This is a genomic window from Sphingobium sp. TKS (assembly GCF_001563265.1).
Taxonomy (GTDB): Bacteria; Pseudomonadota; Alphaproteobacteria; order Sphingomonadales; family Sphingomonadaceae; genus Sphingobium.
On record NZ_CP005083.1, the window covers coordinates 1746676 to 1860862 of the forward strand.

Sequence of the window (114187 nt, forward strand, 5' to 3'; positions counted from 1 at the left end):
CGGTTTCGCGCAGGCTCGGGCGCTGTCGACGGCTTTCAACGACGCGCCGGAAAAGGCTTCGAGGCCCTATGACGTCAACCGTGACGGCTTCGTCATGGGCGAAGGCGCGGGTGTGGTTGTGCTGGAAGAATATGAGCGGGCCAAGGCGCGTGGTGCCAAGATCTATGCCGAAGTCATCGGCTACGGTCTGTCGGGCGACGCCTATCACGTCACTGCTCCCCATCCGGAGGGCAATGGCGGCTATCGCTCGATGCAGATGGCGCTCAAGAAGTCGGGGCTTTCGCTGGCGGATATCGACTATGTGAACGCGCATGGCACCTCGACCCCGCTGGGCGACGAGCTGGAACTGGGCGCGGTGAAGCGGCTGTTCGGTGAACATCTGTCGACCATGTCGATGAGTTCGACCAAGTCGGCCATCGGCCACTTGCTGGGCGGCGCGGGCGCGGTGGAGAGCATCTTCTGCATCCTGGCGATGCGCGACCAGATCGTGCCGCCGACGCTGAACCTCGATGAGCCGAGCGAAAGCTGCAAGGGCGTGGACCTGGTTCCGCACGTCGCCAAGGAGCGCAAGGTGCGCGCGGTGCTGAACAACTCGTTCGGCTTCGGTGGCACCAACGCTTCGCTGATCATGAAGGCGGTCTGAGACACGACGCATGCGGCGGCTTGGCTCTGGCATATTGCTGATCGGCCTGGCCGTCGCGGCTTTCGTTGCATTCCGCTTCGTCTATGGATGGACAGAGGCGGGACCGGCGACGAGGGATATAGAGATCGTGGTGCCCGAAGGCGCGACGATTGCGGATGCGGCGGTACTGCTCAAGCAGAAGGGCGCGGTGCGCTCCGCCGACGCTTTCCTGACCCGCGCCAAGGTTTTCGGGCGCGGCAAGTCGATCAAGGCGGGCGAGTTCCTGATCCCCAAGGGCGCCAGCAACAGCGATATCTTCGGCATTCTCCAGGGCGGCAAGACGCTGACCCGGCTCGTGGCCATACCGGAGGGGATGCCCTCGATCCTGGTCTATGAGCGGTTGAAGGCGAATGAGGAGTTGACCGGCGATATCCCGGTGCCGGCGGAGGGAAGCGTGCTGCCCGACAGCTATGCCTTCGACAAGGGCGAGAGCCGGGCGGCGGTGCTGGGGCGCATGCAGGGCGCCATGGACAAGGCGCTCACGAAGCTGTGGGCGGAGCGGGCGCCCAATAGCGTCGCCAAGACGCCCAAGCAGGCCATCATATTGGCCAGCATCGTCGAGAAAGAAACCGGCGTGCCGTCCGAGCGGCCGATGGTGGCGGGGGTCTATGGCAACAGGCTGAAGGTCGGCATGATGCTGCAGGCGGACCCGACGATCATCTACCCGATCACCAAGGGCAAGCCGCTGGGACGCAGGATCAAGAAGTCGGAGATCGCGGCTGTCAACGATTATAATACCTATGCGATGACCGGGCTGCCCAAGGGGCCGATCGCCAATCCCGGGCGGTTGTCGATATTGGCGGTCTTGCATCCCGCGGAGACGAAGGCGCTCTACTTCGTCGCGGATGGCAAGGGCGGGCATATCTTTGCCGATACGCTGCAAGAACATAATGAGAATGTGCGGAAATGGTTTGAAATCCGGCGGGCTCGGGGAGAGCTTTAGCCTGCACAGGTCTATAGGTTGTTTGGGTGGAAGGTGGACGTCATTTCCGTCAAACGTCCGCTTCTGGTCATTAGCAGGCGAAGTTTTCCTTTTCTTCCGTAAAGCAGCGATTGCCAAACGCCACTTACCCGCCTATCCAGCCATCAGCATCAAGAGTTGGGGCGACGCCCAACGCCAACCTGCCGATCCGGGCAAGGTGGCACTCCGTAAAGGAGGATGTGGCCGATCCGGCAACCAAGCGGACCCAAGCCACATCGTTAAGCGTCGCTCCGAAGCAAGGAATGACGTGACGTGCCGATCAAGATAGCCGACGATCTTCCCGCCCGCCGCACGCTGGAGGCCGAAGGCGTCGTTGTCATGCGCGAGGCCGATGCGGTGCGGCAGGACATCCGGCCTCTTCGGATCGCCTTGCTCAACCTCATGCCCAACAAGATCAGCACGGAAACCCAGCTCGCCCGGCTGCTGGGGGCGACGCCGCTGCAGGTGGAACTGACGCTGGTGCGGATCAGCGACCATGTTTCGCGCAACACCTCCGCCGATCATATGGCGTCCTTCTATCGCCCATGGAGCGATGTACGGGATGAACGGTTCGACGGCTTCATCATCACCGGCGCGCCGGTGGAAACGCTGCCGTTCGAAGAGGTCAGCTATTGGGATGAATTGCGTGCCATTTTCGACTGGACGCAGACCCATGTGCATCGTTCCTTGAGCATCTGCTGGGCGGCGCAGGCAGCGCTGCATCATTTCCACGGCGTGGAAAAGCATGCGCTGGAGCGCAAGGCCTTCGGCGTGTTCCGGCATCACAATCATCTGCCGTCGTCGCCCTGGATGCGTGGCTTTTCCGACGATTTCTGCGTGCCGGTGTCCCGCTGGTCGGAAGTGCGGCAGGAGGATATCCCCGACGGGCGCGGCTTGCAGATTCTGGCCGATAGCGCGGAATCGGGCCTTTGTTTGATCGGTGATCCGGGGCGCGGCTTCCTGCATATGTTCAACCATCTGGAATATGACAGGCTGACGCTGGCCGACGAATATGCGCGTGACGGGGCAAGGCAGTTGCCGGCCCATTATTTTCCTGGCGATGACCCGGCGCAGGCTCCGCTAAATCACTGGCGCAGCCATGCGCATCTGCTGTTCGGCAACTGGATCAACGAAATCTACCAGACCGCGCCCTTCGATCTGGGGGTGGTCGGACAGCAGCCGGCGCTGACCGCGGCTTAGCGGAGGATGCTCTTTGCAATCAGGCTGCGGGCATAGCGCCATTGGAAGATAGCGATGATCAGGATCACAACAGGGAAGATCGCCGCCGTAATGTCCTTCACCGCCAGTAGGTCGGTATGGATGAAGCTGTAGCCGAACTGCACGATCACCGCGACGATCGAGAGCAGGAACAAGGGCGCAGCGGCGGCCTTGCGGAGCAGCAGCAGGGTCGCGCCCAGCGTGCCTGCGCCGACAGCGACCGCATAGGTAGCCCAGGCCCAGACCGGCATGGCGGCGAAGATATTTGCCGTATAAGGATCGGTCTTCGCCAATTGGCCGAGGTCGGCGGTATATTGTATGATGAAGGCGGCGACCCCCATCAGGTTCCAGAGCAGCAATATGATCCCGATGGCCCGAAAGGATCGCGGTGCGGTCATGACTTTCCCCCTCTGTCGGCGGCCTGCCTACCGAGGCCGTGGGGGGATCATAGGGCTGGCGGGATTTTGCGAAAGGATATGCCGGGTTTTGGCAAATGAGGCTTTGGCGGCGCCGATCGTCGTGACGGCTTTGATGGGCGCGGCGGATTTCGGCTGGGCGGAAGGCTTGCGCCGCGCGCATTTTCCGGCCGAACGCAATCTGGTGCCGGCGCATATCACGCTGTTCCATCATCTACCCCCCTCCGCTCTGGGGGAAGTGGCGCGGCGTTTGAAGCGGCTCTGCGCAGGTCCGCCGCCCGGTGCGAGGCTGACCGAGGTGATGCTGCTGGGGCGGGGTGTCGCCTATCGGGTGGAAAGCCCGGACCTGATGGCGATGCGCCATGAACTGGGGGAAGCTTTTGCCGGATTGCTGGTGCCGCAGGATCAGGGGCGGCCGCGTCTCCACATCACGGTGCAGAACAAGGTCGAACCGGCGGAGGCAAAGAAACTGGCGACGGCGTTACGACGCGATTTCCGCCCGAGGCCGCTCGCGATCGCTGGCCTTGCGGCTTGGCATTATCGCGGCGGGCCTTGGGAATTGGCGGTGAAGGCCAGCTTTCGGGGCTGACCTTCATCTCGATCAGGCGAGGCCGACTTCCTTGAGCGGAACCGAGGCGTCCGCCAACTGCGCCTGATCCAGCACCGCGCCGGAAATGACATGGGCGCGGCCCTGCACATAATCCTTGACCGCATTGACGCAGTCGAGCGCGATCAGCTTGCCCCCCTTGAGATAGAGGACGGAGAAGCTGCGGGTCGCCGGATCGCCGCGCAGGATCGCCTGATCATGCCCGGTCGAAAGCCCCACGGTCTGGAGCTTCAGATCATATTGGTTCGACCAGAACCAGGGAACCGCATGATAGGCTTCTTCCTTGCCCATGATGTGGTTGACCGCCGTTTTCGCCTGGTCATTGGCGTTCTGCACCGACTCAAGCCGGATCTGCGCGCCCCGGGCGAAGCTGTTGGCATGGGCGGCGCAATCGCCCACCGCATAGATGTCGGGCAGGCTGGTGCGGCAATATTCGTCCACGTCCACGCCATTGCCGCCCGCCGCGCCCGCCGCGATCAACGGGCCGGTTTCGGGGATGATGCCGATGCCGACGATCACCATGTCGGTCTCGATCCGCTCGCCATCTTCCATCAGCACGGCAGTCGCCTGGCCATCGGTGACTTCGATGCAGTCCATCCGCGCGCCGGTGCGGAGATCAACGCCATGGGCGCGATGCTCGGCCTCGTAGAAGCGTGACAGTTCCTCGCCCGCCACGCGTGCCAGCACGCGGTCGAGCGCTTCGAGCAGCACGACCTTCTTGCCGAATTTCGACAGGACCGCCGCCGCCTCCAGGCCGATATAGCCGCCGCCGATCACGGTCACATGGCTGATCTGGTCGAGCTTCGCCATCATGGCGTCGACATCGTCGCGGCGGCGCACGGCATGGACGTTAGGCGCGTCGGCACCGGCGCAGCTCAGCATGCGTGGGGAACCGCCAGTGCACCAGATCAGCTTGCCATAGCTGATTTCCCGGTCGCCCGCGGTCACGAACTTGCCCACGGGATCGACGGCCTTCACCCGCAGGCCGAGCAGCATGTCGATCTTGCGCTCTTCCCAGAAGCTCGCGGGGCGGATCAGGATGCGATCGAAGCTCTTGTCGCCCGCGAAATATTCCTTGGACAGCGGCGGACGCTCATAAGGTGGATCCTTTTCATCGCCCACCATCGCGATCGAGCCCTCGAAACCAAGCTGGCGCAGCGAAATGCCCGCCTGTGCCCCGGCATGTCCCGCACCCACGATCAGAACGTCATAATAGCTCATCGACGCGCTATCCCCTCATTTTCCTGTTGCCGCGTGCTTGGCGCGCTTTCGCGAGGCTGGCAAGCGGATTGTCGTCCGATACTGTTATCATTGGGGCGGCGGCCGGGCGCGACCCGGCCGCCGGAGGCTTATCCGATTGCCCCGCCGATCATGCGAGCGAGGCGTGCGGAAAAGGCGCGCGGGTCGGTCGGAAGCTCGCCGTCCGCGATCCGGGCCTCATCCAGCAGCAGTTTCGCCGCGTCCTCGCGCAGGTCGCTGTCTTCGGCCAGCGTACCGAGCTTTGCGATCAACGCATGGCGCGGATTGATCTCCAGCACGGGCTTGGCCGCATTGTCGAGTCGTCCGGCGCCCGCCAGCAGCTTTTCGAGCTGGCGGTCCATCGTATTGTCGGGCGCGACCAGGCAGACAGCGCTTTCCGTCAGACGTTCCGATGCCCGGACGTCGGAGACTTCCTCGCCCAGTACCGTCTTCACATAGGCGATGAAGCCGTCGACCTCTGCCGATGCCTGCGTCGCGGGCGCTTCGCCGTCGGCCAGCGGGATCAGGCTGAGGTCGGCCAGACCCTGTGTCACCGACTTGAACGGCTTGCCCTGATAATCGACCCCGGCGGTGACCCAGAAGCTGTCGACCTGATCGGTGAGCAGCAGCACCTCGATCCCGCGCGCGCGGAAACCCTCAAGCTGGGGCGAGGAGGCGAGGCGGTCGAGATCGGTGCCGGTGGCGTAGTAGATCGCGGTCTGATTGTCCTTGATCGCCCCGACATAATCCTTGAGCGAGCGCCAATCCTCTCCGCCAGCGGTGGATTTGAAGCGGGCGAGGCCAAGCAGCGTCTCGCGCCGTGCGAAGTCCTCGAACAGGCCTTCCTTCAGGACCGCGCCGAAATTCTCCCAGAAGCTGCGATAGGCTTCCGCGTCCTTGTCCGCCAGCTTGTCCAGTTCGGACAGGATGCGGTTGGCCACGCCCTTCTGGATGGCGGCGAGCACCGGGCTTTCCTGGATCATCTCGCGGGAGACGTTGAGCGGCAGGTCGTTGCTGTCGACCAGCCCGCGCACGAAGCGCAGATAGCGCGGCAATATCTGCGCCTCATCGGTGATGAAGACGCGGCGGACATAGAGCTTCATCCGGCCTGCGCGATCCGGGTCGAACAGGTCGAAGGGGCGCATGGAGGGCAGGAAGGCGAGGACCGAATATTCGTGCAGCCCCTCGGCGCGGTAGTGGAGCGTCAGGGCGGGTTCATCGAACTGACCGGCGGCGCTGCGGTAGAAGTCGGTATATTCCTCCGCCGTGATGTCCGATTTCGGACGGGTCCAGAGCGCCGCGCCGTCCGCGATCTGCTTTTCCTCGGCGTTCGGCTTTTCCTTGAGGAAGATGGGGACGGGGACATGGCCGGATTGCGCGGTGATGATGCGCTGGGTGGTGAAATGCTCGGTATAATTGGCGGCGTCTTCCTTCAGATGGAGGACAATGCGGGTGCCACGAGCAGGAGCCTGCGCCAGCTCGACAAGCTGGATGGTGTAGCTGCCCATGCCGTCCGACGCCCAATGCGCGGCGGTGTCGGCACCGGCGCGGCGAGAGAAGACGTCGACACTGTCCGCGACCATGAAGGCGGAATAAAAGCCGACGCCGAATTGGCCAATGAGTTGCGCGCCTTCACCTTCCTTGGCTGCCGTGACGCGCTCCATGAAGGCGCGGGTGCCGGACCGTGCAATGGTGCCCAGCGCTTCGGCCAGTTCGACCTCGCTCATGCCGATGCCATTATCCTCGACGATGAGCTGGCGCGCTTCGGGGTCGAGCGTGACGGTGATGCGGGGTTGGCCGTCGTCGCCTGCGATCGCGGGATCACTCAGCAGTTCGTAGCGCAGCTTTTCGCAGGCGTCGGCCGCGTTCGAGATCAACTCGCGCAGGAAGACGTCCTTGTCCGAATAGACCGAGTGCACCATCATGTGCAGCAGCCGGGCGACATCGGCCTCGAAGGAACGGGTTTCGGGTGCGGTGCCGGTCGTGATGGTCATGGCGGTATCGAAATCTCTCCCTAATGGAATCCGGCCAGTGGAATCCGAACCGTCAGATGGCGGGAGCCGGGGCGGCTTTCAAGCCCTGATCCCCGTCTTCGTCTGCGGTATGCGGGCGGAGGAACGGTCGCCACCCCTTCATAAACATTGTAAGCTTTGCGCCGAAATGTGCCGCGAATGCGCGAATGGCTGCCGAAACGCGGCGCTGGCTGTGCATGAGGGGCCAACCGGTCGGAAAGGCAGTGCCATGACCGATTATCAGCAGTTGCGTGACAGGATGGTCGATCGCCAGATCGCCCGGCGCGGCATTCGCGATCCCCGCCTTCTCGCGGCCATGCGGGCCGTTCCGCGCGAACGCTTCGTGCGTGAAGGGCTGGAAGACTATGCCTATGAGGATTCCGCCCTGCCGATCGAAGAGGAGCAGAGCATTTCCCAACCCTATATCGTCGCCGCCATGCTGGAGGCGGCGGAGATCGGGCCGCAATCCCGCGTGCTGGAGGTCGGTGCGGGATCGGGCTATGCGGCTGCGCTGCTGGGCCAGCTTGCGGGCCGGGTCTTCGCGATCGAGCGGCATGAGGCGCTGGGCAGGCTGGCGGAAAGGCGGATGGCGGCGCTTGGCTATGCCAATGTCGAGATTCGCATAGGCGACGGCACGCGAGGATTGCCCGAGGAGGCGCCCTTCGACGCCATCCTGGTCGCCGCCGCCGCGCCCGTCGTGCCGCAGGCGCTGCGCCAGCAGTTGAAGATCGGGGGACATCTGATCATCCCGGTCGGCGCTTCCGGCGGGCAGAGGCTGTGCAAGGTGACGCGGGAAGGCGAGGACCGTTATGTCGAGCATGATCTGGGCGCGGTCATGTTCGTGCCGCTGATCGGTGAACAGGGCTGGCGGGAGGAGGAATAGCGCCTAGAGCCTGATCTTGCCCGCATCGGCGTCGATGGGGTCAGGCGATGAAGACATAGGCCGCGCCAAGGGCTGCGCATGCCCCCAGCACTGGCAGCACGCCGACCTTGAACCGGAACACCGCGATCATCGCGCCGATCGACAGCAGCAGGGCAGGAATATTGACGCTGGACAGCACTGGCAGGTCTACCCCCGCGATCCGCTGGACCTGCCCGAACAGGGTGTGGATGGCGAACCAGATGGCGAGATTGAGGATCACGCCGACGACGGCTGCGGTGATCGCTGTCAGCGCCGCCGAAAGCGCCGGATTGCCGCGCAGCCGCTCGATGAAGGGCGCGCCCGCGAAAATCCAGAGGAAGCAGGGGACGAACGTGACCCAGGTGGTAAGGATCGCGCCCAGGGTCGCGGCGATCAGCGGATGCAGCACCCCGGAATCACGGAAGGCGGCCAGGAATCCCACGAACTGCGTCACCATGATCAGCGGCCCCGGCGTCGTTTCCGCCATACCCAGGCCGTCGAGCATTTCGCCTGGCTTGAGCCAACCGAATGTGCCGACCGCCTCCTGCGCGACATAGGCCAGCACCGCATAGGCGCCGCCGAAGGTGACGACCGCCATCTGGCTGAAGAAGCTGGCGATATGGGTGAACACATTATCCGGTCCCAGGGTCAGGAACAGCGCCAGCACCGGCCCCAGCCAGAGGATCAGAAACACTGCCGAGATGCGCAACGACCAGCCCGGATGAGGGCGGGCATGGTCGGGCAATTGCTCGCCCAATGCGGTGTCGCGGTCATGGACGACATCGCCGCTCGCCGGGCCATGACCGCCGCCGCCCTGGAACGCCGCGATGCCGCTACGCCCGCCGATGAAGCCGCCCAGGCCCGCCGCCAGGATAATCAACGGGAAGGGCGCGCCAAGGAAGAAGATCGCCACGAAGGCTGCGGCGGCGATCCCGCGCATGACGTTGTTCTTCAGCGCCCGCGATCCGACCCGGACCACCGCCTGCATCACGATCGCCAGCACCGCCGCCTTCAGGCCGAAGAACAGTCCTTCGATGATCTGCACATGGCCCAGCAGGACATAGATATAGCTAAGGCCCAATATGGCGAGGAAGCCGGGCAGCACGAACAATATGCCCGCGATCAGCCCGCCCTTGGTCTTGTGCAGCAGCCAGCCGATATAGATGGCGAGTTGCTGCGCCTCCGGTCCCGGCAGCAGCATGCAATAGTTGAGCGCGTGGAGGAAACGTTCCTCACCGATCCAGCGCTTTTCCTCGACCAGCAGCCGGTGCATCACGGCGATCTGCCCCGCCGGGCCCCCGAAACTGAGCGCCGCGATCCGCGCCCAGACGCGCGTCGCTTCGCCCAGTGAAATGCCGTGATCGCCGTTGGACGGGGAGGCCGCAGGAGTGGTGGAAGATAGGCTGGCCGTCATCGGTCCGTCTTTCTGTTGCTGAAAAAGGCGTGAAACTGGTTCAGGGCGTCGCTCGCCATGGCGATGCGCTGGTTGTCGTCGTCGGTGGAGGCGCAGACGCCCGACAATATGGCGCTCAGGCCCGGCGTTTCGGGCCGCGCGAACTTGCCGTCGCCAATGTCGAGATCATGGATGATCTCCCCGATCGCGACCAGTGCGGGGTCGTCTTGCAGCCTCGCCCGCAGCAGCAATGTTTCGAAACTGCACCGATCGCCTTCATGGGTGAATTCGGCATCGGCCATGTCGAAGCGCAGTTCGCCCTCCGCCGGATCATGATAGCGGCTGTCGACGAATGTGAAGCGGGCGTCGGGATCGATGAAGCGGCGGATCAGCCAGGCGCAGGCGATGCGATCGACATGGACGCCGCTGCGCGTCACCCAGATCCGGTTCGTCAGATCATTCGCGCCGATCCCGTCCACAGGATCGGTGCGGCTGACGTCTGGATGCTGGTAACGCTGGCGGTCCAGTTCCGCGAGCGCGGCCTCCGCCTCCTGCCGTCCATGCGCGCCGAAGAAATCGAGCCGGCCGATGTCCTCAAGCCGCTTTTGCAACCGGGCGATGTCCGGTCCGCTGGCGGGGCCGGTTTCCAGCAGGCGGCGGGCGGCCAGCGCGATCTCGTCATAATCGGCATTGCGGGCGGTATCGAACAGGGCGCGGACGTCGCCGTCCGACTGGCCCGCCAGCAGATGCGCCTCGATCAATATCGCCTCGCCGCCATTGGTGGTGATCTCCGCCATGAGGTCACGGAAGGCCGCTGCTCCCTCTGCCGAATGGGGCAGGACGTGGACGGCGTTCTTCAGCGGCACCGCGCCGATGGCCTGCAGGCGCCGCCAGATCTTGACCCGCAAATAAGGTGGCTTCGCAGGAAGCTGGTGAAGCAAGGCAAGCCAGGGGGTGGCGTTCGACATGATGCATATGTATCAAGAATAAGGATTCGAAGAAATAGGAATATCAATGAAGCGGGCTTTCCCCTTTGCAATGATCGGCGCGACGGCGCTCTCTGGAGCCGCGCCTGCATCGGCACAGAATGACGGTCTTGCCCTCAGCGGCAGCGTGCGGTTGCGCTTTGAAGAGATTGAGGGGCAGCCACGCGCCGGGTTCGATCGCGACGACAGCCTGTTCAACGTCCGCACCCAGATTCTGGCTGAATATCGGTCGGGCGCGTTCAGGGTGGGAGCGGAACTGTTCGACAGCCGGGCCTATGGCGCTGATCCCGGCACGCCGATCTCGACCAATGAGGTCAATGCGATGGAACTGGTCCAGGCCTATGTCGCTGGCGACATAGCCGAGCCGCTGGGCAAAGGCAGCAAGCTCAGCCTGATGGCGGGGCGGTTTATGCTCAACCTTGGTTCACGCCGCCTCGTCGCGGCCGACGATTATCGCAACACGACCAACGGCTATACAGGCTTGCGCGCCGATCTGACCGCGCCGCAGGGGGTGAAGGCGGTTTTCATCTACACCCTGCCGCAGCAGCGGCGTCCGGACGACTCCGATGGCGTCCGTAACAAGCGGGTGAGGATCGATCATGAAGGCTTCGATCTGGTGCTGTGGGGCGGCATCGTCAGCAAGGCCAGGGCGATCGGTCCGGCCATGGCGGAACTGTCCTATTTCCATCTGGGGGAACGCGACGAACCGGGACGGCCGACGCGGGACCGTTCGCTCGATACCTTTGGCGGGCGGATCATCCGCGAACCGGAAACCGGCCGGTTCGACTATGAGGTCGAGGCTTTTTATCAAACCGGCCAGATCAGCGCATCGCTCGCGCCGTCGGCGGCACGGCAATCCGTCGGCGCGAGCTTTCTGCACGCCGATGCGGGATATAGTTTCGCAGGCTCCTGGAAACCGCGTCTCTCGGTCGAATTCGACCGGGCGAGCGGAGACAAAAGGGGAGGGCGCTATGGCCGGTTCGACACGCTGTTCGGCATGCGCCGGGCGGATTTGGCTCCCGCCGGCCTGTATAATGCCGTGGCGCGGACGAATATCATGACGCCGGGCATCAGACTGGAGGCGACACCGGATAAAAGGTGGGATTGGTTTGCGGCCTATCGCGCCCTGTGGCTGGCATCACGGACGGACGCCTTCTCGACGACCGGCGTGAGGGACGCCGCCGGGCGGTCGGGCCGTTTTGCCGGCCATCAGATGGAGGCGCGGCTGCGCTATTGGGTGGTTCCTTCGCGTCTGCGCTTCGAGTTCGACGGGCTGCTGCTCGCCAAGAGCCGGTTTCTGCGGGACGCGCCCAATGCGCCTGCAGGAAAATGGACGCGCTATACTTCGTTCAATTTGACCGCGAGCTTTTAGATTGCAGTCCAGCCCGCAAGGCTGATGGCAGCCGCCACCAGAGCGGCGAACAGCGGCATGGCGGCCCTGATGCCGCCGTGGCCCCAGCCGATGACCACAGTCATGACCGCCTTGGCGAGCGTGTTGGCGAGGACCGCGCTTCCTAAAATCAACCCGGCGGTGCGATTGTCGAGCAGGCCGGGCGGCAGGCCCGCCATGGTCATGACCGCCGCGTCGACGTCCGATATGCCGGTCAGCGTCAGGACGACCGCCATGCCCTGCTGCCCGAAATGCTCCAGCGCCCATCGCGCGGCGAGCGACAGTCCCGCCACGATGGCGGCCAGCATAAGCGCCGGTCCGAAGCCGAGCGGATTGGCGATCCCCATGCCGTCGCTTCCTTCGCCATGCCGCCGCCAGGCGATCAGGGCGAAGATAACGCCAACGAGTGTCGCGGGCGCCATCGTTAGCGCCAGTGTAGGGACGGCGCGGGGAATGAGGACGAGCGCCACCAACTGGACCCGCACGAACATGACGATAGAGGCCACCGCGATGCCAGCCGACAATAAGGTTCGCGCCGCCGGTTCATCGCGCAGCCGCCGCGCATAATCGGCTGTCACCGCGGTGGAGGAAACGATGGCGCCGGTCAGCGCCACCAGCAAAATCCCTCGCTCACGCCCGAAGCGTCGCGAAATGGCATAGCCCGCAAAGGACAGGCCCATCACGAACACGACCACCATCCAGATCTTTCGCGGATTCCAGGCGTCATAGGGACCGTAGGCTGCATCCGGCAGCAATGGCAGGATGATGAGGGCGACCAGCAGGAAGCGGGAGACGCTCTCTATCTCGCTCTCGTCCATGCCCCTCAGCATGGCGTGCATCGATTGCCGGGAGCTCAATATCGCAAAGGTCGCCGCGCCCATGGCCAGGCCAAGCGCGGGCGAGAGTCGCGTGGCGCAGAAACTCGCCCCGAAGGTTAAAAGGCCCGCGAGCGTGGTCGTCGCGGACAGATGGTCCGGATCGGCGCTGCGGGAATAGCCGACGGCCAGAATGACCGCGACTCCCGCGCCGAGGGTGGCCGCGACCATATCTGGCGCCAATCCTCCCATCCCTCCCAGCAGGCCGATCAGGCCGAAGGTTCGAAAACCGGCGACCCTGTGGCCTTTGCCCAGATCCCGCTGGGTCCAGCCGCGCTCAATCCCCACGAGCAGTCCGATCGCGATGGAGGCGATCATGGACAGATAGGGCTGGCCGATGTCGGGCATGCGTTATGCGACCTGTGGCGGCACGATCACCGCCGCGCCCTTCACCTTGCCTGTTCGCAGGCGGTGGAGCGCTTCACCCGCATCCTCCAGCCGGAATGTTTCCGTCACGGTGTGGAGTGCGATGTTGCTTGCCAGTTCGAAGAAAGAGGTGCCGTCCTCGCGGGTCAGATTGGCGACGGAGAGCAATATTCTCTCTTCCCACAAATCGGCGTAGGGGAAGGAGGGGATATCGCTCATATGGATGCCCGCGCACACGACCCTGCCGCCCTTGCGCGCGGCGCGTAATGCCAGCGGGACGAGATCGCCAACGGGGGCGAAGATCAACGCCGCGTCCAGCGGCTCCGGCGGGGTCTGCGATGAACCGCCCGCCCAGGCGCAGCCCAGCGACCGCGCAAAAGCCTGCCCCTCATCGTCGCCATCCTTGGTGAAGGCGTACACGGTGCGGCCTTGAGCCCGTGCGACCTGCGCCAGAATATGGGCCGCCGCCCCGAAGCCGTAGAGTCCGATCACAGGCGCTTCGCCCGCCAGCCGCAGAGCGCGCCAACCGATGAGACCGGCACAGAGCAGCGGCGCGGCTTCGACATCGGAAAACCGCTCAGGCAGGATGAAACAATAGCGCGCATCGGCAATCGCGTGGGTCGCATAGCCGCCATCGCGCGTCGCGCCGGTAAACAGTGGCGCGTCGCAGAGATTTTCGCGATCCGCCCGGCAATAGGCGCATTGGCCGCATGTATGTCCCAGCCAGGGAACGCCGACCCGTTGCCCGATGGCAAAGCCTTCCACGCCTTGCCCGATCGCAGCGACCCGGCCGACGATCTCATGCCCCGGTATGATCGGATAATGCGCGGGGATTTCGCCGTCCAGCACATGCAGATCGGTCCGGCAAACCCCGCAAGCGGCGACTTGGACAAGCAATTCCCCCGCGCCCGGCGCGGGCACGGCGCGCTCGATCTTCTCCAGCGGCTGGCCGGGGGCGCTGATCTGCATGGCGACCATCTGTTGCATCGAAAGCCTCCTGTTGCGCCGTCTTCATCATCCATAGATCATATCAGGGCCGGAGGACTCCGTATTTATCCTGATGGACGGGTGGGCGGAGCATGTCGACATTTTCGCCGGTCCATCCGTACCATCCTGCAAGGGCAAGGGAGCAGCATCTGATGTCCGGTATCGAATGGGATCGCAAGGAAGCCTTATCCCAAGCGGCTGCGGCGCCTGCGATCTGGACCTGTCCCATGCACCCGGAAATCCGGCAGGACCATCCCGGCGCCTGCCCGCTTTGCGGCATGGCGCTGGAGCCCGAAGTCGCCACCGCCCATGCCGGTCACAGCGCGGAGCTGGTCGACATGACGCGCCGCTTCCGGATCAGCCTCCTGCTTGCCATTCCGGTGTTTGTGCTCGAAATGGGCGGGCATCTTTTTCCGGCGCTCCATCACCTCGTTTCCGATCATGTCTCGATCTGGATTCAACTCCTGCTCGCGACCCCGGTCGTGCTGTGGGGCGGCTGGCCCTTTTTCGAAAGGGGCTGGCGGTCGCTCCAGACCCGCAACCTCAACATGTTCACGCTGATCGCCATGGGAACCGGGGTGGCATGGACCTACAGCATGGCGGCGGCGCTGGCGCCGGGCATTTTTCCGGCGGCTTTCCGGGAACATGGAAGCGTCGCGGTCTATTTCGAGGCGGCCGCCGTCATCACCGTGTTGGTGCTGCTGGGCCAGGTGCTTGAACTTGGGGCGCGGGAACGGACTTCGGGCGCGATCAAGGCGTTGCTCAACCTGGCGCCCAAGACCGCACGGCGCCTGCGCGACGACGGCAATGACGAGGAAATTCCGCTTGATCTGGTAGCGGTTGGCGACAAGCTGCGCGTTCGCCCGGGCGAGAAGGTGCCGGTCGACGCGGTGGTCGAGGACGGTCGCTCCGCCATTGATGAGTCGATGGTGACCGGCGAATCCATGCCCGTCACTAAGGCGGCCGGGGACCATGTGATCGGCGGCACGCTCAACCGGAGCGGTCAGCTCCTCGTCAGGGCGGAGAAAGTCGGCCATGACACTATGCTCGCCCGCATCGTCCGGATGGTGGCCGATGCTCAGCGCTCCCGTGCGCCGATCCAGCGCCTGGCCGATCAGGTCGCGGGCTGGTTCGTCCCCGCCGTGCTGCTGGTTGCGATCGCTGCCTTCGCTATCTGGGCGCTCTGGGGGCCAGAGCCGCGCTTCGCCCACGGCTTGATCGTGGCGGTGGCCGTGCTCATCATCGCATGCCCCTGCGCGCTTGGTCTTGCCACGCCCATGTCGATTATGGTCGGCGTCGGCCGTGGCGCAGGCCTCGGCGTGCTGATCAAGAATGCCGAGGCGCTGGAGCGGATGGAAAAGGTCGACATGCTGGTCGTCGACAAGACCGGCACGCTCACGGAGGGCAAGCCGTCGCTCACCGGCATCGTTACGGCTCCGGGCTTTGAGGAAAATGCTCTGCTTCGGCTCGCTGCCGGGGTCGAGCGCGTTTCCGAGCATCCCCTGGCGCTCGCCATCGTGGCGGCGGCAGAGGCGAGGGGTCTGGCGCTGCCGCAGGTCAGCGAATTCGATTCCCCCACCGGCAAGGGCGCGATCGGAACGGTGGAAGGCAAGCGCATCCTGCTTGGCAATGCCCGTTTCCTCGAAGAATATGGCATTTCGGCCGATCCGCTGGGCGAGCAAGCCGATGCCCTGCGCCGCGATGGCGCCACCGCCATTTTCATCGGCATCGACGGCATGGTCGCAGGCGTCTTCGCCATTGCCGATGCGATCAAGCAGACCACGCCCGAGGCGCTCGCCGCGCTGCGCAGGAAGGGCATCACGGTCGTCATGCTCACCGGCGACAATCGCACGACGGCGCAGGCGGTTGCGCGGCGCCTGGGGATCGATCAGGTGGAGGCGGAGGTTCTGCCCGATCAGAAGAGCGCCGTTGTCGCCCGCCTCAAGAGCGAAGGCCATGTGGTGGCGATGGCGGGCGACGGGGTCAACGACGCCCCGGCGCTGGCCGCCGCCGATGTCGGCATAGCCATGGGTTCGGGCACCGATGTCGCGATCGAAAGCGCCGGAGTGACGCTGCTCCAGGGCGACCTCACCGGCATAGCGCGGGCGCGGGCGCTGAGCGAAGCGACCATGTCCAACATCCGGCAGAATCTGTTCTTCGCCTTCGTCTACAATGCAGCCGGTGTGCCGATTGCGGCCGGTTTGCTCTATCCCTTTTTCGGAATCCTGCTCTCGCCGGTCATCGCGGCCGCCGCGATGGCCTTGTCCTCGGTCAGCGTGGTCGGCAATGCGCTGCGTTTGAATAGGGCAAGGATTTAGAAGGGCTTGGGCGAAGTTTCTCTTGGCATGCCGGGCGTAAGGCGGACGGTCTCGATCAGAAAATTCGTTGCGGATTGAGAATTACTCGTTTGTCCTTGGCGGATTTCCACCATCATTTCGTTTCACAAGAAAACTGAGAAAACCGGCTGGGCGTATGATGCGCCCGGCTTCCCTGTTCTTTGGAGAGATGCCGCGCTGCGTGCCACGGCCCGCCGTGCGCCTGAACGGCCTATAACTGCCCGAAAAGGGCCGAAAGGGAGCCATTTATGCAGAAATTCTCGTCCGTTCGTCGTGCCGCACTGCTGCTGTCATGCTGCATCGGCGCCGTATCGCCTCATGCCTGGGCGCAACAGCCGGATACGGAAGAAGATGCCGGCACGATCACCGTCACCGGCCGGCGTATCTCCCAATCGGCGGAGGCCATTGGCGAGGACAAGGTCAGCAATGTCGTGGCGATCACGCGGGAAGCTCTGCTGTCGGCGCCATCGGGCATTTCGGGCCTGAAGATGCTGGAGCAACTGCCCGGCTTCAACGTTCAGACCGACGGCGCGCTGGGCCTCTATGAATTCGGCAACAGCGTCCAGACCCGCGCCTTCAACCTCGATCAGATCGGTTTCGTGGTCGACGGCATTCCGACGGGCCGCAGCGACGCCTTCGGCGGCAGCCCGGTGTTCCGCTATGTCGACAATGAAAATCTGGGCGTGGTCGAGGCCGCGGTCGGGGCAGGGGACGTCGGCCTGCCGAGCTATTCCACGCTTGGGCCGGTGGTGCAGTATAACAGCATCGCGCCGCAGGATGAGATGGGCCTGTTCGTATCGCAGAGCTTTGGCGATTTCGGCATGAAGCGCACCTTCATCCGCGCCAGCACCGGGCGGGTCGGCCCGTTCAAGGCCTATGTCAGCCGCACCAAGCTGGACAGCGACCTGTGGCGCGGCCCCGGATCGGTCGACCGCGAACATTGGGAAGGGCAGATCCACGCCGATCTGGGCGGCGATAGCTGGGCGCGGTTCAAATTCGTGTCGAACGACTTCTTCGACTATGACTCGCCCACCATCTCTCGCGCCCAATATAATTGCACGGTGAAAAGCGTGGTCGGCGCCTGCGGCCGTGATTTCGCCTATATCGAGAATGTGCCGAACACGACGGTCATCAACGGCACGATGCCATTCGCGCCGACGGTCCCAGGCGTCTATTATTCCAACCCCAATTATGCGCAGGTCTACAACCTCGCCATCAACGTGCGGAAGGACAAGCTTTACGGCGCGACCTTCCACGCGGGCATCGTGGACGGCGTGTGGGCCGAATCGACGCTCTATTGGGAAGATAAGGGCGGCTATGGCGTGTCGCCCGACACCTACTCCAACTCCTTGACCCGCTATAATGGTCAGGTCGCTGTCGGCCTGCCGGTCACGCGGCCCAAGGGGATCGAGTTCGGCCGGTCCGGCGTGGGGGGCGACCGTTATGGCATCACCACCAAGCTGCACTGGGAAATGGGCGCTAATACCGTCGAAGCAGGCGTTTGGGCAGAGGTAGACAAATATCACCGCACCCAGGCCCGCTACAACACGACCGACGGCGCACCTGACAGTGAGCCCAATCTCAATGAACTGGTCTATCTGCGCCGCGACTATCATTCCCAGCGCGACACGCTTCAGGTGTTCCTGAAGGATACGCTGAAGCTGGCGGACGATAAACTGGTACTGGACTTCGGCTTCAAGGGGCTGATGCTCGACTATCGCTATAATGGCTATCGCGACTTCGACGATTATTACCGGATCGTCGGTGGCGTGGCGCGCGCGGGCTATGGCCCGAGCATCAACACCGCCCATTACAAGGATATGTTCCTGCCGATGGCGGGCCTGCTCTACAAGATCGACGAGCGCACCCAGCTCTTCGCCTCCTATGCCGAGAATATGGCCCTGCCCAAGGGGATGGACGACATCTACTCCGTCATCCGTCCCGGCGGCCTGCGGGTGCCGCAGCCGGATGCCGAACGCTCGCAGAACATGGAAATCGGCGTCCGCACCAATCAGGGGCAGCTCTATGCCTCGCTCGCGGGCTTCTACACCAAGTTCAAGAACCGCATCCAGTCGATCACGACCATCCTGCCGGGCAGCGGCGGCGCCGCGACCGAGACATTCTATCAGAATGTCGGGCGGGTGCGGGCCTATGGCGCGGAGTTCAGCGGCACTTACAAGCCGTCCTTCCTGAACGGCCTTGCCTATACCAACCTCAACGTCACCTATAACAACGCCAAGTTCCAGGATGACATTCCGGCCGCCACGCCGATCCTGATCGCGGACAAATATATTCCCGACAGCGCGAAATGGATCGTCAGTGGTGGCGTGACGGTCGAACCGGCAAGCTGGTTGGTCGCCAACGTCTCGGGCAAATATACCGGCAAGCGCTGGTCGACCTTCACCAATCAGGCCGGATCGAGCGTGCCGGGCTTCACCGTGTTCAACGCCTATGTCGACATTGGTGACGGCTGGAGCTTCGGGCCGGTCAAGAGCGTCAAGGCGCGGTTCAACATCGATAATATCTTCGACAAGGACAGATTGTCCTATATCTCCTCCTCCGTGACCGGCGACGGCTTCTTCCGGCCGCTGTCGCCGCGCACGTTCCAGTTCACCATTTCGGGCGAGATTTGATGCGGAAAAGGATGATGGCGGGGGCGGCGCTGATCGCGCTGCTCCCGATTGCGGCGCCAGCGCAGGAGGTGCCGAAGAAAGTCTACCAGCTTCATCAGAGATTGCTGACGCTCGACAGCCATCTCGATACGCCCGCCTCGCTGGACCTGCCCGGCTGGTCGATCGAGGAGGAGCATGGGGTTCATAGCGACTATACCCAGGTCGACCTGCCGCGCATGAAGAAGGGCGGCCTCGACGGTGGTTTCTTTGCGATCTACACGCCGCAGGGACCGCTGACCGAGGAAGGCTTCCGCAAATCGCGCGACTTCGCGCTGCTGCGCGGCGTGTCGATCCGGGAGATGGTGGCGGCGGACCCGGCGAATTTCACGCTGGCGCTGGAGGCGAAGGACGCCGCGAAGATCGCGGCCTCGGGCAAGCGGGTCGTCTTCATGTCGATCGAGAACGCCTATCCGCTGGGCGAGGATGTGTCGCTGCTCAAGACCTTCTACGACATGGGCGTGCGGGTGTCGGGCTTCGCCCATTTCGCGCACAACCAGTTTGCCGACAGCTCCACCGATCCGTCGAAGAAGCCGCGCTATGGCGGCCTCAGCCCGCTGGGCAAGGAGCTGTTGAAGGAGATGAACCGCCTCGGCATCGTGCCGGACGCGTCGCACAGCAGCGATCAGGTGCTGGACGATCTGCTGGCGCTGTCCACCTCGCCGGTCCTGCTGACCCATTCGGGCTGCAAGGCGGTCTATGACCATCCGCGCAACATTGATGACGAGCATTTGAAGGCGCTGGCCGCCAAGGGCGGGGTGATCCAGATGAACGCCTATGGCGTCTATCTGCGCGCCTCCAAGCCCAATCCGCAGCGGCAGGAAGCGTTGAAGGCGCTCTTCGGCCAGTTGCGCGAGGACGCAAAGCTGTCGCCGGAAAAGCGCGCCGAATTGCTGGCCAAGCGGCAGGAAATCGACCGGCTCTATCCGGAAACGGACCGGGCGACCTTCGACGATTTCATGGCGCATATGCTCCATGCGCTCAAGGTGGCGGGGCCGGATCATGTCGGTATTGGCCTTGACTGGGACGGCGGCGGCGGCGTTGTCGGCCTGGAGGATGTGCTCGACCTGCCCAGGATCACCGCTGCCCTGTTGAAGGCGGGTTATAGTGAGGCGGATGTCCAGAAGATCTGGTCGGGCAACGTCCTGAGGGTTCTGGCCGCGGCTGAAGCAGCGAAGGGGTCGTAGAGCGACGGGCCGCAGCAGGGGCCGCCTGAATGAATGGCGCCCCTTGTCCTATGATGACGGTCCTTGGCGTTGCGTGGACGCCGCCGTCGCTTGTGTAGGGGCTGTCAGTCCGGCTTTTTCCTGCGGCCGGAAATGTGGCGCGACAATTCCAGGCCGAATTCTTCGGCAAGCTTCTCCCGGACGCCGCCGCCACGCACGATCATCTGCGCCCACCCGCTATGTCCGTTGCGAACCTCGACCCGGAAACTGCCCAGAGCTTGCGCGGATGCGGCATCGACCACGTTTACCGTGCCTTCCAACATGTCCGAGCTGGCGGCCAGCATCGCCATGGCGGCATCGGCGGTCTTCAGCCGGTCCAATGTGATCCGCAGGATGATGGGCGTGCCGTCGTTCAGCTTCCATTCCCGGGTGACGTCACGGATGACCAGCGGAAACATCTGCTTGAAAGGCATGGTGGCGTATAGTGCCCCATCTTGCGGTCCGGTTGGGTAGCTGGCGGGATCGAGCGGAGGCAAGCCGGCGTTGGCTCGCTTGCGCGCTGCCTTGGCATCGCTCTCCTGGAGTTCGGTGAGCATATCGGGTGCGAAATCCAGATCCATGCCGGTGATCCTGACCGGCTGACCGGCTGACAGGGCGAGCGGTTGGATTATCGTCACTTGCCGAGCCTGAGCGGCTTGCGCGAACAGCAATATCGGCAGCACGAACATCAGACGGCGATACATGGCGGTTCCCCCTGTCAACCGTTCCGCGATGACAGGGCTGACTTAAAACCCGCTTTCCGGTCATGATTAATGCCCTCTTGGGCGGGCTTCATCTATCCGGCGCACTTATGCTTATCCATATAGAAAATAGAATAAATGAAGCTTATGATTGCAATTTGATATATAATATATCATAAATCGACGATGATCACCTCGCAGCAAATGCGCGCCGCCCGCGCCCTTCTTGGCATCGACCAGCGCCAGCTCGCTGCGCTGGCCGGGGTGTCTCTGCCGACGATCCAGCGCATGGAAGCCTCTGATGGACAGGTTCGCAGCGTCGTTGACACGCTGGTGAAGGTCATCAACGCGCTCGAGATCGCCGGCGTCGAGATCATTGGTGAGAATGCAGTTTCCAATGGAATAGGGCGCGGAGTGCGCTTGAAGGAGACTGCGGCGGGCAAGCAGCCCCGGCGCACGCTTTCAATGCTGTTCGATCAAGCCGAATTGCCAGCGGACCAAGATGATGCATCGTGATGCGCGGCTTGCCGCCTTCACGCCGAAGCTCTTTACCGTCATAGGCACTGGCTATTCGTTCGATAATTTCCGCCGGGATGCCGTTGCGGGCCTGACGGTCGCGATCGTAGCGCTCCCGCTCGCCATGGCCCTGGCGATCGCGAGCGGAGCCTCGCCGGACAAGGGTCTTATCACATCCGTCATCGCCGGTTTTCTGATCTCCGCTCTTGGCGGTTCGCGGGTGCAGGTCGGCGGCCCCACCGGCGCCTTCGTGGTCGTCGTCTTCAACGTCATCGCGCAACATGGCTATGACGGGCTGCTGCTGGCCACGTTGATGGCGGGGCTGATATTGATCGTCGCGGGCTATTCTGGCCTTGGCAGTCTCGTACGGTTCATCCCCCAGCCCGTGGTGATCGGCTTCACTGCGGGGATTGCGGTCATCATCGCGTCCAGCCAGGTGAAGGATTTTCTCGGGCTGTCGATGAAGAGCGTGCCGGCGGATTTCATCCCCAAATGGCAGGCTTATTGGGATGCGCTGGGCAGCATCCGTCCCGACGCCCTGATGGTCGGCGTCGGATCGCTGGCGCTGATCATCGCCCTGCGGCTATGGGCGCCGCGACTGCCCGGTTTCCTGATTGCCATCATAATTGCTGCGGGGCTTGTAACGTTATTGCACCTGCCGGTCGCGACGATCGGATCGCGCTTTCCGAACCTGCCGACCGGGCTGCCTGCTCCGGCGCTGCCCGACATTTCGTTCGCCAAGTTGCAGTCGGTCATGTCCTCGGCCTTCATCATCGCCTTTCTCGCCGGGATAGAAGCGCTGCTTTCGGCGGTCGTGGCCGACGGGATGATCGGGTCCCGGCATCGGTCGAACCAGGAACTGGTTGGCCAGGGCGTCGCCAATCTGGCCTCGGCTCTGTTCGGCGGCCTGCCGGCGACCGGGGCCATCGCGCGCACGGCGACCAACATCAAGGCCGGTGCCATCTCGCCCGTCGCCGGCATGATGCATGCGATATTCCTGCTGCTGTTCGTCCTCTTCGCTTCCGATCTCATGGCCTATGTGCCCTTGGCGGCGCTTGCGGCGATCCTGTTCATGGTCGCCTGGGGCATGAGTGAACATCATCGCTTCATCCAATTGCTCCGCATGCCCAATGGGGATCGCGGCCTGCTGTTGCTCACCTTCGGCCTCACGGTGCTGGTCGATCTCACGGTAGCGATCGGCGTGGGCGTGACGCTGGCCTCGCTCCTCTTCATGATGCGCATGAGCAAGACGGTGGAGATTGCGAGCGACAATGATCGTCCGGCGCCAGATCGGGAGGAGGAAGATGAGGACATTCACCAGCGTGATGCGTTGCCCATGGGTGTCGAGGTGTTCCGGATCGACGGACCAGTCTTCTTTGGCGTCGCGAACGAATTGCTCGACACGCTGCGCCGTATCGGGCACGCGCCCAAAGTCATCGTCCTGCGGATGAGGCGCGTTCCCCTGCTCGATGCAAGCGGAGTTACCGCGATCGAGGAAATCGTCCGGCAAGCGACATCTACCGGCACGCAGATCATCCTTTCCGGTGTGCAGGCGCAACCAAAGGCGATGTTGGAGCGTGTCTGTCTGGGACCGGCGAGCCGCCGGGTCATCCATAGTGAGGACTTCCCCGAAGCGTTACGCATCGCCGCAGCGATCAGCGATGCGCCAGCGGTGGGTGGTGCCCGTCTCAATTGACCATCACCGATCTGAATTTCGCCATGAGTTAGCGGCGCAGCTGGGCCGTTCTGCGTTTCGATCGCAAGACGCACCGCTACAAATCGGTCCGAGGCGACCAAGCGCGCCAAGAACCCCGGCCGATGAAGCGCCGGATCTCTCGTTCTCGCCGGTGGCAAATCCGGGACAGGGTCAGTCCATGAAATCTGTAACATCGCTGCCCGGAGCCATTTACTCCGGGTGGTTCCAGATGCCGTGGAAATGAGTCGACGACTGCCGTCGAAAACAGGGTTTACGACAGATCACGCATCATCAGATTGAATTGCCTGAAGGCCCCACATCAGCAAACGATAGAGTTCGGCGAACGCAGTGTGGAAAGTGAGCCCGGCCTCCCGCAAAAAGATCGGGTCGTTGATTCGGGTGATTCCCGCGAGGCACACGCCGGCGACGAGATGAGCGTGCAGCGCCGCAAAGCGGCCCTCGCGAATGCCGTCTTCGACAATGGTGCGCAGCATGTCCATGCGTTCGCGCTGATGCTTGTCCAGCAGGGCACGCGCGGCGGGGAGGCTCTGGATGTCGGTGAGAAAATTTTCGGTCAGTCCGACCGTCTGGGTCACGCCCGGCGCCAAAAATGCTTCCAGCCGCGCTTTAGGATCCTGTTCCTGCTCGGCGCCCGCCTGGCCCAAGATGCGAATTCGCTCGGACCATCGTCCGACGATCAACAGAAACAGCGCACGCCGACTGGACGCAATCTCATAAAGAGCGCGTTTTGAGCAGTGCAACTCGGCGGCAAGATCATCCATCGTGACAGCGCGATAGCCGCGCGCGAAGAAAATAGCTTCGATTCCGGCGAGCAGTTCCAGCTGCCGTGGGCGCCAAGCTGAACCGGGGGGGGCTCCCGATTGTGGGGGATTATTCATGGTATGATCCAGACCGTCATGCAGCCCGATAACGCAGCCTCTAAGCGAAAGGCAATCTATACCCGATTGACAGTGAATTCAGATTGGTACAATTAAATTGAAATATGTACCACCTGGAAAGAGGAAGTCGGATCATGGATGCCTTCATCGTCGGCACGGGGCACACGCGGTTCGGCAAGCTCGACAGGCTCGGCCTGGAGGAGTTGATCAAGGATGCTGCGCAGGAGGCATTGGTAGATGCAGGTATCGAGGGGGCGGATGTCGATGGCGTCTGGCTAGGTCATTTCAATTCCGGTCTGGTGCCGGACGGCTTCTGCTCTTCGATGATCCTGCATGCGGACCCCGGCCTGCGGTTCAAGCCGGCTATCCGTTGCGAAAATGCCTGCGCCTCGGGCAGCGCTGCTCTTTATTCGGCGCTGGATGCGGTCGCGAGCGGCCGTTGTCGCGTGGCGCTGGTTGTTGGTGTCGAGAAAATGACGGGGCTCGATACGGTTGGCGTCACTGCTGCACTCAGTGGCGCCAGCTATCAGGCAGAAGAAGCGGGGCTTTCCTTTCCGCAAATCTTCGCTCGCTTCGCCCAAGCCTATGCGCAGGCCTATGAAGACCCCACTGAAGCGATGGCACGCATTGCGGTGAAGAACCACGCCAATGCGATGCGTAACCCCTTGGCGCATATGCGAAGGCCGATCGAGCTCGATTATGCTCTGAGCGTCTCTGATCGAAACCCGATGATCGCGCCGCCGCTCAAGCTGAGCGACTGTTCGCTGATCTCGGATGGCGCGGCGGCGGTCGTGATCGCGCATCGCTCGGAACTTGGCCGGTTCGATCGTGCCGTGGCATTCCGCGCCGCAGAGATGGTAAGCGACTATCTGCCGCTGTCGGCGAAGCGGCCCGAAACGTTCGAGGGGCCCGCGCGCGCCGTCGCCCAGGCTTATCTAACCGCCGGCGTCACAGTGGCCGATATCGGCTTGGCCGAAGTGCATGATTGTTTCACCATTGCCGAACTGCTGTCGGTCGAGGCACTCGGCCTGGCGCCTGGCGGGCACGGCTCCGGGGTCGTATGTGAAGGTCAGACGGAGCGGGGCGGCCGCCTGCCGATCAATCTGTCGGGCGGTCTCAAGGCCAAGGGACATCCCGTCGGCGCGACCGGCGTGTCGATGCACGTCATGATCGCGCGCCAGCTGCTCGGTGAAGCGGAAGATCTTCAGATCGAGACGTCGCCGGCGCTTGGCCTGTGCCTCAACATGGGTGGCGGCGCGGTCAATAGCGCCGTCTCCATCCTCGAAACTGCAAAGGCCTAAGGACGTTCGATGAACAAGACCTATTCGAGCGCGCAAGACGCCCTGTCGGGCCTGTTGAGAGACGGGATGACCCTGTGCGTGGGCGGCTTCGGGCTCGCCGGCATTCCTGAGCGGCTGATCGATGCCATTTTGGAATCCGGCGTTCGCGATCTCACGATCGTTTCGAACAATTGCGGAATCGACGATGTCGGTCTCGGAAAGCTGCTGCGCAATCGCCAAATCAAGAAAATGATCGCTTCCTATGTCGGGGAAAATAAAGAGTTCGAGCGGCAATATCTGGCCGGAGAACTGGAACTGGAATTCAATCCGCAGGGCACGCTTGCCGAGCGCATCCGGGCGGGCGGAGCAGGCATTCCCGGCTTCTACACGAAGACCGGCATTGGCACCCTTGTCACCGAGGGCAAGGAAATCAAGGAATTTGACGGACAGGCCTATGTCCTTGAACGCTGCATCCGTGCCGATCTGGCGATTGTCAAGGGGTGGAAGGCGGATGAAGCGGGTAACATGACGTTCCGCAAGACCGCGCGCAATTTCAACCCGGTCATGGCAACCGCGGCGCCGGTCTGCGTCGCGGAAGTGGAAGAGGTCGTGCCGGTGGGGAGCTTCGATCCGGATCATGTCCACCTGCCCGGCATCTATGTTAAGCGGCTGATTGTCGGCGCGCCTTATGACAAGCAGATCGAGTTCCGTACCGTGCGGCAGAAGGAGACGGCATGATGGGTTGGGATCGCAACCAGATGGCGGCGCGGGCGGCGCGCGAACTGCAGGACGGCTATTACGTGAATCTGGGCATCGGCATTCCGACCCTGGTGGCTAATAACATCCCCGATGGCATGACCGTCACGCTCCAGTCGGAAAATGGCATGCTGGGCATCGGCCCTTTTCCCTATGAGGGGGAAGAGGATGCCGATCTGATCAATGCGGGCAAGCAGACGATTAGCCAGCTTGCATCTTCAAGCTTCTTTTCCTCGGCTGACAGTTTCGCGATGATCCGGGGCGGGCATATCGATCTTACTGTGCTGGGCGCGATGGAGGTTTCCGAAGGCGGTGACATCGCCAATTGGATGATTCCGGGCAAGATGATCAAGGGCATGGGCGGCGCGATGGACTTGGTCGCAGGTGTGAGGAAGATCATCGTGGCGATGGAGCACAGCGCCAAGGACGGTAGCCCTAAATTCATTCCTCAATGCACCCTGCCGCTGACCGGCAAGAATGTCGTCGACATGATCATCACCGACCTGGCGGTGTTTCAGCGGACCGATCACGCTCAGGCCTTCCGATTGATCGAGATGGCGCCTGGCGTCACGGCCGACGAGATCGCTGCGAAAACCACCGCCCATTACATCGTCTGAATAACAGCGGAGGAGCATGTCATGTCCGCAATCATGATCGTCTGCATGACCATGTTGGATGAAGGTTGGACGCAACGCTATTTTGCCGAAGTGCCCGCGCTGCTGGCGGCCCATGGCGCGCGCCAGCTGAGCGGCGGACGCGGCGTGGAGCGGCTTGAAGGCGAGGGGCCAGCGCCCGATCGCGCCGCCGTGTTCGAATTTCCCGATTTGGCGGCCGCTCGCAGCTTCATGGCGGACCTGCGTTATCAGCCTTATCTGGCATCCCGTCGGGCCGGATCGCGGTCCGACATCTATCTGTTCGAAAATGCTCTGGTCTCGGGGCAGATCGCCTGAAGTGCCGAACGGTAGGGCAAACCGCTTTCAAATCATCTTTTCCACGCCAGCAGTATGACCCAGATCCGCCGTTTCAACACGAGCGTATTTTCGTTGTGACCGGATCAAGATGACCGCTTCTCACGGCAGCAGTTCATGCACCAAATTCTTCCTCGATCGCCGCGCGATATTCTTGGCGGCTATATAGCCGAAGGTCATCGCAGGACCGATCGCCAGCCCGCCAGCTGGATAATGTCCACGTACCAGGGAATTCATGTCGAGACCGGCGGCATATAGCCCTTCTATCGGTGCACCCTCCGCTCCGATGACACGAGCCTCGCCATCGGCCTCCAGCCCACTGACTGTGCACAGATCACCCGGATGAAGGGTGATTGCGTAGAAGGGGCCATCCTTGATTGGGGCGACATTGGGGTTGGGCGTGTGATCGAGATCGCCCATGGCCGTCGAATAGACGTCTTCACCTCGACGGAATTCAGGGTCTGCGCCCCGGCGCGCGCCATCATTATAGCGTGCGACGGTGCTTGCCAAGGCGCCAGGAGGAAGGTCCAGCATTCGGGAAAGTTCCAATATCGACCGTCCACGCATCAGATAGCCGGAGCGAAGATGCTTGCCGAACCGAAACGGCGCCGGGCGGACAAGGCCGGCGCCATAGCGTCGCAGGAAGCGGTGGTCCATGATCAGATAGGCGCGCTTGAGTCCCAGTGTGTTCATCGTGTTGACGAAATGCTGGTAGTGAAAGGCTTCGTTGACGAACCGGATGCCTTTGTCGTTCACTGCGATGGCACCTGGAAGGTGGCGGTCGAGCGCGAAATGCGCGAAGGTCCGATCCTCGCCCGTGGGATTGTGTTCGACCGACATGGGCATCCAGATCGCATTGGCTGCGTTATCGGTGATATGCCGTCCCCCCAGGCGTTGCGCCATGCTGATGCCATCGCCGCTACATTCTCGGGGTTGATAGGACCAGGCCTCATCCGGTTGCACCAGATGCATCCGGCGCATGGCATCGTTGGCGCCGTAGCCGCCGGACGCAAGCACGACGCCGAAGCGCGCCCTGACCGGAGACCGTTTGCCTTGGTGCTCTACCATGAGACCCCGAACAGCCCCTTCTTCCTCTATCAGCTCGACGGCGGCGGTCTCCGCGCGCAGGGCGACCCCGCATTCCGCCGCAGACAGAAGCAGGCGCGCCGCCAGGGCGTTGCCGCCGACCAGACGTGTCGTGCGGCCATGGCGCAGCTTGTCGGTGATGAAGCGTCCGAGCAGTCGCAGCATGTAGAGGGCCGCCTTCGGCGAGCGCGTCACCTTCATGGCGATGGCCGCGTCAGCGAAATTGAACTGCATGCCCTGAAGGGTCAGTTCCGCGCGAGCCGGCCGCAGCCTGCGTAACAGGGCGCCCATCTCACGCCCGTCAAAGTCCTTCGTAAACATCGTTCGTCCGACATGCGCGCCAGCGTGGGATGGCTCGTAGTCAGGCAGAAGGCTGGGTTCGAAGCGGACATGGGTGTTGGCTTCGACGAAGCGGACCATTTCGGGTGCCGCTTCCAGATAGGCGCGTACAAGCGCGTCATTGTAATCTGGCCCAAGCGCGTTTTCGAGATAGTGACGCGCGTCCTCCAGATCATCGGCGAGATCTATTTCCGCCATGTGAGGGTCGTCCAGCCAAGTGCTCTTTTCACTTTTGTTCGGAAACGCACAGCCGCTTTCCCTCCTTATCGCTGCCTGTCCTTTCTGTTCATCTATCATCGGCTTGCCGTGCGAGCCTTGTCCGAGAGACTTCAAACTCTTGCACCTCAGACGTCATGCCGGGTCGTCGGTCGTCGTCGCACAATGTATAGACGCCCGTCGCGGCGCGACTCATCGTGCCGCTGTTGAGAGAAGGGGCACCGGAACGTTGCCCATTTTCGAAATCGGGTTGGGACAAGAGCGTGAACCAGGCATCGGCTGCACAGGAAGATCATAGGGTCACGTTTGCGCGCGCCCGCCGCGAACGGATGCGCAGCCGGCTGCTGCAGGCGACGTTCGACGTTTATACTGCCGATCGGGGGATAAACGATCCGGCGGTGATCGACGACGTCATCCGAGCGGCCGGAGTTTCGCGCGCGACCTTCTACAAATATTTCTCATCTCTCGAAGAGGCTGCGGCGGAGCTCGGGCATCAACTGGCGGACGAGATGGTGCGCGTGCTTGATCCCATTCAGGATCCGCTCACTGAACCGCTGATTCGCGCGAGCGTCGGCATCCAGTTCTTCCTGTGGCGTGCGGTGGATGAACCCAATTGGGGTAATTTCGTTGCGCGAAGCAGGCATGTCGTGAGCGAGACGTCGCCCTTCATGCGTCGCGTCACAGGCGACGTCGACGATTTGGTCCGGGCGGGAGTGCTGAGTTTCGCGCGGCTCGATGCGGCGGTTACCTTCAATAATGGTGCGTTGATGAACGGCATAAGCACGATCAGCCAGGGCGTGGAGCGCCCTGCTGAGTTCATCGAATCGCTGACCATCATGATGCTTTGCGGATTTGGTGCCACGCAGGACAGTGCCATCGATGGTCAGAAAAGGGGCTCCGATTTTCTGCGCAGAACAGCACCCAGCCATTATGAATGGTGGCGCGCTCATCGCTGAGCGCTGCCTAGAATAACGCATATATCTTTGAAATCTATTGCGTTTCGTCCTTGGCGTGCGGCGGTTTCGTCGCGCGACGGAACGCCGTGGCGGCGCGCAACGAAGCTATTGACGCTACTAGAATCTAATAGTAGACAAAATGTCACTATTAAAAATGACGACATCGGGAGAAGGTATGGCGACCACTATAGCCAATAGCGCGGACGTGCTTGACCGGCGCTTCCTCAACAAGACGCCGCAGGAAGAAATCGAATATGCGCTGGACCTCGTCGAGCAGCATTTCCATGAAGAAAACCCTTCACAGATCGATGCTTGCATGCGTCTCTATAGCGACGACGCTATATGGGACGCACCGGCTCGCGGGGTGTCGTACAAGGGCAAGGAACAGATCCGGAAAAATTATCTGGGCGTGTTTGAAGCTGCCGAGGGTATCCAGTTCTTCCCGATTGATCGCTTTGGCACTGCGGATCGGGTTGTTGACGACATGTGGGTGACGTTCAAGGTTCGCGGGCCGGGTTTCGAAAACTGCCCTTATCCGGTCGGAACCCATGTCAAGATGCGGCTCGTCCATATCTTCCATATCCGTGACGGGTTGATCAGCCGCGAGGGCGGTTACGAGAGCTGGGCGATCGATCCCCGGCCAGGCGTAAGCCCCCTCGATTATTGAGCAGACCGCCCGACAGGGCGGCTCCGCGGCATCGTAAAATCAAACAACGGACAGTCGTAACGACTGTTCGAGCAGGAGAGCTATTATGGCGACGCATCCGGTTCAGGCCGGGCCGGGCGGCGACCCGGTCAATCCGGTCATGGCCGCGACCGCATTGGTTGCAGAACTCAGGAAGAGAACGCCCGAGATCAATGCGCTTGGTCGACTGCCCAACGATCTGGTCGACAAGATGGTGGAGGCGGGTCTGTTTTCCCTCACCATCCCACGCCAATATGGCGGGCAGGAGATCGATTGGCGGACCTATATGGAGGTTCTCGTCCAGGTCGGGCGCGGAAACGGGTCGGCGTCTTGGGTGCTGGCGATCTTGAACACCGTCAATTGGATGGTGGCGGCGATGTTCCCGAAGTCGGTGGCCGACAGGGTCTTCGCAACGCCGGGCGGATTTCGCGCGGCAGCAGTCCAGACGCCGCGGCAGTATAATATCCGCAAGGTCGATGGCGGCATTCATATCGAGCAGGGCCGCTGGCCGTTCAATTCGGGCATCTATCACGCAAATTGGGATGGGCTCGGCGTACCGAGCTTCGACGCTGATGGTAATGAGGTCGCGCTCGACTGTCTTGCGCTGGTTCCCGCCGACAAGGTGAAGATCCTTGATGACTGGAATGTCGTTGCGATGCGTGGCACGGGAAGTTCGACCGTCATCGTCGAAGACCTGTTCGTGCCGGACGAATATATCACATCCATGTCCGACGCCGGCAGAGGCATTTACAATTCGCCGCATCTGGCCGGGCAGCCCTCTTATCGTTCGCCTTTCATGCCGTTGTTCACGGCGACGCTGGGCTTCCCTGTCCTGGGCATGGGTTATGGTGCGCTCGACATCTTCATCGAGCAGATGAAGACCAAGAAGCTGTTTTATTCGCGGTATGACGACCAGCGGGACGCGCCTATTACCCATTTGCAGTTGGGAGAGGCTTCCGCCAAGCTCGATGCCTGTCGTTATCTGCTTGGAAACGCAGTCGACGAAATCCAGGATTCGGCCGAGCGCGGTGGCGATATGGCGCTGGATGACCGGGCTCGGCTGAAGCGCGATATCGGTTTCAGCAACCGCATGGTCTGTGAGGCGATCGACCTGTTGGCTACGGCATCAGGTGCTTCACTGGGCGGGGCGTCTAATGCGTTTACGGCCGTGTGGCAGGATATTCGCGTCGGCCATGTCCATGCCACTCTGGCGCCGAATACCAATCTTGAAACCTATGGTCGTTTGCTCGTGGGACTTGATCCAGGGCATCCTTTCGTTTGAATGGATCGTCGCTCAAAGGATGTGCGGCTCGGCCTCCCGCTGATTTTCTGGAAAAGGCGATCCGGCGGACAGCTTTTGAGTTTCGCCTTAGCTGATGGCACGGGCCGCATTTGAGAGAAAATGTTGTCCCCAAGCCAATGTCGGCCTGCATATGCCGCCGGCACATTCCGGCCGCGGGCCGAACTCGACAGGCAATAAAATTTGAGGATTTACTCAATTTTGTTGACGATCGAGCAGGCGCGATCATACACCAAAGAGACTGAGAATTCATTCAGAATGCGCTGCGAGCGCATCGCTCTCAGATAATCGAAATAAAGGGAGGATATCATGTCGAAGCAACTGCGCATCCCTCGTCCTATGCTGCTGGCCGGCCTGCCGCTCGCGATGGTCAGCACATATGGGCCGGCATGGGCCCAATCCGGGGCGGGATCTGCATCCAGAGACGTTGGCATCGGCGATATTGTGGTGACGGCGCAGCGCCGGTCGGAAAAGCTGAACGATGTCGGGATCTCGGTCGTTGCAGCATCAGGCGACAGCTTGCTTGCGAAAGGTGTCGCCAGTACGGCGGATCTCACCAAGATCGTTCCTGGGCTTACCGCGACCGAAACCCCCTATGGCACGCCGGTGCTGACCTTGCGCGGCGTTGGCTTCTATGAATCAAGCCTTGCTGCAAGTTCGCCGGTTGCAGCTTATGTCGATGAAATTCCGCTCCCCTATACCCGGATGGCGCTGGGCACATCGCTCGACATTCAACGTGTGGAGGTCCTCAAGGGGCCGCAAGGTACACTTTACGGCCAGAACTCGACTGGCGGCGCGATCAATTTCATCATGAACAAGCCGACCGATGAATTCAAGGCGGGGTTCGATGCCAGCCTCGGTCGCTTCATGGACACAGATGTGCAAGGCTTCATCAGTGGTCCGCTGTCCAACACCGTGCGCGCTCGCCTGGCAGTACGTACGCACCAGAGCGGGGACTGGCAGAAGAGCGTGTCGCGTGATGATACGACCGGTTCCACGCATGTGACCATGGGCCGCATGCTGATCGACTGGCAGGCCAGCGAGGCTCTCACGTTCGAACTCAACCTCAACGGATTCATCGACAAGTCCGATAGTCAGGCCTTGGCTGCGACCAGTTTTCAGCCCAATAATCCCCAGGCGGTCCAGCCCGAAGAACTGGCCGCGGTCTTTACACCACCGGGTGACAATCGACTGGCCGACTGGGATGCCGACAAGAATTTTCGCCGGAACAACTGGTATTATCAGGCCGCGTTGAAGACGACCTTCGCGATCGGTGACAGTGCCGACGTCATCGCCATCACGGCCTATCAGCACTTCAAGCAAGATCAATTCGTAGATTCCGATGGAACGAATGCGGAGGCCGTCGGAAGTACGCAGGACGGCTATGTAAAAAGCTTCTCGCAGGAGCTGCGTTTGCAAGGCCAGGCCGGCCGGCTGAAATATGTGCTTGGCGGTAATTATTCTTATGACAGAATCTACGACAATACGCTTTATATCATCCGCCACGGCTCTCAGGCACATGGTCTTGACGCGCTCGGCCTGGATATCGGGATCGGTCGGACCCATTCACGACAGTCCGCCAAAACCTATGCCGGCTTTGGCAATCTGGACTATGAACTGACCAGCGGTCTAAATCTGCAGGCGGGCATTCGCTACACCAAGCAGACCCGCAAATTCGAAGGATGCCTGGGCGATCCGGGGCCGATCGGTGGCGGGAAATGGGCCAATCTTTTCAGCTATATTTACGGAACCACCATTCCGGTCGGTGGATGTACCACGCTCAATCCCGCGACCGGCTTTATCGGCATGGAGCGGGATAGCAGCAGCGAAGACAATATTTCATGGCGCGGGGCGATCAACTACAAGCCCTCGCCTGGGACTCTTCTCTACGCCAGTGTCGCGCAAGGCTATAAGCAGGGAAGTTTTCCGACTGTCGGCGGCAATTCGAGCACGCAATATACGCCAGCGAAACAGGAAGGCATTCTGGCCTATGAAATCGGCACGAAACTGTCGCTGCTGGATCGTCACCTTCAGCTAAACGGCGCGCTCTTCTACTATGACTACAGCGACAAGCAATTGCGCGGCAAGGTGTCGGACATCATCTTCGGCACGATCGAGCAGCTGTTCAACATTCCCAAGTCCCAGGTAAAGGGCGCGGAACTGCAGATTATCGCGGCGCCTGTGACCGGTCTGACGCTGGAAGGAAATTTGACCTATTCGGACTCGAAGGTAAAATCCGACTTTCCCAGCCTCACGCCGATCGGCGTTGCCACCAATTTGAAGGGAGAGTCCTTCGAACTGACCCCGAAATGGGCAGCGAACGCGAGTGTCAACTATGATGCTCCGATCAGCGATACGATCAACGGCTTTGCCGGTGTCGACGTCAATTATCAGGGCCGGACCCATGCGGGATACGGCGGAGATCCGCTGTTCACGATCGCCCCCTACACGCTCATCGATCTGCGAATCGGCATCCACGCCCGGGATGATGCATGGCGGGGCCAGCTGTGGATACGCAATCTGACCGACAAATATTATTGGACCAACGCCAATTATCTCGGCGAGTTCACCTATCGACAGACCGGACGACCTCGCACTTATGGCGTTTCTGTCAGCTATCGGTTCTGACGCTTCCCGCAGGCATGGTTTCGGAGGACGGCAAGATGTTGAAGTTCATGCCGGTATTCACCAATCGGAAGGATATCAGCCGGCAACGCTGCCTGGATCATTATCGCTGTCGGCATGGCAAGCTGGCCGCGTCCGTCCCCGAATTTAGTCGGCACATGGTGAAATATGTGCAGAATTTCCTCATGGAGGAGGATCGCGACAAGGGTGTTGCAGGAAGTGCCTATGTTGGTGTTTCCGAATGCTGGTTCTATAGCCTGGACGCTTTCTGGACGGCCTTTGCCGAGCCCCGCTATGCCGAGTTGCGCGAAGACGAGAAGCGCTTCCTCGACTTGGATGATCTCCTCCTCGTTGCCGCTTCGCCGTCGCACATTTTCGGACCGACCGAGGACTGTGCGGTGAAGCTTTTCCGCTTCATGGCATTGGATTCCACGGCCGATCCCGCTGCCGCGAAAATCTATTGGGAAACAGGATATAGTGCGGCGGTACGCGACGATCGCCGCCTACGGCGCGTCATCCGCTCCTATGTGCAAAATCGGCCCATGGAAGGGTTCGTGCATAATTTCCCAGCGGCAAAGGGCTGCGACGCGGCGGACGAGTTCTGGTTCGATCATGCCGACGCACTGCCCGATTTTTTTGCGGCGGAGGCCGCGCTGCGGCAGCGATCCGGCCACGACCGACATTTCGATGCGGCGCGGACGATCCAGTTCGCGACGACCACCAAGCTGCTGTGGGATCTGGGAGAAGATCCGGCGGTCGGTTGCTTCCGCGTCCCACTTGTCGGGGAAGGCTGAAGAAAGTTCGCTTCGGTCAGCCCGAGGCGATTATCATGAAGAAAGGAGAGAGGATGAGCGTGCAGGATAATAAAAAAGTCGTGAAGGACTTGTTTGACGCCATTTCCAAAGGTGACGTTGCTGCAATCAGCGCGCTGACGACGGACGATGTGACTTGGTGGGTAGCGCCGAACAACAAATTTTCGGGTTTGCACTCGAAAAGCGCGTGGCTCGAGATCATTCCCCAACTGTTCGCTGGAGCTGCGGGCCCGCTGACATTTCGTATCGACGAGGTGACAGCCGAGGATGATCGCGTCAGCATGACCGCCAAGGGCCATCTGCTGCTGCGCAGCGGCAAGGTCTATGAAAGCGACTATCATTTCCTTCTGTGGGTACGCGACGGCAAGGTGTCGGCGTGCAAGGAATATGCGGACTCCGTTCATATTGGCCAAATCTTCGGCTTCCCGGAAGAGCTGGCCGTCGCGTGAAGGGAACGGTCACCGCGCCGCTCGAGAACTGGCGCTCGTGGATCTATTGAGGAGGACGGTCATGTGGATTAGAAGCGCTTTCTTCGAGGGGCCGCCGGCGCAGGAGAATGCCGCGGCGTTCCGCGATGCGATCGAGCGGGAGGTCGCTCCGGCGATCGCCTGTCTCGACGGCGTTCGCGACGTGGAAACCTTATGGCCGCGCGCGATCGAGGATAGAAACGATGACATGCTCTGTCAGATGCTCGTTCATTTCGACGATGAGAGCGGTATTGCTCGCATGATGGCCAGCGAGGGGCGCGCCGACGTGCGCGCCAAGGTTGCTGAACTGACGAAGGTGATGGAGATTAGGATCAGCCACATCAATTATGAAGTGACCTGAATAGGCGAGAAACCGCCGCAGGAGGGTATCATGGCGAACGCGATCCAGTGGACAACTCCCGATGCCGATGTCCGGACATCGGTTCGTCTTTGGTGTGAATCGATTGGCAGTGAGATATTTGGCATGGCCGTCGACACGCTGTGCCCCGATCATTTCGCGGCGCGGTTCGATGTCAGGAGCTTTGGAGGAAGCGACATCATCCGCGTCGCCAGCAGCCCGCAGCATTTGCAGCGCACGAAGACGGCGATCACTTCGGACGGAAGTGATGACATCATCGTGAACCTGTTGCTGGAAGGAGAAGTCAGGTTCGGCCAGTTCGGTCGGGAAGATATCGCGTGCGCGGGCGACTGTTTCGTCGCGGATTCAGCCATGCCATATTTTCACCATTTCTCTCTGCCGTTGCGCACGTTGAGCTTCCGGCTACCCCGGCCGTGGGTCGAGCGTCATTCGCCCCATGTCGAGGATCTTTCCGCGCGTCGTATTGACGGGGCAAGCTCTTGGGGACGAGCGCTGGCCGCCTATCTCCTGGCGATTGATGAGGGCGGCGATAGCGGCGAGGTCGACCCCACAGTCATGCTGGAACAAGGACTGCAACTATTGCTCATGGCGCTGGCCCCGGCGCGCCGCGAGACTACCACGCATCAGGTTGCGTTACTGCGCCGGGCCTATGGCGCGATTCGCGAACGGCTGGGCGAGGAGGGGCTGAAGCCTGCCGACGTGGCGCGTACGCTCGGCATTTCAAGGAGCTATCTTCATGCCCTTTTCGCGCGGGAATCGAGCAGTTTTTGCACGGTACTTGAAAATATGCGCATAGCGCATTCCATGACCCTGCTTGACGGCGGTGACGCGCGGTTGACAATCGCAGAGGTCGCTGCGCGATCGGGTTTCGCCAGTGCAGCGCATTTTTCGCGGAAGTTTCACCTTGCCAAGGCCATGACGCCGACCGAATATCGAAGACGCCATTGATGCATACATGAATGGAGGGCAGGGCAGCGCCAGATATGATCGGGACCGGGAATATCAGTCGACCTTCTTGACGGAACGTCTGTTCTTGGCTGCCGGTTCGAGGGTTATAAGATATGGGAGGACGTCATGGTCTCCCGCGCAGTGCGCCATGGGAAGATTAGTCAGCCGCGGAGCCTCCACTTCGGGAACGCCTAGCATATGCAGGGAGGAGGCGATCGCCAAATGGCCGGTCGCAGAAAAGCGGCAGGTGAGGCGCTCGCATTTCCGGCAAGAATGTTTTGCGACGATCACAGCGACTTCATCCGCTGCCTCGCGCGCGCAAGCGAGTGCCTTGGTCCCGGATCGATAATGACGGCGATCCGTTCATGCTTGCCCGCCGTCTCAGCAGGCAGGTGCGTCTAATGGTTTAAACGACCTGATAGTTGATGTGACTGATGTGCACATCGATCAGTTGGGACAGTTGGGCCACCCTGGCACGTACGGCGGCCCGGCCTTCACTAGCCAGCATGCGGGCGATGCCGCTTTCGGCGTCGAAGCGGACCAGCATCTGGCCCAGCATATGATCCGAGCGGTCCTCGATCGACTGCGGCCAGAGCATTTCGACCGACATCACCCCGTCCAGGTGCGCAATCGCAGGGACGATCTCCTGTTCGATTGCGGTACGAAAGGCCGACTCCTGCTGCTGGCCGGATGGTCCTTCAAAGAAAGCGCTTCTGATCCACATAAATCCTCCCTTGCTGGTCGACGATGAGTTGGAAATTGCCGTGGAAGCGGGAAGGTCAGCCCTCAGGGGATGACGACGATACGAGCTCGCGAACCGTTGATCTAGGCCCGCCATGCCTCTTCAAACTTATCCAGGGGATGGGAGCGTATCGCGATCTGAATATCGCCTAAGAGCGCATGCTCGCACAGCCGGCCATAGGCCTCTATCTGCTGCTTCCGAGGAGCGTGATAATAGGCAAAGCCCAGGACATCGAGGGATTGCATCCGCGCGGGTTGCGCATCGCGCCTGAGACTGGGGGACAGCGGCGACCCAATCTGGACCATCCGTCCGCCATGGCGCATGGCCGTCAGGGCCGCTTCGGCAGGAGCGCCATTGAGATAATCAACGACAATGTCGGCCCCACCCTCCGCTGCATCGAGCATTCGTTCCGCAAGAGAATGCGGATCGTTCAGATCGATGATCGCATCGGCGCCCAGCGAAAGGGTCTGCTGAAGCGCGGCCGCATGTCTTCCTGCCGCTACGATGCGACCGGCACCCAGCAGGCGCGCTGCTGCCACCGCTATGAGGCCCGAGATGCCCGTGGCGCCAAGGATGACTATGGTCTCCCCCGCCTGCATCCGCGCTCGCCACGACAAGGGAAGCCATGCGGCCAGTCCCGCATTGCCCAGAGCGGCGGCCAGATCATCCGGCACAGGCTCGGGCACCGGAAGCCCCCTGCCGGCATGGACGAGCGCATATTCCGCCATCGATCCATAGGGGGCGACCAGCGGGAGGCGCCAAGGTCATCCCAGCCGGGATGCGGCACAATATCGTGAATGTCTCCGACCAGCCATTTCGTTCGATCGATATTGATATCAAGTCGACCGAGCGCCCGCTGACCGATCCTTCGGACAGTCGGCTATTGACCAGCCCTGAGCAGGCGCGCGCATGAGCGGCCGTCTCTTAAGAATATTGTACAGGAAGCGAATGGTGTGAACTTGATCGGTAAAGTCATCGTCGTGACCGGCGCGGAATCCGGGATCGGTCGTGAGATAGCCAAGACATGCAGTGCGGAAGGGGCGACACTGGTTCTGGCGGGGCTCAGCCTGTCGGGGATGGAGGAAACGGCGGCGCAGTGTGGAGGCGATCACATCTCCTGCTGCACGACGGACATTTCCGATGAAGCGCAGGTCACGTCATTGGTGGCTCACGCCGTACAGCGCCATGGCGCCATGCACGGATTGGTCGCCAATGCCGGCATCACCGGGCCACGAAACGCGCTTGTCGACATAGCGTTGCATGACTGGCGGAGCGTCATCGACATCGACCTGACGGGCACATTCCTGACCGTGCGCGAAGCCGCCCGTCACATGATAGAACAGGGGCAGGGCGGTTCGATCGTCATCACCGGATCGTCGACGGCCATTCGTCCTCTGTCTGGATTCCTGCCCTATATCGCAGCCAAGGGTGGCCTGCATGCGATGGCCGAAGCGTTGGCGCTGGAACTGGGCTCTCACAGGATTCGTGTGAACACGCTCGTTCCGGGAACGACCGCGACGCCTCTCACCCACGCGATGGATGGCTATCTGGCCAAGGCGGCTCTGGCGCTGCCGCTCGGCGAGGTCACCGAAGCCGCGGAATTGGGGCGCTATGTTGCCTTCGCACTGAGCGATGCTGTGCCACATATGACCGGGAGCCTGCTGAAAGTGGACTCCGGTCGCACCGTGGCCTGAGTTGGAGTGCCCCTCAGGATGACGGATCCTCAAGTGCACATGCCACCTTCCGGCGTAGCCGACGCGGCACCTTCGCGCCGATTGGCCAAGGCGCAAGCCTGGACCGTTACGGCCCTCTTGACGCTGTTGACCGTGGTGTCCTTTGTCGATCGGCAGGTGCTGGCACTGCTGGTCGACGATCTGAAGGCTGATCTCAAGATCAGCGATATCCAGTTTGGCGTGCTGATTGGCCCGGCCTTCATCATCACATATAACCTGCTGCTGATGCCAGCGGCGTTCCTTATCGATCGCTGGAACCGCAAACTGCTCCTGATCTTCGGCTGTGTGCTCTGGACGGCCATGACCGCCTTGTCCGCCTTTGCCCAAAGCTATGAGCAACTTGTGACGTTGCGCCTAGGACTGGCTGTGGGAGAGGCGTTTCTTGGACCGATTGCGATATCGATCATCGGAGACTTGTTCTCCCGCGACGAGCGCTCGCTGCCAACTGCGGTTTTCGTCGCAGGGGGAACGGTCGGAACGACCAGCGCTACCTTCTTCAGCGCGCTGGCGTATGAATGGGCGATGTCGATCCATCTGGTCCTGCTCACGATCGGCGTTGCCGCGCCCTGGCGGCTGACACTGATCGCGGTTGCAATGCCGGCGGCCATACTGGGCGTGTTGTTCACTCTTTTTGCGCGCGAGCCGATGCGGGACACTGCCGACCCTGGCGATAGACCCGACGCCGTGTCTCTGGGCACCCATACGCGAAGCCACGGGGTAATCTATCTGCCAGCCTGTCTGGCGGCCGGGTTGGTGCTCATGAGCAGTTCCGCGATCAACATCTGGGGGCCGGCATTCCTGATGCGGGCCCATGGTCTGACACAGGTGGAGGCAGGATATCTGCTGGGAGCGACATCGCTTGTCGTCAGCGTGACGGGGCTGCTCAGCTTTCCCATACTTGCCCGATGGCGCGCCCGATCACGTCCGCGCAGCACCGCCATGACGGAGATATCCGCTGCGGCCACAGCATGCGCGATACCCGGTTTGGCTCTGGCGGGCCTGTCAGGCACGCTCTGGATATCCATGGCCGGCGTGGGGATGTCGCTGGGCTGACTGGCTTGTGCCCTTGCCTTGCCGACGCAATTGATCCAGCTTCACACGCCGTCTTCGATCAAGGCCAGGGTCACTGCCTTTGCCTTGTTCGTGATGTTCCTTATTTCTATCGGCATCGGACCGGTGCTCATACCCATCGTCGCGCAGGCGGTCTTTGCTGGCCCCTTCGCCCTCGGTCGGGCGCTCGCCGTCAGTGGCGTGCTGGCCTGTGGCGGGGCGCTTCTGTTAAAGCTGTGGTTGCATCGTCAACTTATGCTCATGCGTGGCGACGGACCTTTGCTGAGGGCGGACGCGTCGGCAGAAGCAAGCGCGCCGCAATACCACTTCATGCAGAGTAAGAACGGCCTGGGAGCCGAACCAGAATAGGAGAAGAGGGATGAAGATTGCGCGTATCGGCCCTTCCGGCGGCGAGAAGCCCGCAGTGATCGACGAGCAGGGCATCGTCCGCGATGCCAGCGGCCTGATCGGTGAATGGTCGGGGGCGACCCTGGTTGAGGAGCTCAGGAAGCTGGAGACGGTCGACCTTTCGCGGCTTCCGGTCATCTCTCCTCCGTTCCGATATGGGCCGCCCGTCAGCGGCATCGGGAAGATAATCGGGATTGGCCTCAACTATCGGTCGCATGCCGAAGAAGCCGGAATGGCGCTTCCTGCCGAGCCGGCCTTTTTCCTGAAGGCGACCTCGTCGATCATCGGTCCGAACGACGATGTCATGTTGCCCAGGGGGAGCGTAAAGGGTGATTGGGAAATCGAGCTTGGTGTCGTGATCGGAAAGGCGGCGCGATATGTCAGGGAGGCCGATGCCATGGATCATGTCGCCGGCTATTGTATCGTCAACGACGTTTCGGAACGTGAACTACAGCTTGAACGCGGCACGCAATGGACGAAGGGAAAGTCCTGCGATACGTTCGGCCCAATCGGCCCCTGGCTGGTGACCCGTGACGAGATAGCCGATCCGCACAACCTGCGCTTGATACTCACCCTCAACGATGAGGTGATGCAGGATGGTCATACCGATGATCTCGTCTTCACCGTACCTCAATTGATAGCGCGAATGAGCGAGATTTTTACGTTGCATCCCGGCGATATCATATCGACCGGAACGCCCGGTGGTGTGGGGCTGGGCATGCGTCCCTCGCGGTTCCTGAAGGCCGACGACGAGATGCATTTGCAGATCGGGGGGCTCGGCGAGCAACGGCAAAAGGTCATGGCCCATCAATGAAGAGCAGCCATATTCGATGCTCCCCCGCATCGTCATAAAAAGGGACGAGCTATCGGATCGGGCTGGACGAGGCTGCCGAGTCCGATATGTCGAAGGTTTTGCAACTGTTCGCCGTTTCCCTGGGCCAGTCCGAAAGTCAGCGCCGCATGAAGCCCATCCAGCGCAGTAGCGCATAGGTGATGGCGGCCGCACCGGCTGCCAGAGCGGTCGCGTGCCATGTCCCCCAGGGGTCTTGCGCGAAGGGCAGGCCGCCCGTGTTCATGCCGAAAATGCCCGTCACCAGTGTCGCGGGCAGCATCAGCGCCGTCACGATCGAGAGGATGTAGAGATTCTGGTTGGTGCGCTGCGCCTCCTGAATATCCAGTTCCTCCCGCAGCAGGCGAAGCTGACCCTGGACGCCCAGAATATCGGCGTCGAGCGACTGGAGCCGCTGCGCCACCTTCTCGACACTGGGCAAAAGTGCGGTGGGCAGTTCCTGATCCTTTTCCAGCCGCTGGAAGACGCTGCGCATACCCGACAGCAGCCGGTGAAGCTGCGCCAGCCTGCGCCGGATGCCGATGAGGTCGCGGGCCGAAGGGGGGTGATGGCCGTCGAGAAACGCGTCCTCGGCCCGCTGGACGTCCAGGCTGAGCGTACGGCTGATGTCGGCGATATTGTCCGCGATGGAATCGACCAGCAGTTCCAGCGCCCGTGCGGGATCGATGGCGGTAGTGGCATGCTCCAGCCGTTGGCGCGCGATATCGGCGGACCGCAAGGGGTGCATGCGCGTCGTCAGCATCAACTCGGGCGTCAGGGCAATCCGCAGCGCGCCGATGCGGGCCGTGTCGATCACGTCGAAATCCCGTTCGAAATCGTGCAGCACGCATCCGACCGCCCTGCCGTCGACCAGCGAGCGCTGATGCGTGTCGGGGGAAAGCAGCATTTCCCGCAGGGAGGACGGCAGGCCAGCCTCCCGCTCTATCCAGGCGCGGGTGCCGCGATCGGCCAGGTTGAGATGCAGCCAGCGGAAGGCGCCGGCGCGATCAGCCTCGCACCGGTCCACAGGCCGCGATCCTCCTGCCGTGAAATCCAGACCCCATATGAGTCCCGGACCCATATCCGCCATCGGCACGGAGATGCGAAAGAGGGGATCCTGCTGAACAGTCGTGGCGCACATCTCCCGTCGAACCGGCCCTATAAAGCGGCAGGATGACATTATGGTGGCATTACTGGTGAATTACGGGACTCGCCTTCGCCCGGCGGCATCGCTAACATGGATCAGCCGCTTTCTTTCCGGCGATCCCATGTCAGGATATTTATGCCAATAGAGATTGAGCGCAAATTCCTTGTCGTGGGCGATGCATGGCGGCAGAGGGCCGATAAGGGGCGCTGCCTTCGTCAAGGCTATGTCGCGCATGAGGCGCATGCGAGCGTGCGTGTCCGCCTGTCCGATGAGGGAGCCTGGCTCACGTTGAAGAGCGGGCGAGCGGGCATCGTGCGGGACGAATTCGAATATGAGATTTCGCGCATCGATGCGGAGGATATGCTCGACAGGCTGTGCGTCGGCCCGGTGATCGAGAAGACGCGCTACCGCGTGCCCCATGGCGGCAAGATCTGGGAGGTAGATGTTTTTGCCGGCCGGGCGGAAGGGCTGGTTCTGGCCGAAATCGAACTGGCTGCCACGGATGAACCGTTCGATCTGCCCGACTGGGCGGGCAAGGAAGTCACCGACGATCCCCGCTTCCGCAATTCGGCTATCGCTCTGATCCCGATGGCCGAAGTGGCCGCCTGAAAAGGCCTGCCGCTAACAGCGCACCAATGTCACCGGCACCGGCTCTATGCCGTGCGCCAAGGCCCGTCCTTCTGACCGGGGCGCCCCTTGCTTCCCCGGTCAACCCATCAGGCCCGTGCAGCCGTGATGGAGGGATGTTCCGTAGCCCGGATTCCAGCGGCCTTGCGTTCGGAATAGCGGTCGACCAACTGCGCGGCATGGGGCCGCATCAGCACGGTGATGCGAACCAGCTCCTCCATCACGTCGACAATGCGATCATAATAGCTGGATGGCCGCATCCGACCCTCTTCATCGAACTCCTTATAGGCCATGGCTACCGACGACTGATTGGGGATGGTGAACATCCGCATCCACCGCCCCAGAAGGCGAAGGGTGTTCACCGCGTTGAAAGACTGCGAACCGCCGGACACCTGCATGACCGCCAGGGTTCGGCCCTGGGTCGGGCGCAGTCCCTTCATCTCCAGCGGCAGATGGTCGATCTGCGCCTTCATGATGCCGGTGATCTGCCCATGGCGCTCCGGGCTGCACCACAGCATGCCCTCGGACCACAGGGCATGTTCGCGTAGCTCGTGGACCGCCGGATGATCGTCGCCCTTGACCTGATCGGGGAGCGGAAGGTCCGATGGATCGAAAATCCGCGTCTCTGCGCCGAAATATTCCAGCAGCCGCGCGGCTTCCTCAACGGCCAGCCGGGAGAAAGATCGCTCCCGCAGCGATCCGTAAAGCAGCAGGATACGGGGTGGATGCTGGTCGTTTCCCAAACCGAGGGCAGGGCGGCGGTGGACAAACTCCTGTTGCAATGCCGGCAGGTGATCGGCGGCCAACAGCGGGCGCAAGCGGTTCATGCAATGTCTTTCCGATTCTCACCGAAGATGGCTTCGGAGGCCAGATGGGCGACAAGGGCGCCGGCGAATTGCGCGGCAATGAAGCCGGGCACGCTGGTCGGGGCGATACCCGCAAAGCTGTTGCTGAGCGACCGGGCGATGGTGATCGCCGGATTGGCGAAACTGGTCGACGATGTGAACCAATAGGCAGCCGTGATGTAGAGCGCGACGCTGGCCGGCACCCATTGCGGATGCGTCTTCGCGGTTCCGATAATGGTCAACACCAGGCCGAAGGTCGCGATGCCTTCTCCGGCCCATTGGCCGATGCCGCTGCGAACCTTTTCCGAAACCTCCCAGATCGGCGCGCCGAACATGATATGCGCGGCCCAGACGCCGAGAATGCCGCCGATCAACTGAGCGCACATATATTGCAGGGCCGTGCTTGTCCCAATGTGGCCGCGCAAGCGCATCACCAGCGTCACCGCCGGATTGAAATGCGCTCCCGAAACCGGCCCCAACATGGTGATGAGAACGAAGAGGATTGCGCCTGTCGCTAGCGTGTTCCCGAGCAGAGCGACCGCGCCATTCCCGCCAGAGAGCGTCTCTGCCATGATGCCCGAACCGATGACGGTCGCGAACAGCATGAAGCTGCCGAGCGCCTCTGACCAAAGTGCCGAACGATTCATCCGTGCAGCAGGCGATGGCCGGATGCGTCGATGACCTGCTCTCCATCTTCCTTGGCAAAGGCGGCTTTTTGCGCTTGCGGGAGCAGGTCCAGAACCGCCTCGGACGGGCGGCACAGTTTCACGCCCAAGGGCGAGACAACCAGGGGGCGGTTGATCAGAATGGGATGCGCCATCATGGCATCGATCAGCGCGTCATCGGACAGCGTTTCATCGCCAAGGCCCAATTCGGCATAGGGCGTGCCTTTTTCGCGCAACAGCGCGCGAGGGGCAATCCCGGCGCGAGCGATCAGGCTTTCCAGCATGGCGCGCGAAGGGGGCGTCTTGAGATATTCCACGACGTGCGGCTCGATCCCGGCATTGCGGATCATCGCCAGCGCGTTGCGTGACGTGCCGCATTCAGGATTGTGGTAGATGATGATGTCGGTGGTCATTCGGTGGCTCCCGCCTTGCTACTGGCGCCGTCGCCCTGACCGATCTCCCTGAACTGACGGCGCGTTGCCATCTCATCGAGGCTGGCGAGGGGCAGCGCGAGGAAAAGGGAAATGCGGTTTCGCAGATAGTGGAGCGCGCGCATGCCCGCAGTATCGAAGCCAAGATCCTCCAGCACGGCGATCGCCATGGGATGCACCGCGCCTTTGGGCTGGCTCCCGGCGCTATAGGCGCGAAAGCGGCCTTCTCCCAGCTTGTTCATCAGCGCCTCGCCCAGAATGGAGCGGGCCGAATTGCCGGTGCACAGAAAGAGGACGTTATAGATTTTGTCGGTCATGGCCTGATACCTTCAGCAGCAGGTGAGTTCAGCGATCAGAGGCTCGCAGAGCTCGCGGCGGCCCTCGCAACAATCCTTGGCGAGATAGAGCATCAGGTCGCGCAATTTGGCGATGTTCGCACGCTGGATCATCTGTCGGCCGCGCTTCTCGGCCAGGACCAGCTCCGCCGCGACGAGGACGGCCAGATGCGTGGAAAAGGTGCTCTGGCTCAGTCCCGATGCGTCGACAAGCTGCCCGGTGGAAAGACCCTCGGGTTCCGCGCGGACGAGGCGTTGAAATGCCTCCAGGCGAGTGGGATGGGAAAGGGCAGCAAGGGCGCCGAGTGCGTCTTCGATTTCCATTCATCGTCTATTACCGATGAATTGGCTGTCGTCAATATCTATCGAAATTATCCGATGCGTTTAATATTCCAGAGACATGGCTTGCGCTTATCCTTGGCGGACGCTGTCGATGACGCGCCGGATATTCCCAGCGCCGCCAGGGTGCCGGCGACATCCCGACAGTCCCGGGACAAACCGCTCAGTGCCGATCCGCAAGAACACGGAACCCCAAGAAATAATCGCCTTGCCTGCCCCGCCATGATAGATTTCCCTGCCCGCCGATCCAGGTAGGCGCGAGTCTTTGCAGGGAGGAACCATGACACTCTCGATCGGCAGCAAGGCCCCCGACTTCACGGCGCAGACCACCAAGGGCGAAATCCGCTTCCACGAATGGCTGGACGAAAGCTGGGGCATCCTCTTTTCGCACCCCAAGGACTTCACCCCCGTCTGCACGACGGAGCTGGGCTATCTCGCCCGGCTGACCCCCGAATTCGCCAGCCGCAACTGCAAGGTGATCGGCCTGTCGGTTGACCCCGTCGGCAATCATGAGCGCTGGCTGGCCGACATCAAAGCCGCGACCGGTGGCGACGTCACCTATCCCATCATTGGCGACAGCGACCTGAAAGTCGCCCAAGCCTATGAAATGCTCCCCGCCAGCGCCGGAGATAGTAGCGAAGGCCGCACCGCCGCCGACAATCAGACGGTCCGCACCGTCTACCTGATCGGCCCTGACAAGCTCATCAAGGCGATGCTGAGCTATCCCATGAGCAGCGGCCGCAATTTCGACGAGGTGATGCGCCTGCTCGATAGTTGCCAACTGACGGCAAAGCACAAGGTCGCGACCCCGGTGAACTGGAAATGGGGAGAGGATGTCATCATCGTCCCCGCCGTGTCCGACGAGGAGGCGAAGGAACGCTTCCCCGAAGGCTGGACCAGCGTCACGCCCTACATGCGCGTCGTCCCCCAGCCCCAAGACTAATATGTTCTTCGCGGTCTTTCAGGATGGCGAAGGATGCAAATCCTATATCATCGCCAATGAGGCGTGCTGCGCGGCGGCCATCATCGACCCGGCGCTGGATCTGGTCGACCGCTATCTGGGCGAGGTGAACCGGCAAGGCTTACGCGTCCGCTACATCATCGACACGCACACCCATGCCGATCATTTCTCCGGCGCGCGGGCGCTGCGGGAGGTGCTGCACGCTCCCATCGTCATGCACCGCTTCTCCCCCGCGCCCTATGTCGACATGCATGTGGAGGACGGCCATTCGCTGCCGCTGGGCGACATGCGGATGCGCATCCTCCACACCCCCGGCCACACCCGCGATTCCATGTGCATCCATGTCGAGGATCGCCTGTTCACTGGCGATACGCTGCTGATCGGCGGCACCGGGCGCAGCGACCTGCCCAGCGGCGACCCGGTGCAGTTGCATGACAGCCTGTTCCACAAACTGCTCGACCTGCCCGACGACACGCTGGTTTTCCCGGCCCATGATTATAAGGGTCGCGAAGGCTCTACTATAGGGGCCGAGCGCGCCAGCAATCCCCGCCTCGCCAAGACCGATCAAGGCGAGTTCGTCACGTTGATGAACAGCCTCAACCTGTCGGCTCCCACCCACCTCACCGAAGCGCTGCGCACCAACATGTCCGGCGGCAAGACCGTGCGCCAGTTGCTGGCCGAAGCGGGCGCCAAAGTGCCCTTCATGGCGATGGACGAACTGCTCCGCCGTTTCGAACTGCGGGCCAATGATTTCGTCATCCTCGACGTGCGCGAAAAGGACGCCTTCGCCGCCGGCCATGTGCCGGGCGCCATTCACCTGCCACGCGGTCAACTCGAACTGCGCGTCAACGAAGTCCTCCCCGACCCCAGCGTGGAGGTGCTGACCGTGTGCGAACTGGGCAAGATTTCCACGCTGGCGGCGGCCACGCTGCACGAACTGGGCTTCCACCGCGCCACCGCGCTCGACGGCGGCATGGCGGCATGGCGAGAGAAGGGGCATCCGCTTGAAAAAGCCGGGCCAGCCTGACCGCGGGTTCCTGCATGGGAGGCTTTCGTACGAAGGCGCCCGAAACCCTTCACCATTCCGGTTACTCGGCTGTGGGGTTGTCGATCCTGGAAGCTACCGTTCGTGGAAAGACGTGCCAATAGGTCTGAGAGGCCGAATCCGGGGTATTCCGGCTTGGGCAGTTTGGAGCAAGCATCTCGGTAAAACCGCTGCTCGCGAATGGCGTATACGCGCCTTCAGTTTTCTAGAAATCCTTATTCGGTGCACCCCGCCCAGCCGGGGAGATGCGCTGCTTCCCTGGATCGCGCCAAAGCGAGCGCTTTGCGCAGGCAGGCATCGAAATCATCACGCAGGCGGGCAAGCTTGATCCTTTGACGAAGGAAATTGGCCCAGAGAAATTCGGCATAGAGAATGTCGGCTTTTGCATAGCCGCCTGCCCTTCGTAGTGCTCCGGCCAGGGATCGATAGGGATCGTCGGCAAGCCTGCCGATATGTTTGGGCAGCGCTTCATAGTCGTGCCGCAGTCCCTTTTCGTCAAAGGGATGCAGCCAGTTGCGATTGTCCATATAGGTGAGGAAGGCCGCCCTGTTGAGATGGCCAAGGTCGGCCACCACGCTGACCAGGATATGGACGACCCCCTCTTCATGAAGGGCGCGGGCAAGGTGGTGGTGATCGACCATCCAGCGTCTGCCCTTGGGGCCGATCACGACCGGGATCATATGGCGTCCCAGGAAATCGGGCCGGTCGCGATCCGCGCGGATGCTCCATTCATGCCGTTTGCGCGCCACCTCGATCAAACCGACCGTCATCTGCGTGGGGCGCAGTGCGGCCAGTTCGACCGAATGCAACAGGGGTTCAGGGCTGACATGCGGCATCATCTTTTTCCCGTTTCAGTGCTTGCACGGCATCGTCCACACTATAGCTGCTGCGCGCGATCAGATCGGTGGCGCCCGCGGTGCGCATCAGGTCGCGGACATGGTCACGCACCCGCGCCAGTTGCACGGTGATGCCGCTCGCCCGCATCATGGCGTCGAATTCGGTCAGGGCATCCAGCGCGGTGCTGTCGATGTCGAAGCTTTCCTCCAGGCTGAGTATCAGCATACGCCTGTCGGGCTCCGCGCGCAGCAGGTCCGCGACACGCCCCAACACCCGCTCGGCATTGGCGAAGAACAGCGGCTCGGCGGGGCGCAGGATCATCATGCCATCCGGGCTGACCGCATCGCGGTGGCGCAGCAGGTCGACATAGTCATGCCCTGACCCCAACTGGCCGAGTTGGCTGAGCTGCGGCGCCGCCAGACGCTGGATCAGCAGTGCAAGCGACAGGGCTATGGCAAAGAGCATGCCGTCCAGCACGCCCAATATCAGCACACCAGCCGCGGCTCCAAAGGCCGTCAGACTATCCCGGCGGATGCGCCAGAGCCGAAGCAGCGGGCCGGGGTTAAGCGCATGGAGCAGTGCCGCGATGACCACCGCCGCCAGCACCGGCTGCGGCAGCCGTGCGACCAGCGGCATGGCGAAGATCACCAGAGCCCCGAGCGCGCCTGCCGCCACCAGTCCGGCCCAGCGGCTGCGCACGCCGGCTGCCTCCGCGGCCGATCCGGCGGAAAAGCCCGCACCCACCGGCATGCCTTGCACCATGGCGGCGGCGAGATTGGCGACGCCCAATGCCGCCATTTCCCGATTGGGGTCCACCCGGTCGCCATGGCGCAGCGCCAGGCTGCGCATCGTACCCCAGCTTTCGGCAAGGAGGATGAGGACGATCGGGGCCGCCAGCTGGACAAGCCGGGACAAGTGTTGCCAGTCCGGTAGAGTGATCCCTTCCCAGCGGGGGATCAGGTCGATCGTCCCGACGCTGGCCACCCCCCGGCCTGGCAGGTCGAACAGCACCGACGCGCCGATCCCGCCCGCCAGGACCAGGAGGGCGCCCGGCAGGGACGGCGTCCGCTTCAGCGCCAGCAGTGCGGCCAGGGCGGCAAGGGCGGTGGCGATGCTCGCCATGTGCCAGCCACCCATATTGTCGAGCAGCGCCAGCAGCAGCGTGCCGATCGCCGGTCGATGCAGTGGAAGGCCGACGATGATCGGCAATTGCTTGATGATGATCGTGATCGCCAGGCCAAAGGCGAAGCCACGCAGGACGGGACGCGATATGAAACTGGCCAGCCCGCCCAGCCGCGCCGCCGCCATGACGCAGAAGATCAAGCCGGCCATGGCGACGATCAGCGTTGCGGCAGCGCTGCTGGCGCCTGCCTGCATAGGAAGGGCGGCGAGTGCCGCGGCCAGTATCGCGGCCGAGGAAGAGGTAGGGGAAATGATGGCAAAGCGGCTGCGGCCAAGGATCAGATAGGCACAGGCACCGGCGATGGCCGCCAATATGGCGCGCTGCGGCGGCAGGCCCGCTATGCCCGCATAGGCGATCGCTTCGGGCAGCATCAGGCCCGCAATCGAAAGCCCGGCGATGGCATCGCGCCCCTGCATGGTTGGACATCCTCTGCACAGCCCGTCCCAAGGGCGTGGCGCCATGTTTCGCAAGCCATGCGCCGGACGGCAAGAGCCTGTTGGAGCCAGATATGATTTCTGCGTGCCAACTGAGGCTGGCCGCTTCCGCGCCGTCTTCTTCATGAGCGGGGAGGCTGGACAGATGTCGGGACACGCACCCTTTCTATCGGCGATAGCTGTTGGATGGCTCGGTCTGACATGGCCGGTTTCCGCTGTGGCGGGAACGGACCTGGTGCCGCGAGCGGACAATGTGCTGATGGCCCAACTGGAGGCCCGTCTTGCAGACAAGGATTTGTCTGCATCGAAACGCCCGCCGGGATTGACCCTGGGCAACGGCCTGAGCGCCGAAGATCGCTTCGACCTTGCAAACAGGAAAGTCCGTTCAAAGACGCTCGGCATTGGACCTGTGGAACTTGCGCTGACGGCGGGCAGGGCGGCCAATTTCGCACAGCGTTATGATATGCCCTATGCGGTGGATCGCTGGACACTCAAATTCGTCGGTGCCAGCGCGTCCTTGTCTCTTCTGTCCGGCGTCGACTTCGTCCTGGACGCGGAATATGCGCGCATGGCCCGAAGATTGTCGGTTCTGGAGGTGACGCCGCACCGGCTGGCAACCGGGATGGCCCGGCTGGGCGGCGGCTTTTCGTTCGGTGAGAACGCCCGGCTGATGCTGGATTATATATCCGTCGCGCGGTCAAGGCACCAGGATGATTTGACGCGGATGGCTGAAGCTCTTGGTGGTGCCCCCGTGACCGGGCGTGGGCCGGAATTGTCCTTCGCCCTGGGCTCAGGCACGGAAAGCGGGCAAGGCAATTGGCGTTTTTCGCTGGCCTCCCTCCAGCGCCCGATGAGCGATCTGGGACTGGCCGCGGATGGCGATATCCGCACCGATGCCCGCGCCATGTTGAGCTTCACCCTTCATCTTTGAGCGTGCCGCCAGCGCAGGATGAGGACCGGCAGCAGCAGCAGGCTCATCATCGTCGAACTGATCAGGCCGCCCAGGATCACCACCGCCATCGGTCCCTGAATCTCGCGACCGGCCTGGCCGGAATCGATCGCGAGCGGCGCAAGGCCAAGGGCGGTGACGAGCGCGGTCATCAGGATCGGCGTGACCCTCTCCCTGGTGGCCCTCAACACGGTGTCGAGCGACCAGGGCGCGCCTTCCGTCTCGACGAGATGGTCGGTGTGGGACAGTAGCAATATGGCGTTGCGCGCGGCAATGCCGAACAGGGTGACAAAGCCCACCAGCGCCCCCAGCGACAGGGTGCCGCCGGTCAGCAGCACGGCGACGACACCGCCCGCCAACGCGAAGGGGGCGCCGGACAGAATCAGTCCGGCCGGCCGCGCCCCGCCAAAGACGAGCGACAGCAGCCCGACCATGGCGATGGCCGCGAAGGCGACGTTCAGCAGTAATTGGTTCGAAGCCGCTGCCTGTCCTTCGGCCGCACCGGCATAGTCCACATAGACGCCCGGCGGCAGATGGATCTGCGCCGCGATGCGGGCGCTGGCGGCGCGGACGAAGCCGCTGACGTCCGAGCGCGTCGGATTCACGGTGACAACCTGCCGCCGCTGGCCGCCATCATGGACGATGGTGGAGCGGCCTTCCTCCTCCCGGATCGTGGCAATATCGCCAAGGCGCGTCGCGGTGCCGTCAGCGGCGCGGACAAGCATGTCACCGATGCCCTCCGGGTCCTGTCTCAGTGACGGCGGCAGAGCGAGCGCAATGTCCACGGTGCGGTTGGCATCGCTGGTCTGCGCGACGACATGGCCCTGAAAGGCGATCTCTATGGCATCAAAGGCGTCGTTGGCGGTGATGCCGTGCAGCGCCATGCGGTCATGGTCGAGGCGGATGCGCAGCACGGGCGTTCCGGCAGGCGCCTTCACCTGCACATCGGCGGCGCCCGGCACCTGGCCAACCACCCGCGCAATCTGTGCGGCGACACGATCCAGCGTGTCGAGATCGGCGCCGTAGACACTGATAGCCACCGCCGCCGTTTCGCCCGACAGGCTTTCGCCGATGCGGTCGCCCAGGAAAGTCAGCACCTCGGTCTGGATGCCGGGATAGCGGGCCAGAACGGCGCGGATGCCCGTCTGCGCTGCTTCCTCGCCCGCGCCGTTGACGGGCTTCAGTTTGACATGGAACTCGCTGTGATTGGGGAGGAATGTGTCCTCGCCCGCTTCGGCGCGGCCCATCTGCTGCTCAACCGTCGCGACCTGCGGCAAGGTCAGCAGGTCGTGCGCAATGCCCGCGCCGGTCCGGCGCATCCAGTCCATCGACGCGCCGGTGGGTCCGATCACCTGCAACACATAATGCCGCTCGCGAAAGGCGGGGAGCAGTTCGTTGCCCAGCGACAGGAACAGCAGGCTGCCGACGATCCCCGTCAGGGCGGTGGCGAGGGCAACCGGACGCGGATGGGCGCAGAGGCGGCGCACGAGCCGCTCATGACCCGCCTTGATGCGGGCGATGAAGCGAGGCTCGTCGCGGTGCGCTACATTGCGCAGCAGCAGATAGGCAAGCGCTGGCGTGACACTGACCGCCACCAGCAGCGATGCCGTCACGGCCAGCGCAAAGGCCAGCGCCAGCGGGCGGAAAAAGGCGCCATGCAGGCCGGTCAGCATCAGGATCGGCGCCATGGTCAGCAACAGCACATAAGTCGCATAGACCACAGGCGCCCGCACCTCGACCGAAGCGGCCTCCACCACGGCGGATCGCGGCATGTCCGTCGGGGCGAGGCGCAGGCGGCGGGCGATATTCTCTATGTCGACAATGGCGTCGTCGATCACCACGCCCAGCGCCACGGCAAGGCCGCCCAGCGTCATGGTGTTGATCGTCTGCCCGAAATGATCGAGTACCAATATCGCAGCCAGCAGCGACAGCGGAATGGAGAGAAAGGCGATCAGCGCCACGCGCAGGCTGCGCATGAAGGCGATCAGCACGAAACCGATCAACAGCCCACCGACAGCCAAGTCATGGCGGATGCCCGCCAGCGCCGTCTCGATGAAATTGGCGGGGCGGTGGAGCGCGGGATAAAGCGTCACCCCCTGCGCCGCCAGCGCCGGTCGCATGTCCTGCAACGTCTTCTCGACCGCCAGCGTGGTGTCGAGCGTATTGGCGCCATACTGGCTCGACAGCGCGAGCAGCACGCCCGGCTTCCCCATGATGAGCGCATCGCCAAATTGCGGGGCGGGCGCATCGACCACATCGGCGACGTCACCCAGCCGCAGCGATCCGCCATTGGTCGGCGTCAGCACCGATTGGGCAAGGCTTTTCGCGGTCACCGCGCCATTGTCAGGCTGTACCAAAATGCGTTGATTGGGCGTGTCGGCAAAGCCGCCGCCGCGCACGGCGGCGCTCGCCTGAATGGCACTCGACAGGTCGCTGATGGACAGGTTGCGGGCGATCAGGTCGGCGGGGCGCAGGCGGATTTCGATGCGCCGCTGCTCCCCGCCGAAGACATTCGCGCGCGCCACCCCCGGCACGGCAAGCAGGCGCGGCCGCACCGTCCATTGCACCAGATCGCGCAGCGCCAGCGGGCTGATCCGCCGCGAAGTGAAGCCGATCTTCAGCAGGTCCATGGTCGAGGAGGTGAGCGGCGTCAGTTGCGGCGTTCCCACGCCTGCGGGCAGGCGCGCGGCGGCATCGCCCAGCGCTTCGGCCACCACCTGCCGCGCGCGATAGGGGTCTGATCCTTCCTTGAAGGTGACAGTGATGACCGACAGACCCTGGATCGATTCCGACCGCACGGATTCCACGCCATTGGCGCCGTTGACCACGGTTTCGAGCGGACGGGTGACCAGCGCCTCGACCTGTTCGGGCACATAGCCGGGCGCTTCGGTCTGGATCGTGGCCTGCGGCGGCACGAAATCGGGAAAGACGTCATAGGCCGCGCTGTGCAGCGCAAGTCCGCCGATCAGCAGCAGGAGCAAGGCGGCGGTCAGCACCGTCCAGGGATGGCGCACACTCTGGCGGACGATGATGGCGAGCATGACGTCAGTCGTCCTCGCCCGCCGCTTCGCCGCCGCGCTCGATGGAAAGCAGTACAGCCGCGCCGTCGGCCGCCACGCGATCGCCGGGTTTCAGACCGTTGTTCAGGCCGTCGCGCACGAACCAGCCATCGGCCTGCGCGCGCGCATCGGTCAGCTCGACCCGCCGATAGCCGCCGCCCGGCTCGGCGCGATAGACCCAAAGCCCGCCCTGATAGCGCAACAGCGCGGCTCGGGGCACGATGACGCCGCTTTCCCTACCCTGCGTTTGGGCCATGCTGGCCGGCAGCACGCGGCCCGTGCCCAGTTCCCGCGCCAGAGCGCCATATATGATCGCGAGCGAACCCGCGCTTTGCAGACGGGTATCGGCAGCGGCGGCGGGACCGATCAGGCGGACAGGCATCACCGCCGCGCCCTCACCGATCCGCGCCACGCCGGTCCCAGGTGCCGCGCCATCGGCAAAGTCCACCCGGATCAGACTGGCCTGGCCTGCGGCGACGGCCCTGACCAGATCGCCCAGCGCAGCGGATGACAGCCGCGCCAGACCGGGACCATATTCCAGCCCCACGCGCTGCGTGGCGGCGGCCAGCCGCGCTCGATCGGCCACGGCCTGCGCGCGGGCGCTTTCCACCGCTTTTGTGGAGGCGCTCTGATCGGCGGCCGCGAGCGCGCGTTGCCGGGCGTCATCCGCCTGCGAGGCAGTCAGGGCCGCCCGGGCGCTGACGATCTCGCTCTGGATAGCGGACAGGGCGCTGATGTCGAGCGCACGGGCAAGGCCATGCCGGGCCGCGCTTGTCTGCGCGGGGAGAAGCGTTACGGCATGAATGCCCGCTCGGGACGCCTGCGCTGGGTCGAGCGCCACCACGCCTTCGGGCGTGGCTGGTGCGGTAGCGGATGGTGATGCATCGTCCGCGTCTGGCGTCAGCGCGGGCCAGGCAAGGAACAAGGCCGACGCAAGCGCCGCGCCCGACAAGGCAGAGCCAGCGGCAAGGAACAGCGGTTTCATGCGGCAGGCTCCAGCGCACCGGGTTTCAGCATCAATTCAGGCCCTTCAAGGGGCCGACGCAGCGCATCTTCCAGCGCCGCGTCGGCAGTATGGACCCGGGCCAATGCAGCCCATTCCGCCAGCTCGGCTTGCGGCACCCCGCCCTGCGCGGCGGCCCAGTCGGTGCGGTCAATCTGGCCTTGGCGCAGTAGCGCGTCAGCCTGTGCCGCAAGGCGGCGGGCGATAGGCAGGTCGGCGCTCCGTACCCGCGCCAGCGCCGCGCGGGCCAGGCGGCATTCCATGATCGCGGCGTCCAGCGCGGCATTGGCGGCGGCGACCACCGCCTCCAATTTACGCCCGGCCTCCGCCCGCTTCGCCTGCGCGGCGGCGATGGCATGGCGGTTGAGGTCAAGCGGCGGCAATGTGAGGCCGATCGACAGGGGCAGCTTGGTGAGACCCCGTTCCCACATATAGCCCGGCGAAAGGGAGATGGCCGGATATTGTTTGGCGATTTCGCCGCGCAGGTCGCTTTCCGCCTGATCATAGGCGGCGATGGCCTTGAGGATGTCGGCCCGCGCCACGGTCGCACCGATGCGATCCCCTATGGCCCCCATCGGCTCCGGCGCCGGTTCGTCGAAATCCGCCCAATCGAAAGCGATGGTGGCCAGTGCTTCGACGGGCAACCCAATGGCGGTGGCGAGCGTCTGCCGCGCACCGGCGGTCCTGCCGCGTGCATCATCGGCGGTTGCTGCGGCGGTCGCGACATCGGCCCGCACCCGTTCCAGATCGGCGCGGGCCACCGCGCCAGCCTTCAGACGCCTTTCCATCGCCGCCTGCTGCTGATGGCGGAAGGCGAGGAGCCGGGTCGCCGCATCGGCCTCGCGCATGGCGACCAGCATGTCGGCCAGCGCACGGCGTGCCTGCATCCGTGCGGCCCAGACCGTATCGGCAAAGTCATAGCGCGCAATGGCTACGCCGATGGCTGCGCTGGTGATGCGCGCTTCGCGGCGTCCTCCCGTGTCGAGCGGCACATCGATCGCGCCGCCGAGCAGCCAGGGCGAATGGGTCGAAGGATCATTCGCATATTCGCTGCTCAGCGTCAGCGTCGCGCCGGGGGCTTGTCGCGCGGCGGCCTCTTGCGCGCTCGCGGTGACCATGGCGGCCCGCGCGACGGCGACATCGGGATTATGGACCAGCAGTGCCGCCAACAGCGAAAGCCGGGTCCAATGCGTGGCGTCATAGGATGCCGCCGGGGCTATCTGTGCCTGTTCGGCCTGCACGGCTCCGGCGTCGATGGGGCGTTGCTGGCGCGCAAGGGCCAGCGCCGCCGCGTCCATGGGCGCGGGGTGGTAGGACTGGCACCCGCCAAGCGGCCAGGCGCATAGCGACAAAAACAGGAAGAAAACCGGCCTGCGCATCATGATGAGGGCTCTAGGCTCGCGCTGGACAAGCGCCTAATTGCAATATGGTAAGGTTAGGACCAATCGACATTCAGCCCTGACGGCCTGCAAATGACGCTTTTTCGTGCTTCCGGTGCTCACGTACTTTTAGTACGCTGCGCTCCGGGTCACGAAAAACCATCATTTTCGGCACGTCATCATCTGAATGTCGATTGGCCCTAGGCTTTAGGCTCCGCAGGCGGAGCGTCGGCCCTTGACGACGCAACGGCGGATGATCTGCCCGGTCAGGTCATGAACCTCGACCCGCCAGCGCCGCCTGCCCGTCCGCTCCAGCGTCATGAAGCCGAAATGGTCCGTCCAACTGTCGAACCGAAAAACCTTGGCGCCGGGCACAGGCTCCTGCCCCAAGGCTCTGTCGGCGGGCACCTGCGTCACATCCTCCTGCGTTCCCGCCATGCCGGAAATGAACTGACTGGGGTGTCGGGGGCCAAGATCGGCCTGCTGCCATTCATGGACATGGCCTGCGACCAGCATGTCGATACCGGCAAGGGTCAGGGAGGGGTCGGCAGCGCCGAAAGTGAACCGCACCGAAGCATAGCCCGCCTGGATGCGCAGCAGGCCCCGCTTGTTGGAGGCGGCAAGGCCCAGAAGTGGATAGTGATCGGTTGCAAGGGTGAAGCGATGACCCTTCGCCATGTCGGCAATGGCCTGCTGGATCGCCCGGATCTGCCCGTAACGTGGATCGCCTGGCGGGATCGCGTCCTCGCCCATGATGGCAAGGTCGATGGCGATGACCTGCGCGCCGCCGCCCAGCGGCACGGCGAAGGGCGCACTTTCGTCGCCACGCGCATCATTCTCTCCATCATTGCAGTCTTGCCCCGCGACGAACGGCTGCGCGGCCAGCAGGCGCCACCAACCCTGCCCGGCGCGCAGGCAGCTTTCATGATTGCCGCGCACCATCACCCAGGGCGCAGCCGCCAGCAATGGCGCGGCCGGCGTGAAGAAATCCGCGTCCCATGCGTCCCAGCCATAACCCCACGGACTGCCCACGCAGCCCGAATGATCGGCGCAGGGGTTTTCGCGATAAAGATAATCGCCCACATGCAGCACAAGGTCCGGCTTCCAGGCGGCCGCCTGCCGCGCGATCCGGGCGAAAGGCCATGCCTCTGGATCATCGCACGCCTGATAGGCATTGTCCGACGCCTTGATGCGGCAGCCCGTGTCACCAATCACCACGATGCGGCGGGCGGACGCATGGGGCGCCGGAAGAAGGCGGTCAGCAACATGGACGGTTCGCGCATTCGCCGGAATTCGCGCTTCACATATCCGCACTGGAAAGCGGGAAGCCTTGCTGTTTTCAACGCTCGATCTGGTCGGGCGCTGCGGCAGGTCAGCGGGCTCTGCGCGCACGCTCATCGCCTCGCGCCTTCCGTCGATGGACAGAAGGGGGCAGGCATCCGTCCCCGCCATCACAGTGCGGGCCACCGGTCCGTCACCCGTCATTACCATATAGGCCGAGAGTGGCGACGGTTGATCCGCCGCCGCCCCGGTCGCGCCCCAACAGGCCAGACCGGCGACAAATACCCATTTCATCACGCCGCCGGCCATCGTCCCGTTTTCGTCAGAAGGTGATCGTCACATCGCCCATGACCGAGCGGCCGGGCTGGTAGAAATATTGGTCATAGGGCGCGGTCTTGCCCTGGTTGATATTGGTGATTTTTGTCGAGTTGAAGAGGTCGTTCACCTCGACGCCGATCCGCACCGGACCGATTTCGTAACGGGCCGACAGGATGGCGCTATTGTAACCGGCGATGCGATAGGCGGCAGGTTCGCCCTCAGCCGCATATTGCGGGCCGGTATATTTGTCGATCAGCGAGAATTTGACCGGCCCTTGCTTGAACAGCACGCCGCCGGCCGCCGTCCACATCGGGGCATTGGCGATCTGGGTATGTTTCACCTCATTGTCATTGTTCGTCTTGGCATAGTTGCGCGACGCATTAGCGAAGACCGCGAAACCATTGTCGAACGCATAGGTCACCTGGCCTTCGACGCCCTTGTAGACCACCTTGCCCGCATTGATGAAGATCGTGCCTTCGCTCTGGACTGGCGAGTTGAAGGAAAAGAATTTATTGTTGAAGTTGATGTAATAGACATCGGCATCGAGGCTTAGATGAGAGCCATGGTAGACGAAACCAGCTTGATAATTGGTCGATTTCTGCGGTTCTACCGATGAAAGCTGGGGATTGACCACATAGAGCACGCTGAGCGGCGGAGCCAGGAAGCCCTTGGCGAACTGCCCATAGACTGACAGCCGGTCGTTGACCGCATAGTTGGCGGTCAGGAAGGGCAGGTCGGCCTGATAATCGTCGCTGATATTCTGCGCGAAACGGGTGGTCTGGTTGTAGGCGGCGTTGATCCGGCGCTCGAAATCGACATGCTTGAAGCCGGGCGTGATGGTCAGGCCCGGCAGGGGGCGCAATTCCAGTTCGGTGAACAGTTCGCTGTGGTTGGTATGGCTGTCCTGATCGAACTTGATGTTCGCGGGCGGCTGGATGGTGCCAGTCGGATATTTGGTCAGGTCGATCTTCTTTTCGATATAGTTGGGCGACATGGTGATCAGATCGACGTCACGCTGCTGGCGATAGGTGTTCGCCCGCTCCAGCCACAGGCCCGCGGTCAACGTGGCGAAATCGGTCAGTTGGAGGCGCACTTTGGCGATGTCGCCCCAGACGCGATATTTGTTGGTCTTGGTATAGCCCGGCACGCCGAAGACTGGTTTGCCGCCGGGGGTAAGCGTGACGGTATTGGCGTTCGTGATCTGCACCGGCGTCGCCGTCGCGAACAGCGTCACGTCATTGCCGCTCAACGTTTCATTGTCATAGCTGTAGGTATAAGCGCGGTTTTCGAAGGTGGAACCGGGCGCGATATTCGCCTCCAGCTTGACGATCTCGAAATCGGTCGTCTTGTGGGTGTGGTTATAGCCATAATAGGTCTGACTGCCCGGATCATTGTTCAGGCTGAAATTCTTGCCGTACAGCGCTACCTGGCTGAGCGTCGCGCCATCCTTGTCCGGCTGGTTGAAGCGGTTTTCATTATAGGTGCCAAGCAGCGTCAGCTTCACGTCAGGGCTGATCGGGATCATTATCTTGCCGAAGATATTGTTCGACCGGAAGGGACTGTAGCTGCGGGCGCCGTCCGATTCGACATGCTGGCCCGACAGCATGATTTCCGTGCCGCCTAGCTGCTTGATGGCACCGCTTTGCAGCACAGCGCGGGTCAGCCACGTGTTCCATGTGCCATAGCTGCCCTTCAGTTCCGCGCTCGCATCCTCGCGGGTGGCGCGGGAAAAGAGGTTCATGCTGCCGCCAAAGGTGGCGATGCCCAGATTGGAAGCGTTGCCGGGGCCGCGGTCCACCACCAGCGTTTCGATCGTGTTCGACGGGAAGAAGGTGTTGCTATGGTGCGACGGGTCATTGGTGTCGCCAAAGGGAACGCCGTCATAGGTGATATTATATTCGGCGTCCTGAAAGCCGCGGATCTGCGCCTTGGATTCCGATAGGCCCGCGCCGTTGGTGCCGCCAAAATTGGAAACGCTGGGCGAAATCAGCGCGATCTGGTTGAAATCGGCGGTCGCGGGCAGCGAGTCCTCGATGAAGGAGCGCGAGATGATCGCCTGCGGCTGCGTCGTCTGGAGCGAGGCGGTGACAGGTGCGATCTCGTTGACCCTGGTTGCGGTGACGAGGATGTTGGAACCCTCGGCAATGCCTTGATCCTCGGCCGCGCTGGCCTCCGTCGCAGCCATCGCGTGGCCGGCGATGCAGGGAAGGGTCGCGATGGTGCCAAGCAACAGCGCCCGGCGAAGCGTGGAAATGGTCATGAATCAGTCCCCTTTCAGCCATTTTGGCGTCGTGGGACCGGCTATGGGTGCGTCATGACGGATCGGTGACGCTTTGGTAACAGTTCAAAGTGTGGGGAAATGTAAGGTTTCCAGCACAGCCTGCCGCCCTTACAGTTGCGGCGACGGTCGGACATGAGGGCTGAGAGTCTGTTTGGAAATGCGCGGAAGAGCGCATTTCGGGCACCGCACCAGCCCTCTCCCCCACCCGGCCACCCAACGGCAGTATCATATGGGTGGCCAGGTGGGGGAGAGGGCTGGTGCGGCTATGCGCCCAAAGGCGCATTTCCAAACAGATGGGGTGATTGGGGCTCACCACCGAGTCGGTGGGGTGGCTGCTCCTCGCAGATGGTAAGACGTGGTCCGTATCGAGCGGCCACAACCATGAGGAGGAGCAACCATGCGCCATTATGCCGGACTGGATGTATCGTTGGAAGAGACGGCGATCTGCATTGTCGATGACACGGGCAAAGTGATCCGTGAGCTTCGTGCCGCCAGTGACCCCGATGCACTGGTCGAGACGTTGACCGCTACCGGTCTGAGCTTCGAGCGCGTTGGTCTGGAGGCATGCTCGCTGTCATCGTGGCTGCATCAGGGTCTGACGCGCGCGGGCCTCCCGGCACTGTGCATCGAAACGCGAGCGGCCAAAGCGGCAATGGGTGCGATGCCCAACAAGACCGACCGTAACGACGCCCGTGGTCTGGCTCAGATCATCCGCACTGGTTGGTATCGCGTGGTCCACGTGAAGAGCATGCCGTGCCGATCGGCCCGCGCGCTGCTCGGTGCACGCCGGACGATGTTGAATAAGCAGCGCGACATCGAGAACGCGGTGAGGGCCGTACTCCGCGAGGTCGGACTCAAGCTAGGAACACCGCCGCGCAAGCTCTTCGCCGGCCTGGTCCGCGAACTCGCGTCAGTCGACCCTGCCATCTCCGACATCATCGAGCCGCTGCTTGCGGTGCTCGATGTGATGGTGCGCCAGATCGAGCATTTGACGAAGCGCGTGCTGGAAGCGGTCAGGGTTGAGCCGATATGCCGACGGCTGATGACGGTGCCAGGTGTGGGGCCGCTGACCGCGCTCACCTTCCGGGCGACGGTCGATCTGCCCGAGCGCTTCCGACGATCCCGCGACGTCGGCGCTCATCTCGGGCTCACGCCCCGTCGCTACCAGTCTGGCGAAACGGATGTCCAAGGCCGCATCAGCCGATGTGGCGACGAACTCGCCCGTACCGCGTTGTACGAGGCGGCGCATACTCTGCTGACGCGCTGCCAGAAATGGTCGACGCTAAAGGCGTGGGGTATGCGCCTTGCCCAGCGGCGCGGCATGGCTAAAGCCCGCGTCGCCGTGGCTCGCAAGCTTGCCGTCATCTTGCACCGTATGTGGAGCGATGAGGCCGAGTTCCGCTGGGGTAAGTCACCGACGTTCACAGCAGCATGAGGAGACACAAACCAGTTCCCGCCTGAAGAGACGGGTAGCGGTCGTTCCCATGGGGACGATGGGCGGAATGACCTCGTTGAGAGTCCGGATTCTCGGCTTTGCCGAAGGTCGCGAAACAGCTTGAGGCATCCCGCTCTCCTGACCCCATTATGCGGCAGCCCAGCGCTGACCGCGGAGAGAAGCGAGTGATCCATGGGAACGGTCACGAATACGAGGAAACAGCTTGACCCAAAACGCCCCAATCAGAGAAGACTCTCAGCATTGGGAGCCTGAGCATTGCAAATTCTGGTGGTAGAGGACGATCCCGATCTGCGCCTGTTCATCGAAAATGGCCTGCGCCGCGCCGGGCATGCGGTGCACGGCGTGACGAGCGCCGAACAGGCGGCAACTGATGTCGGGAAACAGGCTTTCGACGCCGTGATTCTCGACCGGATGCTGCCGGGCATGACTGGGCTGGATCTGGTGCGGCAGTGGCGCAGACGGGGTGAGCGGGTGCCGGTGCTGCTGCTGACCGCGCTCGACGGCATCGATGACCGGGTGGAGGGTCTGGAGGCGGGAGCGGACGATCATGTCGGCAAGCCTTTCGCCATGAACGAACTGCTGGCGCGGCTTCAGGCCATCACGCGCCGCGCCCATGTGCCCGATCCCGGTTCCCGGATCGAGGAGGGGGAACTCGTCCTTGACCTGATGCGGCGGGATTTGCGCTACAAGGGACGGCTTGTGGCGCTCCAGCCGCGCGAGATGCGGCTGCTGGAGGAACTGATGCGCCATTCCGGCGAACCGGTGACCCGCGCCATGCTGCTGGAACGGGTCTGGGGCTTCACCTTCAATCCGCAGACCAGCATCGTTGAAACCCATATCAGCCGGTTGCGCTCGAAACTCAGCGACAGCGGCGTGCCCGCCAGCATCGAATCCGTGCGCGGTGTCGGCTACAGGCTGGCCATGCATGGCTAAGGTGCTGCGCAGCGCGGCCTATCGCATCGCGCTGGTTTATGCGCTGGGCTTTGCGCTGGCGACGGCGTTGCTGGGCGTCGCGGTGATCCTTTTCGCCCATGCCGCCTTCATGCGTCAACTGGAAGCGCAGATCGTCGAGGATAGCGGCGCCCTGATCGCTGAATATCGGCTCGAGGGGCATGATGGACTAACCTTTGCCATTGGCGAGCGAGAGGCAGGTAATAGCGCCAATGAACCCCTATATGCGGTGTTCGCGCGGGACGGCCGGCGCATAGCGGGCGGCCTGCATGCCCGCCGTCCGCCAGTGGGTTGGAGCAACCTTGATTTTCAGGACGTTCTGGAGGGGCCGGATGTCGCCCGCGCTTGGTCCGTCGATCTGGATGATGGCTCTCGCCTGATCGTAGGCGCGGATCGTTCGGTGGTCGAGCGTGTCGACCAGACGTTAGGCGGCATTTTTCTGGTGGCGTTCGCCATCGTGCTGCTGCTCAGCCTGACCGGCGCGCTCCTGCTTGGCGCCTATCTCCGCCGTCGCCTGGCTGCCATCAGTGGTGCGGCCGACCGGATCATGGCGGGCGATATTAACCGCCGCGTGCCTGAAAGCGGGACCGGCGACGAATTTGACGCGCTGGCCCATTCGCTCAACCGGATGCTGGACCGGATCACGGTCCTGCTTGAAAATCTGCGTCAATTGTCGGGGGACATCGCGCATGACCTGCGCACGCCACTGGCCCGGCTGCGCAGTCATCTGGAAGAGAGCCTGGAAGGCGGGGAGGATCCGGATCGCCTGCGGGAAAGGCTGGCTTCCGCGCTGGATCAGACGGACAAGCTACTTGCCCTGTTCGCGGCCATTTTACGTATCAGCGAAATCGAGGGTGGACGGCGCAAGGCGAGTTTTCGGACCGTTGATCTGGCGGAAATCGCCCGCGACATGGCAGACAGCTATATCCCCGCCGTTGAAGAAGGCGGTCGCACCTTGACCGCAAATTTGGCTGCTATCGCAACGGTGCAAGGTGATCGGGAATTGCTCTCGCAGGCGATCGTGAACCTGCTCGACAACGCGCAGGTACACACGCAGCCCGGTACGGCCATACATCTGCTTCTCGAAAACCGTGACGGCAAGGTGCGTGTTGCGGTCTGTGACAATGGACCGGGCGTGCCCGGCGACGCGCATGAAGCCATTTTCCGCCGTTTCGTGCGCATGGACCGCGGCAGAACCACGGCTGGCCATGGCCTGGGCCTTAATTTGGTCGCGGCGATCGTCGCAATGCATGATGGGCAATTGGAAATCGGTGACAATGCACCGGGACTGACGATAGGGTTCATTCTGCCGCAAACCGTGCCTGCATAGTCGATGCTGGACGGGAAGTCTGCGACATGATGGAATAGTGTCCCGAGCAAAGGGCGATCGATGCCGCGCTATTGAGTGCGCGCATCCCAGTAGCGGTTCGATCACTGGGACCAGTCGATCAAAGCTTTATTCTCTTATCAAGGATGGCTCTCTGAGAACCTCGAATGAGGGGCAGGCGACGCTGATTCTCGTGGAGGATTTACGGACCCTTCTCACCGCGTCCAGGCGTTGAGGGGATATTCGCTCAGGCGAACTTTGCAATTTGGCTATCGGCCCCGAGCACGGCGCCTGCCATCTCCGCGCTGAACCTCGGCATATCGTGAAAACGAATAAGCTGCACAGAGCAGCAAATCGTCCTGTTCCGTTCTACAGGATCCCGATCCGTTTATTGATAATCTACCAAAATTACGGAGCTAAGTCCTTGATTTTATTGGTGACCCCTACGGGAATCGAACCCGTGTTTCAGCCGTGAGAGGGCCGCGTCCTAACCGCTAGACGAAGGGGCCACTGGTCGCATTGGGCGACGGGCAGGGGGCCGCCTTTAAGAGGGCGGGTACGAGCCGTCAAGCGAAACCCGTGCACTTTCCTGCGGCACATAAAAAACCACCCCATGCGATTCGCATGGGGTGGCCAAGGTTCAGGGAGGAGACGCCTCCTAAGGGGGAGGCGCCCATACGACACACCCGAAAGGGGGGCAGGTGCGCCGTATGTTCGGTAAATAGAGAAAGCTGCGCGGAGTTTCAAGTGGCATCGCGCAACCTTTTTTCTTAAATATTTGTCATAAATGCTTAATTTCAATTAAGATTCAGCGGGTTGGGGCGCTGAGGGCACAGCGATCGGACCCTTGCCCTGCGTCACCTGCGCCTCGAACAGTTCACGCATTAGTTGGAGCGAGAAGAGATGGGCGTAGATCAGCGGCAGCATTCCGTTCTGGCTGATCTTTCGTAGCTGGTCGCCCCGCATGTCGCGCAGCTTTTCCTCATTCACCATGCGGAAGCCGCGATAGACGAAGGGCTGATCATTGCCCGGCACCTGGATGGCGACTTCGCCGTCCATCAGCAGGTCCAGATCCTTCAGATCCTTCATGAACTGGCCGGTGCGGGCGGCGGCCTGTTCGAAATCCTCGCAGAATTTGAGGACGCCCTGGGTCAGTTCGCTGGGCTTGCCGTCCTCGAACAGCGGCTGGCCATCTTCGAACGCGCCGATCGCGTCGCTGGTCGGATCGAAGCAGAGCGACAGTTCGTCGCTGTCGGGGCGCAGCTTTGCCAGCATCCAGGGATAGCGACGGACATAGGCCGGGACATAGGCCGGGCCGCGCAGCTTGCCTTCATCGTCGAGGAAGGTGTTGACGCCCTCGTTAAGACCCATCAGCGCCAGCGGGACCGGCTCGTCGCCGGCGGAGAAGATGATCGGCACGAAGCGCTGGGCAGCGACGAATTCGTCGACGGTCAGCGGGATCGCGTGCTGCTTGGTGAGGAAGGGCGCCGAATCGACGGAGCGGCTGCGATAGGCGGCATGATCGACGCTGCTCAGCGGAATAAGGTCGTTGTAGAAGACGGGAAGGCCGTTCGCGGGCGCGCTTGCCATGATGTGCTAGTCCATTTCTAACAAAAAAGCGGCGCATTTTCCCTTGCGCCGCGGGCCTGATACTGGGCCGAGGGAGATAAAGCCCTCGAGCGCGGGAGGCAATCGCTTTGTCGACGCCCGGTGCTTCAGGCGGGCCTGCCTTCAGCCTTCTTCCGGGCGGGGGATGAGCTTGTCCGGATTCATGATGCCCTGAGGATCGAAGGCGGTCTTGATCGCGCGCAGGGCATGCAGCCGCGCGGGGCTGGCAAGGCGACCCAGTTCGGCGCGCTTCATCTGGCCGATGCCATGTTCGGCGGAGATCGATCCGCCCGCCGCGACCACCGCGTCGTGGACGAAGGCGTTGATCGTTTGTCCCTCCGCCGCGATCCAGGCCGGGCCGTCGCTCGTCCCCTTGGGTGCGCGGACGTGGAAATGGACGTTGCCGTCGCCCAGATGGCCAAAAGATGAGGCGGTGGTGCCGGGGAAGGTTCTTTCCGCCGCTGCCGCCGCGTCGACCATGAAGGCGGGCATGCGGGCGACCGGGACGCTAATGTCATATTGCAGCGCCGGTCCCTGGGCGCGTTCGGATTCGGAAAGCGATTCGCGGATGCGCCAGAAGGCTTCGGCCTGCGCTTCGTTGGCGGCGATGGCGGCGTCGACGGCGATGCCTTGCTCCAGCGCTTCGGCCAGCGCGCTTTCGAGCCGTTCGGCGGGGCCGGGTTCGCGCAGGTCGCCATGGTCGACTTCGATCAGCACATGCCAGGGCGTGCGCGTCTCGATCGGGCAGCGGGTGCCGGGAATATGCGAGAGGACATGGCCTAGGCCATCATCCGCGATCACCTCGAAACCCTCGACGCTGTCACCGAGACGCGCTTCGCAGAGGCGGAGCAGGGCGAGCGCGTCTGTGGGCGAGGGGACTCCGACCCAGCCGACCGCGCGGGCGGCGATGGCCGGAACCAGGCGCAGCGAGGCGGCAGTGATGACGCCCAGCGTGCCTTCGGCGCCGATCAGCAATTGCTTGATATCATAGCCGCGATTGTCCTTCTTGAGGGCGTCCAGCCCATGGAAGATGCTGCCATCGGGCAAGACGGCCTCGATCCCTTCGACCAGCGCGCGCATCGTGCCATGGCGTAGCACCTGCGTGCCGCCCGCGTTGGTGGAGATGAGGCCGCCGATCGTGGCGGAACCCTTGGCGCCCAGACTCAAGGGGAAGCGGCGGTCCACGGCGGTTGCGGCATCGTGGAGGTTGGAGAGGATCAAGCCCGCTTCGCACACGGCCAGATTATCGTCAGGCGACAGGCTGCGGATGCGGTTCATGCGGCGGAGCGACAGGATCAGCGCGGAACCGTCCGCAGGCGGCGTGGCGCCGCCGACCATGGAGGTGTTGCCGCCCTGCGGCACCAGCGGTATGCCAAGGTCCGCGGCCAGTTTGACGGCGGCGGCGACCTGCTCGGTCGTATCCGGCTGAAGGATCGCCATGGCCGCGCCATGATAGCGCCCGCGCCAGTCGCTGACCCAGGGGGCGATGTCGTCCGCATCGGTCACGACGCGCTTTTCCCCCAACAGGGCGGTGAAGCGGGCGATAACATCTTGTCCTATCATGGGACTGTCCTATGCCTTGGAATTCATCGACGGTTCAACCTTTGGTCCATAGCGTCTGCGTCCCAAAAGGGGTTCGACTTGTTTCATTCCGTCCTGCTGCTGTTGACCGTGCCAGCCGCCGAGCCCGTGCAGTGGGCGCAGTTGACGATCGAGCAGCGCATCATCATTCGCGTGCCGATGGCGAAAAAGGGCCGTGCCCCGGCGCGCCCGGTGCCCGACGCGCGCAATGACTGGAAGGAGAAGAAGGGGCCGCGTTGCATCGCCCTGCGCTCGATTCGGTCGGCAAGCATCCTGATGGACAATGCCATAGATTTGTTGCTGGCGGATAATCACCGCTATCGCGCCAGGCTGGAACGCGGGTGCAACAGCATGGGCTTTTATTCCGGCTTCTATGTCGAGCCCGATGAGGATGGGTCGCTCTGTTCGGGGCGGGACGAGTTGCAGGCGCGTAGCGGCGTCAGTTGCGGGATCGACAGTTTTCGGCGGCTGGAACAGGCCGAACCTGACGAATAAGGGCATCATTTTCGCGATTTTCTTGACAAGAGAGCGATATTTCCGCAAGGCGCGCGCGATTTCCTCTGCGTGTTTTCGCGCGGTGGATAGCCTCCTGTCCCGGACATTTGAATGACTTTTGCCGATCTCGGCCTTTCCGACGAATTATTGAAGGCCGTAAGCGAGGCCGGATATGACACGCCCACGCCGATCCAGGCGCAGGCGATCCCGCCCGTTCTGATGATGAAGGACATTATCGGCATCGCCCAGACGGGGACTGGCAAGACCGCCAGCTTCGTGTTGCCGATGATCGACATATTGGCGCATGGCCGCGCCCGCGCGCTGATGCCGCGATCGTTGATCCTGGAACCGACGCGCGAACTCGCCGCCCAGGTGGCAGAGAATTTCGAGAAATACGGGAAGTATCACAAGCTCAACATGGCGCTGCTGATCGGCGGCGTGCAGATGGGCGATCAGCTCAAAGCCTTGGAAAAGGGCGTGGACGTGCTGATCGCGACGCCAGGGCGCCTGATGGACCTGTTCCAGCGCGGCAAGATCCTGCTCAACGGTTGCAGCATGCTGGTGATCGACGAAGCGGACCGCATGCTCGACATGGGCTTCATCCCGGACATCGAGGAAATCTGCACCAAGCTGCCCGCCCAGCGGCAGACTTTGCTGTTTTCCGCGACCATGCCGGCGCCGATCAAGAAGCTGGCGGATCGGTTCCTGAGCAATCCCAAGTCGATTGAGGTGGCGCGGCCCGCGACGGCCTCGATCAACATCACCCAGCGGCTGGTGAAGGTCGATTCGCGCAAGAAGCGGGAAGCGCTGCGGGCGATGCTGGAAGCGGAGGATGTGCTGAGCGCGGTGATCTTCTGCAACCGCAAGACGACGGTGCGGGATCTTAACAAGAGCCTCCAGCGCCATGGCTTCAAGTCGGGCGAGATTCACGGCGATATTGACCAGTCGGCGCGCATCGCGGAGCTGGAACGGTTCCGGGCGGGGACGGTGAATATCCTCGTGGCGTCGGACGTGGCGGCGCGTGGGCTGGACATCAAGGGCGTGAGCCATGTGTTCAACTTCGATGCGCCCTGGCATCCGGACGATTATGTCCACCGCATCGGCCGTACCGGCCGGGCAGGGGCGAAGGGGGTCGCCTATACCTTCGTGACGGCGGACGATGCCGAGGCGATCGACAATATCCAGAAGCTGATCAAGCAGAAGATCGAGATGATCGATGCGCCGGCGGCTGCGGCTCCGGCTGAACGCAGCGCCGATGAACCGCGCAAGGCGGACAGGGATCGGCGGAAGGATCGCAAGTCCGACAAGCGCCGTGACGACCATCGCTCTGAAGAGCCTCGTGTGGCGCGCCCCGAAGGCAATGGCGCCCGTCCGCGTCGGCCCGAGCCGGTGGATAACGGTCCGGACGAGGGCTGGAACGGGCCGGTTCCGGAGTTTTTGTCGGTCGGCTTTGGAATTTAGAGCGCGCTGCGTTAAACTGGATGCAGGGCGTGCTCTCTAGTTCTTTGATTTACGCGATTTATTAACCGTCGATCGATTGACTGCGCCGAACTGCGTTTCCGACCGCTTGGAGCCGAAGGCCAGCGCAGCTAAATCGCTCTGGCGTCAGGGCGTCGCGGCGTTGGCCGCTGGCGTCGCCGCCGCGCTACCCTCCGGCGTCTGGGCCTTGGGGGCGAAGATGTGCAGGCTGTCCAGCGTCTTTTCCGCCATCGTCTGATATTGCTCGCTCAGCATTTCGGGATAGACGAAGCTGGCGGTGACGATGGTGCCGTCCGGCTGTTTCATCAGGCGCAGCGCGACATTATTGCCTTCGCCGTCATTGGCGGTGCCGCGATATTCATTGTTGCCGATATAATCGCCGCTGACCCCTTCGGAACCCTCGTTCACAGTTTCGACGATCTGTTGCAGCGTCTGGTCCCCATCCTTCTTCTGCCAGAAGATGCGGACATCTGCGCCTGCGCCGGGATCCTGATAGACCACGCCGTCGGCATTGCTGGAGGCGGCGTTCTTTTCCCAGCCCTCAGGGAAGGTGATGGAAAAGCCGCGCTCGACATTGACGTAATTGCGGGAGGCCGGGGTGTCGGCCTTGGCACTGGCCATCGCCTTGGCCGCGGCCGCGTTGGCGGCGGCGGCAAGCTCCTCCTGGCTCGGCAGATCCTCGACAGGTTCGGCGCGGCCGCAGGCGACCAGCAGCAGGAGGGGCAGGGCGACGGCAAGGGCGGTTCTTTTCATCGCTCTCCCAAAGCATAGCCGCCGCAACATTTCAACTTTGCAGCCGATCGTTGAGCGATGGGGCGACGGCGGGAAGAGGCTGTTCGCCCTACTTCCGTCACGCGATCATGCGGCGCTGTCGATCCCCAGCTCCGCCAGCTTGCGGTAGAGGGTCGAGCGGCCGATGCCCAGCCGACGGGCCACTTCGGTCATCCGCCCGCGATAATGGCCGATGGCCAGGCGGATGACGTCCGCCTCGATCTCGGCCAATTGGCGGACATGGCCGTCGCCTTCGAACAGGGTGATGCCGGCGGCCTCCCGATGCGGCTGGGGCACGGCGCGCAGTCGGCCATGGTGCGTGTCGCCATGGGCGCGGCTGCGGATATGGGCGGCGATCTGCGGGAAATCCTGCGGTGTCAGGGCATCGCCCTCGCACAGCACGGCTGCGCGGAACAGGGCGTTCTGAAGCTGGCGCACATTGCCCGGCCAGTCATGCTGCATCAGCAGCGCTAGCGCATCGTCGGTCAGGCCCAGGCCGCGCAGCCCCGGCTGGGTCGCGATGCGGGAGAGCAGATGGCGGCAAAGCGCCGGCACATCGCCCAACCGCTCCCGCAGCGGGGGAATGGTGAGCTGCACCACATTGAGGCGGTAATAAAGATCCTCGCGGAAGCGGCCCGCCTCGATCTCATCATGCAGCCGCTTGTTGGTGGCGGCGATGACGCGGACGTCGACATGGATCGGGCGGCGCGCGCCGATCGGCTGCACCTCGCCATCCTGCAGCACGCGCAGCAGCTTCACCTGCGCGTCGAGCGGCATTTCGCTGACTTCATCCAGGAAGATGGTGCCCATGTCGGCTGCGGCGAACTTGCCGATCTGCCGCTCGAAGGCGCCGGTGAAGGCACCGCGCTCATGGCCAAACAGGTCCGATTCGACCAGATTGGCGGGAATGGCGCCGCAATTCACGGTGATCATCGCCTGTTTGTGACGGGGGGAGGCGGCATGGATCGCGCGAGCGATCACATCTTTGCCGACGCCGCTCTCGCCTTCGATCAGCACTGGTACGCGGGCGCGGGCTGCCTTGGCCGCTATGGCGAGCGCGGCGCGGAATTGGGGCGCGGCGCCGACCACGTCCTCGAAGGAAAGGGCAGCGGGGATTTTTTCGGTGAGCGGACGCAGCTCGCCCTTGCCATGATCGCCGTTCAGCGTGGCGTTGAGGGCCGCGAGCAGCCTTTCGGGCGCGATCGGCTTGGCCAGATAGTCCGTGGCGCCCGCCCGCATCGCTTCCACCGCGACGGCGACATTATTGTGTGCGGTCAGGACCAGGATGGGCAGCGCCGGGCGGCGGGCGCGCAACTCGCGGATCAGGCCGGTCGGTTCATAGCTCGGACTCCACTGGTCGAGCAGCACGGCGTCGAGCCGCATGCCGTCCTGCGTGCCCAGCATCGCGATCGCGGTATCGCCGTCATTGGCGAAGATGGTGCGCCATCCAGCGCGCGCGGCCAAAGCCGAAACCAGCCTGCGCTGCGCCGGCTCGTCATCGATCAACATCAGCATCGGAACGCCGTCGCGCACCATCTTACCCCTCATATGCGAACTGGCGTCCAAAGGTAGAGGGGAGGGGTAAAGACCGGCTTAACCGAAAAGATTTTCTTGTTCGCTCACGACTTGAGGGGGGGAGGGCTTGACGATAAGAGGATGCCGACGAAACAGGCCGGAGCATTTTCAACCTGACCCTTCGCGGTCAACGGCTCGGAAAATGCGGCTCCGGAAACAGAGAGGGACAGTGCATGGCTTCGGACGGGAATTTGAACAGCGCAACCCAGACTTATGAAGGGTTCGTGTCCCTTATGAAATGGGGAACGATCGCCAGTGCCGTGGTCGCCGCTTTGGTCGTGGTGCTGATCGCCAGCTAAGGCGGGCGACGGCAGGGGGATGTCCATGAAAATAGCGATTGTCAGGGAGCTTGCCGAGGGTGAGCGCCGCGTTTCCGGCACGCCGGAAACGGTCAAGAAGTTCAAGGCGCTCGGCGCCGATGTCGCGGTGGAGGCGGGCGCTGGCCTGACAGCCTCCATATCCGACGCTGATTATGCCGCCATGGGAGCGACCGTGGCGGACCGCGCCGCGACCGTGGCGGGTGCCGACATCATATTGGGCGTGCAGGGGCCGGACCCGGTCAGCATTGCGGGGGCCAAATCCGGCGCCTGGATCGTCGCAGGTCTCAATCCCTTCGTGGAACGGGCGCGGGTCGATGCCTATGCCGCTGCGGGATTCGAAGCGCTGGCGATGGAGTTCATGCCGCGCATAACCCGCGCGCAGTCGATGGATATCCTGTCGTCCCAGTCCAATCTTTCCGGCTACAAGGCCGTACTGGACGCCGCCGCCGAATATGGCCGGTCCTTCCCGATGATGATGACCGCGGCGGGCACGGTGTCCCCGGCCAAGGCCTTCATCATGGGGGTTGGCGTCGCGGGCTTGCAGGCGATCGCGACCGCCAAGCGCCTGGGCGCGCAGGTTTCCGCGACCGACGTGCGTTCCGCCACCAAGGAACAGATCGAGAGCCTGGGCGCCAAGGCGATCTTCGTGGAAAGCGTTGCGGGCATAGAGGGCGAGGGCAAGGGCGGCTATGCCACCGAAATGTCGGAGGAGTATCAGAAGGCGCAAGCCGATCTGGTGTCCGGCCATATCGCCAAGCAGGATATCGTGATCACTACGGCGTTGATTCCCGGCAGGGCCGCGCCGCGCCTGATCACCGACGCGCAGATCGCGTCGATGAAGCCGGGCAGCGTGATCGTCGACCTCGCCGTCGAGCAGGGCGGCAATGTCGAGGGCGCGGTGCTGGGCGAAGTGGTCGAGCGGCATGGCGTCAAGATCGTCGGGCACAAGAATGTGCCTTCGCGCCTTGCGGCGGATGCGTCCGCTTTGTTTGCGCGCAACCTCTATAATTTCCTCTCCGCATTCTGGAACAAGGATCAGAATGCGCCGGTGCTGGATGAGGAAATCGGCAACGCCATCCGCGTGACGCAGGGCGGCAAGGTCGTCAGCGAACGACTGCTCTGACACCGGGCGGCCTTGTCCTGCGTGACAGGGCTTGACCGCAGGCGACTTCATGCAATGAGGAGGAACAGATGACCCTGTTCCTCCTCATTTCCTTTTTGGCCGCCTGTGGCTTTGGAATGGTCGTCGGATGGCGGGCCCGGCCGGATGACGGCTGGGCGCTGGCGGCCATCCTTCAGATGCTGTCATCCGCCATCTTGATCGGCGCCCTGATCGTCTCGGCGGAGGCGGGGAGCGCGGCGGCGCGGACGCTGGGGCTGCTCGGCATAGTCATGGGCAGCGCAGGGCTATGCGGCGGTTTCGTGGCGGCGAGGCGGCTCGACACGCCGCCACGTCCGTGATGGAGAGTATGAATCCGACGATCCTGACCGGCTGGTCGATTGCGGCGTTGCTGTTCGCGGCGGCCCTACTGGCTCCGTTTGGAACCGGGCTGCGGCGTGGTGCCAGTTCGCTTGTGGCGGCGATGACGGTGGCCGGTGCGGTGACGCTCTACAGCCATGATGTCATGGCCCTGCCGCAAATCTGCGCGGCGCTGATTACCGGAGGCGCAGTTGGGTTGGGGTTGGGACGCGGCTTGCCGCGATCAGCGCTTCCGGCGCTACTGAGCGGGCTGGTTGGGCAGGCCGGTCTTGCGGCGGTTTTTATCGGAGCGGCAGCATGGCGCAATCCCCATGCTTTCGGCCTGCTGGACGATGTGACGGACCGGCTGCGCATCGACGGCGCCGTCGCGATCGGGACGGCCGTTGCCTGGGGAGCGATGGCCTGCGGGGGGGCAGTAACGATCCTGTGGCGCGGGTCGGTGCAGCAGGCGGGATATCCTCTTGTCGCGAGCGTTATGCTGCTGGCGACGGGCGGGTGTGTCGCGGTCTTTGTCGCGAATCCTCAGATCGGTTGGCTCCTGGCGTGCGTTGGAGTCGCGCTGCTTGCGGGCCGAGGGTTGACGAAATGGGGCATGGGCCCGGGCACGGAGCCTGCCCTGGCGTTGGTCGGTGGCTTCGCCGGCTGGGCCGTGGCGGCGTCCGCTTTCCTGATGGAAAATATGGCGATGGCCGTTGCCGGTGGGCTGGCGGGCGCAGCGGGAAGCCTGTTCGGCGCGCGCCTTTGCGGCGGGGCGGGCAGGAAGGGGCTTGCCGATGGGGGACGCCGCCCCTAACGATTTGAGGGGAGAGACAGGCCTGTCCGGCTTCGTCGGCGCATTGGGGTAAGCGGATTCATGAAGAAGCTCGGTCTGATAGGCGGTCTTAGCTGGACGTCGACGGCGCGCTATTATCAGATCATCAACCAGGCCGTATATCGCGCCCGGGGCGGCCAGCACAGCGCGCCGCTGCTGATCGAAAGCCTGGATTTCGCGGATATAGGCCGCTCCACCACCGAGGAGGAATGGGCCCATGCGGCGGACGTGCTGACCGCTTCGGCGCGGCGGCTGGAGCAGGGCGGCGCAGCGGCGCTGCTGATCTGCGCCAACTCCATGCACCGTGTTTATGACGAGGTGCAGGCTGGCGTCGACATTCCGATCATCAACATTGCCGAGGCGGTCGGGCGCAAGATGCAGGCGGACGGCATCGAAAAAGCCGCGCTGATCGGCACGCGCAACGTGATGACCGAGAAATTCTACCGCCAGCGGCTCGTCGCGCATGGCATTTCATTGTTGCCGCCCGATATGGAACTGGCCGAGCGGATCGACCGGATCGTCTATGACGAGTTGACCATCGGCAAGGTCAGCCGCGAGTCCGAGCGCTATATGAAGTCCGAACTGACCGACATCGCCAAGGAACATGTGCAGGCCGCGATCCTAGCCTGCACGGAACTGGAGATGATTGTCGACGTGAAGGCGAATGTGCTGCCGATCTATGACGGCACCAGCATCCATGCCCGCGCCGGGGTGGATGTGATTTTGGGGGAATAGCGCATCGCTTTGTCCGCGATCCATCCGATTTGCTTCTCCAAGCCCAGTTCAGGAACATCCTAGCCGATCCAGTAAGGCACGATCTGGCGGTTATCGGGATCGACATGGATAGGACGGTCGGCCGGCGGGAAGGCGCGTTGGTCGCAACTTTGGCGCGGGCAGAGGCGGCAGGTGATGCCGATCGGCGTCGCGGCGCCCTCCACCTCCAGTTGCAGGCCGTCGGCATAGACGAAATTCGCCGCGTGGGCGATTTCGCAGCCCAGCACCACCGCGAAGCGGCGCGGGGTGCGGCTGTAGCTGCCTGATGGTTTCACCAGCCCCTTCGCCATGGAGACATAGCGCACGCCATCGGGGGTCTCGCCAAGCTGGATGTTGATCCGGTCGGGGACGGCGACCGCTTCATGGACGTTCCACAAGGGGCAGGCGCCACCGAAGCGCGCGAATTGCAGGCGCGTGGCGCTGTGGCGCTTGGTGATGTTGCCCGCCATGTCGACGCGGCAGAAGAAAAAGGGAATGCCGCGCAGGCCGGGCCGCTGGAGGGTCGAAAGACGATGGCAGGCCTGTTCAAAGCTGACGCCGAAGCGGCGGGCGAGGCGGTCGATGTCGTGGCGAACATCGCGAGCGGCTTCGCGGAATGGAGCGTAGGGCATCAGCAACGCGCCCGCCGCATAATTGCCGAGGCCGATGGCGAGCAGGCGGTCGGCGCCCATGACGGGCAGCGCCGCCTTGCTCACCACGTCAGCGATGACCGCCTGCCCCTCCAGCATCATGAGCTGGTGGGCGAGCATGAACTTGCGGCTTTCTGTGGGCAGGGCGGCGTTGACGAATAGGCGCCGCTCGCTGCTGGTATAGGAGCGGAGCGCGGAGTCCGGGGTCTCCGCGATCAGCGTCTCGATCCCGTGGCGGCGGGCCAGCGCTTCGACCAGCATGCCTTCGTCCAGGGTCTGGCCGGCGGTGAAGCTGGCGGCCATGTCTTCCGCCAGGCAGTCGAGAGCGTGGACATAATTGCCCGCCTCATGGAACCAGTCGCGCGCCGCTTCCCAGGGGAGGCGGGCCTGGACCGCATGATCGTTGGCGATCGCCTCCTCGATCATGTTGATGCGTTCATTGGCGCGCATATGGGCGTTGTAGAGATCGACATAGCGCGCCGCGAATTCCGGAAATTGCAGGTGCAGCTTCTCGATCCGCTCCGGTTCCAGCGCGGCGCCGGGCAGTTCGGGATGGGCGAGGGCGTAGGTGAAGGCGCCAAGAAGCTGCTCCTCCTCCCGGCTGTCGAAGCTGGCCCAGTCGGTGGGGAAGGCGCTGGCGAGTGCGGCCTTCACCTTGGCGGTCAGGGGGCGATCGTCATTTTCCATCTGGCTGAGATAAGAGACGGATATGCCCAGCGCCTGGGCCATGGTCGCCTGGTCCATGCGGTGGTCCAGGCGGAGTTGGCGCAGGCGCGGACCTGCGAAGATTCGATTGCCACGAGCCATGATTCGTCCATAATTTGCAAAGTCGCAATTTGCAAATTAGCAAAATTGCATTTGCGAAAATGCGAAAAGATTGGAAGGGGCGGGCGAAGATGTCCGCGACAAGCCGGAGAGAAGCCTTATATGTCGAAGCTCGCCATCATCGAACAGCTCGAAGCCAAGCGCGATGCCGCGCGCCTGGGCGGCGGCCAGCGCCGCATCGACGCTCAGCATGCCAAGGGCAAGCTTACGGCCCGCGAGCGGCTGGAAGTGCTGCTGGACGAGGACAGCTTCGAGGAGCTGGACATGTATGTCGAACATAATTGCATCGACTTCGGCATGGATGAGCAGCACATTCCGGGCGACGGCGTCGTCACCGGATCGGGCACGATCAACGGCCGGCTGGTCTATGTCTTCAGCCAGGACTTCACCGTCTATGGCGGCGCGGTGTCGGAACGGCACGCGATGAAGATCTGCAAGATCATGGACATCGCCATGAAGGTCGGCGCGCCGGTGATCGGCCTGAATGACTCGGGCGGCGCGCGCATTCAGGAGGGCGTGGCTTCGCTGGGCGGCTATGCGGAGATTTTCCAGCGCAATGTGCTGGCGTCGGGCGTGGTGCCGCAGATCAGCGTCATCATGGGGCCGTGTGCGGGCGGCGCGGTTTACTCGCCCGCCATGACCGACTTCATCTTCATGGTGAAGGATTCGAGCTTCATGTTCGTGACCGGGCCGGACGTGGTGAAGACCGTTACCAACGAGGTCGTGACCCAGGAGGAACTGGGCGGGGCGGTGACGCACACCACCAAGTCGGGCGTGGCCGACGTGGCGTTCGAGAATGACATCGAAGCGCTGCTGGCGGTGCGCGATTTCATGGACTTCCTGCCCGCTTCCAACAAGGAGCCGGTGCCGGAGCGTCCGAGCGCCGATCCGTGGGACCGGATCGAGGACAGCCTGGATACGCTGATCCCGGCCAATGCCAACCAGCCCTATGATATGCATGAGCTGATCCGCAAGGTGGTGGACGAGGGCGACTTTTTCGAAGTGCAGCCGGCCCATGCGGGGAACATCCTCTGCGGTTTCGGGCGGGTCGAAGGCAAGACCGTCGGGATCATCGCCAACCAGCCGATGGTGCTGGCGGGCGTGCTGGACATCAATTCGTCCAAGAAGGCCGGGCGGTTCGTGCGCTTTTGCGATGCGTTCGAAATTCCGATCGTCACCTTCGTCGACGTGCCGGGCTTCCTGCCGGGGACGGCGCAGGAACATTCGGGCATCATCAAGCATGGCGCCAAGCTGCTATTCGCCTATGCTGAGGCGACCGTGCCGAAGATCACCGTCATCACCCGCAAGGCCTATGGCGGCGCCTATGACGTTATGGCGTCCAAGCATCTGCGCGGCGACCTCAACTATGCGTGGCCGACTGCCGAGATCGCGGTGATGGGCGCCAAGGGCGCGGTGGAGATCATCTTCCGCGGCAAGACGCCCGAGGAGATCGCGGAAAAGACCAAGGAATATGAAGACCGCTTCGCCAACCCGTTCGTGGCGGCGAGCAAGGGCTTCATCGACGAGGTGATCCAGCCGCATTCGACGCGGAAGAGAATTGCCCTTGGCCTGCGCAAGCTGCGCAACAAGAGCCTCGAAAATCCGTGGAAGAAGCACGACAATATTCCGCTCTAAGGAGAAGGCAGCCATGAAACTCGGCCGTCTCAATCATATCGGCGTCGCGACGCCTTCACTGGAAGCCAGCATCGCTTATTATCGCGACGTCATGGGCGCGACGATCACGCACGAGCCTTTCGACCTGCCCGCGCAGGGCGTGAAGGTCTGCTTCGTCGACACGCCGGGCGAGAATGGCACCAACGGTACGCAGATCGAACTGATCGAGCCCTTGGGCGAGAACTCGCCCATTCATGGCTTCATCGCCAAGAACCCGGCGGGCGGGCAGCATCATATGTGCTATGAAGTGCCTGACATTATCCAAGCCAAGGCCTGGTTCGAAGGGCTGGGCAAGAAGGTGCTCGGCGAACCGCGCATCGGCGCGCATGGCACGCTGATCTTCTTCGTCCACCCCAAGGATATGAACGGGGTGCTGACCGAAATCATGGAAACGCCGAAAGAGGGCGCGCATTGATATGACCGAGAAGCCGACGCTGGATCAATGGGCCACCGCCGCCGCCAAGGAGGTGAAGGGCAAGGACCTGAACTGGGATACTCCCGAGGGGATCACGGTGAAGCCGCTTTACACGGCGCAGGATGTGACCGTCGATCCGGGCCTTCCCGGCTTCGCGCCGTTCACGCGCGGCGTGCGCGCTTCCATGTATGCGGGGCGTCCCTGGACCGTCCGCCAATATGCGGGCTTCTCGACCGCCGAGGAATCCAACGCCTTCTATCGCCGCAACCTTGCGGCCGGTCAGAAGGGTCTCAGCGTCGCCTTCGACCTTGCCACCCATCGCGGCTATGACAGCGACCATCCCCGCGTCGTCGGGGATGTCGGCAAGGCGGGCGTCGCCATCGATACCATCGAGGACATGAAGATCCTGTTCGACGGCATTCCGCTCGACCAGATGTCCGTCTCCATGACCATGAACGGCGCGGTGATCCCGATCCTGGCCTTCTTCATCGTCGCGGGCGAGGAGCAAGGGGTCGAGCGCAAGCTGCTGGACGGGACCATTCAGAACGACATTCTGAAGGAGTTCATGGTCCGCAACACCTATATCTACCCGCCCGAACCCTCGATGCGGATCATCTCGGACATTTTCGGCTATACCAGCCGCGAGATGCCCAAGTTCAACAGCATCTCCATCTCCGGCTATCATATGCAGGAAGCCGGGGCGACGCAGGTGCAGGAGCTGGCCTTCACCATCGCGGATGGCGCGGAATATGTGCGCTATGGCGTGGCGAGCGGCCTCGATATCGACAAGTTCGCGGGTCGTTTGAGCTTCTTCTTCGCCATCGGCATGAACTTCTTCATGGAGATCGCCAAGCTGCGCGCCGCGCGCGTGCTGTGGCATCGGGTGATGACGAAGCTGGGCGCGCAGGACGAGCGCTCCAAGATGCTGCGCACCCATTGCCAGACATCGGGCGTGTCGCTGACCGAGCAGGATCCCTATAACAATGTCATGCGCACCACCATCGAGGCGATGGCGGCGATGCTGGGCGGCACGCAGTCGCTGCATACCAACGCGCTGGACGAAGCCATCGCTCTGCCGACCGACTTCTCGGCCCGCATCGCGCGCAACACGCAGATCGTCATCCAGGAAGAGACCGGCATGTGCAATGTCGTCGATCCGCTGGGCGGCAGCTATTATATCGAGGCGCTGACCCAGCAACTGGTCGACGCCGCGCAGGAGATCATCGACCGCGTCGAGGCCGAAGGCGGCATGGCGAAGGCGGTCGCGGCCGGCTGGCCCAAGGCGATGATCGAAACCGCCGCCGCAGCGCGTCAGGCACGCGTCGACCGGGGCGAGGACGTCATCGTCGGCGTCAACAAATATCGGCTTGCCAATGAAGACCTGCTGGAGACGCTGGAGGTCGATAACACCAAGGTACGCGAGGCCCAGATCGCCCGCATCAACCGGGTCAAGGCGGAGCGTAACGAGGAAGCGTGTCAGGCCGCGCTGGAAGCGCTGCGCCAAGCCGCGGCCGGTCCGCAGTCGATCGAAAACAACCTCCTCGCCCATGCCGTCGAGGCAGCGCGCGCCCGCGCCACGCTGGGCGAAATCAGCGCCGCCATGGAGGACAGCTTCAACCGCTACGGCACGCAGCCGACGCCGGTGAAGGGCGTCTATGGCAAGCCTTATGCGCAGGACAGCCGCTGGAAACAGGTTCTTGACGGGGTGCAGGCCGTCGAGCGGCGCCTCGGTCGCAAGCCGAAGATCCTCATCGCCAAGATGGGGCAGGACGGTCATGACCGGGGCGCCAACGTGATCGCGTCGGCTTTTGGGGACATGGGTTTCGACATCGTGTCGGGTCCGCTGTTCCAGACGCCGGAGGAAACGGTGGTGCTGGCGTTGGAGAGCGGCGTGGACGTGGTAGGCGCTTCGTCGCTTGCCGCAGGACATAAGACGCTCATTCCCGACCTCATCAAGCAGCTTCGGGAAAAGGGCCGCAACGACATCAAGGTGATTGCGGGCGGTGTCATCCCGCCGCAGGATTATGACTATCTCCGTGACGCGGGCGTTCAGGGGATTTATGGACCGGGCTCCAACGTCGTGGAATGCGCCGCCGATGTGCTGCGCCTCCTCGGCCACAACATGCCCCCGGCGGGGCTAGAGGAAGCCGCATAATGACCACCACTGCTCGCACTGACTGGACCCGCGACGAGATCGCCGCGCTGTTCGACCTGCCCTTCAACGACCTGATGTTCGAGGCGCAGTTGATCCATCGTGCGAACTTCCCGCGCAATGAAGTGCAGCTTTCGACCCTGCTGTCGATCAAGACGGGCGGCTGCCCGGAAGATTGCGGCTATTGCAGCCAGTCGACCGAGGCGGAAAGCGGCCTCAAAGCCACCAAGCTGATGGACGTGCAGGCCGTGCTTCAGGCGGCGGCGCAGGCCAAGGATCATGGTTCGGGCCGTTTCTGCATGGGCGCGGCGTGGCGCAATCCCAAGGAACGGGACATGCCCAAGCTCATCGAAATGGTGAAGGGCGTTCGCCAGATGGGCATGGAAACCTGCATGACGCTGGGCATGCTGTCGTCGGATCAGGCGAAGCAACTCGCGGATGCAGGGCTGGATTATTACAACCACAATATCGACACCTCGCCGGAAAATTACGCCAACGTCATCACCACCCGGACCTTTGAGGACCGGATCGAGACGCTGGAAAATGTCCGCGACGCCGGTATCAATGTATGCTGCGGCGGGATCGTTGGCATGGGTGAGACGCGCTCGGATCGCATCGGCTTCCTCCATGCGCTCGCCACCATGCCGCATCCCGAAAGCGTGCCGATCAACGCGCTGGTGCCGGTGGCCGGGACCGTGCTGGGCGACATGCTCAAGGACACGCCGCTTGGCCGTATCGACGAGGTGGAGTTCGTCCGCACTGTCGCGGTCGCGCGGATCGTCATGCCGCGCTCGATGGTGCGGCTCTCCGCCGGACGCGAGAGCATGAGCGAAGCCTGTCAGGCGCTCTGTTTCATGGCGGGCGCGAACAGCATCTTCACCGGCGACAAGCTGCTGACGGCGGCCAATGCCGGGGATGACAAGGACGCCGCTCTGCTCGGCAAGCTGGGCCTGACGCCGATGATGGCGCAGCCGCACGGGCATCTGGAAGCGGCTGAATAATTCAACACACATGCCGGTGGCTGCCTGCTCTCTTCAGGAAGGCGGACATCGGCAACTCAGCCCAAATGGGCCGAGAGGAATAGGACTGGGGCAAGGATAGATAATGGCAATCACCAAGATCCTGATCGCGAACCGTGGCGAAATTGCATGCCGCGTCATCCGCACCGCGCGGAAGATGGGCATCAAGACCGTGGCGGTCTATTCGGACGCCGACTCCCGCGCGCCGCATGTGCTGATGGCGGACGAAGCCGTCCATATCGGCCCGTCGCCCGCCGCCCAATCCTATCTGATTGCCGAAAAGATCATCCAGGCCTGCAAGGATACCGGCGCCGATGCCGTGCATCCGGGCTACGGCTTCCTGTCGGAGCGTGAGAGCTTCCGCAAGGCGCTGGACGCTGAGGGCATCATCTTCGTCGGCCCTCCCGCCAACGCCATCGCCGCGATGGGCGACAAGATCGAGTCGAAGAAGCTCGCCAAGGCAGCCGGCGTCAATGTCGTCCCCGGCTTTGTCGGCGTGATCGAGGACACCGAACATGCCGTCCGCATCTCCAACGAGATCGGCTATCCGGTGATGATGAAGGCGTCGGCCGGCGGCGGCGGCAAGGGCATGCGCCTTGCCTATTCCGAGCAGGACGTCCGCGAAGGCTTCGAGGCGACCAAGCGCGAGGGTCTCAACAGCTTCGGCGATGATCGCGTGTTCATCGAGAAGTTCATCGAAAGCCCGCGCCATATCGAAATCCAGATATTGGGCGATCAGCACGGCAACATCGTTTACTTGAACGAGCGCGAATGCTCGATCCAGCGTCGCCATCAGAAGGTGGTCGAGGAAGCGCCGTCGCCCTTCGTCAGCCCTGAAATGCGCAAGAAGATGGGTGAGCAGTGCGTCGCCCTGTCACGCGCGGTGGGCTATTTCAGCGCGGGTACGGTCGAACTGATCGTGTCGGGTGCGGACAAGACCGGCGACGGCTTCTACTTCCTGGAAATGAACACCCGTTTGCAGGTCGAGCATCCGGTCACCGAAGAGATCACCGGCCTCGATCTGGTCGAGCAGATGATCCGCGTCGCCAATGGCGAGGAACTGTCCTTCCGTCAGGAGGATGTGAAGATCAACGGCTGGTCGATCGAGAATCGCGTCTATGCCGAAGACCCCTATCGCGGCTTCCTGCCCTCGACGGGTCGTCTGATCCGCTACAATCCGCCTGAGTCCGGAGCCGATGAAACCGGAGCCAAGGTGCGCGTCGATGACGGCGTGGTCGAGGGCGGCGAGGTCAGCATGTTCTACGACCCGATGATCGCCAAGCTGATCACCTGGGCACCGACGCGTCTGGAAGCGATCGACAAGCAGATCGTGGCGCTCGACCAGTTCGAGATCGAGGGGCCGGGCCACAATATCGATTTCGTCTCTGCGCTGATGCAGCATGAGCGCTTCCGCTCGGGCAACATCACCACTGGTTTCATTGCAGAGGAATATCCCGAGGGCTTCATCGGCGCCCCGGCTTCCGAAACGCTGTTGAAGCGGCTGTCGGCCATTGGCGCCTTTGCCGCCATGGCGCAGGCGGATCGCGCCCGCCGGATCGAGGGGCAATTGGGCAAGCGCCTTGCTCCGCCGACCGACTGGCAGGTGAAGATCGGGGACGCGATCCATGACGTCGTGATCAACGGCGACGATGTCACCGTGGACGGCGAGGCGATCGAGTTGGCGCTGGAATATACCCCCGGCGACCGGCTGATCGAGGCGGAGTTCGGTGAGGAGCGACTGGCGGTGAAGATCGCTCCGGTACGCTCTGGCTTCGTGCTGACGGCTCATGGCGCGAGCCATAAGCTGCGCGTCCTGCCTGCCCATGCGGCGGTGCATGCGAAGCATATGATCGAGAAGATCCCGCCGGATTTGTCACGCTTCCTGATCTGCCCGATGCCAGGCCTGCTGGTCGCGTTGAACGTCAAGGAAGGCGACAAGGTCGAGATCGGCCAGCCGCTTGCGGTGATCGAGGCGATGAAGATGGAGAATATCCTGCGCGCGCAGAAGGCGGGCACGGTGAAGAGCGTCTCCGCCGCGCAGGGCGAAAGCCTGCCGGTCGACGCGATCATCCTGGAACTGGAATAATCCGGCCATCTTGTTTTGGGTGAGGTCGAAGAGGTGGCGTCGCAGCCTCTCTCGACTTTGCCTGATGGTCGGCATTAGCATGCCGGCATGCACCTGAACCACGATCCTGCGGCAGCGGCCGCTGACATCATCGGCTTCGACGATTTTCTGAACGTCGATATCCGGGTCGGCACGATCCTCTCGGCCGAGCCTTATCCGGAAGCGCGGAAGCCCGCCTATAAGTTGTTGATCGATTTCGGGCCGGGGATCGGACGGAAAAAGTCGAGCGCGCAGATCACCGAACATTATGCGTTGGAGGATTTGCCCGGACGGCAGGTTGCCGCTGTCGTCAACTTTCCGCCGCGCCAGATCGGCAAATTCCTGTCCGAAGTGCTGACGCTCGGCTTTGCGGACGAGGCAGGGGCGGTGGTGCTGTTTGCGCCTGATCGGATGGTGCCGGACGGGTCGCGGTTGTTTTGAGGGGATGGCGGAAATGATGTCCGCAACCCACCCTTTCAGGTCAAGCGAGACGCGATCTCTAAATCAACCCCTTGGCGCGCAGGCTGCTATGTCCCTGCGATCCGATGATGATATGGTCATGCACCGCGATGTTCAGCCTTTTGCCTGCCTCGGCGATCTGACGGGTAATCTCTATATCCTGGCGGCTGGGTTCCGGTGAACCGCTGGGATGATTATGCACCAGGATCAACGCCGCTGAACCGAGGTCGATAGCGCGTCGGATAACCTCCCGAGTATAGATCGCCGCCTGGTCGATCGATCCGTCACCCATATGTTCGTCGCGAATCAGCATGTTGCGGCTGTTGAGATGCAGCACCCGCACCCGTTCCACCGTCAGAAAGGCCATGTCGGCGCGCAGATAGTCCAGCAACGCCTGCCAACTCGCCAGCACCGGCTTTTCCGCCACCTCATTCCGCAGCGTCCGCAGCATCGTCGCCTGGACGATCTTGATCGCGGCTATGCTGGTGTCACCCATGCCGGGGACGCGGGCGATCGCCTGCCAATCTGCCGTCATAAGGCTTCCGATCCCGCCAAATTCCCGCAGCAGCGCCTTGGCCAGCGGCTTGGTATCGCGGCGCGGTATGGCGAGCGCGAGCAGATATTCGATCAACTCATGGTCGTGCAGCGCCTCGCCGCCGCTGTCCGCCAGCTTCTGGCGCAGCCTCGCGCGATGCCCTGCGCCGTCATGGGCGGTCTTCAAATCCTTTTCCGGCAATATCTTATCCGTCCCCCGTTCGCGGAGCGCGACGCTATTCATTGCGCATTTATCGAGCAAGGATATTTAGGGGTGATCGGACGTTGTGCAGGCGTTACGGACTTAACAGCGCGTTTGAAAGCCGGGGTTGGCCATAGGCATGGATGATGAAGACGGCGAAAAGGAGATTCGCCGGGGCTGGCTCCGCTGGCTTGGAGTGGGGACGGGATCGCTCGTGCTGGTCCTGGCCGCGCTATGGACGCAGCGCGCGCCCATAACCGAAAATTTCATCAGCCGCGAACTCAACAGGCGCGGGGTGGAAGGCAGCTATGACCTGACGAATATCGGCCTGCGCACCCAGCGTATCGAGAATATCGTGCTGGGCAATCCCGCCCGTCCCGATCTGACTGCGCGCTGGGTGGAGGTCGACATTGCCTTCACCGGGCTGACGCCGCAGGTGGCGGCGGTACGGGCCGGGGGCGTCCGGATGCGCGGTTCGCTGCGCAATGGCGCCCTGAACCTGGGAGAGATCGACAAGTTCCGTGATCCCCGGTCCACAGCGCCGTTCAGCCTGCCGGACATCGTGCTCGGGTTGAAGGATGCGCGGCTGCGGCTGGATACCGACGCGGGGCCTGTCGGCATGCAGATCGACGGCCAGGGGAATTTGCGGTCGGGTTTTCGCGGCAGGCTGGCGGCGGCGATGCCGAATGCCGGAAGCAAGAGTTGCGGCCTGGCCGATATGCGGGCGATGCTGGATGTCGCGATGCGGGATGGACGTCCTCACCTCTCCGGGCCGGTGCGCGGTCAGGCGCTGGCCTGCCGCGATGCAGGCACGGCCATGGCGAAACCGGCGGCGGATGTGGATGTCTGGCTGGGCAAGGCGCTGGACCGCTGGAGTGGCCATGTCGATCTGGCGGGTGAGGCGCTCAAATCCAACGGCATGGTCCTGGCGCAGCCTTCGGGCCGGATCGATTTCGACGGGACGGCCGCGGTGACGGCGGGAAGGGCGCGAATCAAGGCGGCCGCGCTGTCGGCGGCGGGCGCCCTGGCCGGGCCCGCCGATCTCCAGGGCGCCTGGCATGTCGGCAAGGATGGGGCGGCTCTGCAAGGGCGTCTGTCGGCCCGGCAATTGCGTCTGGCCGGGAGAGATCCCCTGGCCGGGGCGCGCGAATCGACAGCAGGGACGCCGGTAGAGCCGCTTGCGGCGCGGCTGGCCGATGCCGTGCGGCGGGCGGGTGAGGATAATGTCCTGCAAACTACCCTGGCCTTCGCTCAGCGCGGGAAGGGCGGCAGTCTGGTCCTGACCGACACCCGCTTTTTGGCACGCAGCGGTGCGCGGGCGACGATTCCGGGTGACGGACGCGTAACGATCGGCTGGCCGGGCAAGGGTGGCATGGCGATCGACTGGGCGCTTGACGGCGCGGTCACGACGGAAGGCGGCGGACTGCCCAAGGCGGCGTTGCGGCTGGGGCGGCGGCCGGGCGGCGGTTTTGGTGGGCAATTGTTCCTCGAACCCTATGCGGCGGGTGAAGCCAAATTGTCGCTCGAGCCAGTGCACTTCGTCGCCGGACCAAGGGGGGACACGCGATTCTCCACCACGGTGCGGCTCGACGGGCCGCTTCCGGGTGGACGGCTGCGGGGACTGGTGGCGCCGGTCGAGGGGCGATGGAGCGCCGATGGCTCGTTGGCGGTCAATCCGCATTGCGTGCCGGTCTCCCTGATTGATGCGCGCTATGGCAGTTTCTCGCTCGGGCGAGCCCGGCAGACCCTATGCCCGATCGGTCAAGGGCCGCTATTCGCTGCCGGACCTTCCGGCGTGCGGGGTGGCGCGGAAATCCGCAATCTGGCTCTGGCGGGCAAGAGCGGCGACAGTCCGATGCGCCTTACCGCCGACCGGGCGCGGATCGCCATCGGGCGGGAAGGTTTTGCGATCGCCAACGCCGATCTGTCTATCGGATCAGGGGAAGCGCCGGTTCGGCTGACCGCCGCGACGCTGGAAGGCAAGGTCGCGGGCAAGGGCTTTGGCGGCACTCTGACGGGCGTGGGTGGCAGGATCGGCGCTGTGCCGCTGATCGTCGAAAATGGCGCCGGTCAATGGAGCTTCGCAGCCGGAGCGCTCAAGCTGGCGGCAGGGCTGACGGTCCGCGACGCGCAGTCCCCGGGGCGGTTCGAGCCGCTGAAAGTGCCCGATTTCGCGCTGACGCTGAAGGATGGGCGGATCGCGGCGACAGGCTCGTTGCGGGCGCCGCGCAATGATGGCCTGGTCGCCCGGGCCGTGATTTCGCATGATCTGGGCAGCGGGAAGGGCAAGGCCGATCTGGCCGTGCCTGGCTTGTCCTTTGGTCCGGCCTTGCAGCCGGAGGATGTGACCCGGTTGGCGCTCGGCGTGGTGGCCAATGTGACGGCGATGGTCAGCGGAGAGGGGCATATCCGCTGGGACGGCACACATGTGACCAGCGACGGCCGGTTCCGCACCGATAACGCCAATTTGGCTGCCGCCTTCGGTCCTGTCGAGGGATTGTCCGGAGAATTGCACTTCACCGATCTGCTCGGCCTGGTCAGCGCGCCGGGGCAGGAGATGCGAATCAGGGTCGTCAATCCGGGTGTGGAGGTGCGCGATGGCGTAGTGCGCTATCGGCTGGAGGCCGGGCAGAAGGTGCGGATCGAAGGCGGCGGCTGGCCCTTTTCAGGCGGGCAACTGGTGCTTTTGCCGACCACCATGGATTTCAGCGCGGATGTCGACCGTTATCTGACTTTCCGGGTCATCGGACTGGATGCGGGAGCCTTCATCCAGGCGATGGACCTCAAGAATATCTCCGCGACAGGCACGTTCGACGGCATCATGCCTCTGATCTTCAACGCGCAGGGCGGGCGCGTGGCGGGCGGTGTATTGACCGCCCGTCAGCAGGGCATGCCGCCCCTGATGATGCCCGAGGGAGTCTTGCCCGTGATTCCCTGCGATCCCACGCGCCAGTCGGGGACATTGTCCTATGTCGGGCCGGTGTCGAACGAGCAACTGGGCGCAATGGGGCGGCTGGCCTTCGATGCGCTCAAGAATCTCCAATATAAATGCCTCACCATATTGATGGACGGTGCGCTGGACGGCGAGATGGTGACGAATGTCGTCTTCAATGGCGTCAATCGCGGACAGATCGGTGGAGCGCCCGCAGGTCTGGCGCGCAATTTCACGGGCTTGCCCTTCATCTTCAACGTGCGGATCGCGGCGCCCTTCCGCGGGCTGCTGGGGACGGCGCAGTCCTTCATCGACCCATCAACGCTCATACAAAACAGCATTGGCGACCAGATGCAGGAGAAGATGCGCCTGAAAATGGGTGAGGGCGGGGTTGCAGTTCAGCCTGCCGAAAGCGAAACTATGCGAAACGGGGAGCAGAAATGAAGAAGCGAACGATCATGACGGCGGGTTTCGCCGGTTTGGCTCTGGGGGGCTGCATCCAGGTGAAGGCCCCGGACAAGCCGATCGAAATCAACCTCAATGTGAAGATACAGCAGGAAGTCGTCGTCCGCCTGCAGCGCGATGCGCAGGATTTGATCCAGAATAACCCGGAGTTGTTCCCGCAATGACACGCAAGTTTTTGATGATCGCCGCCTCTGCCGCGGTCGCGCTGGCGACCGGGCTGGTCATGACCTCTCCGGCGCGCGCGCAGTCGGGCGTCGTCGCTGCCGCCATGGCGTCGGGCGCGGTGGGCGAACAGGCCGACGGCTATCTCGGCATTGCCGGTTCGGTGAGCGACGCGGTGCGTTCGGAAGTCGAATCGATCAATATCAAGCGCCGGGCCGTTTATACGGACCTGGCAGGCAAGCGTGGCGTGACGGTGCAGGATGTCGCCGCCGCGACTGGATGCCAGACGCTCAGCAGCCGGGTGAAGCAGGGTCAGGTCTACCGCATCGGCGCCGGTGCGTGGCAGACCAAGGGGGCCGGGCCGATCGCATTGCCCTCCTATTGCGCGACGGCTGGCTGATTTCCGCCGCGCTAGTGGACTTTTGACCCAGCTTCGTCTGGACGGGAAATTCTCCTGCCCATCGACGGTTGACACTCCCGAAAGCCCTTTCTAAACGGGCCGCGCCTTGACGGGTGCAGCCGCAAGCGCCATGCCGCCTGACGTTGGGTTTGAAAGCCTTAACGGAAAGGATGGTCGATGGCGGCGGATGTACCGGGGCAGGACCCGGCGGGGGAAGATGCGCGGATCACTTCTTTGGAGGAGCGGATCGCGCAGGCCGAACACGCCGAAAAGGTCAGACAGGGGACACAGGTGCAACAGGCGGACGATGGGTCGCGCCTGGGCAACAGGGTTCTCGCGGAGCTGATCGGCGGTCTTGCTGGCGGTGCTGTGGTTGGTGGGACTCTGGACTACTTTCTGCGGACATCCCCATGGCTCCTGTTGGCATTCCTCGGTCTTGGGATCGTGGCGGCGTTCAGGAACATCATCAGATTGACGACGACGAAGCGTCCCGACCAATAGGGACGCTTTTGTCTTAGTCCGAATGCAATGACGTTACAGGGGTCCAGCGTGGCACAATCCGGCAAAATCGATCCGATGCACCAGTTTGCGATCGAACCGCTGTTCGGTACGGATCATCTGTCGTTGGGCGGCTTCAACATCGCCTTCACCAACAGCGCGCTCTATATGGTGGCCGCCGCCGTGGTGTTGTGGATCTTCGTCGTCGGCGGGATGAAGCGGGAACTGGTCCCCGGCCGTTGGCAGATGGCGGTCGAATATATGACCGGCTTCATCAAGAGCCTGCTGATCGCCAATGTGGGTGAGGGCGGCAAGAAGTACATTCCTTACGTCTTCTCGCTGTTCATGTTCATCCTGTTGGCGAACCTGCTCGGCCTGCTGCCGCTGGGCTTGGTCGGCCTGCACCCCTTCACCTTCACCAGCCATTTCACCGCGACCGGCGTGCTCGCGATCATGAGCTTCTCGATCGTGCTGGGGGTTGGCTTCTGGAAGCATGGGCTCCACTTCTTCTCGCTGTTCGTGCCGCACGGCACGCCCCTGCCGATGATCCCGGTCATTTTCCCGATCGAGCTGATCTCGTTCATGGTGCGTCCGTTCAGCCTTGGTCTGCGACTGTTCGTTGCAATGACCGCCGGTCACGTCCTGCTCAAGGTGCTGGCGGGCTTCGTCATCAACGCATCGAACGCGGGCGTCGGCTATGGCCTCACGGTCGGCAGCGCCAGCTTCATCCTTATGATCGGCATCAGCGCCCTGGAAGTGCTGGTGGCGGTGATCCAGGCCTATGTGTTCGCGCTGTTGACCTCGGTCTACATCAACGATGCCGAAAACCTGCACTAAGAATTTCCGTTAGTTCCTCAACGTTTGACTAGAGTTTAGAAAAGGGAGTTTACGACATGGACGCAGAAGCCGCAAAGCTGCTCGGTGCTGGCCTAGCCGCCATCGGTGCGGGCATCGCCGCCCTCGGTGTGGGCAACGTCTTCAGCTCGTTCCTCGAAGGCGCGCTGCGCAACCCCGGCGCCGCCGACGGTCAGCAGGGCCGCCTGTTCATCGGTTTCGCCGCGGCGGAACTTCTGGGTCTGCTGGCGTTCGTTATCGCCATGATCCTGGTGTTCGTGGCCTAAAAAGCCGCTTTTGGTCGGGCAGGGAGCGCCTTCATGGCCTCCATGCCCGTCCTTTGATTGACCGCGCCCTGATCGGACGGACCGAAAAATGCCTCAAATCGCGCAAATTGCCGAAACCTACTCATCGCAGATCTTCTGGCTGCTGTTGACCTTCGGCTTCGTTTTCTTCGTCATCGGCCTGGGCATGGTGCCCAAGGTTCAGGCGACGGCTGATGCGCGTGACGCGAAGATCACCGGCGATCTGGATGCCGCCAAGGCGGCTTTCGCCCGTGCCGATGAAGCGGAGGCGGACTATCGGGTCCGTGACGCCGAAAGCCGTGGAGCCGTTCAGGCCATGCTGGCGAAGGCGAAGGCGGAAGCGGCCAAGGCCTCCGAAGTCAAGCTTGCAGCCGCGGATGCGGAAATCGCAGGCCAGATCGGCGCGGCCGAAGCCCGCATCAAGGCTGCGTCCAACGCGGCCATGGCAGAGATTGAAACCGTTGCCGCTGATGCAGCGCGCGACATGGTGGCTCGCATTTCCGGCGTGGACGCGTCGGACGAGGCAGCCCGCAACGCAGTAAAGGCGGCACTGGCCCATGGCTGAGGCAGCAGCACAGCATAGTGAGGCGGAAGCCCCGCATATGAATCAGGCAATCCATTCGGAAGGTATGGAGCCGGTCGGCACCGTCGCCCATGAAGGCGTGGCGCCGCACACCGACCCAAAGGCGGTCGGCATGGACGCCACGGCCTGGGTCAGCCTGGCGATGGCGGTCTTCATCGGCATTTTGCTGCTCAAGAAGGTGCCCGGCCTGATCGGCGGCGCGCTGGACGGCCGCATCGCGCAGATCAAGACGCAATTGGAGGAAGCCTCCAAGCTGCGGACCGAAGCCGAAGCGCTCAAGGCGGAATATGAAGCCAAGCTGACTGCGGCGGCCGGCGAAGCCGATGCCATGCGCAAGTCGGCCGAGCATGAAGCGGCTACGCTGCTGGAAGATGCGAAGGCCAATGCCGCCGCTCTGGTCGTGCGTCGTCAGAAGATGGCGGAAGACAAGATCGGCGCGGCCGAACGCGCGGCGATAGCCGATATCCGGTCCAAGGCAGTGACCGCTGCGACGAATGCAGCAGGGGCGCTGATCGCGCAGGGGCATGATGCCAAGGCCGACAAGATATTGGTCGACGACGCGATCAAGGGGCTCGGGCCTAGCGTTTGAAACCCGTTTGATGGTTAGGAAAAAAGGGCCGGTGCGGATTGTCGCACCGGCCCTTTCTGTTTGAGCCATCGGCGCCAGAGCAGTCTATGGCTAGGATTGGCCATTTCCGGACATTTTCGAAGTTCGTCATCCCCGCCTTCGCGGGAATGACGAAACAGGAAGCGTCCCCTATCCGCCCGAACAGCCGTATTTTGTCAGACTGATCGGCGGGCGCCATTGCGATCCCTGCCGGGACCGCTATCTCTGCCGCATGTCCGGTCCTCAATCTCCCGATCGTTTTCACGAAGACAAAGCCACCTCTACCGTCACCGGCAGCCAGCCCGATATCGATGCGGGCGTAGAGGCGATCCGCAACACGTTGAAGACTCTGCCGACGCGTCCCGGCGTCTATCGGATGCAGGATGCGCGCGGCGACGTGCTTTATGTCGGCAAGGCGCGGGCGCTGCGAAACCGGGTCACCAACTATACCCAGGTGGATCGCTTGCCAAAGCGGCTCCAGCGCATGGTGGCGCAAACGCGCTCCATGACGATCGTCACCACCAATAGCGAGGCTGAGGCGCTGTTGCTGGAAGCGCAGCTCATCAAGCGTTTCCGCCCACCCTATAACGTCCTGCTGCGCGACGACAAAAGCTTTCCCTTCATCCTGCTGCGCGAGGATCATGAATTCCCCCGTGTGCAGAAACATCGCGGGGCGCGCAAATATAAGGGCCGCTATTACGGCCCCTTCGCCAGCGCCGGATCGGTCACGCGGACCATCAACGCCCTGCAAAAGCTGTTCCTGCTCCGAAGCTGCACCGACAGCTTCTTCGCCAACCGCTCGCGTCCCTGCCTGCTCTATCAGATCCGCCGCTGCTCCGCGCCCTGCGTCGGACGGATCGACGACGCCCATTATGCTGAGTTGGTCCAGGACGCGCAGGACTTTCTGGGCGGCAAATCGACCGCGGTGCAGAAGAAGCTGGGCGAGGCCATGCAGGCGGCTTCCGACGCGATGGATTTCGAACAGGCGGCGGTGCTGCGCGACCGGCTGAAGGCGCTGACCTTCATCCAAGGCAGCCAGGCGATCAACGCCGAGGGGCTGGGCGATGCAGACATATTCGCGCTGGCGACCAAGGGCGGGTCGATGTGCATCCAGGCCTTCTTCATTCGCGGCGGGCAGAATTGGGGCCATCGCAGCTTCTTCCCTGTCCACACCGCCGAGGTGGCGGAGGATGAGGTGCTCAGCAGCTTCATGGCGCAATTCTACGAAGAGGTGCCGCCGCCCAAGCTGATCCTGTCCGATCGCGCGCCCGCCGAATGCGAACTGATGGCGCAGGCGCTGACCGAACGCATCGGTTCCAAGGTGCGGATCGAGGTGCCGCAGCGCGGCGACCGCACCCGCCTGATCAAGCAGGCGCAGCGCAATGCGGTGGAGGCGCTCGACCGGCGGCTGGCGGAAACCACGACGCAGGCCAAGGTGCTGGAGGAGATGGTCGAGGCCTTCGGGCTGGATGGCGTGCCCGACCGGATCGAGATCTACGACAACAGCCATATCCAGGGCGCCCATGCCCTGGGCGCGATGGTCGTCGCCGGGCCAGAAGGCTTCCGCAAGAACGCCTATCGCAAGTTCAACATGCAGAATCCCGAAACCTCCAACGACGATTTCGCGATGATGCGCGAGATGTTCGAGCGCCGCTTTGGCCGGGCGGCCCGCGAAGATCCGGATCGCGACAGCGGCGAATGGCCCGATCTGGTGTTGATCGACGGCGGCAAGGGGCAATTGTCCGCCGCCCGCGCGATCCTGGAGGATATGGGCATAGAGGATGTCTGCATGATCGGCATCGCCAAGGGGCCGCATCATGGCCGCGAGGGGCGGGAGGTCTTTCACATGCCGGATGGTCGGGAGATATCATTCCCGCTCAACCATCCCGTCCTTTTCTACCTCCAGCGCCTGCGCGACGAGGCGCACCGCTTCGCCATCGGCGCGCACCGGCAAAAGCGCAGCAAGGCGATCACCGTCAGTTCGCTCGACGAAGTGCCCGGCATCGGCCCTTCCCGCAAGAAGGCGCTGCTGATGCATTTCGGAACCGCCAAGGCCGTGAAAAGCGCGGCGCTGGAAGATTTGTTGAAGGCGCCCGGCGTATCCAAGGCGGTGGCGCAACAGGTCTACGACTATTTTCACGGCTGACCTCACGACCGGGGCCGGTGCTGCCCCTGTGACCGTCAGGATCCGCATGTCCGATTATCTTTGCGATGAGCGGATCGCCATTTGACCGCCGCATGATTTCCTTTCCATAAGATGCAGCCTGCAAAGGCATAAAGCCTCAGGGTCGGATAGGGGATGTGCTTCACGCGATGAATGGGCGGAGCGAACTCGCGATGCGCTTGAGCTGGTGGGATATGCGCGCCCTGTCGGCGCTCCGCCCCTGGCAGACGCTGGATTTCACTCGCCTGTTGCTGGCCGTCATCTATGCCTTCGTCAGCTTCGCCTTCTCCAGCGTTCGCCATTGGGCGGAGGTGGCTGAGCATGTGCTGGTTCTTCTCATGCTGTTGCTGGCGCTTTCGGCGGTGTTCCTGTCGTCACGCTCCTGGGTGACGGACATGCGGATTCGCAGGCCGGTGGTATTGCTGGATACGCTGCTGTTCCTCGCTCTGCTGATGGTGACGAACCCTTCCAACAGCCCTTATTTCTCCGGCGGTTTCTTCGTCGCGATGGAAGTAGCTTTGATCGTGCGGCGGCGATTTCATCTGCTGGTCGCCCTGTTGGGGGGCGCCATAGTGGTCGGCGCCACATGGATCGACGAGATTGCCTCTCTGCCGGCAGAGCCTGAAGTGGAGCGGTTGGTGCTTCGGGCCTGCTATCTGGCGGTGGCGATCCTGGTGACGGGCGCGCTGCTCGGGCCGCGGCGGGAAACATTGCTGGAATTCGAGAAGGGCAAGCGGTTGCTGGAGGGCGAATTGCCGACCGGCAAGAGCGATCATGGCTCTTTCATGCTTCAGGCGCTGAGGTTCGCGACCGGAGGGGATGCCGTCGCGGTGTTGTTTCGCATGGCCAGCCATGAACCCCTGCGCTTCGCCAGCAGCGCGGCGCGGGAGATGCCGTCCATCGGTTTGGGCAATCTGTTGACGGCGGGCACTGGCTGGCACGACCGGTCGAGGGGTGCGTCCATTTCGCTGTCGGCCGACGGGATTCCCATGCTGGGCACGCTGTCGGCGGGCGGGCAGGCGTGGACCGCGTTGCTGGATACGAAGAGGGTGCTGACCGTGCGGGTGACGATCGGCACCTTCGAAGCGGTGGGCGCGGCTTGCCTGGGCGATCCCTTCCATGAGGATCGGGCCGCCATCGCGCAGCGGGTCTTCGAAAGCGCTTGCGAGGAGCTGACGGTCCGCAACAGCCTGGACTTTGCCCATGTCATCGCCGGCGCGCGCGAGCGGGAGCGGTTGCAGCGGGAATTGCATGACAGCGTCCTGCAGGCCTTGGCCAGCATCCGTTTCCAGATCGCGCCGCTGTTGGGCGGTCGGCGGGTCGAGCCGCGCGCCGTGATCGAGAATGTCGACCGCATCGCGAAAGACCAGATCGCCACGATCCGCTGGATTATCAACCCCGAAGCCGATGAGGAGGATTTCGCCTATCTGCCCGAAACGCTGGCGATGGTCGTGCGGTCGCTGGGCGAGCAATGGGGTATAGGCTGCCACCTGAAGGTGGAGGACGGCAATTGCGCTACCAGTGCGATGATCGGCCGGGAACTAAGCTTCGCCGTGCGGGAGATCGTCGCCAATGCGGTGCGCCACGCGGGGGCGAGCGCGATCGATTTCTTGCTGGAGCCTGATGGCAACCGCATCGCCCTTCAGGTGAGCGATGACGGCGTGCCGAACATGGCGCGGCTGGGATCGAGCGGGGCGGTGCCCTCACGCTCGCTGATGCGGCGTATTCAGGCGCTGGGCGGCGAAGTGTTCCTTCAGAATATCGGCGGACGCACGACGATCCGCATCACCATTCCGCGGAAATGAGCGCAGGCCGGGGTTTCGCTTTTCCAGCCGCCTCCCCATATTTAGGACTGCCGGGCAGAACTTTCCGCGCGGCCGCGCATTTACCGGGCGTTTACCAGGATCGCGGATAGTCGCGACCAGGCTTAGCGTTCGAAGGAGGTCCGGTTTCCATGGTGCGAGTGGTAAAGGACCATCTCTATCGCAAGAGCGTGGCCGTCGTGCTGTCGATGCAGGTCAATCTGGAGCGGATCGTCGCCATCTGGGTATTGGCCGCCGCCTTTGCCTGCGGCCTGCGGCTGGCCTTTCCCGCGACGCCCTATGATGGACCCCCCTGGGCGAGTGGTACGGGGCTGCTGCCCTATCTGCTGGTCGTGGGCGCTCCTGTCGGCTCGTTGCTGCTGGGGTTGAAGCTGTTTCCCGCAGGACGCATTCATGCGCAGCCCGCCTTCCGCCTGGCGCAGGTGGGACGCTGGCGCAAACTCGATTGCCTGAAAGCGCGGGAGATGTCGCAATTCGGCCTCTATGGCGTGATGGCGTCGCTGTTGATCGGGATCGCGGTGAATGTGCCGGTGCGGACGCTGGAGTTTCTCAGCTCCATTCCTGCGCTGGGCAGCTATTCGCCGTCTTGGTTCATCGGCCTTTACGGCGTGATGCTGGCCGATGTGGTGATCCTGTCGAGCCTTTACATGTTTGCCTTCGCCATGGCGCTGCGGCTGGCGCCACTGTTCCCGCGCTTTCTGGTGATGGTGTGGGGGGTGGATTTGCTGGCGCAGCTCAGCATTGCCAAGCTGGTGGCCGGGATGGACAATGTGCCGCACGGCGTGGATGCCGCATTGCTCGACATGCTGACAGGCAATGTAAAGAAGGTGCTGATCAGCGCCGCGATCTGGCTTCCCTATTTGTTGCTGTCGGATCGGGTGAATGTCACCTTCCGTCAACGTGTCAGCGTAAAGTAACGCGAACCGGCGCATTTTCCCAAAACGGGACAGATTTAAACGGCTTTATTTTCCTGATCTTCCCGCGACGAGTCGCGGCTGATTCGCGATGAGTCGTGCGGGTCTTGGCGGTTTTTCATCTCAAGTCGTCGGACCTCCACGCGCCGAATAGCCTACAACGAAGGTATTAGCCGCGCAGGCAATTCTTATCCTTTTTCCCAACTATCCAGTCAAATAGCATTTTCTTTATCTATGAACGGCTTCCATTTTGTATAAGTAAAAAAATGGAATTAGCCATGTAACTCTGGATTTTAGTTGGAATTGAAAAGATCGGATGAAATGAAGATCGTAGTAAAGCTAAAAACAAACTATAATTTTCTAAAGACATATATCCAAAGATATATTTAAAAATGATGTCGTTTACTTAGGGTAACAATTCTGGTTTCCAGAAAAGGTTAACAAAAAATTGCAATAAGCTATTGATAAATATACGCTTTTTTTACCGTGTTGACTTGCATCTGCTTTGGTTCAATTTGATCCCAAGTTCTACGGGAACTGCCAACTGCCTGGCGATCGGAGGATACCGACGCCGGGGTCGCGAGGTGGACAGGCCCCTACCGTGGAGCTGAGCAAGAGCGACTGGGGGTTGCTCCCAGCTACTAGCCCGCCTTATTCACCAAAAGTGTCCTGAAGGGTTGGCGGGAGTGGCGTAAGCCTCTGATCTGAATTAGGAACTGGGTGTCTAAGCCGAACCTGCCGCAGGGCAGAAAATGCCACGGGCCACACCCGCCATGAACGATGATATCGCAAGCTCATTTGGATTCCCAGCAGTCGGCCGCAAGAAAATCACAGCTGCGTTCGACGGTGGCCGGCTTACCTCGGATGGCGGTGTTCTACTGCTTGCACAGGCCGAGCGCGCGATGGGGATTTGCCAGCGCCTGGCGGCTTGTATTGCCGATCCGCGCGATCCAGCGCGGGTGATCCATCGCCTGGATGACATTCTGCGTGCCCGTGTGTTCGCGATTGCGTGCGGCTATGAGGATGCCGATGATCTCGATGCTCTGCGCGACGATCCAGGCTTCCGCCTGGCGCTCGGCAAGCTGCCGGAATCGGGCGCGGGGCTGGCCAGCCAACCGACGATGAGCCGGTGGGAAAATGCACCGACTACGCGCGAACTGGCCAGCATGATGGCCGCGATGATCGACATCTACTGCGCCAGCTATCCCGCCCCTCCGACAGCGGTCACGCTGGATATCGACGACACGTGCGACGTCGTGCATGGCTATCAACAGCTCTCGTTCTGGAACGGGCATCATGGGGAGCGCTGCTTCCTACCGATCCATATCTACGACACCGCGACCGGCAGGCCGGTGGCCATGCTGCTGCGCACAGGCAAGACGCCTTCTGGAAAGGAGGCGGCGGGGCACATCCGACGCCTGGTGCGTCACCTGCGCCGTAATTGGCCCGATACCCACATCACTATCCGCGGCGACGGGCACTATGGTCGACCCGAGGTCATGGCCTACTGCGATGCGGCCCGCGTCGATTACGTGTTCGGCCTGCCCACCAATTCAGCGCTGCGCGCCGATCCCGCCATTGTTGCGGTCGCCGATGCCTGCGCGGTCAAGCGCGCCCAGCGTCAGTGTCCCGTCCTGCGCAACTATGCCGAGACCCGCTATGGGGCAAAGACCTGGAAGTGCCAGCGTCGCGTCGTTGCACGGATCGAGGCCAGCACGCTGGGCATGGACATCCGCTATGTCGTCACCTCGTTGGCAACAGGATCGGCCGAGCACATCTACGACACGCTCTACTGCGCGCGTGGTCAGGCCGAGAACCTGATCAAGCGCCACAAGTCCCAGCTCGCCAGCGACCGAACCTCGTGCCGCTCGGCCAATGCCAATCAGATGCGCCTGATACTGCACACTGCCGCATACTGGCTGCTATGGCGCATCCAGCAGGCGATGCCCAGGACCGCTGCTCTGGCAAGCGCGGAGTTTACCACCTTGCGCCTGCGGCTGCTCAAGGTCGCTGCGCGCGTCGTAGAAAGTGCTAGCCGCATCCGCATTGCCTTCGCTTCCGCCTGTCCGGATGCCGACCTGTTCCGCGCCCTCGTTCTCCGGCTGAAGCCTGCGCCGACGTAGCCCATGCGGCAGCGCCGCAGAACTCCGAGCCCAGCCCTTCAACCCGAAAAGCCCATCAATCCGAATGCGGTGAAACAAACGCCAGCGATGCCGGTCGTCCGCGCAATACAGCCAGCCGCAGCAAATGCCCAGAGCGGGCCCGAAACCGAGCGTCGTGAATAAGAGAGGCTAGGGGTAAAAGTTATGACTTTTGTGAAGAGCTTGTGGGCTGACCAGAGTGGTGCGTCGGCTGCTGAATATGCTTTGATCCTGGCGATCGTCGGCACCGGCATTGCGCTTGCCGCGTGGAACCTGGGTGGGGCGATCAAGAATTCGATGAACACTGCCACCAACTGCATCAAGACGGTTGGCACGAATGTGGCGCCGACCTGCTAAACAATAGCTATAGGGGTAAAAGACATGACTTTTTTCAAGAACCTTTGGGCTGATCAGAGTGGTGCGTCGGCTGCTGAATATGCTTTGATCCTGGCCATTGTCGGCACCGGCATTGCCCTGGCTGCCTGGAACCTGGGCGGCGCGATCAAGAACTCGATGAACGCTGCCACCAACTGCGTTGCGACGGTTGGTACCGGCAACGCGCCTGCAGCGAACTGCTAAATTCATAAAAATGGGAAGGCTGGTTACTTTGCTGGCCTTCCCGTAACCTTCAATTCCGGGGGGGGTTGTCGTGGGGCAGCGCAGATCTCTTATCGTTCTAGGCCTCGCAATATTGCTGGGCCTCGCAGCCGTTTTCATCGCCAACTCCTATTTGACCAGCGCCGAAAAGGCGCCGCAAGCAGATGGCGGTATGGCGAAGGTCGTCGTGGCGACCGTGTCGCTACCCTTCGGATCGGCGGTGACCGCCGAAAAGATACGCGTGGTAGACTGGCCCGCCAATTCGGTGCCGCCGGGCGCTTTTCGCGATCCTATCCAACTGACTTCGCTCGGTAAGGGCCGGGTCGTTCTGCGCCAGATCGAGCCAGGCGAGCCGATCCTGACCTCAAAGCTTTCGGGCGAAGGCGGGCGCGCAACGATGTCCGCCGTGCTCGCTCCTGAAATGCGCGCTGTCGCCGTGCGCGTGAGCGATGTGGCCGCCGCGGGCGGCTTCGTGCTTCCTGGCGATACCGTCGATGTCTTCGTCACGCGCACGCTGACGGACCCCGTCGCTGGCAGCCAGCAGATCACCGACGTCCTGTTGCAAGGAACCCGCGTGATCGCCATCGACCAGAACGCCAACGACACGTCGAAGGATCCGGCCGTCGGCAAGACCGCCACGCTGGAGGTCAATCAGGTCGACGCGCAGAAGCTGGTTCTGGCCCAGCAGGTCGGCCAGCTCACCCTGGTCCTGCGCAACCTTACCGACAAACCCAATCCGGCGGTGCAAACCGTGGGCATCGAGGATCTGCGCGACGGCGCTTATGTCGGCGGCTATGCTGGCCCGCGGGGCCGCGTTGCCGACCTCGCCTATCTGCCGCCGCGTCCCGCGTCCGCCTTCCGTCCGACGCGCCGCGCGGTGCCGAAGAACACGAACGCCCTGCCGTCAACCGCATCGGTCGAAATCGTGCGCGGCATGACCGGCACCAGCTATGAGGTGAAGCGCTATGGTTCCCGCTAAGTCTTTGCCGATGCAGGCGTTCTTCCTGGCGCTGAGCGCCGGAGCGTCGCTGCTGCCCATGCAGGTGCAGGCCCAGATCGCCTCGCTCAACGTCAGCAACGCCAATCATGCCGGTCAGCTCGACGTGCCGCTCAACAAGAGCCAGGTGCTGACCGTCGACCGGCCCTTTTCAAAGGCGCTGATCGGCAATCAGGAAATAGCCGACATCCTGCCCATGACCAACCGGTCGGTCTATGTGCTGGGCAAGAAGCCGGGTACGACGAGCCTGACGCTCTACGACAGCCGCAACATGTTGATCGCGGTAGTCGATGTGGCGGTCGGGCCGGACGTGGTGACGTTGAAGCGGCAATTGTCGGAACTGCTGCCCGGCCAGCAGATCGGCGCGCGCATGTCCAATGACTCGGTGGTGCTGACTGGCACGGTGTCCAGCGCGGCGGCGGTCGATCGGGCGGTGCAGATCGCCAAGACCTATGCCGGGGACAAGGTCGTCAACATGCTCTCGGTCGGCGCGGCGCAGCAGGTGATGCTGGAAGTGCGCTTCTCCGAAATGTCGCGCGGTGCGGCCAAGCAGTTCGGCATCAACACCGCTTTCTTGTCCGACAGCGGCAAAGTGGTGGGCGGCATCGGTAACGCGGCGCAATCTTCCGCGATTCTGTCCGATGCCAATGGCAGGCCGATCGTGGATCTCGGCAAGATCCTCGACAGCTTCGGCATCGGCGCCGCCAATTACTCGATAGGAAGCCTCAACCTCACCAGCGCGCTCGACGCGTTGGAGCGCAAGGGCGTCGTGACCACGCTGGCCGAGCCGACGCTGGTGGCGCTTTCGGGTGAAACGGCATCCTTCCTGGCGGGCGGCGAGTTCCCGATCCCGGTGGCGCAAAGCAATAGCGGCGGCAGTGGGGGCGGTAATGGCGGCAATGCCATCACCATCGAGTTCAAGCCTTTCGGCGTCAGCCTCGGCTTCACGCCGACCGTGCTGGAAGATGGCATCATCAATCTGGTGGTGGAACCGGAAGTCAGTTCCATCGATCCTTCGGCATCGGTGACGGTGAATGGCCTCACCATTCCTGGGTTGCAGACCCGCCGGGCCAGTTCGACCCTGGAATTGCGCGATGGTCAGTCCTTCGCTCTGGCGGGGCTTTTGCGCAAGGATTTCCAGGATACCGTGCGGCAGTTCCCGATCCTGGGTTCCATCCCCATCATCGGCGCGCTTTTCCGGTCGAGCGGCTTTCAGAAGAGCGAGACCGAACTGGTCATCATCGTGACCCCGCGCCTGGTGAAGCCGATGCGGGCGGAGGATGTCAGCCTGCCCACCGATCGGGTCAGGCCGCCGCATGAGCTGGACCTGTTCCTGATGGGACGGACGGACAAGGCGGTGGGCATCAACCCGCTCAACCCGGATGCAATGCCGCCCGAAGCGCCCAAAAATGCGCCCGCGCCGGCAAAGGAAGCACCCGCATCGGGCAAGGCGCCCAGCGGATATGAGCTGTGAGCAGGAGATTTGTGATGCGCGGAATCTGTTTTGGTTCGGCTCTGCTGCTGCCGCTGCTGGCTGGTTGCACGGCCAATGACCCCACTTTCGGCGGAGCGGTGCGCAGCAATTATGCGATGCAGGTGATCAATCCTGACCCGCATTATGAGGGCACGCTGGTCGAAGGTGGCGATGGTCAGCGTTCCGCCGCAGCGGTGGAGCGCTATCGCACCGATAAGGTGAAGCCGCCCCAGTCGATCCGCACGACCAGTGGCACCGGTGGGGGCGCTGGTGGTTCTGGCGGTGGCCGCGCCAACTGATTGAGTGAGGAGTGATTCCATGTCTCGCGCTCAGGAAAGTTTGTTGCAGTCGGCCAGTGGCGCGGTGGCGCCCACGGTCGCTCTGTCGCTTTTCGCGCTGATCGCGGCCGGCGGGATTGCTTTTGATTATGCGCGGCTTGCCGGCATGGACAGCGAATTGCAGAGCGCGGCGGATCAGGCGGCATTGGCTGCGGCAAGCCAGCTTGACGGAGCGACCGGAGCATGCAGCAGGGCGGCCAATGCGGCGAGGAACCTGATTGCCAATGACAGCCGCTTCGCGAATGATGGCGCGGCGCCCCTTATAACGATCGCTGATGAGCCCGACTGTGATGCGACGGGATCAATCCGGTTTTTCGAAACCAAGGACAAGTCCAAAGCCGCTGTGGACGACGCCACGGCCAATTTCGTGGAAGTCACAGTAGGCACCCGGTCGGCTTTCTACGCCTTGACGCCCATAGTTTCGGCGATTTCTTCCGGCCCGATTGCGGCGACCGCCTATGCCGGCGTCGGTTCGGCAATCTGCGGGGCCGTGCCTTTCTTCATCTGCAATCCCGATGAGCCGATCGGTAACACCGATCCCTATTATGCGGTTTCGATCCCGTCCGGCACGGGCATTGTGATGGCGGAAGGCGGCACGCAATGGGGGCCGGGTAATTTCGGCTTCGTCGATCAGGCGGGCAGAGGCGCAAGCAGCGTAGCGGAGGCTCTTGCTTCGAACGCATTGTTCAGCAACTGCGCGCCAACCGAAAATGTGACCATGGAAACGGGCAACCTTCTTAACGCGGTTCGCGATTCGCTTAACATGCGGTTCGATTTTCTGCCGGGCAATAATTCCGCATGCTCGAGCCCGCCTTGCTCTCCGTCCACGAATGTGCGCAAGGACGTGGTTCGCGGCGCCACCTGCTCCTGGCAGCAAAATCCAGCCGACAGTACCAATTACACGACCAAGCGTTATCGACCAACCTCACCCACCGTGCCGCTCGATTCTTCCATCACGCCGGAGATAATGGGCTTTCCGCGTGACATGATGCATGCGACCGGTGGTAGCTATTCTTCGCGTATCGGCGATGGGGTTTGGGACAGAGCCGCCTATTTCCGGTCGAACCATCCAGGCCTTGATTGGCAGAATACCACTGGCCTGGGTCCGAATGTTACCCGTTATCAAGCCTATTTGTGGGAAGCGGCGGATCCTGCCACCCGGCTGACGACGCAGGTTACGTCGGGTAATGCGAGTCTGGCTGCCTACAGTACCCCTCAGGCAGGCCAGTGCAATTATCCGGGCGTTGCGCCCAATACGAACAATATCGACAGACGTCGCCTTACCGCTGCCGTGGTCAATTGCCGTATCGCTGACCAGAAGAAACAATTGAATGGCAAGAAGACGATTCCGGTAGGGGGCTATATCGATGTCTTCATGGTCGAACCGAGCATGGATCGCACCAAATGCGACGGCAACCAGAATGGCTGCTCCGCTTCCTACACGAGCCGGAACGATGTCTACGTGGAAGTCATCGGCGCGTCGGGCACTGGCGAAGGTGGCGGCACTCCGCAGATCACGCGGCGCGATACTCCGCGCCTCATAGAGTGAGGCGGAGCAATGTTTGTGCGCCTTTTCAAGGAACAGTCAGGCTCATCCGCCGCCGAAATGGCGCTGGTGACGCCATTGCTTATCGCGCTGATGTTCGGCGCGTTCGAACTTGGCAATTATTTTCTGAGCGAGCATGTCGTGGTCAAGGCGGTAAGAGATGGTGCCCGCTATGCCGGCCGGCTGAGTTTTTCCAATTACAGTTGCACTTCGGCATCGACCGATAACGTACCGGGGGGCACGGTCGAAGCGGATACGCGCAATCTGGTGCGGACCGGGCAACTGACTGGCGGCACCGCGCGACTTAACGGTTGGACGGACCCGCAATCGATCAATGTCACCTATGACTGTGTTGATCCTTCCAGTGTGAGCGCTTCGGGCATTTATGAAGGGATGAACTTCATTCCCGTCGTGAAGGTAGCAACGACCACCAACAGTGCTCATCGGCTTCAATATCAATCGTTATTCAATAAGCTGGGGTTCGACAGCAGCGCCTTGTATCTGAATGCCAGCTCTCAATCGCCGGTGATGGGGCTATGAAAAAGCTGATCACCACCTTGATCCGTGATAGTAGGGCTTCTTCCGCGGCGGAGTTTGCGCTTGTCTTGCCGCTCCTGCTTATCTTCCTGCTCGGCATCTTCGATGTCGGGCGGTTGATGTGGACCTGGAACCGTGCGGAGAAGGCCACCCAGATGGGCGTCCGCTATGCCGTCGCGACTGATCCGGTGGCAACCGGCATCGCGACATACAGCTTTGCGACCGGCGCCAGCAGCATCGCTCAGGGGGCATCGATCGGCACCTCATATTTTTCATCGATGACATGCACTTCCACCACCTGCGGCTCATGCAGTGGCAGCGCATGCAACTCCTTGATCACGCCGTATAATTCGACCGCCTTCACAAATATTGTGAACCGGATGCGGGCATTCCTGCCGGAACTCGGGGCGACCAATGTCGAAGTTCAATATAGCAATTCCGGGATCGGCTATTCGGGTGATCCGAACGGCCCTGATATAGCGCCCTTGGTGACGGTAAGAGTCAAGGGCATGGCCTTTCAGCCTATCCTACTCATGCTTTTCAAGACATCGATTACATTACCCAGTTTCAGCGCCGCCCTCACCATGGAAGACGGCCAGGGAACGGCATCAAATTGAGGGACAAGATCTTGGGCATCGTGACAAACACAGCGGAACCCGCCGAGAACTGGACCCTCAATATCGGGGATGAGGGGCTTCACCTCATCCTGTCCGAGCAGGAGATGCAGGCGTCCGACATATTGGGCGACCGGCTGACCGGGCAGTCGCTGACCCTCTCCATGCTGGCTGCCACAGCACCCGTGCCGCAGCAACTTGCCGCCGACGCCAAGGCAATCATCATCGAGGTGCAGCCTGACAATGAGGCCTCCATGGTGCGGCTCGCGGGACTGCGGGCGGCGCATCCCAAGCTGATGCTGGTGGCGGCGGTCCGCGATGCGCAGATTGCGGTCGTGCGCGCCTTGCTGCGCAGCGGGATCAACGACGTCATCGAATTGCCGCTGCGCGCTCATGATCTCGCGGCGATCATGGACGATCTGAGGAGCCGCATCGCCGCGACCCGCCAGGATGAGGTCAGGACCGGCCAGCTCGTCTCGATCATCAAGAGCGTCGGCGGCGTCGGCGCAACCACCATCGCGACGCAGGCCGCCAGCCTCCACGCCCGGTCCGTCAAGCAGAACGGCGCCGAAGTCTGTCTGTTCGATCTGGATATCCAGTTCGGCAATGCGGGCACCTTCCTGGGCATCTCCTCGCCGCTGACGCTGGCCGACCTTCTCAACGCGGGCAATCGCGTCGATAATGAGCTGTTGAGGACCGTCACCCTCGAAACCTCCACCGGCCTGCGTCTGGTGATGGCTCCGCCGGAGATCATGCCGATCGAGGCGGTGAACGCCGATCAGATCTTCCGCATCGTGGAACTGGCGCAGCGCAATTTCGATACGGTCTATCTGGACCTGCCGGGCAACTGGACCAACTGGTCGATGTCGCTGGTGGCGCGTTCGCAGGTCGTGTTCCTGGTGTGCGAACTCACCATCGCCAGCCTGCGGCAGGCGCGGCGGCAGATTTCGCTGCTGCGCGATCAGGATATCGATCCTTCGCGCATCCATGTCATCGCCAATCGCGTGGAGAAGAAATTCTTCCGCGCCATTGGTCTGGAGGACGCGGCTGCGGCGCTGGATCATCCGGTGAAGCTGAGCATCGCCAATGATTTCCCGTTGGTCAGCTCTGCGCTCGATCAGGGCGTGCTGATCCAGGAATTGAAGGCGCGCAGCCGCATCTGCAAGGATTTGCAGGATATTGTCGATTGTTGCGTTCAGGCGGCCGAGGCCGAGCGTCAGGCGGAGAAAAGCTGATGTGGCAGATCCGAAAAGGGGAAGCCGGGCGGGGCGACCCGCGGGACGAAGTCGGACCGACCGAGACGGAGGTCGTCCACTGGGAAGAGGACCGGCATACCGACCTCAAGGTCGCTTTGCATCAGAAGCTGATCGACATCATCAACCTCTCCGCGCTGGAAACAATGTCGCGGGCGCAGGTAGAGGTCGAGGTCGGTGAAATCGTCCATGAACAATTGGCGCTTCAAAAACATGCGCTCAATCTGGAAGAGCGCCGACGGCTGGTGTCGGACATTTTGGACGAGCTGCTGGGTCTGGGTCCGCTAGAGCCGCTGCTGAAGGACCACAGCATCACCGACATATTGGTGAACGGCCACAAGGTCGTGTTCGTGGAGCGCAATGGCCGGCTGGTCGAAACCGCCACCCGGTTCAAGGATGAGAAGCATCTGCTGCGCATCATCCAGAAGATCGTGGCTGCGGTCGGCCGACGGATCGATGAGGCTTCGCCCTTTGTCGATGCGCGCCTGGCCGATGGATCCCGCGTCAATGCGGTGGTGCCGCCGCTCGCGATCGACGGGTCGCTGCTTTCCATCCGCAAATTCGCCAAGATACCGATCAGCATGGCGCGGCTCACCGAATTGGGCAGCGTGCCCGCGCCCATGGCGCAGGTGCTTGCGGCCGTGGTGGAGGCGCGCCGCAATGTGCTGATCTCCGGCGGCACCGGCTCGGGCAAGACGACGCTGCTCAACGCCATGTCGGCTGCCATTGACGAGCATGAGCGTATCGTCACCATCGAGGATTCTGCCGAACTGCAATTGCAGCAGCGCCATGTCGCGCGGCTGGAAACCCGCCCCCCCAATATCGAGGGCCGCGGTGAAGTCACGCAGCGGGACTTGGTCAAGAACGCCCTGCGCATGCGGCCCGACCGCATCATCGTCGGTGAAGTCCGCGCCGGGGAGGCGTTCGACATGCTCCAGGCGATGAACACCGGCCATGACGGTTCCATGACCACCGTTCATGCCAATACCGCTCGCGACGCATTGTCCCGCGTCGAGCAAATGATCGGCATGAGCGGCATCGAGATCTCGCCTCGGTCGGCACGGGCGCAGATCGCTTCGGCGCTGAACGTGGTGGTGCAGGTCGGGCGTCTGGCCGACGGTCGCCGCCGCTTGCTCAGCTTGTCGGAGATCACCGGCATGGAAGGGGAGGTCATCACCATGCAGGACATCTTCCGCTTCAAGATGACCGGACGCGATGAGAATAATATGGTGCGGGGCCATTTCGAGGCCACCGGCATCCGTCCCAAATTCATGAGTGAGCTGGCCGATCGGGGGATCAACCTGCCCGCCGAACTCTTCCGTCCCGATGCGGTGATACACTGATGAACACGCTCTATATCCGCGTCTTCGTCCTTATCCTGCTGTTCGCGGCGGTGATGCTGACGATCGAAGGTATTTCGAGCTGGTTGCGTGCGCGGGCGACGACCGATCGCGTCGTCAATCGGCGCTTGAAGATGATCGCCGCAGGCTTTGAACGCAGCACCGTCCTTTCCAAGCTGCGGCGCAGCGATGAAGCGCTCGGTTTCGACCGCTCCACCCTGCTTGGGCGGGCCGGGTTGGGGATCATGCGGGTGCTGCATGGCGCGGGGCTGACGTTCCCGGCGCGTACCGTGTTGATGGCGATGCTGATCGCGGCGGGCGTGTTGTTCCTGTTGGTGATGGTCGGCGGCATGGCGTCGGGCTATGCGTTGACGGCGGGTATGTTCGTGATGGCGGCGGCCTTTGCGGGCGCGCTTGGGATTGCCCTGCCGCTGATGGTGCTGACGCGGCTGGCCCAGCGGCGGCGCAAGAAGATGGAGGAGCAATTTCCGGTCGCGCTCGACACTTTCGTCCGGGGCTTGCGCGCGGGCCATCCAATCGCCGCCGCGCTCGAACTGCTGACCAAGGAAATGCGCGATCCCATCGGCAGCGAATTCGGCATCGTCGTCGATGAAGTCACCTATGGCGCCGACCTGCGCGACGCTCTCCAGCGAATGGCGGAGCGGTGGGATATGAACGAGATGCACATGTTCGTGATTTCCCTGTCGGTGCAGAGCGAGACGGGCGGCAACCTGGCCGAAATCCTCGAAAATCTCTCCGCAGTGATCCGCGAGCGGGCGAGCCTCTTCATGAAGGTGCGGGCGCTGAGTTCGGAAGGGCGGATGACCGCCGTGATGCTGACGGCATTGCCGATCCTGACCTTTTGCGGGCTGTTCCTGGTCAACCCGGCCTTTTATCTGGACGTCGCGCAGGACAGCATGTTCATCATCGGCTTCACTGGCCTTATTCTCCTCTACATCATCGGCTTCGTCACGATACGCCGCATGGTCGACCTGAAGGTATGATGCGATGCTGAATTCGGCGCTCATGATCCAGTTGCGGCCTGTCATTCTTGGCTTGTTGTTCTTCGCCATCGTCGCGCTGGTTTTCGGCCTGTCGGAGGTTGTCCTGCGCAATGCGCGGGTGCGCGGGCGGCTCGACCTGGTCGGGGAAGGCGGCAATGCCGCGCAAAATAGCAGCCAGACGCTCCGCGGCGAACGGAACAACGGCGAGTGGAAGAAGCTCATCGACCGGATCGAGAAGATGGGCATCTCGCTGGTCGACACCAATAATGACAGCCTGCGCCGGCGGCTGATCGCGGCGGGCTATGTCTCGCCGGATGCGCCGAAGCTCTTCACCTTTTTCCGGCTGGTGCTGACCTTTACCCTCCCAGGGATTTTCGTTCTGACGTCGCTTGGCAATCCCGAGCCGCCGACCCCGTTTACCCTCTATCTGGTCGCGTCGCTGCTCGCTGTGTCCGGGCTTTACATGCCGAACCTCTATATTTCGGCAAAGGCGTCCCGGCGACAGGAAGCGATCATCAACGGCTTTCCTGATGGACTTGATCTGATGTTGGTCTGCGTCGAAGCGGGTCTGGGTCTTGAGGCGGCGATGGACCGTGTCGGCCGGGAGCTGGCCGTATCGCATCCTCTGGTATCGGCGGCTTTGGGCAAGGTGGTGCTGGAATTGCGCGCCGGACGCAGCCGGCAGGACGCTCTGCGGCGCATGGCCGACGATGTTGACGTGGATGAGATTCGCTCTTTCGCGACGCTGCTGATCCAATCCGACCAACTGGGGTCGAGCGTCGGTCAGACGCTGCGCGTATATGCGTCGGAAATGCGCGAGAAGCGGCGGATGCGTGCGGAGGAAAAGGCGCATCGCCTGCCGGTGCTGTTGTCTGTACCGCTGGTCGCTTGCATGCTGCCAGTGATGATCGGGGTGCTGATGCTGCCCGCGATCGTCCGCGTGGTGCGGGATATCTTGCCGGTGATGAGCCATTAGGAATTGAGGGGAGGGGGGACCATGAACAAAGCTGTGATAGTAATCGCTCTCATCATTGCGACGACGGCGTGCAGTTCGGGGCAAAAGGGCGTCCTCTCGATCCGGCCCGTCAATCAGCAGTCGAGCGGCCCGGCGCAGGATGCGCTGGCGCGTGGCGACCTGCTGTTTTCGCGAGGGGAATATGCGCTGGCTCTGGACGCCTTTCGCCGGGCAGTGCGCAACGATCCGACGGATGCGCATGGCCTGAACGGCGTGGCGATCAGCTATGCGGCCATGGGGCGGCATGATCTGGCGCGTGAATTTTTCGAACTGGCTCTGGCGCGTGCGCCGCAGGATGCGCGCATTGCTCGCAATTTTGCTCGCAGCCTGTCGGCGCAGGGGCTGAAGGGGGAGGCTGACGCGCTGCTGGCGCAGGCGGGCGCGGGGACGGCTGGCATGGTCATGGCCATGCGACCGACATTGGCGCAACTGGCCTCCGCCGCTCCTGCCGCGCGACCGGCGCAACTGGCGGGAGTGGAACTGGAGCGCGTCTCGCTGGGGGAGGTGCGGTTGCGGACGATGGAGGCGGCGGCCCCTGCCGAACGCGTCAAGCCGCAACTGACGACCCGGATCGTGACCGTGGCCGAGACGAAGGCGCAACGCGAACTGACGGCACCGATCATCACTGTTACAAAATCTGAAACGCAGGCGCTGCCAAAGCTCGCCGGGACGGGGGGCGAAGCTGCCGGTCCGGTCAAGAATGAAAAAACGGCCAATGCGGAGGGCCGCGACGACCTGTTCGAACGGCTCTGGAAAAGCCTTATGCGGCCTGCCGGGCGGAAGGGCGCGCGGGGATGATCTGGGCGCTGCTTCTGTCAGCGGCCGTCCCTTCGGCTGGGGCGGTTCCCGCTCTGCCGCCTTCACCGCCGCTGGATTATGCCCGGCTGGTGGATGAGGCGATCGATGGCGGGCGGGTCATCCAGGCAGATGCGATGCTGACCCAGTGGCGTGCGCATGCCCAAGACAGGGATCTTCAGCCGATCGAGATTGCGATTGCGCGCATGGCGCTGGAGAAGCGCCGCGATGAGGAGGCGGCAGCGCGCTTCTCTACGCTCGTCCAGGGTGGGCTCAAGGATTGCCGGGTGGATGAGGGCCAGGGGATAGCATTGTTGCGGCTTGGCCGGTCAAAGGAGGCTCTGGATCCACTGCGCCGGGCCGTGGGAGCTTGCGCTGATCGCTGGCGGGCATGGAATGCGCTGGGCGTGGCTTATGATCAGGCGCAGTCCTGGGCGTTGAGTTCCGCCGCCTATGAGCGGGCGTTCCAATTGACGGACAAGCCGGCGCAGATTCTCAACAATTACGGCCTTTCGCTACTCAAGCAGGGTAAGCCGGACAAGGCGGCGGTGATCTTCGACAAAGCCCGCGAACAGGCGCCGGATGATGTGCGGATCGTCACCAATGGCGACACCGCCTATGTCATGTCGGGGCAGGAGATCCGCCGCCGTGCCGCCGACACGGCGGATGAATGGGGACGGCGGCTCAGCAATGCGGGGCAGGTCGCGATGCGCATGGGCGATTTGCCCAAAGCCCAGGCTTATCTTAGCCGCGCCATGACGGAAGCTGATGGCTTCGTGCCGGAAGCGGCCGCCGCGCTCGCCACCATGGAGGCTCCACGGCAATGATCAAGGATGTGGTTCTGTTGGCCGTTTCTCTCCTGTTGATCGCCGCGGCGGTCGAGGACATGGCGCGCCTGCGCATATCCAACATCTTTCCGTTGTTGGTCGTTGGCCTCTATGCGGTCTGGGTTGCGGTGACGGGTTGGGAAAATGATATCTGGCGCAACGGCACCGTCTTTCTGGCGGTGTTTGCGCTGGGCTGCGGCTTGTTTGCAATGCGCTGGATGGGCGGCGGCGACATCAAGCTGATGAGCGCCTGCGCCCTCTGGTTCGACTGGCAGGGGGTCGTTCCCTGGTTCGTCTACATCACCGTGGGTGGAGGCATATTGGCGCTGCTGATCATCGCCGGACGCCGGATGGTGCCGCAAAGCGTGCGGGAAGGTTCCTCGGTCGCGCTGTTCGCGCAAAAGGGGCCGATACCCTATGGCGTGGCGATCGCGCTTGGCACGATCATGGCGCTGTATATGGTGGGGCCGAATCCCAGCGGGGTCGCGCGCTTGCCTGATTTCATTCAGGGGCTGCGCTGAAGCTTTCGGCGGTTACTCGCCAGAAGCGGACGTTTGATAATATCGTCATCCCAGCGTTGGCTATGCCGCCCTTCGGGCCGCTGGGATGACGGAAATGATGTCCGCCTTCCACCCCTTTTGGGCTTTTACTGCTCCATCCCGACGGCAGGCATTTCGCTGTCCATCGTCATCATCATGATGATCAGCTCCGAGCGCGACTTGATGTTGAGCTTCTGGAAGATGCTGTGCAGGTGCACCTTCACCGTCCCCTCCGTCAGCCCGCAACGCCCGGCGATCTCCCGATTGCGCAGGCCCGCGCGGATCAGGCCGGCAATTTCCAGCTCGCGATCCGTCAGCACGGCGAGCACATTGGTGTCATTGGCGGGCGCGGAAATGCTGTGCACCAAGGCCTGTTCCATGACGAAAGGCGCGATGCTCTTGTTGCCGCCCATGACCTGCTGAATGCAGGACAGCAGGTCGTTGGGGTCGCTGTCCTTCAGCACGACGCCGTCGACGCCCAGCTTGATCGCTTCCAGCGTCTGTTCCGGACGGATATGCACGGTCATGAAGATGACCGGCACCGTGCTGCCGCTGCCCCGGATGGCGGAAAGGATCGCCAGGCCGCCGCCGCTCTTCATGCTGACGTCCAGGATCAGCAGGTCCGGCTCGCCCGCCTGCATCCGTTCCAGTGCCTCTTCCACCGAGCGGGCGCAGAACAAGATGTCATGGCCGTGGGAATTCAGGAACTGCGCCATGCCATCCAGGAAGATCGGATGATCGTCGACTATCGCAATCTGGGCCATCATATCGGAGACCTTGGTAAAGAGGAGGGTAACCTGATCGAAATAAGTGAATTCATGCTTAAGTTATGAAAATACGCCGTTCCGCCGATCTTGCCCAGTCGCTTCATGATCGACTGCGACTGGAGTTCGAAATCCCCGGTATAGCTTTCTTTGGCGATGGCCTGCGGTCCCGGATTATCCTTCAACGCGATCAATATTTCATCGTCGACCTGGGCGATCGAGACAGTGATGTGGCGCGCATGGGCATGTTTGACGGCATTGGCGGCGGCTTCGCGGATCAGATATTCGACTTCCGCTGCCGTTTCGGCCGATACGATCATGGAGCGCTCGACCAGGTTCAGGCGGCAGTCGATCGCCCATTGCAGCGCGATGAAGCGGCAGCAGCGTTCCACCTCCCGACCCAGGTCGACATCGCTTTCCGCCGGAACCGGACTTTGCTGGCTGAGCAGGCGGCGCAAATGGGCCTGTTCGGCCGTCACCAACTCTTCCATCGACTTGAGTTCCGCCAATTTGTCGGGAATGCCGGCATCGGACATGCCGTGGATCGTGGTCACGAGCCGGACGCGCAGCGCCGCCAGCGTTTGCAGCACGCTGTCGTGCAGATCGCGGCTCAGCGCCTGACGCGCTTCGGCAAAGGTCCGCTGGCGCCAGGCGAGGAAGAAGAAATGCCGCTCAAGGAAAAGGTCGATCCCTTCCTGTATGCGCAGGCACCGCAGCAGCAAGGCGGGCGACCAGCCATGGCTTGTCCCGATGAATAGCCGCCCGCGCAGTTCGCCGGCCTGGACGTGGAAACTCACGCCCTGGCCGGGGCCGAACACGTCCGATATGGTTTCGGTCAGGTCCGCCGCGCGCTCGTTGCGCAATATGCCGAGGCGGCTGCGCAGCAGTAGCCGGGGCGATTGGGTGGAATAGAGGAAGGGCGCTTCCCGCGGCGTCACGTTCGACAGGCCGTCAATCTGCTTTTGCGGCAGGAGGAGATGGCGCACGCCCTCCGCATCGGCCAATTCGCAATGGACGGCGGTATCGTCCGTCATTTCCCAGACGAACGCGCAATAGCGGGAATTCATCAATTGGGAGACCTGCTCCACCAGAAATTGCGCCAGCGATTTCTGGAAGGAGAGGCCGACGCCCTGGAGCCGCTCAGTCCAGCTTATCAACCGCTGCTCCAGGATGTTCATGCTCAACATGGATGCCGCGATGACACAGCCGATGACGATGGTCAGGCTGTCGATGGCGCGATCCACCGCTGGTACATGCCGCGCCGAAGCCCATGCTTCATAATAGCCGCGCGCGATGAAGGCGACGACCAGGCAGAGCCCCAAAAT

General features: G+C 62.7%; 107 protein-coding genes, 1 tRNA gene, 1 pseudogene and 1 riboswitch (2 of these 110 running past the window's edge). Of the genes and pseudogenes, 75 read left to right on the plus strand and 34 right to left on the minus strand.

All coding sequences use genetic code 11. The features are described 5' to 3' along the window. From fabF to K426_RS08820, 3 genes are all read left to right on the plus strand, one after another. Positions 1-643 carry the 3' portion of a beta-ketoacyl-ACP synthase II gene (gene fabF, locus K426_RS08810; RefSeq protein ID WP_066556027.1) on the plus strand. It extends 617 nt beyond the left edge of the window, so 643 of the gene's 1260 nt are visible here — the last part of the coding sequence; the start codon falls outside the window, past its left edge; its stop codon occupies positions 641-643. Positions 644-653: 10 nt separating this feature from the next. Then, on the plus strand, positions 654-1625 hold the full coding sequence (gene mltG / locus K426_RS08815) for an endolytic transglycosylase MltG (protein ID WP_066556029.1): 972 nt from the start codon (positions 654-656) through the stop codon (positions 1623-1625). A 141-nt stretch (positions 1626-1766) separates the two neighbouring features. After that, positions 1767-1873: riboswitch (SAM-I-IV-variant riboswitch) on the plus strand. Positions 1874-1916: 43 nt separating this feature from the next. Then, positions 1917-2843: a homoserine O-succinyltransferase gene (locus K426_RS08820; RefSeq protein ID WP_066556031.1), complete on the plus strand. Its 927-nt coding sequence runs from the start codon at positions 1917-1919 to the stop codon at positions 2841-2843. Here the strand turns inward: K426_RS08820 and K426_RS08825 are convergent. Further along, positions 2840-3259 carry a sugar transporter gene (locus K426_RS08825; protein WP_066556033.1) on the minus strand — a complete coding sequence of 140 codons (420 nt, stop codon included), beginning with the start codon at positions 3257-3259 and terminating at the stop codon, positions 2840-2842. The two genes, K426_RS08820 and K426_RS08825, sit on opposite strands and share 4 nt — an antisense overlap. Before the next feature lie 103 nt (positions 3260-3362). Here K426_RS08825 and K426_RS08830 point away from each other — a divergent pair, with 103 nt between their 5' ends. Beyond that, positions 3363-3866 (plus strand): 2'-5' RNA ligase family protein, encoded by a 504-nt coding sequence (locus K426_RS08830; protein ID WP_237230046.1) that lies wholly within the window; start codon positions 3363-3365, stop codon positions 3864-3866. 12 nt (positions 3867-3878) lie between these two features. Here K426_RS08830 and K426_RS08835 read toward each other — a convergent pair whose 3' ends face one another. Both K426_RS08835 and htpG read right to left on the minus strand, forming a co-directional pair. Beyond that, positions 3879-5105 carry an NAD(P)/FAD-dependent oxidoreductase gene (locus K426_RS08835; protein WP_066556034.1) on the minus strand — a complete coding sequence of 409 codons (1227 nt, stop codon included), beginning with the start codon at positions 5103-5105 and terminating at the stop codon, positions 3879-3881. Positions 5106-5233: 128 nt separating this feature from the next. Then, on the minus strand, positions 5234-7117 hold the full coding sequence (gene htpG, locus K426_RS08840; protein WP_066556036.1) for a molecular chaperone HtpG: 1884 nt from the start codon (positions 7115-7117) through the stop codon (positions 5234-5236). A 109-nt stretch (positions 7118-7226) separates the two neighbouring features. Here htpG and K426_RS32495 point away from each other — a divergent pair. Together K426_RS32495 and K426_RS08845 are read left to right on the plus strand one after the other, a co-directional pair. Next, positions 7227-7313: pseudogene (locus K426_RS32495) on the plus strand (four-helix bundle copper-binding protein); the annotation flags it as partial. Between the two features lie 51 nt (positions 7314-7364). After that, positions 7365-8018, plus strand: a complete 654-nt coding sequence (locus K426_RS08845; RefSeq protein WP_169576147.1) for a protein-L-isoaspartate(D-aspartate) O-methyltransferase — start codon at positions 7365-7367, stop codon at positions 8016-8018. 40 nt (positions 8019-8058) lie between these two features. On the opposite strand, the gene chrA is transcribed toward K426_RS08845, so the two are convergent. Continuing rightward, the gene (gene chrA, locus K426_RS08850; protein ID WP_066556041.1) at positions 8059-9450 is read right to left on the minus strand and encodes a chromate efflux transporter; all 1392 of its coding nucleotides are present in this window, start codon (positions 9448-9450) and stop codon (positions 8059-8061) included. Then, a complete protein-coding gene (locus tag K426_RS08855) occupies positions 9447-10397 on the minus strand; it encodes a chromate resistance protein ChrB domain-containing protein (RefSeq protein WP_066556044.1) in 951 nt (316 codons plus the stop codon). Before K426_RS08855 ends, chrA begins: the two co-directional genes overlap by 4 nt. 46 nt (positions 10398-10443) lie before the next feature. On the opposite strand from K426_RS08855, the gene K426_RS08860 reads away from it, so the two are divergent. Beyond that, on the plus strand, positions 10444-11787 hold the full coding sequence (locus K426_RS08860; protein WP_066556045.1) for an alginate export family protein: 1344 nt from the start codon (positions 10444-10446) through the stop codon (positions 11785-11787). On the opposite strand, the gene K426_RS08865 is transcribed toward K426_RS08860, so the two are convergent. Next, positions 11784-13028, minus strand: a complete 1245-nt coding sequence (locus K426_RS08865) for an MgtC/SapB family protein (protein WP_066556047.1) — start codon at positions 13026-13028, stop codon at positions 11784-11786. The genes K426_RS08860 and K426_RS08865 overlap by 4 nt on opposite strands. 3 nt (positions 13029-13031) lie before the next feature. Further along, entirely contained in the window at positions 13032-14033 is a 1002-nt protein-coding gene (locus K426_RS08870; protein ID WP_066556049.1) for a zinc-dependent alcohol dehydrogenase family protein, read from the minus strand. Positions 14034-14125: 92 nt separating this feature from the next. On the opposite strand from K426_RS08870, the gene K426_RS08875 reads away from it, so the two are divergent. From K426_RS08875 to K426_RS08885, 3 genes are all read left to right on the plus strand, one after another. Then, complete coding sequence (locus K426_RS08875; RefSeq protein ID WP_082748482.1) at positions 14126-16351, plus strand: copper-transporting P-type ATPase; 2226 nt, start codon at positions 14126-14128, stop codon at positions 16349-16351. Positions 16352-16617: 266 nt separating this feature from the next. Beyond that, the gene (locus tag K426_RS08880; protein ID WP_066556051.1) at positions 16618-19002 is read left to right on the plus strand and encodes a TonB-dependent receptor; all 2385 of its coding nucleotides are present in this window, start codon (positions 16618-16620) and stop codon (positions 19000-19002) included. Beyond that, positions 19002-20225: a dipeptidase gene (locus tag K426_RS08885; protein WP_066556053.1), complete on the plus strand. Its 1224-nt coding sequence runs from the start codon at positions 19002-19004 to the stop codon at positions 20223-20225. Before K426_RS08880 ends, K426_RS08885 begins: the two co-directional genes overlap by 1 nt. A gap of 104 nt (positions 20226-20329) precedes the next feature. Here K426_RS08885 and K426_RS08890 read toward each other — a convergent pair whose 3' ends face one another. Then, complete coding sequence (locus tag K426_RS08890) at positions 20330-20947, minus strand: hypothetical protein (protein WP_066556054.1); 618 nt, start codon at positions 20945-20947, stop codon at positions 20330-20332. 183 nt (positions 20948-21130) lie between these two features. Here K426_RS08890 and K426_RS08895 point away from each other — a divergent pair, with 183 nt between their 5' ends. Both K426_RS08895 and K426_RS08900 read left to right on the plus strand, forming a co-directional pair. Further along, positions 21131-21460, plus strand: coding sequence for a helix-turn-helix domain-containing protein (locus K426_RS08895; protein WP_066556056.1), 330 nt, complete (start codon positions 21131-21133; stop codon positions 21458-21460). Next, on the plus strand, positions 21447-23156 hold the full coding sequence (locus K426_RS08900) for a SulP family inorganic anion transporter (protein WP_237229986.1): 1710 nt from the start codon (positions 21447-21449) through the stop codon (positions 23154-23156). Before K426_RS08895 ends, K426_RS08900 begins: the two co-directional genes overlap by 14 nt. Before the next feature lie 281 nt (positions 23157-23437). Here the strand turns inward: K426_RS08900 and K426_RS08905 are convergent, their stop codons facing one another. Further along, positions 23438-24055 (minus strand): TetR/AcrR family transcriptional regulator, encoded by a 618-nt coding sequence (locus K426_RS08905; RefSeq protein WP_066556058.1) that lies wholly within the window; start codon positions 24053-24055, stop codon positions 23438-23440. Positions 24056-24189: 134 nt separating this feature from the next. Between K426_RS08905 and K426_RS08910 the strand changes: the two genes are divergently transcribed. The 4 genes from K426_RS08910 to K426_RS08925 are packed head-to-tail and all read left to right on the plus strand — an operon-like array spanning position 24190 to position 27041. Further along, positions 24190-25356, plus strand: a complete 1167-nt coding sequence (locus K426_RS08910; protein WP_066556059.1) for a thiolase domain-containing protein — start codon at positions 24190-24192, stop codon at positions 25354-25356. Positions 25357-25365: 9 nt separating this feature from the next. Next, entirely contained in the window at positions 25366-26073 is a 708-nt protein-coding gene (locus K426_RS08915) for a CoA transferase subunit A (protein WP_066556061.1), read from the plus strand. Further along, positions 26073-26708 (plus strand): 3-oxoacid CoA-transferase subunit B, encoded by a 636-nt coding sequence (locus K426_RS08920; protein ID WP_066561568.1) that lies wholly within the window; start codon positions 26073-26075, stop codon positions 26706-26708. Before K426_RS08915 ends, K426_RS08920 begins: the two co-directional genes overlap by 1 nt. A gap of 21 nt (positions 26709-26729) precedes the next feature. Beyond that, positions 26730-27041, plus strand: coding sequence for a DUF1330 domain-containing protein (locus K426_RS08925; RefSeq protein WP_066556065.1), 312 nt, complete (start codon positions 26730-26732; stop codon positions 27039-27041). A 120-nt stretch (positions 27042-27161) separates the two neighbouring features. Here K426_RS08925 and K426_RS08930 read toward each other — a convergent pair whose 3' ends face one another. After that, complete coding sequence (locus tag K426_RS08930) at positions 27162-28682, minus strand: FAD-binding protein (RefSeq protein ID WP_066556066.1); 1521 nt, start codon at positions 28680-28682, stop codon at positions 27162-27164. A 281-nt stretch (positions 28683-28963) separates the two neighbouring features. On the opposite strand from K426_RS08930, the gene K426_RS08935 reads away from it, so the two are divergent. The 8 genes from K426_RS08935 to K426_RS08970 all read left to right on the plus strand — a co-directional run bounded on the left by K426_RS08935 (position 28964) and on the right by K426_RS08970 (position 36872). Then, positions 28964-29656 carry a TetR/AcrR family transcriptional regulator gene (locus tag K426_RS08935; RefSeq protein WP_066556068.1) on the plus strand — a complete coding sequence of 231 codons (693 nt, stop codon included), beginning with the start codon at positions 28964-28966 and terminating at the stop codon, positions 29654-29656. Positions 29657-29831: 175 nt separating this feature from the next. Continuing rightward, entirely contained in the window at positions 29832-30323 is a 492-nt protein-coding gene (locus K426_RS08940; protein WP_066556070.1) for a nuclear transport factor 2 family protein, read from the plus strand. A gap of 85 nt (positions 30324-30408) precedes the next feature. After that, a complete protein-coding gene (locus K426_RS08945) occupies positions 30409-31623 on the plus strand; it encodes an acyl-CoA dehydrogenase family protein (protein ID WP_066556071.1) in 1215 nt (404 codons plus the stop codon). 327 nt (positions 31624-31950) lie between these two features. Next, positions 31951-34269, plus strand: a complete 2319-nt coding sequence (locus tag K426_RS08950) for a TonB-dependent receptor (RefSeq protein WP_082748490.1) — start codon at positions 31951-31953, stop codon at positions 34267-34269. Between the two features lie 35 nt (positions 34270-34304). After that, positions 34305-35060, plus strand: coding sequence for an EthD domain-containing protein (locus tag K426_RS08955; protein WP_158511731.1), 756 nt, complete (start codon positions 34305-34307; stop codon positions 35058-35060). A gap of 53 nt (positions 35061-35113) precedes the next feature. After that, entirely contained in the window at positions 35114-35527 is a 414-nt protein-coding gene (locus tag K426_RS08960; protein WP_066556075.1) for a nuclear transport factor 2 family protein, read from the plus strand. 61 nt (positions 35528-35588) lie between these two features. Further along, on the plus strand, positions 35589-35906 hold the full coding sequence (locus K426_RS08965; protein ID WP_066556076.1) for a hypothetical protein: 318 nt from the start codon (positions 35589-35591) through the stop codon (positions 35904-35906). A gap of 30 nt (positions 35907-35936) precedes the next feature. Next, on the plus strand, positions 35937-36872 hold the full coding sequence (locus tag K426_RS08970) for a helix-turn-helix domain-containing protein (protein ID WP_082748494.1): 936 nt from the start codon (positions 35937-35939) through the stop codon (positions 36870-36872). 406 nt (positions 36873-37278) lie between these two features. Here the strand turns inward: K426_RS08970 and K426_RS08975 are convergent, their stop codons facing one another. After that, positions 37279-37596: a hypothetical protein gene (locus K426_RS08975; protein ID WP_066556080.1), complete on the minus strand. Its 318-nt coding sequence runs from the start codon at positions 37594-37596 to the stop codon at positions 37279-37281. Between the two features lie 101 nt (positions 37597-37697). After that, positions 37698-38342, minus strand: a complete 645-nt coding sequence (locus tag K426_RS08980; RefSeq protein ID WP_066556082.1) for a zinc-binding dehydrogenase — start codon at positions 38340-38342, stop codon at positions 37698-37700. Positions 38343-38567: 225 nt separating this feature from the next. On the opposite strand from K426_RS08980, the gene K426_RS08985 reads away from it, so the two are divergent. From K426_RS08985 to K426_RS09000, 4 genes are read left to right on the plus strand one after another with little or no spacing between them, the layout of a single operon-like run. After that, entirely contained in the window at positions 38568-39308 is a 741-nt protein-coding gene (locus K426_RS08985) for an SDR family NAD(P)-dependent oxidoreductase (RefSeq protein WP_066556083.1), read from the plus strand. An 18-nt stretch (positions 39309-39326) separates the two neighbouring features. Beyond that, a complete protein-coding gene (locus K426_RS08990; protein ID WP_082748497.1) occupies positions 39327-40400 on the plus strand; it encodes an MFS transporter in 1074 nt (357 codons plus the stop codon). A gap of 30 nt (positions 40401-40430) precedes the next feature. Then, positions 40431-40766, plus strand: coding sequence for a hypothetical protein (locus K426_RS08995; RefSeq protein WP_145907221.1), 336 nt, complete (start codon positions 40431-40433; stop codon positions 40764-40766). A 10-nt stretch (positions 40767-40776) separates the two neighbouring features. Further along, on the plus strand, positions 40777-41619 hold the full coding sequence (locus tag K426_RS09000) for a fumarylacetoacetate hydrolase family protein (protein ID WP_066556089.1): 843 nt from the start codon (positions 40777-40779) through the stop codon (positions 41617-41619). Positions 41620-41755: 136 nt separating this feature from the next. On the opposite strand, the gene K426_RS09005 is transcribed toward K426_RS09000, so the two are convergent. Then, the gene (locus tag K426_RS09005; RefSeq protein ID WP_237229988.1) at positions 41756-42661 is read right to left on the minus strand and encodes a transporter; all 906 of its coding nucleotides are present in this window, start codon (positions 42659-42661) and stop codon (positions 41756-41758) included. A gap of 255 nt (positions 42662-42916) precedes the next feature. Here K426_RS09005 and K426_RS09010 point away from each other — a divergent pair, with 255 nt between their 5' ends. After that, positions 42917-43390: a CYTH domain-containing protein gene (locus K426_RS09010; protein ID WP_066561571.1), complete on the plus strand. Its 474-nt coding sequence runs from the start codon at positions 42917-42919 to the stop codon at positions 43388-43390. Positions 43391-43497: 107 nt separating this feature from the next. Here K426_RS09010 and arsH read toward each other — a convergent pair whose 3' ends face one another. From arsH to K426_RS09035, 5 genes are read right to left on the minus strand one after another with little or no spacing between them, the layout of a single operon-like run. Next, positions 43498-44235: an arsenical resistance protein ArsH gene (gene arsH / locus K426_RS09015; RefSeq protein WP_066556092.1), complete on the minus strand. Its 738-nt coding sequence runs from the start codon at positions 44233-44235 to the stop codon at positions 43498-43500. Continuing rightward, a complete protein-coding gene (locus K426_RS09020; protein WP_066556094.1) occupies positions 44232-44900 on the minus strand; it encodes an aquaporin in 669 nt (222 codons plus the stop codon). The genes arsH and K426_RS09020 overlap by 4 nt, the downstream gene beginning before the upstream one ends. Further along, positions 44897-45331 carry an arsenate reductase (glutaredoxin) gene (gene arsC, locus K426_RS09025; RefSeq protein WP_066556097.1) on the minus strand — a complete coding sequence of 145 codons (435 nt, stop codon included), beginning with the start codon at positions 45329-45331 and terminating at the stop codon, positions 44897-44899. Before arsC ends, K426_RS09020 begins: the two co-directional genes overlap by 4 nt. Further along, positions 45328-45666, minus strand: a complete 339-nt coding sequence (locus K426_RS09030) for an arsenate reductase/protein-tyrosine-phosphatase family protein (RefSeq protein WP_066556099.1) — start codon at positions 45664-45666, stop codon at positions 45328-45330. The genes arsC and K426_RS09030 overlap by 4 nt, the downstream gene beginning before the upstream one ends. Before the next feature lie 12 nt (positions 45667-45678). Next, positions 45679-46008, minus strand: a complete 330-nt coding sequence (locus K426_RS09035; RefSeq protein WP_066556102.1) for an ArsR/SmtB family transcription factor — start codon at positions 46006-46008, stop codon at positions 45679-45681. 295 nt (positions 46009-46303) lie between these two features. Here K426_RS09035 and K426_RS09040 point away from each other — a divergent pair, with 295 nt between their 5' ends. Beyond that, entirely contained in the window at positions 46304-46966 is a 663-nt protein-coding gene (locus K426_RS09040; RefSeq protein ID WP_066556104.1) for a peroxiredoxin, read from the plus strand. 1 nt (position 46967) lies between these two features. Next, positions 46968-48011, plus strand: coding sequence for an MBL fold metallo-hydrolase (locus K426_RS09045; protein WP_066556106.1), 1044 nt, complete (start codon positions 46968-46970; stop codon positions 48009-48011). A 233-nt stretch (positions 48012-48244) separates the two neighbouring features. Here the strand turns inward: K426_RS09045 and K426_RS09050 are convergent, their stop codons facing one another. Together K426_RS09050 and K426_RS09055 are read right to left on the minus strand one after the other, a co-directional pair. Continuing rightward, positions 48245-48868, minus strand: coding sequence for a ParB-like protein (locus K426_RS09050; RefSeq protein WP_237229990.1), 624 nt, complete (start codon positions 48866-48868; stop codon positions 48245-48247). Beyond that, positions 48846-50465, minus strand: a complete 1620-nt coding sequence (locus K426_RS09055) for a SulP family inorganic anion transporter (RefSeq protein WP_066556108.1) — start codon at positions 50463-50465, stop codon at positions 48846-48848. Before K426_RS09055 ends, K426_RS09050 begins: the two co-directional genes overlap by 23 nt. Positions 50466-50568: 103 nt before the next feature. Between K426_RS09055 and K426_RS09060 the strand changes: the two genes are divergently transcribed. Further along, positions 50569-51414, plus strand: coding sequence for a hypothetical protein (locus tag K426_RS09060; RefSeq protein ID WP_145907223.1), 846 nt, complete (start codon positions 50569-50571; stop codon positions 51412-51414). Here the strand turns inward: K426_RS09060 and K426_RS09065 are convergent. From K426_RS09065 to K426_RS09085, 5 genes are all read right to left on the minus strand, one after another. Further along, positions 51405-54473, minus strand: coding sequence for an efflux RND transporter permease subunit (locus K426_RS09065; RefSeq protein WP_066556112.1), 3069 nt, complete (start codon positions 54471-54473; stop codon positions 51405-51407). The two genes, K426_RS09060 and K426_RS09065, sit on opposite strands and share 10 nt — an antisense overlap. Before the next feature lie 4 nt (positions 54474-54477). Next, positions 54478-55476: a hypothetical protein gene (locus K426_RS09070; protein ID WP_066556113.1), complete on the minus strand. Its 999-nt coding sequence runs from the start codon at positions 55474-55476 to the stop codon at positions 54478-54480. Beyond that, positions 55473-56876, minus strand: coding sequence for a TolC family protein (locus tag K426_RS09075; protein WP_066556114.1), 1404 nt, complete (start codon positions 56874-56876; stop codon positions 55473-55475). Before K426_RS09075 ends, K426_RS09070 begins: the two co-directional genes overlap by 4 nt. 204 nt (positions 56877-57080) lie before the next feature. Then, positions 57081-58448 carry a metallophosphoesterase family protein gene (locus K426_RS09080; protein ID WP_066561575.1) on the minus strand — a complete coding sequence of 456 codons (1368 nt, stop codon included), beginning with the start codon at positions 58446-58448 and terminating at the stop codon, positions 57081-57083. A 28-nt stretch (positions 58449-58476) separates the two neighbouring features. Next, complete coding sequence (locus K426_RS09085; RefSeq protein ID WP_066556115.1) at positions 58477-60732, minus strand: TonB-dependent receptor; 2256 nt, start codon at positions 60730-60732, stop codon at positions 58477-58479. A 418-nt stretch (positions 60733-61150) separates the two neighbouring features. On the opposite strand from K426_RS09085, the gene K426_RS09090 reads away from it, so the two are divergent. The 3 genes from K426_RS09090 to K426_RS09100 all read left to right on the plus strand — a co-directional run bounded on the left by K426_RS09090 (position 61151) and on the right by K426_RS09100 (position 64490). Next, complete coding sequence (locus K426_RS09090; RefSeq protein ID WP_066553395.1) at positions 61151-62188, plus strand: IS110 family transposase; 1038 nt, start codon at positions 61151-61153, stop codon at positions 62186-62188. 276 nt (positions 62189-62464) lie between these two features. Continuing rightward, the gene (locus K426_RS09095; protein ID WP_066556116.1) at positions 62465-63142 is read left to right on the plus strand and encodes a response regulator transcription factor; all 678 of its coding nucleotides are present in this window, start codon (positions 62465-62467) and stop codon (positions 63140-63142) included. Beyond that, positions 63135-64490, plus strand: a complete 1356-nt coding sequence (locus K426_RS09100; protein ID WP_145907227.1) for a HAMP domain-containing sensor histidine kinase — start codon at positions 63135-63137, stop codon at positions 64488-64490. The genes K426_RS09095 and K426_RS09100 overlap by 8 nt, the downstream gene beginning before the upstream one ends. Positions 64491-64921: 431 nt before the next feature. On the opposite strand, the gene K426_RS09105 is transcribed toward K426_RS09100, so the two are convergent. The 3 genes from K426_RS09105 to K426_RS09115 all read right to left on the minus strand — a co-directional run bounded on the left by K426_RS09105 (position 64922) and on the right by K426_RS09115 (position 67658). Beyond that, positions 64922-64996, minus strand: a tRNA-Glu gene (locus K426_RS09105). 292 nt (positions 64997-65288) lie between these two features. Then, positions 65289-66077, minus strand: coding sequence for a SapC family protein (locus K426_RS09110; RefSeq protein WP_066556117.1), 789 nt, complete (start codon positions 66075-66077; stop codon positions 65289-65291). A 141-nt stretch (positions 66078-66218) separates the two neighbouring features. Next, positions 66219-67658, minus strand: a complete 1440-nt coding sequence (locus K426_RS09115; RefSeq protein WP_066556119.1) for an FAD-binding oxidoreductase — start codon at positions 67656-67658, stop codon at positions 66219-66221. 78 nt (positions 67659-67736) lie between these two features. On the opposite strand from K426_RS09115, the gene K426_RS09120 reads away from it, so the two are divergent. Together K426_RS09120 and K426_RS09125 are read left to right on the plus strand one after the other, a co-directional pair. Next, positions 67737-68171, plus strand: coding sequence for a hypothetical protein (locus K426_RS09120; RefSeq protein WP_066556121.1), 435 nt, complete (start codon positions 67737-67739; stop codon positions 68169-68171). A gap of 111 nt (positions 68172-68282) precedes the next feature. Further along, entirely contained in the window at positions 68283-69632 is a 1350-nt protein-coding gene (locus K426_RS09125) for a DEAD/DEAH box helicase (RefSeq protein ID WP_066556123.1), read from the plus strand. 144 nt (positions 69633-69776) lie between these two features. On the opposite strand, the gene K426_RS09130 is transcribed toward K426_RS09125, so the two are convergent. Beyond that, positions 69777-70403, minus strand: coding sequence for a hypothetical protein (locus tag K426_RS09130; RefSeq protein WP_066556125.1), 627 nt, complete (start codon positions 70401-70403; stop codon positions 69777-69779). Between the two features lie 105 nt (positions 70404-70508). Further along, the gene (locus tag K426_RS09135; protein WP_066556126.1) at positions 70509-71957 is read right to left on the minus strand and encodes a sigma-54-dependent transcriptional regulator; all 1449 of its coding nucleotides are present in this window, start codon (positions 71955-71957) and stop codon (positions 70509-70511) included. Positions 71958-72169: 212 nt separating this feature from the next. Here K426_RS09135 and K426_RS09140 point away from each other — a divergent pair, with 212 nt between their 5' ends. From K426_RS09140 to K426_RS09160, 5 genes are all read left to right on the plus strand, one after another. Beyond that, positions 72170-72295, plus strand: coding sequence for an aa3-type cytochrome c oxidase subunit IV (locus tag K426_RS09140; RefSeq protein ID WP_066556128.1), 126 nt, complete (start codon positions 72170-72172; stop codon positions 72293-72295). Between the two features lie 25 nt (positions 72296-72320). After that, the gene (locus K426_RS09145) at positions 72321-73439 is read left to right on the plus strand and encodes an NAD(P) transhydrogenase subunit alpha (protein ID WP_066561578.1); all 1119 of its coding nucleotides are present in this window, start codon (positions 72321-72323) and stop codon (positions 73437-73439) included. A 68-nt stretch (positions 73440-73507) separates the two neighbouring features. Beyond that, on the plus strand, positions 73508-73777 hold the full coding sequence (locus tag K426_RS09150) for a proton-translocating transhydrogenase family protein (RefSeq protein ID WP_066556130.1): 270 nt from the start codon (positions 73508-73510) through the stop codon (positions 73775-73777). A gap of 8 nt (positions 73778-73785) precedes the next feature. Continuing rightward, complete coding sequence (locus tag K426_RS09155) at positions 73786-74589, plus strand: NAD(P)(+) transhydrogenase (Re/Si-specific) subunit beta (RefSeq protein ID WP_066556132.1); 804 nt, start codon at positions 73786-73788, stop codon at positions 74587-74589. Between the two features lie 60 nt (positions 74590-74649). Next, a complete protein-coding gene (locus K426_RS09160) occupies positions 74650-75342 on the plus strand; it encodes an aspartate/glutamate racemase family protein (RefSeq protein ID WP_066556134.1) in 693 nt (230 codons plus the stop codon). Positions 75343-75401: 59 nt separating this feature from the next. Here K426_RS09160 and K426_RS09165 read toward each other — a convergent pair whose 3' ends face one another. Continuing rightward, positions 75402-76817 carry a helix-turn-helix domain-containing protein gene (locus K426_RS09165; protein ID WP_066556135.1) on the minus strand — a complete coding sequence of 472 codons (1416 nt, stop codon included), beginning with the start codon at positions 76815-76817 and terminating at the stop codon, positions 75402-75404. 120 nt (positions 76818-76937) lie between these two features. Here K426_RS09165 and K426_RS09170 point away from each other — a divergent pair, with 120 nt between their 5' ends. From K426_RS09170 to K426_RS09195, 6 genes are all read left to right on the plus strand, one after another. After that, positions 76938-78470, plus strand: coding sequence for an acyl-CoA carboxylase subunit beta (locus K426_RS09170; RefSeq protein ID WP_066556141.1), 1533 nt, complete (start codon positions 76938-76940; stop codon positions 78468-78470). Between the two features lie 13 nt (positions 78471-78483). Beyond that, the gene (mce, locus tag K426_RS09175; protein WP_066556143.1) at positions 78484-78924 is read left to right on the plus strand and encodes a methylmalonyl-CoA epimerase; all 441 of its coding nucleotides are present in this window, start codon (positions 78484-78486) and stop codon (positions 78922-78924) included. Position 78925: 1 nt separating this feature from the next. After that, positions 78926-81079, plus strand: coding sequence for a methylmalonyl-CoA mutase (gene scpA, locus K426_RS09180; RefSeq protein ID WP_066556149.1), 2154 nt, complete (start codon positions 78926-78928; stop codon positions 81077-81079). Further along, positions 81079-82077, plus strand: coding sequence for a biotin synthase BioB (gene bioB, locus K426_RS09185; RefSeq protein WP_066556152.1), 999 nt, complete (start codon positions 81079-81081; stop codon positions 82075-82077). The genes scpA and bioB overlap by 1 nt, the downstream gene beginning before the upstream one ends. Positions 82078-82180: 103 nt before the next feature. After that, the gene (locus K426_RS09190) at positions 82181-84181 is read left to right on the plus strand and encodes an acetyl-CoA carboxylase biotin carboxylase subunit (RefSeq protein ID WP_066556153.1); all 2001 of its coding nucleotides are present in this window, start codon (positions 82181-82183) and stop codon (positions 84179-84181) included. An 87-nt stretch (positions 84182-84268) separates the two neighbouring features. After that, positions 84269-84640 (plus strand): tRNA-binding protein, encoded by a 372-nt coding sequence (locus tag K426_RS09195; RefSeq protein ID WP_066556154.1) that lies wholly within the window; start codon positions 84269-84271, stop codon positions 84638-84640. A 58-nt stretch (positions 84641-84698) separates the two neighbouring features. Here the strand turns inward: K426_RS09195 and radC are convergent, their stop codons facing one another. Beyond that, positions 84699-85394 (minus strand): RadC family protein, encoded by a 696-nt coding sequence (gene radC, locus K426_RS09200; RefSeq protein ID WP_066561579.1) that lies wholly within the window; start codon positions 85392-85394, stop codon positions 84699-84701. Positions 85395-85533: 139 nt separating this feature from the next. Between radC and K426_RS09205 the strand changes: the two genes are divergently transcribed. The 27 genes from K426_RS09205 (at position 85534) to K426_RS09335 (ending at position 112080) form a co-directional block, all read left to right on the plus strand. Then, entirely contained in the window at positions 85534-88770 is a 3237-nt protein-coding gene (locus K426_RS09205; protein WP_066556155.1) for an intermembrane phospholipid transport protein YdbH family protein, read from the plus strand. Beyond that, on the plus strand, positions 88767-88955 hold the full coding sequence (locus tag K426_RS09210) for a YnbE family lipoprotein (protein WP_066556158.1): 189 nt from the start codon (positions 88767-88769) through the stop codon (positions 88953-88955). The genes K426_RS09205 and K426_RS09210 overlap by 4 nt, the downstream gene beginning before the upstream one ends. Beyond that, positions 88952-89353 carry a YdbL family protein gene (locus K426_RS09215; RefSeq protein WP_066556160.1) on the plus strand — a complete coding sequence of 134 codons (402 nt, stop codon included), beginning with the start codon at positions 88952-88954 and terminating at the stop codon, positions 89351-89353. Before K426_RS09210 ends, K426_RS09215 begins: the two co-directional genes overlap by 4 nt. A gap of 177 nt (positions 89354-89530) precedes the next feature. Beyond that, positions 89531-89854: an AtpZ/AtpI family protein gene (locus K426_RS09220; protein WP_066556161.1), complete on the plus strand. Its 324-nt coding sequence runs from the start codon at positions 89531-89533 to the stop codon at positions 89852-89854. Positions 89855-89902: 48 nt separating this feature from the next. Further along, positions 89903-90688: a F0F1 ATP synthase subunit A gene (locus K426_RS09225; RefSeq protein WP_066561580.1), complete on the plus strand. Its 786-nt coding sequence runs from the start codon at positions 89903-89905 to the stop codon at positions 90686-90688. 56 nt (positions 90689-90744) lie between these two features. Further along, positions 90745-90972: a F0F1 ATP synthase subunit C gene (locus tag K426_RS09230; RefSeq protein ID WP_004207392.1), complete on the plus strand. Its 228-nt coding sequence runs from the start codon at positions 90745-90747 to the stop codon at positions 90970-90972. 88 nt (positions 90973-91060) lie between these two features. Next, positions 91061-91555 carry a F0F1 ATP synthase subunit B family protein gene (locus K426_RS09235; RefSeq protein WP_066556162.1) on the plus strand — a complete coding sequence of 165 codons (495 nt, stop codon included), beginning with the start codon at positions 91061-91063 and terminating at the stop codon, positions 91553-91555. Next, a complete protein-coding gene (locus K426_RS09240) occupies positions 91548-92162 on the plus strand; it encodes a F0F1 ATP synthase subunit B family protein (protein WP_066556163.1) in 615 nt (204 codons plus the stop codon). Before K426_RS09235 ends, K426_RS09240 begins: the two co-directional genes overlap by 8 nt. A 250-nt stretch (positions 92163-92412) precedes the next feature. Further along, positions 92413-94326 (plus strand): excinuclease ABC subunit UvrC, encoded by a 1914-nt coding sequence (gene uvrC, locus K426_RS09245; protein WP_066556165.1) that lies wholly within the window; start codon positions 92413-92415, stop codon positions 94324-94326. A gap of 155 nt (positions 94327-94481) precedes the next feature. Further along, a complete protein-coding gene (locus K426_RS09250) occupies positions 94482-96149 on the plus strand; it encodes a sensor histidine kinase (RefSeq protein ID WP_237229992.1) in 1668 nt (555 codons plus the stop codon). Positions 96150-96298: 149 nt separating this feature from the next. Then, the gene (locus K426_RS09255) at positions 96299-97084 is read left to right on the plus strand and encodes a hypothetical protein (RefSeq protein ID WP_066556168.1); all 786 of its coding nucleotides are present in this window, start codon (positions 96299-96301) and stop codon (positions 97082-97084) included. Between the two features lie 770 nt (positions 97085-97854). Continuing rightward, a complete protein-coding gene (locus K426_RS09260) occupies positions 97855-99204 on the plus strand; it encodes an IS1380-like element ISSp1 family transposase (RefSeq protein WP_013039775.1) in 1350 nt (449 codons plus the stop codon). 183 nt (positions 99205-99387) lie between these two features. Then, positions 99388-99579 carry a Flp family type IVb pilin gene (locus K426_RS09265; RefSeq protein ID WP_066556169.1) on the plus strand — a complete coding sequence of 64 codons (192 nt, stop codon included), beginning with the start codon at positions 99388-99390 and terminating at the stop codon, positions 99577-99579. A 24-nt stretch (positions 99580-99603) separates the two neighbouring features. Next, a complete protein-coding gene (locus tag K426_RS09270) occupies positions 99604-99801 on the plus strand; it encodes a Flp family type IVb pilin (RefSeq protein WP_066556171.1) in 198 nt (65 codons plus the stop codon). A gap of 70 nt (positions 99802-99871) precedes the next feature. Beyond that, positions 99872-100798, plus strand: coding sequence for a Flp pilus assembly protein CpaB (gene cpaB, locus K426_RS09275; protein WP_087575395.1), 927 nt, complete (start codon positions 99872-99874; stop codon positions 100796-100798). Positions 100799-100808: 10 nt separating this feature from the next. Further along, positions 100809-102290 (plus strand): type II and III secretion system protein family protein, encoded by a 1482-nt coding sequence (locus K426_RS09280; protein WP_066556175.1) that lies wholly within the window; start codon positions 100809-100811, stop codon positions 102288-102290. A gap of 14 nt (positions 102291-102304) precedes the next feature. Beyond that, positions 102305-102589 (plus strand): hypothetical protein, encoded by a 285-nt coding sequence (locus K426_RS09285; protein WP_066556178.1) that lies wholly within the window; start codon positions 102305-102307, stop codon positions 102587-102589. A 19-nt stretch (positions 102590-102608) separates the two neighbouring features. Then, entirely contained in the window at positions 102609-104177 is a 1569-nt protein-coding gene (locus tag K426_RS09290; protein ID WP_082748499.1) for a pilus assembly protein TadG-related protein, read from the plus strand. Between the two features lie 9 nt (positions 104178-104186). After that, entirely contained in the window at positions 104187-104714 is a 528-nt protein-coding gene (locus K426_RS09295; protein WP_066556182.1) for a TadE/TadG family type IV pilus assembly protein, read from the plus strand. Then, positions 104711-105328, plus strand: coding sequence for a TadE/TadG family type IV pilus assembly protein (locus K426_RS09300; protein ID WP_066556184.1), 618 nt, complete (start codon positions 104711-104713; stop codon positions 105326-105328). The genes K426_RS09295 and K426_RS09300 overlap by 4 nt, the downstream gene beginning before the upstream one ends. A gap of 20 nt (positions 105329-105348) precedes the next feature. After that, on the plus strand, positions 105349-106560 hold the full coding sequence (locus K426_RS09305) for an AAA family ATPase (RefSeq protein WP_237229993.1): 1212 nt from the start codon (positions 105349-105351) through the stop codon (positions 106558-106560). After that, positions 106560-107921 carry a CpaF family protein gene (locus K426_RS09310; protein WP_066556187.1) on the plus strand — a complete coding sequence of 454 codons (1362 nt, stop codon included), beginning with the start codon at positions 106560-106562 and terminating at the stop codon, positions 107919-107921. The genes K426_RS09305 and K426_RS09310 overlap by 1 nt, the downstream gene beginning before the upstream one ends. Further along, complete coding sequence (locus tag K426_RS09315; protein WP_066556188.1) at positions 107921-108922, plus strand: type II secretion system F family protein; 1002 nt, start codon at positions 107921-107923, stop codon at positions 108920-108922. The genes K426_RS09310 and K426_RS09315 overlap by 1 nt, the downstream gene beginning before the upstream one ends. A 4-nt stretch (positions 108923-108926) precedes the next feature. Beyond that, entirely contained in the window at positions 108927-109898 is a 972-nt protein-coding gene (locus K426_RS09320) for a type II secretion system F family protein (protein ID WP_066556191.1), read from the plus strand. A 21-nt stretch (positions 109899-109919) separates the two neighbouring features. Then, complete coding sequence (locus K426_RS09325) at positions 109920-110735, plus strand: tetratricopeptide repeat protein (RefSeq protein ID WP_066556193.1); 816 nt, start codon at positions 109920-109922, stop codon at positions 110733-110735. Further along, a complete protein-coding gene (locus K426_RS09330; RefSeq protein WP_066556195.1) occupies positions 110732-111559 on the plus strand; it encodes a tetratricopeptide repeat protein in 828 nt (275 codons plus the stop codon). The genes K426_RS09325 and K426_RS09330 overlap by 4 nt, the downstream gene beginning before the upstream one ends. Continuing rightward, a complete protein-coding gene (locus K426_RS09335) occupies positions 111556-112080 on the plus strand; it encodes an A24 family peptidase (RefSeq protein ID WP_066556197.1) in 525 nt (174 codons plus the stop codon). Before K426_RS09330 ends, K426_RS09335 begins: the two co-directional genes overlap by 4 nt. Before the next feature lie 125 nt (positions 112081-112205). Here K426_RS09335 and K426_RS09340 read toward each other — a convergent pair whose 3' ends face one another. Together K426_RS09340 and K426_RS09345 are read right to left on the minus strand one after the other, a co-directional pair. Then, positions 112206-112865 (minus strand): response regulator, encoded by a 660-nt coding sequence (locus K426_RS09340; protein ID WP_066556198.1) that lies wholly within the window; start codon positions 112863-112865, stop codon positions 112206-112208. Continuing rightward, positions 112862-114187 carry the 3' portion of a sensor histidine kinase gene (locus tag K426_RS09345; RefSeq protein ID WP_237229994.1) on the minus strand. Its footprint extends 348 nt past the window's final position, so only the last 1326 of its 1674 coding nucleotides appear in the window; its start codon lies beyond the right edge, outside the window; the stop codon is at positions 112862-112864. Before K426_RS09345 ends, K426_RS09340 begins: the two co-directional genes overlap by 4 nt.

What these genes read in the sequence shown, in the direction of transcription:
- mltG (WP_066556029.1), top strand. Translation starts at nt 654, where the DNA reads ATGCGGCGGCTTGGCTCTGGCATATTGCTGATCGGCCTGGCCGTCGCG.
- K426_RS08825 (WP_066556033.1), bottom strand. Translation starts at nt 3,259, where the DNA reads ATGACCGCACCGCGATCCTTTCGGGCCATCGGGATCATATTGCTGCTC.
- K426_RS08835 (WP_066556034.1), bottom strand. Translation starts at nt 5,105, where the DNA reads ATGAGCTATTATGACGTTCTGATCGTGGGTGCGGGACATGCCGGGGCA.
- htpG (WP_066556036.1), bottom strand. Translation starts at nt 7,117, where the DNA reads ATGACCATCACGACCGGCACCGCACCCGAAACCCGTTCCTTCGAGGCC.
- K426_RS08845 (WP_169576147.1), top strand. Translation starts at nt 7,365, where the DNA reads ATGACCGATTATCAGCAGTTGCGTGACAGGATGGTCGATCGCCAGATC.
- chrA (WP_066556041.1), bottom strand. Translation starts at nt 9,450, where the DNA reads ATGACGGCCAGCCTATCTTCCACCACTCCTGCGGCCTCCCCGTCCAAC.
- K426_RS08855 (WP_066556044.1), bottom strand. Translation starts at nt 10,397, where the DNA reads ATGTCGAACGCCACCCCCTGGCTTGCCTTGCTTCACCAGCTTCCTGCG.
- K426_RS08860 (WP_066556045.1), top strand. Translation starts at nt 10,444, where the DNA reads ATGAAGCGGGCTTTCCCCTTTGCAATGATCGGCGCGACGGCGCTCTCT.
- K426_RS08865 (WP_066556047.1), bottom strand. Translation starts at nt 13,028, where the DNA reads ATGCCCGACATCGGCCAGCCCTATCTGTCCATGATCGCCTCCATCGCG.
- K426_RS08870 (WP_066556049.1), bottom strand. Translation starts at nt 14,033, where the DNA reads ATGCAACAGATGGTCGCCATGCAGATCAGCGCCCCCGGCCAGCCGCTG.
- K426_RS08875 (WP_082748482.1), top strand. Translation starts at nt 14,126, where the DNA reads ATGTCGACATTTTCGCCGGTCCATCCGTACCATCCTGCAAGGGCAAGG.
- K426_RS08880 (WP_066556051.1), top strand. Translation starts at nt 16,618, where the DNA reads ATGCAGAAATTCTCGTCCGTTCGTCGTGCCGCACTGCTGCTGTCATGC.
- K426_RS08885 (WP_066556053.1), top strand. Translation starts at nt 19,002, where the DNA reads ATGCGGAAAAGGATGATGGCGGGGGCGGCGCTGATCGCGCTGCTCCCG.
- K426_RS08890 (WP_066556054.1), bottom strand. Translation starts at nt 20,947, where the DNA reads ATGTATCGCCGTCTGATGTTCGTGCTGCCGATATTGCTGTTCGCGCAA.
- K426_RS08895 (WP_066556056.1), top strand. Translation starts at nt 21,131, where the DNA reads ATGATCACCTCGCAGCAAATGCGCGCCGCCCGCGCCCTTCTTGGCATC.
- K426_RS08900 (WP_237229986.1), top strand. Translation starts at nt 21,447, where the DNA reads ATGATGCATCGTGATGCGCGGCTTGCCGCCTTCACGCCGAAGCTCTTT.
- K426_RS08905 (WP_066556058.1), bottom strand. Translation starts at nt 24,055, where the DNA reads ATGAATAATCCCCCACAATCGGGAGCCCCCCCCGGTTCAGCTTGGCGC.
- K426_RS08910 (WP_066556059.1), top strand. Translation starts at nt 24,190, where the DNA reads ATGGATGCCTTCATCGTCGGCACGGGGCACACGCGGTTCGGCAAGCTC.
- K426_RS08915 (WP_066556061.1), top strand. Translation starts at nt 25,366, where the DNA reads ATGAACAAGACCTATTCGAGCGCGCAAGACGCCCTGTCGGGCCTGTTG.
- K426_RS08920 (WP_066561568.1), top strand. Translation starts at nt 26,073, where the DNA reads ATGGGTTGGGATCGCAACCAGATGGCGGCGCGGGCGGCGCGCGAACTG.
- K426_RS08925 (WP_066556065.1), top strand. Translation starts at nt 26,730, where the DNA reads ATGTCCGCAATCATGATCGTCTGCATGACCATGTTGGATGAAGGTTGG.
- K426_RS08930 (WP_066556066.1), bottom strand. Translation starts at nt 28,682, where the DNA reads ATGGCGGAAATAGATCTCGCCGATGATCTGGAGGACGCGCGTCACTAT.
- K426_RS08940 (WP_066556070.1), top strand. Translation starts at nt 29,832, where the DNA reads ATGGCGACCACTATAGCCAATAGCGCGGACGTGCTTGACCGGCGCTTC.
- K426_RS08945 (WP_066556071.1), top strand. Translation starts at nt 30,409, where the DNA reads ATGGCGACGCATCCGGTTCAGGCCGGGCCGGGCGGCGACCCGGTCAAT.
- K426_RS08950 (WP_082748490.1), top strand. Translation starts at nt 31,951, where the DNA reads ATGTCGAAGCAACTGCGCATCCCTCGTCCTATGCTGCTGGCCGGCCTG.
- K426_RS08955 (WP_158511731.1), top strand. Translation starts at nt 34,305, where the DNA reads ATGTTGAAGTTCATGCCGGTATTCACCAATCGGAAGGATATCAGCCGG.
- K426_RS08960 (WP_066556075.1), top strand. Translation starts at nt 35,114, where the DNA reads ATGAGCGTGCAGGATAATAAAAAAGTCGTGAAGGACTTGTTTGACGCC.
- K426_RS08965 (WP_066556076.1), top strand. Translation starts at nt 35,589, where the DNA reads ATGTGGATTAGAAGCGCTTTCTTCGAGGGGCCGCCGGCGCAGGAGAAT.
- K426_RS08970 (WP_082748494.1), top strand. Translation starts at nt 35,937, where the DNA reads ATGGCGAACGCGATCCAGTGGACAACTCCCGATGCCGATGTCCGGACA.
- K426_RS08975 (WP_066556080.1), bottom strand. Translation starts at nt 37,596, where the DNA reads ATGTGGATCAGAAGCGCTTTCTTTGAAGGACCATCCGGCCAGCAGCAG.
- K426_RS08980 (WP_066556082.1), bottom strand. Translation starts at nt 38,342, where the DNA reads ATGGCGGAATATGCGCTCGTCCATGCCGGCAGGGGGCTTCCGGTGCCC.
- K426_RS08990 (WP_082748497.1), top strand. Translation starts at nt 39,327, where the DNA reads ATGACGGATCCTCAAGTGCACATGCCACCTTCCGGCGTAGCCGACGCG.
- K426_RS09000 (WP_066556089.1), top strand. Translation starts at nt 40,777, where the DNA reads ATGAAGATTGCGCGTATCGGCCCTTCCGGCGGCGAGAAGCCCGCAGTG.
- K426_RS09010 (WP_066561571.1), top strand. Translation starts at nt 42,917, where the DNA reads ATGCCAATAGAGATTGAGCGCAAATTCCTTGTCGTGGGCGATGCATGG.
- arsH (WP_066556092.1), bottom strand. Translation starts at nt 44,235, where the DNA reads ATGAACCGCTTGCGCCCGCTGTTGGCCGCCGATCACCTGCCGGCATTG.
- K426_RS09020 (WP_066556094.1), bottom strand. Translation starts at nt 44,900, where the DNA reads ATGAATCGTTCGGCACTTTGGTCAGAGGCGCTCGGCAGCTTCATGCTG.
- arsC (WP_066556097.1), bottom strand. Translation starts at nt 45,331, where the DNA reads ATGACCACCGACATCATCATCTACCACAATCCTGAATGCGGCACGTCA.
- K426_RS09030 (WP_066556099.1), bottom strand. Translation starts at nt 45,666, where the DNA reads ATGACCGACAAAATCTATAACGTCCTCTTTCTGTGCACCGGCAATTCG.
- K426_RS09035 (WP_066556102.1), bottom strand. Translation starts at nt 46,008, where the DNA reads ATGGAAATCGAAGACGCACTCGGCGCCCTTGCTGCCCTTTCCCATCCC.
- K426_RS09040 (WP_066556104.1), top strand. Translation starts at nt 46,304, where the DNA reads ATGACACTCTCGATCGGCAGCAAGGCCCCCGACTTCACGGCGCAGACC.
- K426_RS09045 (WP_066556106.1), top strand. Translation starts at nt 46,968, where the DNA reads ATGTTCTTCGCGGTCTTTCAGGATGGCGAAGGATGCAAATCCTATATC.
- K426_RS09050 (WP_237229990.1), bottom strand. Translation starts at nt 48,868, where the DNA reads ATGATGCCGCATGTCAGCCCTGAACCCCTGTTGCATTCGGTCGAACTG.
- K426_RS09055 (WP_066556108.1), bottom strand. Translation starts at nt 50,465, where the DNA reads ATGCAGGGGCGCGATGCCATCGCCGGGCTTTCGATTGCGGGCCTGATG.
- K426_RS09065 (WP_066556112.1), bottom strand. Translation starts at nt 54,473, where the DNA reads ATGCTCGCCATCATCGTCCGCCAGAGTGTGCGCCATCCCTGGACGGTG.
- K426_RS09070 (WP_066556113.1), bottom strand. Translation starts at nt 55,476, where the DNA reads ATGAAACCGCTGTTCCTTGCCGCTGGCTCTGCCTTGTCGGGCGCGGCG.
- K426_RS09075 (WP_066556114.1), bottom strand. Translation starts at nt 56,876, where the DNA reads ATGATGCGCAGGCCGGTTTTCTTCCTGTTTTTGTCGCTATGCGCCTGG.
- K426_RS09080 (WP_066561575.1), bottom strand. Translation starts at nt 58,448, where the DNA reads ATGAAATGGGTATTTGTCGCCGGTCTGGCCTGTTGGGGCGCGACCGGG.
- K426_RS09085 (WP_066556115.1), bottom strand. Translation starts at nt 60,732, where the DNA reads ATGACCATTTCCACGCTTCGCCGGGCGCTGTTGCTTGGCACCATCGCG.
- K426_RS09090 (WP_066553395.1), top strand. Translation starts at nt 61,151, where the DNA reads ATGCGCCATTATGCCGGACTGGATGTATCGTTGGAAGAGACGGCGATC.
- K426_RS09100 (WP_145907227.1), top strand. Translation starts at nt 63,135, where the DNA reads ATGGCTAAGGTGCTGCGCAGCGCGGCCTATCGCATCGCGCTGGTTTAT.
- K426_RS09110 (WP_066556117.1), bottom strand. Translation starts at nt 66,077, where the DNA reads ATGGCAAGCGCGCCCGCGAACGGCCTTCCCGTCTTCTACAACGACCTT.
- K426_RS09115 (WP_066556119.1), bottom strand. Translation starts at nt 67,658, where the DNA reads ATGATAGGACAAGATGTTATCGCCCGCTTCACCGCCCTGTTGGGGGAA.
- K426_RS09125 (WP_066556123.1), top strand. Translation starts at nt 68,283, where the DNA reads ATGACTTTTGCCGATCTCGGCCTTTCCGACGAATTATTGAAGGCCGTA.
- K426_RS09130 (WP_066556125.1), bottom strand. Translation starts at nt 70,403, where the DNA reads ATGAAAAGAACCGCCCTTGCCGTCGCCCTGCCCCTCCTGCTGCTGGTC.
- K426_RS09135 (WP_066556126.1), bottom strand. Translation starts at nt 71,957, where the DNA reads ATGGTGCGCGACGGCGTTCCGATGCTGATGTTGATCGATGACGAGCCG.
- K426_RS09140 (WP_066556128.1), top strand. Translation starts at nt 72,170, where the DNA reads ATGGCTTCGGACGGGAATTTGAACAGCGCAACCCAGACTTATGAAGGG.
- K426_RS09145 (WP_066561578.1), top strand. Translation starts at nt 72,321, where the DNA reads ATGAAAATAGCGATTGTCAGGGAGCTTGCCGAGGGTGAGCGCCGCGTT.
- K426_RS09150 (WP_066556130.1), top strand. Translation starts at nt 73,508, where the DNA reads ATGACCCTGTTCCTCCTCATTTCCTTTTTGGCCGCCTGTGGCTTTGGA.
- K426_RS09155 (WP_066556132.1), top strand. Translation starts at nt 73,786, where the DNA reads ATGAATCCGACGATCCTGACCGGCTGGTCGATTGCGGCGTTGCTGTTC.
- K426_RS09160 (WP_066556134.1), top strand. Translation starts at nt 74,650, where the DNA reads ATGAAGAAGCTCGGTCTGATAGGCGGTCTTAGCTGGACGTCGACGGCG.
- K426_RS09165 (WP_066556135.1), bottom strand. Translation starts at nt 76,817, where the DNA reads ATGGCTCGTGGCAATCGAATCTTCGCAGGTCCGCGCCTGCGCCAACTC.
- K426_RS09170 (WP_066556141.1), top strand. Translation starts at nt 76,938, where the DNA reads ATGTCGAAGCTCGCCATCATCGAACAGCTCGAAGCCAAGCGCGATGCC.
- mce (WP_066556143.1), top strand. Translation starts at nt 78,484, where the DNA reads ATGAAACTCGGCCGTCTCAATCATATCGGCGTCGCGACGCCTTCACTG.
- scpA (WP_066556149.1), top strand. Translation starts at nt 78,926, where the DNA reads ATGACCGAGAAGCCGACGCTGGATCAATGGGCCACCGCCGCCGCCAAG.
- bioB (WP_066556152.1), top strand. Translation starts at nt 81,079, where the DNA reads ATGACCACCACTGCTCGCACTGACTGGACCCGCGACGAGATCGCCGCG.
- K426_RS09190 (WP_066556153.1), top strand. Translation starts at nt 82,181, where the DNA reads ATGGCAATCACCAAGATCCTGATCGCGAACCGTGGCGAAATTGCATGC.
- K426_RS09195 (WP_066556154.1), top strand. Translation starts at nt 84,269, where the DNA reads ATGCACCTGAACCACGATCCTGCGGCAGCGGCCGCTGACATCATCGGC.
- K426_RS09205 (WP_066556155.1), top strand. Translation starts at nt 85,534, where the DNA reads ATGGATGATGAAGACGGCGAAAAGGAGATTCGCCGGGGCTGGCTCCGC.
- K426_RS09210 (WP_066556158.1), top strand. Translation starts at nt 88,767, where the DNA reads ATGAAGAAGCGAACGATCATGACGGCGGGTTTCGCCGGTTTGGCTCTG.
- K426_RS09215 (WP_066556160.1), top strand. Translation starts at nt 88,952, where the DNA reads ATGACACGCAAGTTTTTGATGATCGCCGCCTCTGCCGCGGTCGCGCTG.
- K426_RS09220 (WP_066556161.1), top strand. Translation starts at nt 89,531, where the DNA reads ATGGCGGCGGATGTACCGGGGCAGGACCCGGCGGGGGAAGATGCGCGG.
- K426_RS09230 (WP_004207392.1), top strand. Translation starts at nt 90,745, where the DNA reads ATGGACGCAGAAGCCGCAAAGCTGCTCGGTGCTGGCCTAGCCGCCATC.
- K426_RS09235 (WP_066556162.1), top strand. Translation starts at nt 91,061, where the DNA reads ATGCCTCAAATCGCGCAAATTGCCGAAACCTACTCATCGCAGATCTTC.
- K426_RS09240 (WP_066556163.1), top strand. Translation starts at nt 91,548, where the DNA reads ATGGCTGAGGCAGCAGCACAGCATAGTGAGGCGGAAGCCCCGCATATG.
- uvrC (WP_066556165.1), top strand. Translation starts at nt 92,413, where the DNA reads ATGTCCGGTCCTCAATCTCCCGATCGTTTTCACGAAGACAAAGCCACC.
- K426_RS09255 (WP_066556168.1), top strand. Translation starts at nt 96,299, where the DNA reads ATGGTGCGAGTGGTAAAGGACCATCTCTATCGCAAGAGCGTGGCCGTC.
- K426_RS09260 (WP_013039775.1), top strand. Translation starts at nt 97,855, where the DNA reads ATGAACGATGATATCGCAAGCTCATTTGGATTCCCAGCAGTCGGCCGC.
- K426_RS09265 (WP_066556169.1), top strand. Translation starts at nt 99,388, where the DNA reads ATGACTTTTGTGAAGAGCTTGTGGGCTGACCAGAGTGGTGCGTCGGCT.
- K426_RS09270 (WP_066556171.1), top strand. Translation starts at nt 99,604, where the DNA reads ATGACTTTTTTCAAGAACCTTTGGGCTGATCAGAGTGGTGCGTCGGCT.
- K426_RS09280 (WP_066556175.1), top strand. Translation starts at nt 100,809, where the DNA reads ATGCAGGCGTTCTTCCTGGCGCTGAGCGCCGGAGCGTCGCTGCTGCCC.
- K426_RS09285 (WP_066556178.1), top strand. Translation starts at nt 102,305, where the DNA reads ATGCGCGGAATCTGTTTTGGTTCGGCTCTGCTGCTGCCGCTGCTGGCT.
- K426_RS09290 (WP_082748499.1), top strand. Translation starts at nt 102,609, where the DNA reads ATGTCTCGCGCTCAGGAAAGTTTGTTGCAGTCGGCCAGTGGCGCGGTG.
- K426_RS09295 (WP_066556182.1), top strand. Translation starts at nt 104,187, where the DNA reads ATGTTTGTGCGCCTTTTCAAGGAACAGTCAGGCTCATCCGCCGCCGAA.
- K426_RS09300 (WP_066556184.1), top strand. Translation starts at nt 104,711, where the DNA reads ATGAAAAAGCTGATCACCACCTTGATCCGTGATAGTAGGGCTTCTTCC.
- K426_RS09310 (WP_066556187.1), top strand. Translation starts at nt 106,560, where the DNA reads ATGTGGCAGATCCGAAAAGGGGAAGCCGGGCGGGGCGACCCGCGGGAC.
- K426_RS09315 (WP_066556188.1), top strand. Translation starts at nt 107,921, where the DNA reads ATGAACACGCTCTATATCCGCGTCTTCGTCCTTATCCTGCTGTTCGCG.
- K426_RS09320 (WP_066556191.1), top strand. Translation starts at nt 108,927, where the DNA reads ATGCTGAATTCGGCGCTCATGATCCAGTTGCGGCCTGTCATTCTTGGC.
- K426_RS09325 (WP_066556193.1), top strand. Translation starts at nt 109,920, where the DNA reads ATGAACAAAGCTGTGATAGTAATCGCTCTCATCATTGCGACGACGGCG.
- K426_RS09330 (WP_066556195.1), top strand. Translation starts at nt 110,732, where the DNA reads ATGATCTGGGCGCTGCTTCTGTCAGCGGCCGTCCCTTCGGCTGGGGCG.
- K426_RS09335 (WP_066556197.1), top strand. Translation starts at nt 111,556, where the DNA reads ATGATCAAGGATGTGGTTCTGTTGGCCGTTTCTCTCCTGTTGATCGCC.
- K426_RS09340 (WP_066556198.1), bottom strand. Translation starts at nt 112,865, where the DNA reads ATGATGGCCCAGATTGCGATAGTCGACGATCATCCGATCTTCCTGGAT.